This is a genomic window from Acidipropionibacterium thoenii DSM 20276 (assembly GCF_000423445.1).
Taxonomy (GTDB): Bacteria; Actinomycetota; Actinomycetes; order Propionibacteriales; family Propionibacteriaceae; genus Acidipropionibacterium; species Acidipropionibacterium thoenii.
The window spans coordinates 1-98,733 of sequence record NZ_AUHZ01000013.1; the positions used below are offsets into that span (position 1 = coordinate 1).

98 protein-coding genes and 1 pseudogene are annotated in these 98,733 nt (G+C 68.2%); 26 read left to right on the top strand and 73 right to left on the bottom strand.

Translation table 11 applies throughout. The features are described 5' to 3' along the window. The first annotated feature begins 1,119 nt into the window (after positions 1–1,119). A complete protein-coding gene (locus G554_RS0105590; protein WP_027587131.1) occupies positions 1,120–2,220 on the top strand; it encodes a sensor histidine kinase in 1,101 nt (366 codons plus the stop codon). Positions 2,221–2,355: 135 nt separating this feature from the next. Further along, positions 2,356–2,511, top strand: coding sequence for a hypothetical protein (locus tag G554_RS17570; RefSeq protein ID WP_154654191.1), 156 nt, complete (start codon positions 2,356–2,358; stop codon positions 2,509–2,511). A 19-nt stretch (positions 2,512–2,530) separates the two neighbouring features. Here the strand turns inward: G554_RS17570 and dprA are convergent, their stop codons facing one another. From dprA to G554_RS0105750, 31 genes are all read right to left on the bottom strand, one after another. After that, a complete protein-coding gene (dprA, locus tag G554_RS14940; protein WP_051232535.1) occupies positions 2,531–3,718 on the bottom strand; it encodes a DNA-processing protein DprA in 1,188 nt (395 codons plus the stop codon). Continuing rightward, positions 3,715–5,250: a YifB family Mg chelatase-like AAA ATPase gene (locus G554_RS0105605; RefSeq protein WP_036924803.1), complete on the bottom strand. Its 1,536-nt coding sequence runs from the start codon at positions 5,248–5,250 to the stop codon at positions 3,715–3,717. The genes dprA and G554_RS0105605 overlap by 4 nt, the downstream gene beginning before the upstream one ends. After that, the gene (locus tag G554_RS0105610; RefSeq protein WP_027587133.1) at positions 5,247–5,693 is read right to left on the bottom strand and encodes a YraN family protein; all 447 of its coding nucleotides are present in this window, start codon (positions 5,691–5,693) and stop codon (positions 5,247–5,249) included. Before G554_RS0105610 ends, G554_RS0105605 begins: the two co-directional genes overlap by 4 nt. A 125-nt stretch (positions 5,694–5,818) precedes the next feature. Further along, positions 5,819–6,127: a DUF2469 domain-containing protein gene (locus G554_RS0105615; RefSeq protein ID WP_027587134.1), complete on the bottom strand. Its 309-nt coding sequence runs from the start codon at positions 6,125–6,127 to the stop codon at positions 5,819–5,821. Continuing rightward, positions 6,124–6,738, bottom strand: coding sequence for a ribonuclease HII (locus G554_RS0105620; protein WP_027587135.1), 615 nt, complete (start codon positions 6,736–6,738; stop codon positions 6,124–6,126). The genes G554_RS0105615 and G554_RS0105620 overlap by 4 nt, the downstream gene beginning before the upstream one ends. A gap of 20 nt (positions 6,739–6,758) precedes the next feature. Further along, positions 6,759–7,556 carry a signal peptidase I gene (gene lepB, locus G554_RS14945; RefSeq protein WP_051232537.1) on the bottom strand — a complete coding sequence of 266 codons (798 nt, stop codon included), beginning with the start codon at positions 7,554–7,556 and terminating at the stop codon, positions 6,759–6,761. Between the two features lie 138 nt (positions 7,557–7,694). Then, positions 7,695–8,048, bottom strand: a complete 354-nt coding sequence (gene rplS / locus G554_RS0105630) for a 50S ribosomal protein L19 (RefSeq protein WP_027587136.1) — start codon at positions 8,046–8,048, stop codon at positions 7,695–7,697. Between the two features lie 116 nt (positions 8,049–8,164). Continuing rightward, positions 8,165–9,577 (bottom strand): hypothetical protein, encoded by a 1,413-nt coding sequence (locus tag G554_RS0105635; protein WP_154654192.1) that lies wholly within the window; start codon positions 9,575–9,577, stop codon positions 8,165–8,167. A gap of 198 nt (positions 9,578–9,775) precedes the next feature. Further along, the gene (locus G554_RS0105640) at positions 9,776–10,549 is read right to left on the bottom strand and encodes a succinate dehydrogenase/fumarate reductase iron-sulfur subunit (protein WP_027587138.1); all 774 of its coding nucleotides are present in this window, start codon (positions 10,547–10,549) and stop codon (positions 9,776–9,778) included. After that, entirely contained in the window at positions 10,546–12,570 is a 2,025-nt protein-coding gene (locus tag G554_RS0105645) for a fumarate reductase/succinate dehydrogenase flavoprotein subunit (RefSeq protein ID WP_154654193.1), read from the bottom strand. Before G554_RS0105645 ends, G554_RS0105640 begins: the two co-directional genes overlap by 4 nt. Then, positions 12,570–13,229 carry a succinate dehydrogenase cytochrome b subunit gene (locus G554_RS0105650; RefSeq protein WP_027587140.1) on the bottom strand — a complete coding sequence of 220 codons (660 nt, stop codon included), beginning with the start codon at positions 13,227–13,229 and terminating at the stop codon, positions 12,570–12,572. The genes G554_RS0105645 and G554_RS0105650 overlap by 1 nt, the downstream gene beginning before the upstream one ends. A 143-nt stretch (positions 13,230–13,372) precedes the next feature. Beyond that, on the bottom strand, positions 13,373–14,071 hold the full coding sequence (gene trmD, locus G554_RS0105655) for a tRNA (guanosine(37)-N1)-methyltransferase TrmD (protein WP_036924828.1): 699 nt from the start codon (positions 14,069–14,071) through the stop codon (positions 13,373–13,375). An 11-nt stretch (positions 14,072–14,082) separates the two neighbouring features. Next, positions 14,083–14,616 (bottom strand): ribosome maturation factor RimM, encoded by a 534-nt coding sequence (gene rimM, locus G554_RS0105660; protein WP_027587142.1) that lies wholly within the window; start codon positions 14,614–14,616, stop codon positions 14,083–14,085. Between the two features lie 100 nt (positions 14,617–14,716). Then, on the bottom strand, positions 14,717–14,971 hold the full coding sequence (locus tag G554_RS0105665; protein ID WP_027587143.1) for an RNA-binding protein: 255 nt from the start codon (positions 14,969–14,971) through the stop codon (positions 14,717–14,719). Position 14,972: 1 nt separating this feature from the next. Beyond that, positions 14,973–15,383, bottom strand: a complete 411-nt coding sequence (gene rpsP / locus G554_RS0105670) for a 30S ribosomal protein S16 (RefSeq protein ID WP_027587144.1) — start codon at positions 15,381–15,383, stop codon at positions 14,973–14,975. 189 nt (positions 15,384–15,572) lie between these two features. After that, a complete protein-coding gene (locus G554_RS0105675; RefSeq protein ID WP_027587145.1) occupies positions 15,573–16,754 on the bottom strand; it encodes an amidohydrolase family protein in 1,182 nt (393 codons plus the stop codon). 1 nt (position 16,755) lies between these two features. Then, positions 16,756–18,342 carry a signal recognition particle protein gene (gene ffh, locus G554_RS0105680; protein WP_027587146.1) on the bottom strand — a complete coding sequence of 529 codons (1,587 nt, stop codon included), beginning with the start codon at positions 18,340–18,342 and terminating at the stop codon, positions 16,756–16,758. 68 nt (positions 18,343–18,410) lie between these two features. Continuing rightward, positions 18,411–19,571: an alpha/beta hydrolase-fold protein gene (locus G554_RS0105685; RefSeq protein WP_245569963.1), complete on the bottom strand. Its 1,161-nt coding sequence runs from the start codon at positions 19,569–19,571 to the stop codon at positions 18,411–18,413. Then, entirely contained in the window at positions 19,568–21,406 is a 1,839-nt protein-coding gene (locus G554_RS0105690; protein WP_027587148.1) for a DUF6020 family protein, read from the bottom strand. The genes G554_RS0105685 and G554_RS0105690 overlap by 4 nt, the downstream gene beginning before the upstream one ends. A 27-nt stretch (positions 21,407–21,433) precedes the next feature. After that, positions 21,434–21,769, bottom strand: coding sequence for an EamA family transporter (locus G554_RS0105695; protein ID WP_051232538.1), 336 nt, complete (start codon positions 21,767–21,769; stop codon positions 21,434–21,436). Then, entirely contained in the window at positions 21,766–22,131 is a 366-nt protein-coding gene (locus G554_RS14950; protein WP_245569964.1) for an EamA family transporter, read from the bottom strand. The genes G554_RS0105695 and G554_RS14950 overlap by 4 nt, the downstream gene beginning before the upstream one ends. Beyond that, positions 22,124–23,257 carry a glycosyltransferase family 2 protein gene (locus tag G554_RS14955; RefSeq protein WP_211220409.1) on the bottom strand — a complete coding sequence of 378 codons (1,134 nt, stop codon included), beginning with the start codon at positions 23,255–23,257 and terminating at the stop codon, positions 22,124–22,126. Before G554_RS14955 ends, G554_RS14950 begins: the two co-directional genes overlap by 8 nt. 4 nt (positions 23,258–23,261) lie before the next feature. After that, positions 23,262–24,419, bottom strand: coding sequence for a signal recognition particle-docking protein FtsY (gene ftsY, locus G554_RS0105710; RefSeq protein ID WP_036924808.1), 1,158 nt, complete (start codon positions 24,417–24,419; stop codon positions 23,262–23,264). A 58-nt stretch (positions 24,420–24,477) separates the two neighbouring features. Continuing rightward, positions 24,478–24,696, bottom strand: a complete 219-nt coding sequence (locus tag G554_RS0105715) for a hypothetical protein (RefSeq protein WP_027587152.1) — start codon at positions 24,694–24,696, stop codon at positions 24,478–24,480. Between the two features lie 124 nt (positions 24,697–24,820). After that, positions 24,821–25,405 carry a GtrA family protein gene (locus G554_RS0105720; protein WP_036924810.1) on the bottom strand — a complete coding sequence of 195 codons (585 nt, stop codon included), beginning with the start codon at positions 25,403–25,405 and terminating at the stop codon, positions 24,821–24,823. Beyond that, positions 25,405–26,301 (bottom strand): bifunctional DNA-formamidopyrimidine glycosylase/DNA-(apurinic or apyrimidinic site) lyase, encoded by an 897-nt coding sequence (gene mutM, locus G554_RS0105725; RefSeq protein WP_027587154.1) that lies wholly within the window; start codon positions 26,299–26,301, stop codon positions 25,405–25,407. The genes G554_RS0105720 and mutM overlap by 1 nt, the downstream gene beginning before the upstream one ends. Next, complete coding sequence (gene rnc, locus G554_RS0105730) at positions 26,294–27,064, bottom strand: ribonuclease III (RefSeq protein ID WP_036924812.1); 771 nt, start codon at positions 27,062–27,064, stop codon at positions 26,294–26,296. Before rnc ends, mutM begins: the two co-directional genes overlap by 8 nt. Beyond that, positions 27,064–27,255 (bottom strand): 50S ribosomal protein L32, encoded by a 192-nt coding sequence (rpmF, locus tag G554_RS0105735; protein ID WP_027587156.1) that lies wholly within the window; start codon positions 27,253–27,255, stop codon positions 27,064–27,066. The genes rnc and rpmF overlap by 1 nt, the downstream gene beginning before the upstream one ends. A gap of 80 nt (positions 27,256–27,335) precedes the next feature. After that, on the bottom strand, positions 27,336–27,905 hold the full coding sequence (locus G554_RS0105740) for a YceD family protein (protein ID WP_027587157.1): 570 nt from the start codon (positions 27,903–27,905) through the stop codon (positions 27,336–27,338). A gap of 99 nt (positions 27,906–28,004) precedes the next feature. Continuing rightward, positions 28,005–28,490 carry a pantetheine-phosphate adenylyltransferase gene (gene coaD / locus G554_RS0105745; RefSeq protein WP_027587158.1) on the bottom strand — a complete coding sequence of 162 codons (486 nt, stop codon included), beginning with the start codon at positions 28,488–28,490 and terminating at the stop codon, positions 28,005–28,007. After that, positions 28,487–29,083, bottom strand: a complete 597-nt coding sequence (locus G554_RS0105750) for an RsmD family RNA methyltransferase (protein ID WP_027587159.1) — start codon at positions 29,081–29,083, stop codon at positions 28,487–28,489. Before G554_RS0105750 ends, coaD begins: the two co-directional genes overlap by 4 nt. 54 nt (positions 29,084–29,137) lie before the next feature. Between G554_RS0105750 and G554_RS0105755 the strand changes: the two genes are divergently transcribed. After that, positions 29,138–29,557: a pyridoxamine 5'-phosphate oxidase family protein gene (locus G554_RS0105755; RefSeq protein ID WP_027587160.1), complete on the top strand. Its 420-nt coding sequence runs from the start codon at positions 29,138–29,140 to the stop codon at positions 29,555–29,557. A 19-nt stretch (positions 29,558–29,576) separates the two neighbouring features. Here the strand turns inward: G554_RS0105755 and G554_RS0105760 are convergent, their stop codons facing one another. From G554_RS0105760 to G554_RS0105770, 3 genes are all read right to left on the bottom strand, one after another. Beyond that, complete coding sequence (locus G554_RS0105760; protein ID WP_027587161.1) at positions 29,577–31,790, bottom strand: ATP-dependent DNA helicase RecG; 2,214 nt, start codon at positions 31,788–31,790, stop codon at positions 29,577–29,579. A 116-nt stretch (positions 31,791–31,906) separates the two neighbouring features. Next, positions 31,907–32,092: a 50S ribosomal protein L28 gene (gene rpmB / locus G554_RS0105765; protein ID WP_027587162.1), complete on the bottom strand. Its 186-nt coding sequence runs from the start codon at positions 32,090–32,092 to the stop codon at positions 31,907–31,909. Between the two features lie 138 nt (positions 32,093–32,230). Beyond that, on the bottom strand, positions 32,231–33,919 hold the full coding sequence (locus G554_RS0105770) for a ribonuclease J (protein ID WP_027587163.1): 1,689 nt from the start codon (positions 33,917–33,919) through the stop codon (positions 32,231–32,233). An 81-nt stretch (positions 33,920–34,000) separates the two neighbouring features. On the opposite strand from G554_RS0105770, the gene G554_RS0105775 reads away from it, so the two are divergent. Further along, positions 34,001–34,567 carry a GNAT family N-acetyltransferase gene (locus tag G554_RS0105775; protein ID WP_027587164.1) on the top strand — a complete coding sequence of 189 codons (567 nt, stop codon included), beginning with the start codon at positions 34,001–34,003 and terminating at the stop codon, positions 34,565–34,567. Positions 34,568–34,633: 66 nt separating this feature from the next. On the opposite strand, the gene G554_RS0105780 is transcribed toward G554_RS0105775, so the two are convergent. The 6 genes from G554_RS0105780 to G554_RS16695 all read right to left on the bottom strand — a co-directional run bounded on the left by G554_RS0105780 (position 34,634) and on the right by G554_RS16695 (position 40,654). Continuing rightward, the gene (locus G554_RS0105780) at positions 34,634–36,373 is read right to left on the bottom strand and encodes a pyruvate dehydrogenase (protein ID WP_036924814.1); all 1,740 of its coding nucleotides are present in this window, start codon (positions 36,371–36,373) and stop codon (positions 34,634–34,636) included. 124 nt (positions 36,374–36,497) lie between these two features. Continuing rightward, positions 36,498–37,286: an LmeA family phospholipid-binding protein gene (locus G554_RS0105785; RefSeq protein WP_161626465.1), complete on the bottom strand. Its 789-nt coding sequence runs from the start codon at positions 37,284–37,286 to the stop codon at positions 36,498–36,500. A gap of 58 nt (positions 37,287–37,344) precedes the next feature. Continuing rightward, positions 37,345–38,085 carry a 4-hydroxy-tetrahydrodipicolinate reductase gene (dapB, locus tag G554_RS0105790; RefSeq protein WP_027587167.1) on the bottom strand — a complete coding sequence of 247 codons (741 nt, stop codon included), beginning with the start codon at positions 38,083–38,085 and terminating at the stop codon, positions 37,345–37,347. 68 nt (positions 38,086–38,153) lie between these two features. After that, positions 38,154–38,555 (bottom strand): response regulator transcription factor, encoded by a 402-nt coding sequence (locus G554_RS18310; protein ID WP_245569965.1) that lies wholly within the window; start codon positions 38,553–38,555, stop codon positions 38,154–38,156. An 18-nt stretch (positions 38,556–38,573) separates the two neighbouring features. Continuing rightward, positions 38,574–38,792 carry a response regulator gene (locus G554_RS18315; RefSeq protein ID WP_245569966.1) on the bottom strand — a complete coding sequence of 73 codons (219 nt, stop codon included), beginning with the start codon at positions 38,790–38,792 and terminating at the stop codon, positions 38,574–38,576. Further along, on the bottom strand, positions 38,789–40,654 hold the full coding sequence (locus G554_RS16695; RefSeq protein ID WP_051232541.1) for a sensor histidine kinase: 1,866 nt from the start codon (positions 40,652–40,654) through the stop codon (positions 38,789–38,791). Before G554_RS16695 ends, G554_RS18315 begins: the two co-directional genes overlap by 4 nt. Positions 40,655–40,786: 132 nt before the next feature. On the opposite strand from G554_RS16695, the gene G554_RS0105805 reads away from it, so the two are divergent. Further along, on the top strand, positions 40,787–41,263 hold the full coding sequence (locus G554_RS0105805; RefSeq protein WP_027587168.1) for a hypothetical protein: 477 nt from the start codon (positions 40,787–40,789) through the stop codon (positions 41,261–41,263). A gap of 86 nt (positions 41,264–41,349) precedes the next feature. On the opposite strand, the gene G554_RS0105810 is transcribed toward G554_RS0105805, so the two are convergent. The 6 genes from G554_RS0105810 to G554_RS14970 all read right to left on the bottom strand — a co-directional run bounded on the left by G554_RS0105810 (position 41,350) and on the right by G554_RS14970 (position 47,932). After that, on the bottom strand, positions 41,350–43,545 hold the full coding sequence (locus G554_RS0105810) for a polyribonucleotide nucleotidyltransferase (RefSeq protein WP_027587169.1): 2,196 nt from the start codon (positions 43,543–43,545) through the stop codon (positions 41,350–41,352). Between the two features lie 287 nt (positions 43,546–43,832). Further along, positions 43,833–44,096 carry a 30S ribosomal protein S15 gene (gene rpsO / locus G554_RS0105815; protein WP_027587170.1) on the bottom strand — a complete coding sequence of 88 codons (264 nt, stop codon included), beginning with the start codon at positions 44,094–44,096 and terminating at the stop codon, positions 43,833–43,835. A gap of 101 nt (positions 44,097–44,197) precedes the next feature. Beyond that, positions 44,198–45,127 carry a bifunctional riboflavin kinase/FAD synthetase gene (locus tag G554_RS0105820; protein WP_027587171.1) on the bottom strand — a complete coding sequence of 310 codons (930 nt, stop codon included), beginning with the start codon at positions 45,125–45,127 and terminating at the stop codon, positions 44,198–44,200. Between the two features lie 42 nt (positions 45,128–45,169). Beyond that, complete coding sequence (truB, locus tag G554_RS0105825; RefSeq protein WP_027587172.1) at positions 45,170–46,051, bottom strand: tRNA pseudouridine(55) synthase TruB; 882 nt, start codon at positions 46,049–46,051, stop codon at positions 45,170–45,172. An 11-nt stretch (positions 46,052–46,062) separates the two neighbouring features. Next, positions 46,063–46,773 (bottom strand): transaldolase family protein, encoded by a 711-nt coding sequence (locus G554_RS0105830; protein WP_154654194.1) that lies wholly within the window; start codon positions 46,771–46,773, stop codon positions 46,063–46,065. Positions 46,774–46,786: 13 nt separating this feature from the next. Next, positions 46,787–47,932: an SDR family NAD(P)-dependent oxidoreductase gene (locus G554_RS14970; RefSeq protein ID WP_161626466.1), complete on the bottom strand. Its 1,146-nt coding sequence runs from the start codon at positions 47,930–47,932 to the stop codon at positions 46,787–46,789. Positions 47,933–48,143: 211 nt separating this feature from the next. Between G554_RS14970 and G554_RS0105840 the strand changes: the two genes are divergently transcribed. From G554_RS0105840 to G554_RS0105870, 7 genes are all read left to right on the top strand, one after another. Continuing rightward, complete coding sequence (locus tag G554_RS0105840) at positions 48,144–50,075, top strand: BglG family transcription antiterminator (RefSeq protein WP_027587174.1); 1,932 nt, start codon at positions 48,144–48,146, stop codon at positions 50,073–50,075. Positions 50,076–50,086: 11 nt separating this feature from the next. Beyond that, the gene (locus tag G554_RS0105845) at positions 50,087–50,620 is read left to right on the top strand and encodes a transcriptional regulator GutM (RefSeq protein WP_027587175.1); all 534 of its coding nucleotides are present in this window, start codon (positions 50,087–50,089) and stop codon (positions 50,618–50,620) included. Positions 50,621–50,747: 127 nt separating this feature from the next. After that, entirely contained in the window at positions 50,748–51,326 is a 579-nt protein-coding gene (gene srlA, locus G554_RS0105850) for a PTS glucitol/sorbitol transporter subunit IIC (RefSeq protein ID WP_027587176.1), read from the top strand. A 5-nt stretch (positions 51,327–51,331) separates the two neighbouring features. Beyond that, a complete protein-coding gene (gene srlE / locus G554_RS0105855; RefSeq protein WP_027587177.1) occupies positions 51,332–52,393 on the top strand; it encodes a PTS glucitol/sorbitol transporter subunit IIB in 1,062 nt (353 codons plus the stop codon). A gap of 35 nt (positions 52,394–52,428) precedes the next feature. After that, positions 52,429–52,794: a PTS glucitol/sorbitol transporter subunit IIA gene (locus G554_RS0105860; protein WP_027587178.1), complete on the top strand. Its 366-nt coding sequence runs from the start codon at positions 52,429–52,431 to the stop codon at positions 52,792–52,794. Then, on the top strand, positions 52,791–53,087 hold the full coding sequence (locus G554_RS0105865; protein ID WP_027587179.1) for an HPr family phosphocarrier protein: 297 nt from the start codon (positions 52,791–52,793) through the stop codon (positions 53,085–53,087). The genes G554_RS0105860 and G554_RS0105865 overlap by 4 nt, the downstream gene beginning before the upstream one ends. After that, complete coding sequence (locus G554_RS0105870; protein ID WP_027587180.1) at positions 53,080–54,456, top strand: sn-glycerol-1-phosphate dehydrogenase; 1,377 nt, start codon at positions 53,080–53,082, stop codon at positions 54,454–54,456. Before G554_RS0105865 ends, G554_RS0105870 begins: the two co-directional genes overlap by 8 nt. A gap of 27 nt (positions 54,457–54,483) precedes the next feature. Here G554_RS0105870 and rbfA read toward each other — a convergent pair whose 3' ends face one another. The 5 genes from rbfA to rimP all read right to left on the bottom strand — a co-directional run bounded on the left by rbfA (position 54,484) and on the right by rimP (position 60,048). Then, the gene (rbfA, locus tag G554_RS0105875) at positions 54,484–54,906 is read right to left on the bottom strand and encodes a 30S ribosome-binding factor RbfA (RefSeq protein ID WP_027587181.1); all 423 of its coding nucleotides are present in this window, start codon (positions 54,904–54,906) and stop codon (positions 54,484–54,486) included. A 94-nt stretch (positions 54,907–55,000) separates the two neighbouring features. Beyond that, on the bottom strand, positions 55,001–58,045 hold the full coding sequence (gene infB, locus G554_RS14975) for a translation initiation factor IF-2 (protein WP_036924817.1): 3,045 nt from the start codon (positions 58,043–58,045) through the stop codon (positions 55,001–55,003). 218 nt (positions 58,046–58,263) lie between these two features. Further along, entirely contained in the window at positions 58,264–58,530 is a 267-nt protein-coding gene (locus G554_RS0105885; protein WP_027587182.1) for a YlxR family protein, read from the bottom strand. Beyond that, complete coding sequence (nusA, locus tag G554_RS0105890) at positions 58,527–59,519, bottom strand: transcription termination factor NusA (protein ID WP_027587183.1); 993 nt, start codon at positions 59,517–59,519, stop codon at positions 58,527–58,529. The genes G554_RS0105885 and nusA overlap by 4 nt, the downstream gene beginning before the upstream one ends. A 1-nt stretch (position 59,520) precedes the next feature. Next, positions 59,521–60,048, bottom strand: coding sequence for a ribosome maturation factor RimP (rimP, locus tag G554_RS0105895; protein ID WP_027587184.1), 528 nt, complete (start codon positions 60,046–60,048; stop codon positions 59,521–59,523). Positions 60,049–60,118: 70 nt separating this feature from the next. On the opposite strand from rimP, the gene G554_RS0105900 reads away from it, so the two are divergent. After that, positions 60,119–61,036 carry a DUF4439 domain-containing protein gene (locus G554_RS0105900; RefSeq protein ID WP_027587185.1) on the top strand — a complete coding sequence of 306 codons (918 nt, stop codon included), beginning with the start codon at positions 60,119–60,121 and terminating at the stop codon, positions 61,034–61,036. Here G554_RS0105900 and G554_RS0105905 read toward each other — a convergent pair whose 3' ends face one another. From G554_RS0105905 to G554_RS0105940, 8 genes are all read right to left on the bottom strand, one after another. Then, a complete protein-coding gene (locus G554_RS0105905) occupies positions 61,037–61,813 on the bottom strand; it encodes a sulfite exporter TauE/SafE family protein (RefSeq protein ID WP_211220410.1) in 777 nt (258 codons plus the stop codon). It abuts the gene before it with no gap. Positions 61,814–61,823: 10 nt separating this feature from the next. After that, on the bottom strand, positions 61,824–63,569 hold the full coding sequence (locus G554_RS0105910; protein WP_027587187.1) for a proline--tRNA ligase: 1,746 nt from the start codon (positions 63,567–63,569) through the stop codon (positions 61,824–61,826). A gap of 95 nt (positions 63,570–63,664) precedes the next feature. Continuing rightward, a complete protein-coding gene (locus G554_RS0105915) occupies positions 63,665–64,507 on the bottom strand; it encodes a transglutaminase family protein (RefSeq protein WP_027587188.1) in 843 nt (280 codons plus the stop codon). A gap of 3 nt (positions 64,508–64,510) precedes the next feature. Further along, positions 64,511–65,422, bottom strand: a complete 912-nt coding sequence (locus G554_RS0105920; protein WP_027587189.1) for an alpha-E domain-containing protein — start codon at positions 65,420–65,422, stop codon at positions 64,511–64,513. Continuing rightward, on the bottom strand, positions 65,416–67,026 hold the full coding sequence (locus G554_RS0105925; protein ID WP_027587190.1) for a circularly permuted type 2 ATP-grasp protein: 1,611 nt from the start codon (positions 67,024–67,026) through the stop codon (positions 65,416–65,418). Before G554_RS0105925 ends, G554_RS0105920 begins: the two co-directional genes overlap by 7 nt. Before the next feature lie 100 nt (positions 67,027–67,126). Next, positions 67,127–67,975, bottom strand: a complete 849-nt coding sequence (locus tag G554_RS0105930; protein WP_027587191.1) for a GNAT family N-acetyltransferase — start codon at positions 67,973–67,975, stop codon at positions 67,127–67,129. A 1-nt stretch (position 67,976) separates the two neighbouring features. Next, positions 67,977–69,119: a flavodoxin-dependent (E)-4-hydroxy-3-methylbut-2-enyl-diphosphate synthase gene (ispG, locus tag G554_RS0105935; RefSeq protein WP_036924820.1), complete on the bottom strand. Its 1,143-nt coding sequence runs from the start codon at positions 69,117–69,119 to the stop codon at positions 67,977–67,979. 74 nt (positions 69,120–69,193) lie between these two features. Beyond that, on the bottom strand, positions 69,194–70,477 hold the full coding sequence (locus G554_RS0105940) for a M50 family metallopeptidase (protein ID WP_027587193.1): 1,284 nt from the start codon (positions 70,475–70,477) through the stop codon (positions 69,194–69,196). Between the two features lie 50 nt (positions 70,478–70,527). On the opposite strand from G554_RS0105940, the gene G554_RS0105945 reads away from it, so the two are divergent. After that, on the top strand, positions 70,528–71,898 hold the full coding sequence (locus G554_RS0105945) for a serine hydrolase domain-containing protein (RefSeq protein ID WP_027587194.1): 1,371 nt from the start codon (positions 70,528–70,530) through the stop codon (positions 71,896–71,898). 52 nt (positions 71,899–71,950) lie between these two features. Then, a complete protein-coding gene (locus G554_RS0105950; RefSeq protein ID WP_036924822.1) occupies positions 71,951–73,075 on the top strand; it encodes a calcium:cation antiporter in 1,125 nt (374 codons plus the stop codon). Positions 73,076–73,086: 11 nt separating this feature from the next. Here the strand turns inward: G554_RS0105950 and rlmN are convergent, their stop codons facing one another. From rlmN to rpsB, 6 genes are all read right to left on the bottom strand, one after another. Continuing rightward, entirely contained in the window at positions 73,087–74,304 is a 1,218-nt protein-coding gene (gene rlmN, locus G554_RS0105955) for a dual-specificity RNA methyltransferase RlmN (protein WP_027587196.1), read from the bottom strand. 48 nt (positions 74,305–74,352) lie between these two features. Further along, complete coding sequence (locus tag G554_RS0105960) at positions 74,353–75,213, bottom strand: phosphatidate cytidylyltransferase (protein ID WP_245569967.1); 861 nt, start codon at positions 75,211–75,213, stop codon at positions 74,353–74,355. Positions 75,214–75,232: 19 nt separating this feature from the next. Beyond that, positions 75,233–75,754, bottom strand: coding sequence for a ribosome recycling factor (gene frr, locus G554_RS0105965; RefSeq protein WP_036924839.1), 522 nt, complete (start codon positions 75,752–75,754; stop codon positions 75,233–75,235). Between the two features lie 65 nt (positions 75,755–75,819). Beyond that, entirely contained in the window at positions 75,820–76,533 is a 714-nt protein-coding gene (gene pyrH, locus G554_RS0105970; RefSeq protein ID WP_027587199.1) for a UMP kinase, read from the bottom strand. 110 nt (positions 76,534–76,643) lie between these two features. Next, positions 76,644–77,456 carry a translation elongation factor Ts gene (tsf, locus tag G554_RS0105975; RefSeq protein WP_027587200.1) on the bottom strand — a complete coding sequence of 271 codons (813 nt, stop codon included), beginning with the start codon at positions 77,454–77,456 and terminating at the stop codon, positions 76,644–76,646. A gap of 40 nt (positions 77,457–77,496) precedes the next feature. Beyond that, positions 77,497–78,417, bottom strand: coding sequence for a 30S ribosomal protein S2 (gene rpsB / locus G554_RS0105980; protein WP_027587201.1), 921 nt, complete (start codon positions 78,415–78,417; stop codon positions 77,497–77,499). A 302-nt stretch (positions 78,418–78,719) separates the two neighbouring features. Between rpsB and G554_RS17795 the strand changes: the two genes are divergently transcribed. After that, positions 78,720–79,730 (top strand): peptidoglycan DD-metalloendopeptidase family protein, encoded by a 1,011-nt coding sequence (locus G554_RS17795; protein WP_051232548.1) that lies wholly within the window; start codon positions 78,720–78,722, stop codon positions 79,728–79,730. A 14-nt stretch (positions 79,731–79,744) separates the two neighbouring features. On the opposite strand, the gene G554_RS0105995 is transcribed toward G554_RS17795, so the two are convergent. Then, positions 79,745–80,662 carry a tyrosine recombinase XerC gene (locus G554_RS0105995; protein WP_027587202.1) on the bottom strand — a complete coding sequence of 306 codons (918 nt, stop codon included), beginning with the start codon at positions 80,660–80,662 and terminating at the stop codon, positions 79,745–79,747. A gap of 76 nt (positions 80,663–80,738) precedes the next feature. On the opposite strand from G554_RS0105995, the gene G554_RS0106000 reads away from it, so the two are divergent. Together G554_RS0106000 and def are read left to right on the top strand one after the other, a co-directional pair. Then, positions 80,739–81,791, top strand: coding sequence for a lactonase family protein (locus G554_RS0106000; protein ID WP_051232550.1), 1,053 nt, complete (start codon positions 80,739–80,741; stop codon positions 81,789–81,791). Positions 81,792–81,850: 59 nt separating this feature from the next. After that, positions 81,851–82,453: a peptide deformylase gene (gene def, locus G554_RS0106005; RefSeq protein WP_027587204.1), complete on the top strand. Its 603-nt coding sequence runs from the start codon at positions 81,851–81,853 to the stop codon at positions 82,451–82,453. Here def and G554_RS14990 read toward each other — a convergent pair. Continuing rightward, positions 82,417–83,265: a TrmH family RNA methyltransferase gene (locus G554_RS14990; protein WP_051232551.1), complete on the bottom strand. Its 849-nt coding sequence runs from the start codon at positions 83,263–83,265 to the stop codon at positions 82,417–82,419. The genes def and G554_RS14990 overlap by 37 nt on opposite strands. A gap of 36 nt (positions 83,266–83,301) precedes the next feature. Between G554_RS14990 and G554_RS0106015 the strand changes: the two genes are divergently transcribed. Next, complete coding sequence (locus G554_RS0106015) at positions 83,302–84,285, top strand: bile acid:sodium symporter family protein (protein WP_027587205.1); 984 nt, start codon at positions 83,302–83,304, stop codon at positions 84,283–84,285. Positions 84,286–84,460: 175 nt separating this feature from the next. Here the strand turns inward: G554_RS0106015 and G554_RS0106020 are convergent. The 4 genes and pseudogenes from G554_RS0106020 to dxr form a co-directional block, all read right to left on the bottom strand. Further along, a pseudogene (locus tag G554_RS0106020) lies at positions 84,461–85,534 on the bottom strand (SPFH domain-containing protein); the annotation flags it as partial. 77 nt (positions 85,535–85,611) lie between these two features. Further along, complete coding sequence (locus G554_RS0106025; RefSeq protein ID WP_027587207.1) at positions 85,612–86,106, bottom strand: NfeD family protein; 495 nt, start codon at positions 86,104–86,106, stop codon at positions 85,612–85,614. Between the two features lie 7 nt (positions 86,107–86,113). Continuing rightward, positions 86,114–86,902, bottom strand: coding sequence for an ABC transporter ATP-binding protein (locus G554_RS0106030; RefSeq protein ID WP_027587208.1), 789 nt, complete (start codon positions 86,900–86,902; stop codon positions 86,114–86,116). Continuing rightward, entirely contained in the window at positions 86,899–87,984 is a 1,086-nt protein-coding gene (gene dxr / locus G554_RS0106035) for a 1-deoxy-D-xylulose-5-phosphate reductoisomerase (protein ID WP_027587209.1), read from the bottom strand. Before dxr ends, G554_RS0106030 begins: the two co-directional genes overlap by 4 nt. 24 nt (positions 87,985–88,008) lie before the next feature. Here dxr and G554_RS0106040 point away from each other — a divergent pair, with 24 nt between their 5' ends. Together G554_RS0106040 and G554_RS14995 are read left to right on the top strand one after the other, a co-directional pair. Beyond that, a complete protein-coding gene (locus G554_RS0106040) occupies positions 88,009–88,740 on the top strand; it encodes a hypothetical protein (protein WP_027587210.1) in 732 nt (243 codons plus the stop codon). 44 nt (positions 88,741–88,784) lie between these two features. Beyond that, positions 88,785–90,257 (top strand): aspartate ammonia-lyase, encoded by a 1,473-nt coding sequence (locus tag G554_RS14995; RefSeq protein WP_051232552.1) that lies wholly within the window; start codon positions 88,785–88,787, stop codon positions 90,255–90,257. 21 nt (positions 90,258–90,278) lie between these two features. On the opposite strand, the gene acs (G554_RS0106050) is transcribed toward G554_RS14995, so the two are convergent. Continuing rightward, positions 90,279–92,168: an acetate--CoA ligase gene (gene acs, locus G554_RS0106050; protein ID WP_027587211.1), complete on the bottom strand. Its 1,890-nt coding sequence runs from the start codon at positions 92,166–92,168 to the stop codon at positions 90,279–90,281. Between the two features lie 17 nt (positions 92,169–92,185). Next, positions 92,186–94,078 carry an acetate--CoA ligase gene (acs, locus tag G554_RS0106055; protein ID WP_027587212.1) on the bottom strand — a complete coding sequence of 631 codons (1,893 nt, stop codon included), beginning with the start codon at positions 94,076–94,078 and terminating at the stop codon, positions 92,186–92,188. Positions 94,079–94,281: 203 nt separating this feature from the next. Between acs (G554_RS0106055) and G554_RS15000 the strand changes: the two genes are divergently transcribed. The 5 genes from G554_RS15000 to G554_RS17160 all read left to right on the top strand — a co-directional run. Next, a complete protein-coding gene (locus tag G554_RS15000; RefSeq protein ID WP_051232556.1) occupies positions 94,282–94,845 on the top strand; it encodes a rhomboid family intramembrane serine protease in 564 nt (187 codons plus the stop codon). Continuing rightward, a complete protein-coding gene (locus G554_RS0106065) occupies positions 94,842–95,810 on the top strand; it encodes a 1,4-dihydroxy-2-naphthoyl-CoA synthase (protein ID WP_036924825.1) in 969 nt (322 codons plus the stop codon). Before G554_RS15000 ends, G554_RS0106065 begins: the two co-directional genes overlap by 4 nt. 191 nt (positions 95,811–96,001) lie before the next feature. Beyond that, positions 96,002–97,135 (top strand): AMP-binding protein, encoded by a 1,134-nt coding sequence (locus G554_RS0106070; protein ID WP_084648352.1) that lies wholly within the window; start codon positions 96,002–96,004, stop codon positions 97,133–97,135. A 40-nt stretch (positions 97,136–97,175) separates the two neighbouring features. Then, positions 97,176–98,384 (top strand): isochorismate synthase, encoded by a 1,209-nt coding sequence (locus G554_RS0106075; protein ID WP_154654195.1) that lies wholly within the window; start codon positions 97,176–97,178, stop codon positions 98,382–98,384. Between the two features lie 97 nt (positions 98,385–98,481). Further along, a partial coding sequence (locus tag G554_RS17160) for a helix-turn-helix domain-containing protein (protein WP_154654196.1) occupies positions 98,482–98,733 on the top strand: 252 nt, incomplete at its 3' end.

Consider the following 98,733-nt stretch of genomic DNA (forward strand, 5'->3'; position numbering starts at 1 on the left):
GACATCGTCAGAGTGTGTCCGAAGGACGGGGTGCCCGAGCGCCAGGACATCTCCACACGGTCCTCGACCCGCGTCACCTGCCCGGACCCCAACCGCATGGTGCCCGAGATCGAGAAACTCCGCGACACCAGACCCTCATCACCCGACTGCCCGGGGGTGGTCACCACCGGAGCACTCGGGCATCCCACCAATGCGCACCGGACTCCGCTCAAAGTCGACGCATGACCAGCTCCGATGAGGGCAACAATGACCACCGCCAGGAGACCCGCCAGTGCCACCAGCCAGCGCCCGCGGACAAACCGTCCACGCATCAGTGCCTCAGCACGATCAGTTGATACACATCCATTCCAATGCTGTTCTTTGCTGCTCATTGTGCATTTTGTGTCCACGTACTACTCGATGAAAACACACGACTTCTTTTCTTCGATACCTGCCCATACTCGACGCGGTCTTGGCCCACCTGACCAGGACCGGCCTGTCACCACTGGCCAAATGCGCGGGCCCAACCGTGGTATTCGACACAATCGGAGTCCAACCAGACTGACCATGAACTTCTGGCCCAGAACACTGGTTCACTGTAAACTACGCGTGCTGTCGCCCGTGTTCTCATTTCTTCGTTTCCGACGCCCCCATAGAACTCCTAGTCCTACAGAAACAGCTAGTACACGCACAAACAGTTCTTGCTGGTTGTGCAAGGGGAGGTCTATCCCCCACAGCCACAAAAGTGACCCCGAATCCCGCGAGGTATGGATCTGTGGTCACGCTATCTGGCGATCCTACAAAGAGGTCTATTAGCGCGTCACTCTTTTTGAGAATTGCAACCCTTTGTTTCAAGATGTCTGTTGAATCCTGCTCCGCCTTCGCCATAGGAGAAATCGGATTCACTCGATCGCCCTGTGGCAGCTCGGCCACCAGGGGAGCTTGTCGCACAATGCGGCCAGTTGACTCACCGCAGGACTACTGACAACCAGCAACGCCACAGTGAGAGTCGTCGCGACCAGGCGCCCGAGCTGACAGGTCATCATCGCAACTCCATCCTCGTAGCACGATGTCACCTGCATCATCCCATCTCGTCATCCCAACGAGGCTCTGCGTGACGGACCATCTACCATCGTGGCCATGGGAACCCGGACCACCACGCTGCGTCGATTCCTGGGCAGCGGGGCTGTGGAGGTCGGTCTGGCCGGCCTGCTGCTCCTGCCGGACGTCCTGCCCTTCCATCCCGGCACCGAGGCCGCACTGGCCCTGGTGGCGGGGGTGGTCGCCTGCGCCGGCGCCGGCCTCACGGCCTGGCGCCCCAGGATCGGCGCGGTGATCAGCTGCATCGGGTTCGGCGGCCTGGCCCTGCTTCCCGCCGAGCTGGTCGGCACCACCCTCTACGCCCCGATGATCGTCATTCTCTCGTGCGCATGGCACGGGGAGTTGTGGACCGCCGGATTCACATCGCTGTGGGGATATCTCGTCTCCCTGGGGCTGACCCTCCGCAGAACGACGACAGCGGCCCAGGATGCCCAGGCGATGCTGTTGTGGTGCGGCTTCTATGCGCTTCCATGGGTGATCGGCCTGGCTCTGCGACGGGTGGAGCTCACCGAGAGCCACCGATTCGCGGTCAGGGCCGAGGCCCAGCGCCGGGAGATCGCCGCCGAACTGCACGACAACCTCACCCATGAGCTAGCACTCATCACCATGGCCGCCGAGGCGGCCCGCATCGATCCGGGGGCCGACCGCGACGCGGCCCTGGTCGAGATCGCAGCACGAAGCAGGCGCAGCTCGGCCTATGTGACCAAGCTCGTGAGACTGTTGCGGGTGGGGCGCACCTCACCCCCGGTCACCTTCTCCGCAGAACTCCAGCGCGGTCACGCCAGCCTGTCACAGGCCGGATTCAGCCTGGAGATCTACACCGACTGCGATATCGAGACCCTCAGCCCGGTGATCTCGAATGCGCTGGGCCGCATCACCCATGAGGCGTTCAACAACATCCTCCAGCACGCCGATCCGAGCCAACCTTGCGAGGTGAGCGTGCGAGCCTCTGAATCCCGGCTCGCAGTCTCCGCCACGAATGCGACGAATACCGCCTACCTCGGTGACGACCTGGGCATTATCGGCATGCGGGAACGGGCCGAGGGGATCAACGGCACCCTCAAGACCCGGCTGTCGGACGGGTACTGGTCGGTGACGGTGTCAGTTCCCGTCTCCATGACCGACGGACAGTTCTCCTGAGTACGAGGCCACACCGCAGGGTGTGCCATCATGACGCGGGGAGCACCCCGGCACAGCAGCACCATGCTCCGAGCATTCTCAGCTCACATCGATCAGTCGAGCATTGTTGAGATTTGGGCTCAGGAGAGGTTCGCCATGGCACTCGCAGGCGACTCGCTCACCTACTCCACCCAGGCCTGGTGCGCCGGCACCGACCTGGCGGACCTGCAGAAACTCTTCGGGGTCGAGCAGTACGCCCAGACACCGACCATGGACAAGACCCTGGCAGCGCTGCAGAAGTGCCGCGGCTGAGCCTCCCCCGCCTTCTGGCTCAGCCCGTTGCCAGTGTCCCGGCGCCGGGTCCCGGTAGGTGCGTCAGTCTGGCCGACCAGGTCCCGTCATCGTGGCGCAACGCCATCCCCTGGTCCTCCAGTACTCCCAGGCACACCAGTGCCACCCCGATTCCCAGACCGGCCCCCTGGGCCACCTCGTCGGCCCCCACCGATCCCCTCGAGGGAAGGGCCTCATAGGCGTCGCGAACATCGGGTGGCAACGCGTCCATCGCTCGCGCTGGTCCCGGTTCCAGTGGCAGGTCCGGCTGGATGGGGCCCACATCGCATCGGATGTCGTCGGCGTCGCGCACCAGAATCGCCCTGGTGTCACGAATCCACTGGTTGGGACCAGCAGATCTGCTCGAGGTCACCGGGCCGGGCACCGCCATCAGCGGCCGGTACAGCTTGTACGCCCAGTTGGCGGTGCTGAGCGCCCCCGAGCGGGCCGAGGCCTCCACCACCACGACGCCGGTGGACAGGGCCGCGATGAGCCGGTTGCGTGCCAGGAACCCCGGTCTGGTGGGGTAGCTCCCAGGCGACCGTTCCGAGACCATCACCCCCTCGGCGAGGATCCGGCTGAGAACTCCGGAGTTGCCCTTCGGATACAGCTGATCGAGCCCGCAGGCCTGCACGCACACCGTCGCACCGCCTGCCGCCAGCGCCCCGCGATGTGCCGCGATGTCGATTCCATAGGCGCCACCGGAAACAATGGTCCACGGCGGTGGGGCCCCGATCATCGGACTGGTCCGGGCCAGCTCGTGGGCCAGGTCCATCGCGACATCCTGGCCGTAGCCAGTGGCCGCCCGGGAACCGACGATTCCGATCGATGCGGCCGTAGCCTCCGCGAGGTCCAGCGGTCCGCGGGCCCACAGGCCCACCGGAGCACCCCCCATCTCCTGGTGCGCCTGGCCGGTGACCAGGTCGTCCAGGCCCTGGGGCCATTCCGGGTCGCCGGGGATGATGAACCTCATCCCCAACCTCTCGGCCGCCTCGACGAGCCGCTGGGGATCCAGCGACTCGGCCCGTGCGAGCCAGGGCGGATGCTCCTTGCCGGCCTGCACCCGTTCCCACAACTGGGCGCCGGTCCACCTCACCAGGTTCGCCTTGAGGATGAGACTGCCGGGTTCCACCACGGCCGACAGGCAGGCTCTGGCGAGCCTCTCCCCGGTCCACTCCTGCGTTGTCATGCCAGTTCTCCTCGTCTCAGCGCCATGGCTGCTCTCAACTGGGTGTCTCCCACCCGATCCGTGCCGGCGAGATCGGCCAGGGTCCAGGCGATCCGCAGCACCTTGTCGACTCCCCTGGCGCTGAGCCGGCCGCTGGCCAGTGCGTCCTCCAGCAGTCCGGCCTGCTCAGGTGGTGGCAGACGACGCCGCAGGTAGGACCCGGAGACATCGGAGTTGACCAGCCACGGCGTCCCCGCCAACCTGTGGCGGGCTCTGGCCCTGGCCTCGGCCACCCGGGCGGCCACCACGGCGCTGGACTCCGCTCTGGGCATCAGCTGCGCCCCCATCAGGGCCGCACTGCTCAGCGGCCGCATCCGCTGGTGGACATCCACCCGGTCCAGCACCGGCCCCGAGAGTCTGGCGCCGTACCTCATCACGGTCTGCGGGGTGCACCTGCAGCGCCCTGAGGGGTCGTCTGCCATCCCGCAGGGGCAGGGGTTGAGGGCCATCACCAACTGAAAACGAGCCGGGTAGCGGATCTGCGCCAGGGCCCGCCCGATGGTCACCCAGCCGCTCTCCAGAGGCCCGCGCAGCGAGTCGAGCACGCGTGGCGGGAACTCCGGGGCCTCATCGAGGAAGAGCACTCCCCGATGAGCCAGCGATACCGCTCCGGGTCGTGGAATGCGGGCTCCGCCACCGATCATCGCGGCCATCGAGATGCTGTGATGGGGCTCGGCCAGAGGCGGCCAACAGATGAGATCGCCAGCGGGGTTGGTGCCGGCCAGCGAGTACAGCGCGGTGACCTCCAGGGCCTCCTGCTCGACCAGCTGGGGCAGAATGCTCGGCAGCCGGGCCGCGATCATCGACTTGCCGCATCCTGGTGCCCCTCTCAGCAGCAGGTGGTGGCGCCCGGCAGCTGCCACCTCCAGAGCGAAACGGGCCTCCTGTTGTCCGATCACCTCGTCGAGATCCGCCACGAATCGGCCCGGTCCCGTCTCGGGCGGATCCTCCTCATCGGCGCACGGGGCCGGACCCGTCGGCCTGCCGGCCAGCACACTCACCAGATCGACGAGTTCAGCAACCGCCCAGATCGTCAGCCCGCTCACCAGGGATGCTTCCCTGTACTGGCTGGCGGGCACCACTGCCCGGGTGAAGCCTGCTGCCCGTGCTGCCAGCAGCGCCGGCAGCACTCCCCTCACCGCCCTGACCCTGCCGTCCAGGCCGAGCTCTCCGAGCAGCACGGCCGAGCTCATCACAGCGGTGTCGACCACCTCCTCGCTGCCCAGTGCCGCGGCCGCTATCGCCAGATCGAAATGGCTGCCCGCCTTCGGCAACGAGGCCGGGGTGAGATTGATGGTGAGCAGGTGTTCGGGCCATCTCAGTCCCGATGCCCCCACCGCAGCCCTGCACCGGTCACGCGCCTCGTAGAGAGCGGCGTCGGGAAGACCCACCAGGACGGTGCGCGGCAGTCCGCCACCGGTGGCCGCCTCGACCTCCACCATGGCGCCCTCCATGCCGACCAGTGCCACCGACCAGGCACTCGCCCCACTCATGAGATGCCCCGGACGTGATCGACCACCGGATCTGCGCCGGCCACCCGCCGGATGCCTATCGCGTCCAGCCGGATCCTCGGTATCCACTCGGGGGTGGAGGTGACGAAGGCCACTGCCAGGGCCCGCAGTTTCCGGATCTTGGCGGCGGTGATGGCCTCCAACGGATCGCCGAAGGCCGTGCCGGACCGGCACTTCACCTCGATCAGGACGAGGGTCTGCGATGTCGGTGAGGGGCCGGGTTCAATGGCCACGATGTCGATCTCGCCCAGCTCGCAGGCCCAGTTGCGAGCCAGCACCTGCCAGCCGAGCTCGCGCAGATGGGCGGCAGCGACATCCTCTCCCCAGGCGCCGAGGCGCGCACGACGGTCATGGCGACCTCGCAGCGCAGCTCCCCGCGCAGTGGTGACCGGGGCCGGGTCCGACGGGGGTGTGGCGGGTGACATGGGAACCACCTCCTCACCAGCAGTTATCGTGGTGAGAAGCCCGACCGGTCAGTTATCCACAGACCATTCCCTGTGAATTCCTCCCTGGGAAGTTGTCCACAGGCAGCCTGCCCGGTGGCCCGGCACTACTTGTCGGGAACCTCCAGCTCGGAGTGCACGATCTCCTCGATGGAGACGTCGCGGAATGTCAGAACCTTGGCGGTCTTGACGAACCGTGAGGGCCGGTACATGTCCCACACCCAGGCATCCGCCATGGACACCTCGTAGTAGACGTCGCCGCCCTCGGTACGCACCTTGAGGTCGACGGCATTGCACAGGTAGAAGCGGCGCTCGGTCTCCACGGCGTAGGTGAAGATCCCGACCACGTCCTTGTACTCGCGGTAGAGCTCAAGCTCCACACGGCTCTCGTACTCGTCAAGATCATCGGCACTCATGATGCATGCACTTTAGCCGCTCGGGCCACGTTGGCATATGTCAGCCGGTGCTGGGGACTGGGCCCCAGCTCCTCGAGTCGCTGCTGGTGCAAGCGGGTGGCGTATCCCTTGTGGATCGCGAACCCGTAGCCGGGCAGCTCCGCGTCCAACTGCACCATCATCCGGTCCCGCACCACCTTGGCGACCACCGACGCCGCCGAGACGCAGGCACACACAGCGTCGCCCTTCCACATTCCCAGTCCGGGCACTCCCAGACCATCGACGGGAAACCCGTCGCTGATGACGTACTCCGGTCGCACCGACAGCTGGGCGACAGCACGGCGAAGGGCCTGGATATCGGCCTCCTGCACTCCCAGCCGGTCGCACTCGGCGGCCGGTATGGCGACCCAGGCGCTGGCCCTGGCGTGCGCCACGATCTGGCCGAAGCACCGCTCCCGAGCCCTGGCGGTCAGCTTCTTGGAGTCGGCAAGCCCGCTGATCCGCCCTGCACGACCCTCTTCCAGGATCACTGCGGCTGCCACCAAGGGTCCCGCGCAGGCTCCCCGTCCGGCCTCGTCGCAGCCGGCGACCGGTCCCAGGCCGAGCCTGCGCAGCAACCTCTCTGGCCCCATCGGGCCCGGTCCGACCCGGTTCATGATCCGCTGCAGGTCTCCCCCAGGCAGATGCTGGCGCGCGCCGGGGCAGAGGCCGAGCGGTCGGGTATTCCATCGAAGGTCGCCGGGATGTGCAGGATCCTCATCCGCGACAGCGGGACGACGACGGCCTTCGCCGGGCCGACGACGTCGCCAACCGGCACGAAGGCCGCGGACCCCTGGTACTGCCCGCCGATGTCATCCAGATGGAACCTGGAGTCCCCGGAGGCGTCCCGGTGGTCGCCCATCACGAAGATCCGGCCCTTGGGCACGACCACCTTGAAGGAGATGGTGGAGGGGGCGACGGTCTGGCCGCCCTCGCGGTAGAGGTAGGAGGTCTCGTTGAGGACCTTGGAGTTGACGGTCATCTGACCCTGCGGGGTGCAGCAGACCACGGTGTCCCCGGGCATCCCGACCACCCTCTTGATGAGATAGTTGGAACTGGTGTTGGGCACCAGTCCGATGAACTCGAGGATCTGACCGCCGACCGACCGCTTGGCAGGGTCACCGCCGAGCCAGTGCTGGGAGTCCTTGAAGACGACGATGTCGCCGCGGTGGAAGTCCATCACCCGCATCGCCTCGACCCGGTCGCCGATCTCCAGGGTCTGCTCCATCGACCCCGAGGGAATCACGAAGAGCTGGGCGACGAAGGCCCGCAGACAGGCCGAGATCACCAGGGCACCGACCACGATGACCACCAGCTCGGTCACACCGCTGCGGAACCGGCGCCATCGAGGGGGTTGATCGGTAGGGCTGGGATCCTCCAGGTGGGGATCCGCTGGACTGCTGGCGGCCACGGTCGTCCTTGCCGGCGATGTCTTGGACGCGGGAGTCTCCCGGACAGCAACGCCATCGGCATTCTAGTCAGCACCCTGGACGCACGAGGGGATCCCCGCCGCAGCGGGGATCCCCTCAGAAGGTGCAGTGAGACGGACTCACCGGTTGGCGTGCTTGTCCTTGATCTTGGCGGCCTTGCCGCGCAGACCGCGCAGGTAGTACAGCTTGGCCCGGCGGACCCGGCCCTGACGCTCGACCTCGATGTGATCGATGATCGGTGAGTGCAGCGGGAAGGTGCGCTCGACACCGGTGCCGAAGCTCAGCTTGCGGACGGTGAAGGACTCCTGGATGCCACCGCCCGCGCGAGAGATGCAGACGCCGGTGAACAGCTGGACACGGGAGCGGTTGCCCTCGACGACCTTGACGTACACCCGGATGGTGTCGCCCGACCGGAAGTCGGGCAGATCGTCGCGCATCGCGGCCTTGTCGATCTCCTGGATGACATTGCTCATGGAAGTTCCTCGCCGGTGCCACAGGTCACCTGGTGTCTCTGATGTCTGTTGTCTGACCCGCCTGGCCGGGCGATCCCCCCGTGGCAGGAGCCGGCGCCGACAGGCACAGTCCACAATTATGACATGCTCGGCCTCGCGGCGCCATTCGTGTCGTCGGAGCCTTCTGTGGTTCGGATACCGGCTGGGTCATCACGGACTCGCAGAACCACCGGCACGGCGTGAGGCCGCACCTTCTCCTCCAGGAAGTGCAGGCTCACTGCCGCGATCACGGCGACGCCCATCGCGACGTCGCGGAAGACGAACCAGCTGTGGATCTGGGAGTGGTTCTTCATGATCTCCAGGTAGCCGGGGACATACAGCACGGGAATGAGTAGGACGAGCATCCCCACCAGACTGTGACGGTCACGCAGGAGCAGCCACGCGATGATGACCAGGGCGAGCACGATCACCATTGTCAGCACGTACTGCGAGAGCGGGTAGGACAGCCACATGCGGAAATTCGTCATGGTGGTCGCTCCGGGTTCCAGATTCACCGCGTAGTGGCGGCCAGTAGATGACACGTCGCCATCGAGACGGAACTTCGCAGTGTTCCTCACGTTGCTGACCGTCGTGCGCCAGCCGTTGTAGGGCATCGCCTCGAACCATCGGGCAACCCAGGTGCCGACGAAGCCGACAAGCCAGCCGAGCGTCGAGGAGGCCAGGAAGGCGAGCGTGGTGCGAATCCTGCGGCTGCTCGTCCAGCCGGCCAGCCCGGCCATCGCGACGGCCAGGACGCAGGAGGCCGGCGGGTTCGTCAACAGGTCCATGAATGCGAACAGCCCGCCAGCAATCACCGCCAGGTAGCCGGCCGCCTGCCACCTGCGACTCAGCTGGAGCACCATGGCCCCGGTGGCCAGAATGGTCGCCTGGGCCAGCGCGTGGGTGAACTGCGAGGTCAGCGCCAACAGATCGGTGGTGCCCAGATAGACGCCGATCAGCCCGATCGCCGCCCACAGGCCGGCGCGTTTCGCCAGCATGACGGCGAGGTAGAACACCGCGGCCACCAGGCACAACAACGACACCACCCGAGCCATGTAGACCCCGCCCAGTGCCAGCGCAGGCCTGGAGACCACTGAGAAGCCGGACCAGTAGCGGATATAGGGGCTCGCGCCACCGGTGAGCTCGTTCGGGTGCCTCTTGAAGTGCCCCATCATCACCGCGACCTGAGGTCCCCCGGTGCACCGCGGAACCATCGAGACCCGCTTCCACAGCGGCATCTGCGAGTGCGCCGGAAGAACGCCGATGCAGTATCCGATGGTCTCGGTGTAGGTGTCGGTCCGGTTGCCCAGCCCGTTCGGCTGATAGCTGGCCGAGTTGAGCCCGCTCCGGGACTGGGCGACGACCTGGTTGATGATCCGCCCGTTGGGAATCGCGAACCCGATAGCCAGCAGCACTGTGCACCCGACGATGGTCGCGAGAAGCGTCGCCAACACTTTGAGGATGTATCGCCAGACCACTCGCCACCAAACGGCGGTCTTGTTGTGTGTCACGAAGCGCCCTCCCTCGAGGTCCTGAATCCACCCACGGGATTCACAAGCGATCAATGTACGATCCGCATCCTGCCCGACACGGCAGATGTGCCGGTCCCGAGGAACCGGCCCATCCTGGCGACACAACTTGGGACTCACCCCTGCGCAGAGCCCCCGCCACGGGGGTTGCGAGGGGGTCGTCCCCCTGCCTCGATCAGCTCAATCTTCCTTGCCGTCGTGCTTGAACAGCGAGGCGATGAGGTCACGGTTGAGCTGGCTGATCGACTCCAACGGAATGCCCTTGGGGCACACCGCCGCGCACTCTCCGATATTGGTGCAGCCACCGAACCCTTCGGCGTCCTCCTGCGCCACCATCGACTTGACGCGCAGCACCCGTTCCGGCTGGCCCTGCGGGAGCATCGCCAGGTGGGTGATCTTTGCCGAGGTGAAGAGCATCGCCGAACCGTTGGGGCAGGCCGCCACGCAGGCGCCACAACCGATGCAGGTGGCGGCGTCGAATGCGCGATCGGAGCGCTTCTTGTTGATCTGAACGGCATGGGCATCGGGAGCTGCACCGGTGTTGACCGAGATGTAGCCACCTGCCTCGATGATCCGGTCCAGCGCCGAGCGGTCGACGACCAGGTCCCGCAGCACCGGGAAGGCAGCTGCCTTCCAGGGCTCGATGGTGATCGTGGAGCCGTCGGCGAAGGAACGCATGTGCAGCTGACAGGTGGTGGTGCGCACGGGCTGTGCGACTCCCTGGCCACCGTGCGGCACACCGTTGATCACGACACCGCACTGACCGCAGATACCCTCACGGCAGTCGGAGTCGAAGGCCACGGGATCCTCCCCCGTGGCAGTGAGCTGCTCGTTGAGCAGGTCGAGCATCTCCAGGAAGGACATGTCCCCGGAGACCCCGTCGAGGGTGTACTGGACCAGATGGCCCTTCTCGGCCTGATTGCGCTGGCGCCAGATACGCAGATTGATTTTCACTTGTAGCTCCTCTGCTTGACCTGGATCGACTTGTAGATCAGCGGTTCCTTGTGCAGCACCGGCTTGTGACCCTCACCGGTCCACTCCCAGGCGGCGACGTACTGATAGGTGTCGTCGTGACGCAGCGCCTCGCCCTCCTCGGTCTGGGACTCGGCACGGAAGTGCCCGCCACAGGACTCACGACGGTGCAGCGCGTCGATGCACATCAGCTCACCGAGCTCCAGGAAGTCGGCGAGTCGTCCGGCACGCTCGAGGGTCTGGTTGAGCTCCTCGTTGACGCCGGTGACCTTGACATTGGTCCAGAACTCCTTGCGGAGGTTGCGGATCAGGCCGATCGCCTTGACCAGGCCGGCCTCGTTGCGCTCCATCCCGCAGTACTCCCACATGATGTGGCCGAGTTCCTTGTGGATCGAGTCGACAGTGCGGGTGCCGTCGATGGACAGCAGCTTGTTGACCCGGCTCTCGGCATCCTGGCGGGCGGCGACCGCCGCCGGATGCTTGGTGTCGACCGCCGGGAACTTCGGGGAGTCCGCGAGGTAGTCGGTGATGGTGTTCGGCAGCACGAAGTAGCCATCAGCCAGGCCCTGCATCAGGGCGGAGGCACCCAGCCGGTTCGCACCGTGGTCGGAGAAGTTGGCCTCCCCGCAGACGAACAGCCCTGGGATGGTCGACTGCAGGTCGTAGTCGACCCACAAGCCGCCCATCGTGTAGTGCACCGCGGGGTAGATCCGCATCGGAACCTCGTAGGGGTTCTCGTCGGTGATCCTCTGGTACATGTCGAAGAGGTTGCCGTACTTCTTCTCGACGGCCTCCTTGCCCAGCCGACCGATCGCCTCGGAGAAGTCCAGGTAGACGCCGCGCGAGCGCATGTGCTCGGTGCCGTCGGGGTCGATCTCCTTGACCTTCGGCCCGACACCCAGCCCCTCGTCGCAGCGGTACTTGGCCTGCCGGGAGGCGATGTCACGGGGAACCAGGTTGCCGAAGGAGGGGTAGATCCGCTCCAGGTAGTAGTCCCGGTCGGCCTCAGGAATCTGGCGGGGATCCTTCTCGCAGTCCTCGGCCTTCTTGGGCACCCAGATGCGGCCGTCGTTACGCAGCGACTCCGACATCAGGGTCAGCTTGGACTGATTCTCGCCGGCCACCGGGATGCAGGTCGGGTGGATCTGCGTGAAGCACGGGTTGCCGAAGAAGGCACCCTTGCGGTGTGCCCGCCAGGTGGCGGTGACATTGCAACCCATCGCATTGGTCGACAGGAAGAACACGTTGCCGTAACCGCCGGTGGCCAGCACGACGACGTCGGCGAACCACTCCTCGATCTTGCCGGTGACCATATCGCGGGTGACGATGCCGCGGGCGCGACCGTCGGCGACGATCAGCTCGATCATCTCGTGGCGGGTGTGCATGTGCACGGTGCCCGCGTTGACCTGACGCTCCAGGGCCTGGTAGGCGCCGATCAGCAGCTGCTGTCCGGTCTGGCCACGAGCGTAGAAGGTGCGCTGCACCTGGACGCCGCCGAAGGAGCGGTTGTCGAGGAGGCCGCCGTACTCGCGGGCGAAGGGGACGCCCTGGGCGACGCACTGGTCGATGATGTTGGCGCTCACCGCGGCCAACCGGTAGACGTTGGTCTCACGGGCGCGGTAGTCGCCGCCCTTGACCGTGTCGTAGAACAGCCGGTAGACGGAGTCGCCGTCGTACTTGTAGTTCTTGGCGGCGTTGATGCCACCCTGGGCTGCGATGGAGTGGGCCCGGCGCGGCGAGTCCTGGTAGCAGAAGTTCTCGACGCGGTAGCCGGCCTCACCGAGGGTGGCAGCCGCGGCTCCGCCGGCCAGTCCGGTACCGACGATGATGACGGTCATCTTGCGACGGTTGGCCGGGTTCACCAGACGTGAGGTGAACTGGCGATCGGGCCAGATCTTGTCAATGGTGAGGGCCACGTTCGCCTTGGTGTCGTGGATCTCCTCACCGGCCTGCCAGTACTGGCCGGCCAGTTCGGCGTTGGTCTCTTTGGCTGAAGTGGACATCAGTTGGCCCCCCCGACGATGTTGAAGAAGATGAGGAAGGGAGGCACCAGGAAGCCGACGAAGATGACGGCTCCGACCGCCCAGGAGCACAGCCGCAGGACCTTGCGCGTGATCCCGGAGACGTTGGCGCCCAAGGTCGCGAAGGCGCTCCAGAACCCGTGGCTGACGTGGGCGCAGATGGCTGCCATCGCGATCACGTAGATCACGATGAAGATCCAGTTGCCGAAGGCCGTGAAGACCATTCCGGCGCGCCCGTCAGGACCGTCGTGCGGGTTGCCGAAGGCAGCCGGGGCGATGGTGAACTGCAGCAGGTGCATGACCACGAACAGCACGATGATGATGCCGCTCCAGATCATGGTGCGGGCAGCGTAGGTGTTGTTCGGGGACAGCGACTTCTTGATCGAGTAGCGTCCGGCACCGCCCCTGCCCGCGACGTTCTGCTTGGTGACCCGGGAGGCCGACCAGATGTGCAGTATGACGCACAGCAGCAGGACGCACCTGAACATCCACAGGAAGGTGTCACCTGGGAGGATCGGGTTGAGGATGGTGCGCAGGAACCCTGCGTAATGGTTGAAGTCTTCGACACTGATGAGAATCTTCAGATTGCCGAACATGTGAAAGAGCAGGAAGAGGACCAGGACCAGTCCGGTGACGGCCATGAGGGCCTTCGCCGCGACGCTTGATCGCACCGCTCTCTGATGAGTACTAAGTGTTGTAGTCGCCACGGCGACACCATAGCCAACCGACTACGTCACCGTGTAGTGGACCCCCCGATTGGGGCCTCACTGCCCCGGCTCTCAGCTCACAACAGGTCGGGTCTGCGGCTGCCGGTGATCTCCACCGACTGGTCGTGACGCCATTGGGCGATCCTGCCGTGGTGGCCGCTCATCAGCACCTCCGGAACCTCCAGACCGCGCCAACTCACCGGTCGGGTGTAGTTCGGGTACTCCAGCAGGCCCTCCTGGCCGGGCGAGTAGGACTCCTCGGTGAGCGACTCGGGGTTGCCGATCACCCCGGGGATCAGCCGGACCACCGCCTCGGTGATGGCCAGCGCGGCCACCTCCCCGCCATTGAGGACATAGTCCCCCAGGCTCAACTCGTGGAGGGTCCACCGGGTTCGCAGGTACTCCAGTACCCGATGGTCGATGCCCTCGTAGCGCCCGCAGCAGAACAGGATCCGGCGGGCCGTCGACAGCTGCTCGGCGTCGCGTTGACGGAACGGGTACCCCGAGGGGGTGGGCACCACGACGTGGATCTCGGGGTCGGGCTCGGTGCCGAGCAGCTCATCGAAGGCCTCCCCCCAGGGTTCGGGTTTCATCACCATTCCCGCTCCGCCACCGCAGGGGGTGTCGTCCACGGTGCGGTGCCGGTCGTGGGTCCAGCGACGCAGGTCCCAGAAGTGGGTCTCCACCAGACCGTGCTCGGCGGCCTTGCCGAGCAGCGACAGGTGCAGCACCTGGAAGTAGTCGGGGAAGATCGACAGATAGTCCAATCGCGTCACCGCAGTCACCCTCAGAGCGCCTCCTCGGCCTGGTCGTCGACCAGGCCACCGACCTCTGCCAGGGTGAGGGTCCCGGCAGCCAGGTCGACACCGGTCACCAGGGCCGACACGAATGGCACCAGTCTCTCGACCCCGTCGACGTCGATGGCCAGCAGGTCCTGAGCCGGCAGATGGATGACGTCGGTGACCTCCCCCAGCTGCTCCCCCTGGCTGTTCAGGACCGTCAGGGCGCGGAGCTGGCGGTCGTAGTACTCGTCATCGCCGTCGGGCAGCTCATCGGCAGCCACCTCGGCGACCAGCACGGCGCCCTTGAGAGCCTCGGCGGCGGTCCGATCGGCCACCTCTGCGAAGTGCACCTGGAACCCGCCCGACAGGTCTCGACCGGCGGTGACATGGAGCTTGCGGCCGGTGCCCTCGATGCCGACCAGCGAGCCCGGCGCGAAGCGACGGGAGGGTTCGTCGGTGCGCAGCGAGACCAGGACATCTCCTCGCAGCCCATGGGCCCTACCGACCCGGCCGACCACGACCTCCAGGTGTTCACTCATTGATGCTCTCCTTCGAATCTGGACCCCCGGCACGACAAGCGGCCGCGACCCTGTCAGGGCCACGGCCGCCATCGGCTCCGGTGAGATCTCCGGGACGCGCTCAGCGACGTCGTCCGCCGCGACGGTCCACGTCGACGAAATCGACCCGGACCTGCTCACCTGCGGCGAGGGCGTCCACCACGGTGCGCAGTGAGGAGGCGGTACGGCCCTGGCGGCCGATCACCTTCCCGATGTCGGAGGGGTTGACGCGCACCTCGAGCATCTGACCGCGGCGCAGTTCCTTCTCACGCACCCGGACATCGTCCGGATTGGAGACGATGCCTGAGACCAGGTGCTCGAGAGCCTCGGTGAGCATCTCAGGCCTCGGCCTTCTCGGCGGGAGCCTCCTCGGCCGCAGCCTTGGGGGTGATGGCCTCACGGGCAGGCTCGTCGGCCTCGGCGAGGGCGGCGTTGAACAGCTCGTCCTTGTCGGGGCGGGCCGGCTGCTCGGTGACCCCGGAGGCGGTCCTGCCCCCGGTGAAGGCCTGCCAGTCGCCAGTGCGCTTGAGCAGCGCCACGACGGCCTCGGTGGGCTGGGCGCCGACGCCCAGCCAGTACTGTGCGCGCTCGGAGTCGATCTTGATGATCGACGGATCGCTCTTGGGATGGTACTGGCCGATCTCCTCGATGGCACGGCCGTCGCGCTTGGTGCGCGAGTCCATGACGACAACGCGGTAGTGCGGGGTACGGATCTTGCCGAGACGCTTCAGACGAATCTTGGTAGCCACGTGTGTGGATTCTCCTATGGGACGCACCCGGGCTGATGACCCGGGAAGAACGGGTGAGGACGCCGCCGTTGTGGGGCACGCGGTGACGACTTCGAGGAACCACCTGGACGGCGAGAGAGGGTACCGACCGGGCAGAAGCTCTCGCCATTCTGCCACATCACACCGATCGGTGGGAAACCTCGCGCGAAGTCACGCCGGGTCCAGCACGACTCTGCCGCGCAGCACGATGAACATCGGCCGGTCGAGGGTGCTGAGGTCGGTGCGCGGGTCGGCGTCGAGTACCAGCAGGTCAGCGGACCCGCCGACCTCCAGCTGGCCCTGCCCCAGCCACTCCCGGGCACGCCAGCAGGCGGCCCCCAGGGCGAACTCAGGGCCCGCGATCTCGGCGAGCCTCGTCACCTCCCGGCTCACCAGGCCGTGCGGCACGGTGCCTCCCGCGTCGGTGCCGGCGTAGACCGGGACCCCGGCGTCGACCGCTCTGCCAATGGTCTCCTTGACGTGGGCGTGGAGGTGACGCATGTGGGCGGCATAGACCGGGAACCGCTGGTCGGCGGAGGCCGCGATCGCCGGGAAGTTGTCGATGTTGATGAGAGTCGGCACCAGTGCGACCCCGCGGACCGCCATCTGCGAGATCGTCTCGTCGGTGAGTCCGGTGCCGTGCTCGATGCCGTCGATGCCGGCCGCCACCAGCTGGGCGGGAGCCTCCTCGGAGAAGCAATGGGCGGTGACCCGGGCGCCGAGTTGATGGGCCCGGTCGATGGCGGCGCGTGCGACATCGGCGGGCCACAGCGGGGCCAGGTCCCCCTCCTGGCGGTCGATCCAGTCGCCGACCAGTTTGACCCAGCCGTCGCCGGCCCGGGCCTGCCGTTCCACCTCGGCGACCAGGTCGTCGGGGTCCACCTCGGCGGCGTAGTCGCGGATGTACCGCTTGGGCCGGGCGATGTGGCGACCGGCTCGGATGATGCGGGGCAGGTCGGGGCGTTCATCGATCCAGTGGGTGTCGGCCGGGGACCCGGCGTCTCGGAGCAGCAGCGTGCCGGCGGCGGTCTCGGTGAGGGCCTGCTGCTCGGCGACCCGGGGGCTGACCGCCCCCTTGGCGTCCAACCCGATGTGATTGTGGGCGTCGACCAGGCCGGGCATCACCCAGCAGTCCCGGGCCAGGGTCCGGGCCCCCGGCAGCGGGCCCTCGACGAGCACTCCGTCGTGGATCCACAGGTCACGCTGGTCCCCGGCGGGCAGCACCACTGCGCAGATCCGCAGATCCTCGGCCGGGGCCAGGCGGGCCAGCGCGGCGGGATCGATGTGGGTGTGGGTGGACCCGTCGTGGGTGTGGGTGTGGAACAGTGGCGAACCGTCCTGTGGCCCGGTCATCTCAGCGCGGGCCCTTGTTCTTCTGGTTGAACATCTGCTCCATGCCGGGAGGCATCCGGAAGTCGGCCATCGCCTTGCTGAGATCCTCCTGGGAGGTGGGCAGCCCGGCCGCCGGGGTGCCGAACGGATTGCCGGTCTCGGCGGGCTTCCGGGAGGTGCCGGCCTTCTCCTGGGCGGCCCTCTTGGCAGGATTGCCGGAGGCCCCCTTGCGGCGCTTCTGCTGCTTCTTGCGCTGCTGCTTGGCGCCGTGCTTGGCCATCGACCCGACCATCCCGCCACCCATCCCCTGGCTCATCTGGGTCATCATCTTGCGGGCGTCGACGAACCGGTTGACGAGGTTGTTGACGTCTCTCACCTCGACTCCCGACCCCTTGGCGATCCGGGAGCGTCGGGAGCCGTTGAGGATCCCGACGTCGGCCCTCTCGGCGGGGGTCATGGACAGGATGATGGCCTCGATCCGGTCGACCTCGCGCTCGTCGATGTCGGAGATCTGGTTCTTCATCTGGCCGACCCCGGGGAGCATTCCCATGATCTTGGACATCGGCCCCATCTGGCGCATCTGCCGCATCAGGCCGAGGAAGTCGTCGAGGCCGAACTGGCCCTTGCCGGCCAGCAGCTTCTCCGCCGCCGCCTGGGACTGCTCCTTGTCGAAGGCCTTCTCGGCCTGCTCGATGAGGGTGAGCATGTCGCCCATGTCGAGGATCCGGGAGGCCATCCGGTCGGGGTGGAAGACGTCGAAGTCCTTGAGGCCCTCGCCGGAGGAGGCGAACATGATCGGCCGCCCGACCACCCGGGCGATCGACAGTGCGGCGCCGCCCCGGGCGTCGCCGTCGAGCTTGGTGAGCACCACCCCGTCGAAGCCGACCCCCTCCTGGAAGGCCACCGCGGTGTTGACGGCGTCCTGGCCGATCATCGCGTCGACCACGAAGAGGGTCTCGGAGGGGTTGGTGGCGGCCTTGATGTCGGCGGCCTGGCGCATCAGCTCCTCATCGACGCCCAGGCGTCCGGCGGTGTCGATGATGACGACGTCGTAGAGCTTGCGACGCGCTTCCTCGACCGACTCCCGGGCGACCTCGACCGGGTCGCCGACGCCGTTGCCGGGCTGCGGGGCGAACACCTTGACCCCCGCTCGTTCACCGACCACCTGCAGCTGGGTGACGGCATTGGGGCGCTGCAGGTCGCAGGCCGCCAGCATCGGGGAGTGGCCCTCCTCCTTGAACCAGCGGGCGAGCTTGCCGGCCAGGGTGGTCTTCCCGGCACCCTGAAGCCCTGCCAGCATGATGACGGTGGGCGGGTTCTTGGCGAACCGGACGGTGCGGGTCTCCCCGCCGAGGATGCCGACCAGCTCCTCGTTGACGATCTTGATGATCTGCTGGGTCGGGTTGAGCGCCTTGGACAGTTCCTCGCCGTGACAGCGCTGCTTGACCGAGGCGACGAACTCCTTGACGACGCCGAGGTTGACATCGGCCTCCAGCAGCGCGATCCGGATCTGACGCGCTGTGGCGTCGATGTCGGCGTCGGTCAGTCGGCCCTTGCCGCGCAGGCCCTTGAAGGTCGCTGCGAGTCGATCCTGGAGTGTGTCGAACACGGGTGAGTTCCTTCGGTGGACTTGTGCTGGCAGTCAGCGACCACAGTACCGCCGATGGACCCCGCGACTCACAGTCCGTACTGTCCCAACCACCGCATCGACTCCGAGATGAAGGGGGTGTAGGTGCTGGTGTGGTGACCTCCCTGGGCGGTGAGGATGAAGGCGAACTGGTCCATCGTATGGGCGTGGTTCCAGAAGTCCTGGCCGTCGGCCCAGACCTGTCCGTAGGACATCGCCGGGTTGGCGGCGTCCCCCCAGGTGGACTTGTCCGCCCGGCTCATCACCGACAGGAAGCGGACCTCACTGGGCACATTCCTCGCCTTGACCCGCATGATCGGCGAGTTCTCGTCACGGGTCTGCTGGGTGACCTGGGAGAGCTGGGGCTGCCCGTAGACCGGGTGGTAGTACGGCGCCAGGCCGAATCCGGCGCGGAACTCGGTGTGGTATTTGATGGTGAAGTTGGCGGCGCAGTAGCCGCCGGTGCTGTAGCCGGCCACGAACTTCGAGGCGGCCGTGCGGCCCACCCGGTAGTGCTTCTGGATCCTGGTGATGGCGGTGCGCATGATCCAGCTCTGCTGCTTGATCACGCCGACATCGGTGCACTCGGTGTCCTGCCCGGTGCGGATCTCCCCGGGCAGGAAGACGATCACGTACGGGTTGGCCTTGTACTGCTTGATCATCTCCAGGCCCGGGCCGATCAGCGGGACGGAGACGTTGTCCCGGTCGCCGTTGTCGCCCTCCCCGCCGATCCAGTAGAGCACCGGGAAACGGGTGTGGACCTGGGAGCGCTCGAAGTACTGCGGTGGCAGCCAGACCGGGACATGAGCATTGCGGGCGTCGGTCCCCGGCATCATGATTCCGGCCATCAGGCCGTCGGGATGCGGATTGTCCTTGCTGATCGGGATCCTCTTGACGGCCGTGCGATGGATGTCGATGAGACCGTGGCGCGGCGCGACCGGGGCCTCTCCGAGCAGTTCTCCCCAGCTGGTGTAGAAGCCGTAGGTGTTGTTGATCGGCAGGAAGACCGCGACCAGGGCGATGAGCTGGCAGCAGAACACCAGCAGTGCGCGGCCGATCCCCCGCCCGATTCTGCGCAGCCGACCGCCGGTGGCCCGCCACCCCCACCACAGACCGATCAGGATGGGGACCAGCACCGCCAGGCCCATCATCGCCCAGGCCAGCTGCGGACTCATGATGCCGACCAGCAGCAGCGGTGTCCGAGTGGTCACGATGCCTCCTCCTCACGGTGCGCCCCGGCCCACAGCGCCAGCAGCAGGAAGGGAAGTCCGACATGGCCTGCCGCCGCGTAGCGGAAATCGGTCAGGGGTACCGCGATCAGCAGCGTCAGGACCATCCCGATCAACGGCAGGAAGGCCAGCGAGCCGCGTGGACGTCTGGCCAGCAGTGCCGAGCACATCGCCAGGATCGCCGCCCAGATGACCAGCGGCATCCGATAGGTCAGGCCGGTCACCGGGTTCGTGGACACCGTTCGGGCGACGTCCAGCAGCTGTCCAGCGCCCAGCCTTCCCCCGCTGACCGTCGCGAGCCGGTCGCGGTCATCGATGACGATGCTGCCCGAACCCCGCTTGGTGCCCGGGTCGACCCTCAGGAAGACCGATCCGGGATCGAGATACCGGCCCGCCAGGGCATACCACGACAGCGCATAACCGGTGCGGTTGGCCGGCATCGCCTGCGCCCAGGTCCTGATGAACTCGCGACGGTGGTGGTTGAGCCAGCGGTTGTTGAACCCGCGCGGATCGAACTTGATGTTGTCAGACAGGGTCGGGTTGTAGTCCTGGCGCATCCGCTCCAGAGGCATCAGATGGGCCAGCGTCCGCTGCTGGGCGGCCTTCAGGTGTCCGTACCGGTTCGCCCAGGCCAGTTGCTGAAGCGGCAGCCCGGCCGCCTCCACGAAATCGCTGGGCACCATGCCAGCCTTCTTGTAGCCGGGCCCCTGTAGGGCGAACACCAGCGCCATCATGATCGCCGAGCTGATCGGCACCGCCCACCACCGCCACCCGTGGCGCCGTGGCGCAACCAGGCGTGGGATGAGGAACAGGCAGACCCCCGCCACCATGAAGGCGACGATGTAAGTCCCGTTGTTGCGGGTGAAGGACAGGCCCACCAGGCCTGTCAGGAATCCCGCCAGCGGCCATGGCCGCGTCAGCCAGGTCCAGCCGCGCAGCCCTGCCTCGGCGAGCAGCACCGTCATCAGGGTCATCACCAGTGCGAACAGGGTGTCCTTCTGCATGGTGATCGACCACATCGCCACCGACGGGTCGAGGGCCAACCAGGCCAGCGCCAGGATGGCGGGCACAGGCCCTGCGCGATAGCGCAGCCAGACCACGCAGATCGCCAGCCCGAAGGCCAGCAGGAGGGCCTGCAGCACGGAGAACACCGCGGTGCCGGCGGTGAAGCTGCCGCCGATCCTGATGCACATCCCGACCAGCAGTGAGAAGGCGATCGGGTGGTGATTGTTGAGCGGTTGCATGCCGGTGCCGATCCGGATCGACGACCAGGAGTCGCGCACCACGATGCCGGGCCAGAAGGCCAGCAGGTAGGGGGCCCAGGCTGCCAGCATCAGCACTGCAGAGATCGCCCACCAGGCGGCCTTTCGGCCTGCGGTGAGCTTCTGGGAACGCACCCGGCGGGGATGGGCGAGGACCTCCAGAAGGACGCATATCACCGGCACCGCGATCAGCCAGTCGACCGCGAACTCGACCCAGGGCGAGATCCGGGTGTGCCGGTAGGGCGGATGCAGAGCAGGATCGAAGCGACCCCCGAGCACCCTCATGATGGCCAGCACCGCTCCGAGCAGGATCGCCACCAGCCACAGCCCGGGCCGGCGGATCGTGGCGCTCAGCCGCACCGCGGAGGCCAGCACCAGCCATCCGATCGCCATCGCGATCCACTGGCCCGCCGACGGGAGGCCGGTGTGGCCGGTGAACCACCACCCGGCTGTCAGCACCGCCGAGCACACCAGACTGATCAGCACACCCGCCGGGCCGCCGGCCATCCCCCTGACTCCCTCGGCCGACTGCCACCGATCCGTCCACTCAGACATCACTCCACCTCATCCATCCGACCCACCTCAGGTCGTCGCGATCAGGACGACGCCGACCAGGATCGCCGTGACCCCGCCGATCCTCCACCGATCGAGGCTCTCACCCAGGAACAAACGGGCCAGCAGCAGAGTCCACAGGTAGGTCAGTGCGGTCATCGGCAGCACCACCGAGAGATCCATGTGGCGCAGCACCCAGATGTTGATGACAGCGGCGCACAGATAGCCCGCAGCACCGGCCCACAGATGCCAGTTGCGGATCAGCCGCGCCGGGCGCAGATCCCCCGATGCGAGCTTGAGCATCCAGCTCGACAGCGCACCGATCAGGGTCATGGTGAGCATCCCCGCCCACAGCAGCAGTGTCACCGCGCGCTCCTGGCGACCATCGCGACGCCTGCCACTACCGCGGCCACCCCGATGACTCGTCCGGCCGTGATCTGCTCCCCCAGCCATGTCCAGCCGGCCAGCAGGCTGAGCACATAGGACAACCCCAGGATCGGTTGCAGCACCGACAGCTCGCCGAATTGGTAGGCGATCAGCATCAGCAGCGCGCCGACCCCGTAGCAGCCGAAGCCGATGACGATCTCAGCCGCCCTCCCGGTGGCGGCCAGCTTCCACATCAGTTGGCCGGTACAGGTGAACAGTGAGGACACCACCATCAAGATGATGCCGATCGGCGCAGTGGCCGCCCCGGAGGTCTGCCTGCCGATCCGCTCGCTCTCAGCCACTGCGATGTTGCCCCGCGCCCTGGGACCGTTCCACGCGCTGCGCCGGATCCGGGCCGGTGCGCTCGCGCAACTGCGGGTCCAGCTGGGACCGATTGGCCGCCAGCAACCTCTCGATGTGGTCGTGGTAGTTCGTCATCACCTCGTACAGCTGGCGGCTCTTGGCCACCTCGACGTCGAGGATGAGCGCCACCGCCCAGCACAGCACGGCCGCCATGCCCAGCGCGACCGAGACGATCAGGGTGGGGAACCGGGGTACCTCGCCGGACCGCAGATACTCCAGGAACACCGGGAGGAAGGTCACCACACAGGCGATTGCGAAGAGGGCACCGAGCCATCCGAAGAAAGCCAGTGGATGGTAGTTCTTGAACAGTCTGAACACCGTGCGCAACACCTTCAGACCATCTGAGTAGGTGTTGAGCTTGGAGTCCGAGCCCTCGGGCCGGTCGCGGTAGTCGATCGGAACCTCGCGGACCTTGAGGTTCTTGTCGACGGCGTGGATGGACATCTCGGTCTCGATCTCGAAACCCCGGGAGAGCACCGGGAAGCCCTTGACGAAAGTGCGCGAGAAGGCCCGGTAGCCGGTCATGATGTCGGTGATGTCGCACCGGAACAGCCGGTTGATGAGGCCTCGCACAACGGCATTGCCCATCTCGTGGAAGGGCCTCTTGTTCTGAGCCGCGTAGGTCGTGGACAATCGGTCGCCGATGGCCATGTCCGCCTGGCCCGAGAGCACCAGCTCCACCAGCTGTGGGGCGTACTCGGCCGGGTAGGTGTCGTCCCCGTCGATCATCACGTAGCAGTCCGCATCGATGTCACGGAACATCGAGTGGATCACATTGCCCTTGCCCTGGCGCCACTCGTTACGCAGGTGGACGTGATCGTCGGTGGTCGCCAGCGCTGCCACGATCTGGCTGGTGCGATCGGTGGAGTTATTGTCGTAGACGTAGATCTGAGCGGCCGGCAGTGCTGCCCGGTAATCAGCGACAACCTTCGCCACGGTGGCCTGCTCGTTGTAGCAGGGGATCAGCACGGCGATCCGCGCGGAGTCCAGTCGCATCTCGGCCATCTCCGCCAGCCCGTTGTCGTCACCTGGGACCTGGGAATGCCCGGGCACAGTGAGGTCCATTGCCCTACTCCCCCATCAGTCCCGACACGAACTGCTCGGTGTCGAAGGGGGCCAGGTCGTCGGGGCCCTCGCCGAGCCCGATCAGCTTGACCGGGACGCCGAGCTCGCGCTGCACCTGGACGACGATGCCGCCCTTGGCCGAGCCGTCGAGTTTGCTCAGCACGATGCCGGTGACGTCGACCACCTCGGCGAAGATCCTGGCCTGGGTCAGACCGTTCTGGCCGGTGGTGGCGTCCAGCACCAGCAGCACCTCCGACACCGGCGCAAGCTTCTCAATGACCCGCTTGACCTTGCCCAGCTCGTCCATCAGCCCGGTCTTGGTGTGCAGCCGGCCGGCGGTGTCGATCAGCACCACATCGATCCCCCGGTCGATGCCGGTCTGGACGGTCTGGTAAGCCACCGAGGCCGGATCGGCCCCCTCCTCCTTCGAGACGGTCTCCACCCCGACCCGCTCCCCCCAGGTCGCCAGCTGCTCGCTGGCCGCAGCGCGGAAGGTGTCGGCGGCACCCAGCAGCACCGAGTGTCCCTCGGCCACCAGAACCCGGGCCAGCTTGCCGCAGGTGGTGGTCTTTCCGGTGCCGTTGACCCCGACCATCAGTACCACGGCCGGGACTCCCTCGGGGTGCTCGAGGTTCAGCCCGCGATTCATCGCGGGATCGACCAGGGACACCAGTTCACGATGCAGGATGGCGCTGGCCCGGCCCGGATCGGCGACTCCGTCGATGGCGAACTCGGTGCGCAGCTTGTCGACCAACTGGGTGGTCGGGCCGACTCCCAGGTCGGAGGTGATCAGCGAGGTCTCGAAGTCGTCCCAGGTCTCGTCGTCGATCCGGTCGGCGCTGAGCAGCTGGGCCAGGCCGCGGGCCAGCGCGTTGTTGCTGCCGGCCAGCCTGCGACGCAGCCGCGCCATCCTTGAGGCGGGCGCCTCCGGGACCTCCAGAGAGGGCGTCTCCGGTTCGACGCTGGTGGCCTGCTCCTCGCCGCGGGCGGGCTGGACCTCGGTCTCATCAGGCGCCTCGGCAGGAGGGGCCTCGACCTCGGCAGGAGCGGAGCGCCCCTTGAGGACCTTGCGACGATTGACCAGGGCGACAGTGACGCCGACGACGATGGCGAGCACCAGGACGCCGAACAGCGTCCACAAGAAGATTATGGAAGTTGGCACGCCGCGATCCTACGGCAGCCTTTCAATGCAGTGGAGCGGGGCTTGCCCGCCGATGACCTCAGCGGCGAGCGTTGCGCACCGGTTCGCGAGCCGGGCTGAGCAGGGTGGAGGCCTCCTCGTCACCGTTGAGCACCCGTCCGATCCGGGCCGCAGAGGCTGTGATGCCCGATCCCTCGACTGGCCTGCGTGGCTCCCTCAGCCCCGCCCAGACCACCCCGGCGATCCCTGCGGCGACCAGCAGAATGATCACCATCGACACCACGAATGTGAACTCCATCCTGGTCTACCTACTCTCCTCGCACACCATGGACCGGCTTCCCGCCATCCCTTCCAAGAGTGCGTCCGGACCTGCTGGGATCCCAAATGAGACACTCCCACCCAGGCATCATCTCAGCCGATCCTCAGGAGCTGTTCACCTTCCTGTGAGGCACTGCCGGTTCAGTCTCCTCCAGGTCGTCGGCCTGACGGACCCTGCGGAAGGTCCACAGCTTGTTGGCGACGAAGTTGATGGGCGTGGTGATGGCGATCGTGATGATCTGCGCCCAGTACTCCCGCGAGTGCAAGCCGGACTGTTCGTGGAAGAACCCGGAGGACAGGTAGCACACCGAGGTCGGATTGGTGAGCGCGATCTTGATGAACATTCCGAAGAACGCCGCCACCGCGCCGACTGAGAAGAAGGGCCAGAACTCGGCCCACCAGCTGCGCCGGCGCTCCCGCTTGAAGGTCCAGCTGCGGTTCAGCTGGAAGTTGACGATGTTGGAGACGACGAAGGCCACGATCCACACCAGGCTGGTGAACCTGAAGTTCCAGGGCGATCCGAACAGATTGAACAGGATCCGCTGGGAGTTGACGGTGCCGCCATTGGCACGGTTCATCACGAAGGCGACCAGCATGTTGACCAGCACGCCCGAACCCCCGACCAGGCCGAACTTGATGAACTCCATCAGGTGGCGGCGGTGTCGTCGGGGGTCTTCGGTGATGGTCATCACCTCGGCGATCCTACTGGGGCGACGGCCCGGGGCACACCCCGAGGCCAGCGCTGACACCGCGGACAGATGTGCGAGGAGCGATTCATGAAGGCCATCCGGATGATCGGGGTGCCGCAGCGGGGACAGGGCCTGCCGGCGCGACCGTAGACGGCCAGCCGCCGGTCGAAGTAGCCCGACTGCCCGTTGACCCTCACATAGAGGGAGTCGAAGGAGGTGCCGCCACTGTCCATCGCCTCGGCCATCACCTCCGTCGCGGTGACGAAGAGCCTGACGGCCTCCCCCTGTCGGAGCCGCCAGGTCGGCGTCTCGGGGTGACGCCGCACCCGCCACAGCGTCTCGTCGGCATAGATATTGCCGATCCCCGAGACCAGGGTCTGGTCCAGCAGGGCCCTCTTCAGGGTGCTGCGCCTGGCCCTCAGCCGCCTGCCGGCGCCGGCGGCGTCGAACCCGGGGGTGAAGGGGTCGGCGGCGATATGGGCTATCTCGACAGGCAGCCCGGCTCGGGCGGTGCTGATCTGGAGTCCGCCGAACAGCCTCTGGTCGAGGAATCTGAGCTGTCGGCCGTCATCCAGGTCCATCAGGACACGGACATGGCGTTGCACCGGATCGGCGGCATCGTCAACCCGGAACTGTCCGCTCATCCCCAGGTGACACAGCAGCACGGCAGTTCCCTCGGCCTGGCCGGCTGAGTCCAGCGGGAACCACAGGTACTTGCCGCGACGTCGCGGGGTGTCCAGGCTGCGGCCGGTCAACCGGTCGCAGAAGTCTCGGGCGCCCCCGGGCTGGCGGCGTACTGCGCGCTCGTCGAGGACCCTCACACCGGTCACCCTTAAGCCGGAGACCAGGCCGGCCAGGCCGCGCCTGATGGTCTCCACCTCGGGCAGCTCAGGCATCCGGGACCGAGATATCGCGTTCGGCCACCAGCTGGTCGATGGCGAGCTTGGCGGCGCCCAGCTCGGCCTCCTTCTTGTTGTGGCCGACGTAGCCCTCGCGTTCCTGGCCGTCGACGATGGCGCGGGCCAGGTAGCGCCGGTCGTGGTCGGGCCCCGAGCCGATGATCCGGTACTCCGGGGCAGGCATCCGCAGCTGGGAGCAGACCTCCTGGAGGGCCGTCTTCCAGTCGGTGCCGGCTCCCGAGCGCACCGCCTCGTCGATCCTGGGGTCGAACAACCGATGGACCAGCCGGACCCCCTCGGCCAACCCTGCCGACAGTGTGACCGCGCCCAGCAGGGCCTCGGTGGTGTCGGCCAGCAGGTGGGTCTTGTCGTGCCCGCCGGTCAGCTCCTCACCGCGGCCCAGCATCACCCGTGGCCCGATCTCCAGGCTGCGGGCCACCTCGCCGAGTGAGACGGTGCTCACCACGGAGGCGCGCAGCTTGGCCATCCGCCCCTCGGCGAATGTCGGGAAGGCCTTGTAGAGGTACTCGGTGACGCCGACCTCCAGTACCGCGTCGCCGAGGAACTCCAGCCTCTCATTGGTGGGGATGCCGCCGTTCTCGAAAGCATAGGAGCGATGTGTGAGGGCAAGGCGAAGGAGCTGGGGATCGATCTCGATTCCCAGCTCCTCGAGCAGTTTCAGGAAGGGCCAGCCCGCATCACTGGCGGGGCTCTCCTGGCGTGCCGTCCGGCCCTGCTCCGTCTCGGAGCAGTCGGTCATCAGGCCTCGGTGACCTGGCGCTTGTCGCCGCGCGGGCCGTACTCGCCGCAGGTCGGGCAGGCGGTGTGCGGCAGGTGCTTGCCGCTGCAGGCCGGGTTGGTGCAGTCGACCAGGGTGACGGCGGCCGCCTTCCACTGCGAACGACGGCTCCGGGTGTTGCTGCGGGACATCTTCCGCTTCGGGACAGCCACGATCTTCTCCTCGTTGTGCGACGCCACCGCAGGTGACGCCGTCTCTCATGTGTGTGCCGTGCGTTCCCGGCCGCTACAGCTCAGGACCGGTTCGGATCGGCATCCGCGGTGGCGGGGCCGAGATCCTTCAGCGCCGCCCAGCGGGGGTCGATCCTCTCCCCGTGGTCGTGATCGGGATGCCTGTTGAGGTTCACTCCGCAGTCGGGACACAACCCCGCACAGTCCCGGCGGCACAGCGGTGTGAACGGCAGGTTCAGCACCACCGCCTCGCGCAGGACGGGCTCGAGGTCGATCTCCTCCTCGTTGCTCACCCGGTGGGCGTCCTCCTCGGCCTCATGTCCGGGGTAGAAGTACAGCTCCTGAATGTCGAAGGAGGACTCCTCCTCGATCGGCTCCAGGCACCGTGAACACTCCCCGGCCAGTCTGGCCTCGGCGGTTCCGGTCACGAGGATCCCCTCGATCACCGACTCCAGACGAAGGTCCAGATCGATGGGAGAGTCCTCGGGAACGCCGATCATGTCCACGCCGAGATCCTCCGGTGCCCGGATCTCGCGGCGCACCTGCACCATCTGGCCCGCTCGACGACGCAGATCATGGGTCTCGATGATGAGATCCCGATCAGAGTCGCGGCGGCGATGACTGGTGTTCATCGCAATTCCCTTCAAACCGGTGGACCATGACGAGGTCATGACCGGCTGCCCACTCTACAACTCATGCCCCAGTGCGCCAAATGGTCGGCCCCGGGGTGGTCACCGGTCCGGGCCGGCGAACCTGTCTCGCAGCGCCCGGGCGACCATCGGGGGCACGAAGGCCGAGACATCGCCGCCATTGCTGGCGGCCGACCGGATGATGGTGGAGCTGATGGTGCCGAACTGGCGCCCGGCCGGCAGCAGCACCGTCTCGATGCCGCTCATCTCCTTGTTGACGTGGGCCATCTGGAGTTCGTAGTCGAAGTCCCCGCCGAACCGCAGGCCGCGAACGATCGCTCCGGCCCCCTGGGCGGTGCAGAAGTCGACCAGCAACCCATCGACCGGCAGCACCTCCACGGGTCTGGAAAGGGTCGAGACGGCGTCGCGCACGAAGGCGACCCGCTCGTCCATCGAGAAGATGCCGTTCTTGGCCGAGTTCACGGCCACCCCGACCACGACCTCCTGGAACAGCTCGACGGCCCTGGTGATGATGTCGACATGCCCACGGGTGATGGGGTCGAAGGAGCCCGAGATGACGGCCTTCACATGTCCTCCCTGCTGGGTTGGGCGAAGTACACCACGGTCTCACCGTAGCGGTTGGCCCAGCTGTCCATCCCGGCCCCGAACACCGGGGCCGGGCCCCGGGAGGATCGTTCCACCGCGATCAGCCCGTCGTGGGCCAGGAAGTCGCGCACCGCGGTCGCGATCAGCGAGTCCAGATCGGCGGCGTCCAAGGCGTAGGGCGGGTCGCAGAAGATGAGGTCGAAGGGTTCGCCCGGCCGGCCGCCGGACAGGAACTTCTCGACGCCCGCACACATCGCGGTGGTCTGGGCGTCCAGCCGACAGGACCCGGCATTGGCGCGGATCAGGGCGGCGGTTCTCGGGTTCCTCTCCACCGCGACCACCCTGGCGGCACCCCGGCTGGCTGCCTCCAGCCCGACAGCTCCGGAGCCGGCGAACAGATCGAGCATCGACTGGCCGGCCAGCTGGTCGGCCACCGGCTGGTCGGAACTGCCGTTCCAAGCGGCGACAGCCGAGAAGAAGGCCTCTCGGACCCGATCGGAGGTGGGTCGGGTGGCGTCCCCCGGCGGGGTGCTCAGCCGGCGCCCCCCAGCCCGACCGGCGATGATTCTGCTCACCGGATCAGGGTATATCGGTCTCGAGCCGGGCACCGGGCTGGTAGACATGGCTCCATGAGCTCAATGGACAGCCCGATGACCGTTGTCGAGGAAGACACCTGCTGGGGTTACCTGGACACCGCCGAGGTGGGGCGGTTGGCCACCAGCGCCGACAACCAGCCGCAGATCTTTCCGGTGAACTATGTGGTGGACGGCCTGTCGGTGGTCTTCCGCACCGCCGCCGGCACCAAGCTCGACGAGATGGTGCGCAACAGCGCGGTCGCCTTCGAGGCCGATGGCTGGTCCGAGCAGGGCGGCTGGAGCGTGGTGATCCGCGGCACCGCTGAGGTCATCACCAGCCCCGAGGAGCTGGCACTGTGCGAGAAGATGCCGCTTCGCCCCTGGGTGCCCACCGTCAAGAAGACCTGGGTGCGGGTGCAGGCCTCGTCGATCTCGGGGCGCACCTTCGCCTTCGGGCCCGAACCCACCGAGTGAGCCCGACCCGCTGAGGAGCTCAGCCCTGCTCCATCAGGTCGCCCTCGGCGAGCTGCTCGGTGGCGGCCACCATGTCGAGCAGCCGGGGGTCCTCGGGGTCCCTCGCGATCCAGGCGTCGGCCAGCTCCCGGGCGGCGGTGATGATCTCGGCGTGCTCGAGCACCTTGACCAGCCGTAGCGGGCTGGAGCGCCCGGCCTGGGAGGCGCCCAGAATATTGCCCTCATGACGCTGAGCCAGGTCCAACTCGGCCAGCTGGAAACCGTCTCGGGTGGCAGCGACTGCGTCGATCCGCTCCCGGGTGGTGGTGCCGGGCTGAGCATCGGTGACCAGCAGGCACAGCCCGGGCAGCTGCCCGCGGCCGATCCGACCGCGCAGCTGGTGGAGCTGGGAGACGCCGAAACGGTCGGCATCCATGATGACCATCATGGTGGCGTTGGGGATGTCGACACCCACCTCGATGACGGTGGTCGAGACCAGCACCTGGGTCTGACCGGCGACGAATCGGTCCATCACCGCCTGCTTCCGGTCGGGATCCAACCGCGAGTGCAGGGCCTCCAGGGGAAGCCCGCGCAACGGCCCGCCGGCCAGCATCTCGCAGACCTCCTCCACGGTGGCCGAGGGCCGCTGGTCCGAGCTTGCGGGATCGGGTTCGTGGGCATCGATCCGGGGACAGACGATGAACACCTGATGGCCGGCGGCCACCTCTTCGCGGGCCCGCTGCCAGGCCCTGCTCAGCCAGGCCGGGTGCGACCCGACGTCGACCACGGTGGTCTGGACATCAGCCCGCCCGGCAGGCAGCTCGCGAAGGCTGGAGACCTGAAGGTCACCGAAGACGGTCATCGCCACCGACCGTGGGATCGGGGTGGCGGTGAGCACCAGCTCATGGGGGTGCTGATCGGGGGTCGAGGTGAGCACTCCTCGCTGCTCGACCCCGAACCGGTGCTGCTCGTCGACGACCACCAGACCCAGGTCGGCGAAGTCGACCTTTCCGGTGAGCAGGGCGTGGGTGCCGATGATGATGCCGGCCGAGCCGTCGGCGATGCGGGTGGTGGCGTCCCGGCGGGAGGCAGCGTTCATCGATCCGGTGAGCAGCGCGATCCCGGTGGCGTGCTCGGGTGCACCGAGAACCCGACCCGCGCCCAGTTCGCCGAGCAGCCCGCGGATGGTGGCATGGTGCTGCTGGGCGAGCACCTCGGTGGGGGCGAGCAGGACGGCCTGGTGACCGGAGTCGACCACCTGGAGCATCGCCCGCAGCGCCACCAGGGTCTTGCCCGAACCGACCTCCCCCTGCAGCAGACGCTGCATCGGCGTGCTGCCGGACAGCTCGGCGCTGATCGTGCGGCCGACCTGCTGCTGACCGCCGGTGAGGGTGAAGGGCATGGTGGCGTCGAAATCGGCCAGGATGCCGTCCGGGCGGGGCGGACAGGCCGGTGCGCTGCGCCCGGCGGCTCGCCGACGGCGGGCCGCCATCGTCACCTGGGTGGCGATCGCCTCCTCCCAGATGAGCCGCTCCCTCGCCCTGGCCGCCGAGGCCGGGTCGTGGGGGTGGTGGACCTCCTCGAAGGCATCCCACAGCGGGGGCAGATCAGCCTGCTCGCGCAGCCAGTCGGGAAGGGTGTCGTCCTGGGCGCCGGCCTGGGCCAGCACCAGGGTGGCGCACTCGGCGATCGTCCAGGTGGGCAGTTTCGAGGTAGCCGGATAGAGACCCACCAGGCCGTGGCGCATCACCTGGGTGGCCATCGTCTTCTTGTCGGCCTTGCCTGTGATCCTGCCGTCGGCGTCGAACATCACGAAGTCGGGATGGGTGAGCTGGGGGCGGTCGTGGAAGCTGCCGACCTTGCCGACGAAGATGCCGTGACTGCTGGTGGTGAACTGCTTTCGCCAGTAGCCCACCAGCCAGTCCTTGCCGAAGAAGGTGACCGGCAGCTGGGACCGTCCGTCGGTGAGCGTCAGCTCCAGCCGTTCACGACGGCCCGGGCCATTGATCGGGTACGAGGAGACCGAGGCGACGTCGGCCACCAGGGCCACCTCGTCACCGGGGACCAGCCGGGACAGGTCGGTCGTCTCGGTGCCGGTGAGGTAGCGCCTGGGGACATGGTTCAGCAGTTCTCCCGCAGTGGAGATGTGCAATGTGCTGAAGGCCTTCGCGGTCCTGGCCCCCAGCACCTCGGCCAGCGGGCGGTGCAGCTCCCGCTGGGCCCTGGTCAACCACGCTGAGACGACGTCATCCACGCCTGCGAGGCTACCGGACACCGCCGACACCTCGGCGGGCACAGCAATGGCCGACCCTCCACCAGGGAGAATCGGCCATCAGGCGAGCTCAACGCTCTGAACCGGATAGGGCGAGCTCAGCGCTCGACGCGACCAGCCTTGAGGCACGAGGTGCACACGTTGATCCGCTTGTGAGTGCCGTTGATGACGGCGCGCACGCGCTGAATGTTCGGGTTCCACCGCCGGTTGGTCCGCTTCTTCGACCAGGGGACGTTGTGTCCGAAACCGGGGCGCTTGTCGCAAATGTCACACACAGCAGCCACTGGAAGTTCTCCTGTTCACCAGCCGACGCGCTCACGTCGGCTCACTCAAGTTCTGCAAGGGGGTTCCACGCGGGAACTTTCACAGCCTACATGGCAGGCCCGGGTCGCGACAAATCCGCAGCCCCGGCCGCACCGGGATCAGACCACCACCACGACCGGCACGATCATCGGACGGCGCCGGTAGGTCTTGGCGACCCACCGCCCGATCGTGCGGCGCGCCACCTGCTGGAGGCGGTGGGGATCATCGACCCCGTCGTTCATCGCCTTCTCCAGTTCGGCGACGATCTGCTTGCGGATCCTGTCGTAGGACTCCTCGCCCTCCGCGAAGCCGCGGGCCTGGATCGCCGGTCCCGAGACGATCGATCCCTCCCGGGTGTTGACCGCGGTGACGATCGAGATGAACCCCTCCTCGCCCAGCAGCTTACGGTCGGTCAGCGACTCCTCGGTGACCTCCCCGACCCCGGTGCCGTCGACGAAGATGTAGGAGGCGTCGACCTTTCCGACCAGGCTCGGCACGCCGTCGTCGAGGTCGATGACTCCGCCGTCCTCGGTGACGATCACGTTCTTGTCGGGGACGCCGGTCGCCCGGGCCAGCGCGGCATTGGCGATCAGGTGACGGATCTCGCCATGGATCGGCATCACCCCGCGGGGCTTGACGATGTTGTAGGCGTACAACAGCTCACCGGCCGCCGCGTGGCCCGAGACGTGGACCAGGGCATTCCCCTTGTGCACCACGATCGCGCCGAGCCGGGTCAGCCCGTTGATGACCCGGTAAACAGCATTCTCATTGCCGGGGATCAGCGAGGAGGCCAGCAGGATGGTGTCACCCTCGCCGACCTCGATGTCGCGGTGCTCCTTGTTGGCGATCCGGGCCAGCGCCGACAGCGGCTCGCCCTGGGATCCGGTGGACACGATGACGACCTGGTTGTCGGCGTACTTGTCGAGATCGCGCAGCTCGATCAGGGTGTCGCCGGGCACGTGGAGGTAGCCGAGGTCGCGGGCCACCGCCATGTTGCGGACCATCGACCGGCCCACGTAGCAGACCTTCCGATGATGCTTGACGGCCATGTTGAGCACCTGCTGGACGCGGTGCACGTGGGAGGAGAAGCAGGCCACGATGAGCTTCTTGTCGGCCTTCTCGAAGACCCTCTCGATGGCCGGCTCGATCTCCGTCTCGGACTTGATGAAGCCCGGCACCTCGGCATTGGTGGAGTCCACCATGAACAGGTCGACCCCCTCCTCGCCGAGTCGCGCGAAGCCGCGCAGGTCGGTGATCCGGTGGTCCAGGGGCAGTTGGTCCATCTTGAAGTCGCCGGTGTTGAGCACGGTGCCCGCATCGGTGCGCACACAGACCGCGAGGGCGTCGGGGATGGAGTGGTTGACGGCCAGGAACTCCAGGTCGAACTGCTCGCCGACCTCGACGGTGTCCCCCTCGCGCACCACATGGAGCTGGTAGCCCTTGATGCGGTGCTCCTTGAGCTTGCCCTCCAGCAGCGCCAGAGTGAGCTTGGAGCCGTAGATCGGGATATCGGGGCGCCGCTTGAGCAGGTAGGGCACCGCACCGATGTGGTCCTCGTGGCCATGGGTCAGGGCCAGCGCCTTGATCATGTCGAGCTTGTCGTCGAGGTAGTCCAGACCGGGCAGCAGCAGGTCGACGCCGGGTTGATCATCCTCGGGGAAGAGCACCCCGCAGTCGATCAGGAGCATCTCGCCGTTGATCTGGTAGCAGGACATGTTGCGTCCCACATCTCCCAGGCCACCGAGCGGAATGATCCGCAGGACGTCGGGTTTGAGAGCCGGGGGTGTCTTCAGTCCATTCTTTGCCACGTTCTCCAGCCTATCGGTTGGTGGCCTCAGATGCAGGACGCCATCGCGGCCGGGCCGATCAGGTCGCCTAGGCTGGGGGTCATGTCCGCCAGCACAGACCCCGCCAGCGTCGGCGGAACCTCATCGGTACGGCTCGCCCTGCCGGCCGAGGCCGGGCCGATCGCAGAGCTGCAACGCCGGGCCTGGGCGGCCGATCCAGACCTCGCCGAGCTGGCCGGCTCGCTGGACGCAGCGCAGATGACCCAGTCCTGGTGGCAGGCCATCGTCGCTCCCCCGCTGGCCGAGCTGCGGGTGCTGGTGGCCCTGGAACCCGGCGCCGAGGCACCCCTGGTCCGCGGCTTCGCGGCGATCGGGCCCAGCGAGGACCCCGACGCCGGTCCCGGCGATGCGCTGGTCGCCGAGTTCCTCGTCGACCCCTCCCACCGCGGCGAGGGGCACGGCTCCCGGCTGCTCAATGCGATCGTCGACACCCTGCGTGCCGACCGCTTCAACCGGGTCACCTGCTGGCTGCGGACCGGCGATGACCGGTTCCGCGCCTTCCTGACCGGGGCCGGCTGGGGCCCTGACGGCGCCCACCGCCAGACCGGTACCGAGGACGGTGCGGTGCGGGTCAAGGAGGTCCGGCTGCACACCTGGATCGCCGACTAGCGAGCTACAGCGGGCCCACCCCGTTGGGTGGGCCCGCTGTTGCCGACGACTGGTCGCGCCAGGCGGTCAGGGCCTGGGAATGTTCCGCATGTTGGAGGTGGCCATCGACATGATCTCGCCGGCGCCGCGGTTGAGCACGACCTTGCTCATCGCGGTGGCGAAGCCGATCAGCATCTCGCCCTTGATCTCGGGGGGCAGGGACAGCGCGTTGGGATCGGTGAGGACCTCGACCAGGGCCGGCCCGTCGGCCGCCAGAGCCTCGGTGAGAGCCCGGCGCACCTCCGTGGGATCGTCGACCCGCTCAGCGTGGAATCCCATCGCCGTGGCGACCCCGGCGTAGTTGACATCGTGGACGTCGGTGCCGAAGTCGGGCAGGCCGTTGACCAGCTGCTCCAGCTTGACCATGCCGAGGGTCGAGTTGTTGAACACGATCACCTTGATCGGCAGGTTGTGCATCCGGGCGGTGACCAGCTCACCGAGCAGCATCGACAGGCCCCCGTCGCCGGACACCGAGATGACCTGGCGGCCGGGGTGAGAGGCCTGGGCGCCCAGCGCCAGCGGCAGGGCATCGGCCATCGAGCCATGCAGGAAGGAGCCGATCAGGCGGCGGGTGCCCAGCGGATCGATGTAGCGAGCGGTCCAGACATTGCACATCCCGGTGTCGGCGGTGAAGATCGCATCCTTGGCGGCCACCTCGTTGAGGGTGTGGGCCACGAACTCGGGGTGGATCGGTCGCATCTTCTCGACATTGCGGGTGTAGGAGCCGACCGGCGCGTTCATGATCTTGGCGTGCCGCTTGACGGTGGCCTTGAGGAACTTGTCGTCGTGCTGCTTGACCAGCGGGGTCAGGGCGGTGACCAGGGCCTTGATGTCGGCCTGCACCGGGAAGGAGACGTCGGTCCTGCGGCCCAGCTTCTCGGCGTGGTGGTCGACCTGGACAGTCAGCGTGTCGGGCAGGAACTGGTTGTACGGGAAGTCGGTACCCAGCAGCAGCAGGACGTCGGCGTCGTTCATCCCCTCGGCGGCGGCGCCGTAACCCAGCAGACCGGTCATCCCGACGTCGAACGGGTTGTCGTACTGGATGAAGTCCTTGCCGCGCAGGCTGTGGCCGACCGGGGCCTTCAGCTTGTCGGCCAGCGCGAGCACCTCGTCGTGGGCACCCTCGACGCCGGCTCCGGCGAAGATGGCGACCTTGCGGGAGTCGTTGAGCAGGGTGACCAGCTGCTTGAGATCCTCGGGGTTGGGCTCCATGATCGGGCGGCGGCTCGGCACGTAGACCGGGGTCGGGGCGGTGGCCTTCTGGTCGGTGATGTCACCGGGCAGGGTGATCACCGAGACCGACGACAGCGCCACTGCGTGGCGGATCGCGGAGTTCATGACGCGGGGCGCCTGGGCCGGGCTGGAGACCATCTCGCAGTAGTCGGAGCACTCCACGAAGAGCCGGTCGGGGTGGGTCTCCTGGAAGTAGGAGGAGCCGATCTGGACGCTCGGGATGTGGGAGGCCAGGGCCAGCACCGGGGCCTGCGAGCGGTAGGCGTCGAAGAGGCCGTTGATGAGGTGCAGGTTGCCCGGCCCACAGGAGCCGGCGCACACCGCCAGCTCACCGGTCAGCTGGGCATCGGCGGCGGCCGCGAATGCCGCGGCCTCCTCGTGCCGCACGTGCACCCAGTCGATGCCGCCCTTGGCAGATCCGCCGGTCTTGCGAACGGCGTCGACGATCGGGTTCAGGGAGTCACCCACGATCCCGTAGATGCGCCGCACACCAGCTTCCACAAGTTGCTGGACCAGTTGTTCGGCGACGTTCATGGAGGACCTCCGGATTGAGACAGTGAGGAACAGTCAGTGGGCATGCCCATGGGTACCGTAGTCGTTCGTGCAGCAGGGATCCTGCCGCCTTCGCGATCGGCTGACAGCGGGAGGGGGGACCCGCTCAGCTGTTGAGAAGATCCTTGACCTCGACCTGGGTTCCGGCCAGCGCGATCTCCACCCCGGCGCTGTCGACGGTCAGCGACTCATACCTCAGCGAACCGAGGTCCGGCAGCACCATCCGCCGCGACATCGCCGACAGCGCCGGGGTCAGCAGGGTCGAGGGGATGGTGATGCCATCGACGCTGGCCCTGGGATCTGTCAGGGTCACCGTGCGGGTGGCCGGATCGATCCCCGGGGAGGCGGAGACCATCACCGTGACATCGGCTCCCAGCACGCTGACGGTGCGTGCCACCTGAACCCGGGAGTCCCCGCCCGAGCTGACGGTGACCCCGCCCAGCCGCGACAACTCCTGCCAGCTCAGATGGCCACTGGCAGCGGCCTGCCCGACGACGGCGGTCTGCATGTCACGGACATTGCGCAGGTCGGTGGCGTGCACCGAGACCTTGGTGAAGGTCACCTTCTGGTCGTCCTTGGCGACGGTGGCGGTGGGTATCGACAGGTCCACCGAGGACAGCCTGTGGGTGGCCATCACCGCCAGGAAGGGCCATCCGCCGATGCTGACCCCGACCGTGTCGGAGTCGGTGCTGACGGTGCTGGCCACCTGATCGGCGATCTGGGACTGGACGTGCTGACGGGAGACGGCGTCTGCCAGCACGGCTGCGGCCACCACCAGCACGACGATCACCAGGATGCCGATCCGGCGCAGCACGGTGCCTCGGCGCCTCGGCGCGGCCGGCGGACCAGCCGGATCGATGAGGGTCGGCTCCGCCCAGTCGTCGGGAAGGACCACGGTGGGCTCCTGGTCCGGACTACCTGCGGAGCCCTGGCGGGGCCGGTCCATCAACTTCTCACTCCAGTCCGAGCAGACCCTCGATGCCGACTGTGAGGCCGGGTCGAGAACCGATGGCGCGCACCGCGATGAGCACCCCTGCCATGAAGGAGACCCGGTCGAAGGAGTCGTGCCGGATGGTCAGCGTCTCACCCAGGGATCCCAGCAGTACCTCCTGGTGGGCGACCAGCCCGGGCAGCCGCACACTGTGCACATGGATACCGTCGACGACGGCCCCCCGGGCCCCCTCCAGCGCCTGGCTGGTGGCGTCGGGGACCTCACCGAGCCCGGCGGCCTCACGAGCCGCCGCGATCTTCTGCGCGGTGGCGCTGGAGGTCCCCGAGGGGGCGTCGGCCTTGTCGGCGTGGTGCAGCTCGATGATCTCCACCGACTCGAAGAATTTCGCGGCCTGCTCGGCGAAATGCATCATCAGCACCGCCCCGATGCCGAAGTTGGGAGCGACCAGGCAACCGGTGTCGGGGTGATCGGCCAGCTGGGAGCGCAGCGTCTGGTACCTCTCCTCGGTGAATCCGGTGGTGCCCACCACCGTGTCGATGTCGTGGTCGATGGCCCAGGCCAGATTGTCCATCACGGCGTCGGGACGGGTGAAGTCGACGATGACATCGGCACCCTCCAGAGCCGAACGGTCGTGGCCGGAATCCACTCCGCCCACAAGCTCGAGGTCCTCGGCCCCCTCAACGGCCCGGCACACCTCGCTGCCCATCCGGCCCCTGGCACCGAATACCCCGACCTTGATCATGCTCCACCTCTCCATGCCGACTGCTCGGCTCAACCTTACAGAGGCCGGCCCGGCCGTGACCTCTCCAGTCACCCGCTGAGCCAGTCCAGAGCGGCCAGCACCCGCTGATTGTCCTGACCATCCGCGGCGATCCCGAGCTTGCCGAAGATCGCCCGCAGATGGGCGTCGACGGTGCGCCGCGATATCACCAGGGTCGCGGCGATCCCGGCATTGCTGCGACCCATGGCCACCAGCCGCAGCACCTGGGTCTCACGCTCGGTGAGCTGACCCAACCGCCCGTCGTCACGGCGCAGATAGCCGTCGACGGCGGACTGGTCGATGACGGTGCCACCGGCGGCCACAGTCCCGAGCTGCTCGAGGAAGACCGCGGTGTCGAGCACCCGGTCCTTGAGCAGGTACCCGAAGCGGGTCAGTCGACGGCTCCTCATCTGCTCCACCAGATCCGGATCGACCAGCTGTGAGAGCATCATCACCGCCAGGTCCGGCCATCATCGTCTCAGCAGCTGCACCGCCCTGACACCTTCATCGGTGTAGGAGGGCGGCATCCGGATGTCGGCCAGCACCATCTCGGGACGGTGCAGGTTCACCTGCGCCACCAGGGAGGGACCGTCGCCCACCTGGGCCACCACCAGGTGACCGGCGCTGGTCAGCAGCCGGGCGAGTCCGTCGCGCAGCAGGACCTGGTCCTCGGCGATCACGATTCTCATGGCATCCCCGATGGCAGGCTCGCCTCCACCACTGTCCCTCGTGGAGTTCCGTCCCGCACCGTGAGAAGGCCCCCGCAGGCGGCGACCCGCTCGGTGATTCCCCGCAGCCCCGCCCCGAGTCTGAGGTCGGCCCCACCGCTGCCGTCATCGCTGACGGTCAGGACCAGCGAGTCCGGGGACTCCTCTACGGTCAGCGCGATGCGCTGTGCGCCCGAGTGCTTGACCGCATTGGCGACCGCCTCGCAGGCGACGAAGTAGGCGGTGGTCTCCACCTCGACGGGATGGCGGCGGTGCAACTCCCCCTGCTGGCAGACGCCGTCCAGGGGTCCGACCAGCTGGGCCAGGGCCGCCCCCAGACCCTCGCTGGCCAGCGCCGCCGGGACCCGCCCGGCCCCCAGCGCCCGGATCTGGTCGACCACCTGCCGCATCGCGCCCACCGTCTCGCCGACCAGGATCCGCGCGCCGGGATCCGCCAGCAGCTGTCCGGACAGCTGCAGGTTGAGGGCGATTCCGAGCAGATGGGCCTGGACGCCGTCGTGCAGGTCCCGGCTGAGCCGCTGACGTTCTGCGATGGCCGCCCTGTCGGCCCGGGCCGCCTCCCGTTCGATGCTGGTCTCCAGGACCGCAGCCGCACTCAGCCGGCTGCAGTCCCCCAGACCGGCCAGCCGGTGTCTCGCCCGTGCCGTCGTGCAGCCGGCCAGCGCCCTGCCCTCGCTGCCGTCCAGCACCACGGCGCCGGCGACGGGGGTCACCTGCCGGCCGTCGGCGTCGAGCCAGGCGCCATCACCGGCCCGCACCACCAGCTGCAGCCCCGGATCGCCGGTCACCTTGCGCAGTACCTGCTGGAGGGCCAGCTGCCGATGCCCCGAGGCGTCCCCCAGTGCCGCCAGCTCGGACTCCAGCTCATCGCGGGGATCGATCTGCCGGGCCGCCCAGCGGTGCAGCAGGGCGGATCCGAGAGCCACCACCGCGGTGGTCAGTACCGCCGCCGACAGCGCCGCCGCCGACCCCGAGGAGGCCAGCACTGCCAGTCCGACGCCGATCCCCGCGATGAGGGTGACCAGTGCCAGCAGCCCCGCCAACGAGGCCAGGATGATCCGACGGCTCAGCAGCCAGCTCGCGGCCCGCCGGGTGGCCGCCCGGACGAGCAGCGCGGTGCCGGCCGCGCACAGTGAGAACCCGACCATCAGTGCCGAGACCCCCAGACCGGCAATGTTCAGAGCCATCTCGGCCGCCCCCAGCATCATGCAGAACCCGATGATGACCACCGGTACCACCGAGGCCAGCCCGCAGATGATGGCCCGCCGTCTCGTCTCGGCCCCGGTACCGCGTACCAGCGGCCAACTGGCCAGCACGGGGATCGCGAACCCTCCCAGCCAGGCGACCGACCCCAGCAGCGCCAAGGACTCCTCCCCCAGCGCCGGGACCAGTACCGCCACCGTCGCCAGCAGCAGGAGCAGCGCGATCCCGGTTCGCCGACTGCGTCCGGTGACTGTCGAGATGGCCAGGATCGGGAGCAGATTGACCATCGTCAGGGGGATCCAGTGGCCGATCCCGGCTGCGAAGAACACTCTCCCACCGCCGATCCCCGCCGCTGCCAGAGCCATCAGGCAGGGGTAGGCCAGGGTGCTCAGGCCCAACGTCAGCATCGCCGCGCGCAGTGCCCAGCCCCCCTGATCCAGCCCGCCGGCCAGCAGCAGGATGGAGATCCCCGACAGCGCCATCACCGCCAGGATCGCGGGCGCGATCACGAACCCCATCGGATTGTCGGCCGGCCATCCCACCGCCATGCAGGCCACCGAGACGGGCACCCCGAGGGCCGCCGGAACGGTGACGACCGCGCGCCAGATGATGTGGGCCATGACTCATCGTCCCCCGGTCAGGGGTCAGCAGGAATAGGCGACTTCACCGATGTCCGGGGGCCCCGCCCAGCCCTAGCGTCGTGTCATCACCGAGATCTGGACATCACGTCATCCACTGTCCGAGGAGGAGCCATGACATCGGTCCCCGCACCCACCACGAGTTCACTGCCCAGTACCCCGAGCGCGGGAGCCCTGCGCACCGTCTGGCTGGCCGCGCTGCTCCTGACCAGCCTCGCGCTGCCGTTCATCTTCCTGCCCATGGAGGCCCACTGGGCTCACATGGTCTTCCACCTGATCGGCATTCCACTGTGTCTGGCGGGAGTCGTGCTGCTGGCCCGGATCCGACACTCCTCGGCCAGCAGGACGATCCGCGTGATGACCGGGATCAACACCGCATTCTTCATCGGATGGCTGATCGGTCACCTCGGAGAGCTGATGGTGGTGCTGGGCCACGGCGGGGCGCACGCCGACGAGGAGGTCTTCGACAACCCCGTCCACAGCTCCTTCGCCGCCCTCGCGGTGCCCTCCTGGATGCTCGCCGTGGTCGGCTCGATCATGTTGCTGGTGACCATCGGGATCGTCTCCCTGCGGCATCGCCGCCACCGCTGAGACCTGCCCACGCGGACCAGGGCCCCCGGGCCGGGATCAACTCCCGGCCCGGGGGCCCTGTCATGGTGAGCTCTGCTGAGCCGGGCTCAGTCCTCGTCGTCCTTGGAGGCCAGCACCAGGGAGAGCTTGCCGCGGTCATCGACCTCGGCGATCTCCACCTGGATGGACTGGCCCACGCTGAGCACGTCCTCGACGGACTCGACACGCTTGCCGTCGTTGAGCTCGCGCATCTTGGAGATGTGCAGCAGGCCGTCCTTGCCGGGCAGCAGGGAGATGAAGGCGCCGAAGCTCGTGGTCTTGACGACCGTACCGAGGTAGCGCTCGCCGACCTCGGGCATCTGCGGGTTGGCGATGGCGTTGACCAGGTCGCGGGCGGCCTCGGCCGAGGCACCGTCGGCAGCACCGATGAAGATCGTGCCGTCGTCCTGCACCGAGATATTGGCCCCGGTATCCTCCTGCATCTGGTTGATCATCTTGCCCTTGGGCCCGATCACCTCGCCGATCTTGTCGACCGGGATGTGCACCGTGAGGATCCGCGGCGCGGTCGGGGCCATCTCGTCGGGCTCGTCGATGGCGTCGTTCATCACCTCGAGGATCGCGGTGCGAGCCTCCTTGGCCTGGGTCAGCGCGGCGGCCAGCACATCGGCCGGAATGCCGTTGAGCTTGGTGTCGAGCTGCAGGGCGGTGACGAACTCGCTGGTACCGGCGACCTTGAAGTCCATGTCGCCGAGGGCGTCCTCGGCTCCCAGGATGTCGGTCAGCGCCAGGTACTTGGTGCTGCCGTCATCGTTGGGCTCGCTCATCAGGCCCATCGCGATGCCGGCCACCGAGGCCCGCAGCGGGACGCCGGCATTGAGCAGCGAGAGCGTGGAGGCGCACACCGAGCCCATCGAGGTCGACCCGTTGGAGCCGATCGCCTCGGAGACCTGGCGGATGGCGTAGGGGAACTCGTCGCGGTCGGGCAGCACCGGGATGAGGGCGCGCTCGGCGAGATTGCCGTGGCCGACCTCACGGCGCTTGGGGGAGCCCACCCGACCGGTCTCACCGGTGGAGTAGGGGGGCATGTTGTAGTTGTGCATGTAGCGCCGGGTCTTGTCGGGGGACAAGGTGTCCAGCTTCTGCTCCATGTCGAGCATGTTCAAGGTGGTGACGCCCAGGATCTGGGTCTCGCCACGCTGGAACAGGGCCGAGCCGTGCACCCGGGGGACGATGCCGACCTCGGCCGACAGGGTACGGATGTCGCGGGGACCACGCCCGTCGATGCGGACGCCCTCGTCGAGCACGCGCTTGCGCACGATCTTCTTCATCATGGCCTTGAAGGCTCCGGAGACCTCGGCCTCACGGCCCGGGAACTGCCCGGCGAGCTCGGCCTTGATCCGGCTCTTCAGCTCGGACTCGGCGTCCTGACGATCCAGCTTCGCCGCGATCTGCTCGATCCGTGCCAGCTCGTCGTGACCCTTGGCCTCGACGGCGTCATACAGATCCTGCTCGTAGTCCTTGAAGACCGGGAAGTCGTAGGTCTCCTTGGGCAGCTTGGCGGCCAGTGCCACCTGGGCATCGCACAGCACCTTGATGAAGGGCTTGGCGGCCTCCAGTCCGGTGGCCACCACCTCCTCGGTGGGAGCGGTGCGGCCCGAACGGACCAGGTTCCAGGTGGCCGGCGTCGACTCGGCCTCGACCATCATGATGGCGACGTCACCGTCAGCCAGCACGCGGCCGGCGACCACCATGTCGAAGGTCGACTCCTTGCGCTGCTCGACATCGGGGAAGCACACCCACTGGTCATCGATGAGGGCCATCCGGACCCCGCCGATCGGCCCGGAGAAGGGCAGTCCGGCGAGCTGGGTGGACATCGAGGCGGCATTGATGGCCACCACGTCGTAGTAGACCGACGGGTTGAGGGCCAGCACCGTGACGACGACCTGGACCTCGTTGCGCAGACCCTTGACGAATGTCGGGCGCAGCGGGCGGTCGATGAGACGGCAGGCCAGGATGGCGTTCTCCGAGGGCCGCCCCTCGCGCCGGAAGAAGGAGCCGGGGATCCGCCCGGCGGCGTACATGCGCTCCTCGACATCGACCGTCAACGGGAAGAAGTCGATGGAGTCGCGGGGGGTCTTGGCAGCGGTGGTGGTCGACAGCAGCATGGTGTCGCCATCGAGGTAGACGGCCGAGGAGCCGTCGGCCTGCTGTGCCAGCAGGCCCGCCTCGAAGCGCACGACATGCTTGCCGAACGATCCGTTGTCGATGACTGCCTCGGTGAATTCGAGACCGGGTCCCTCCATATGGGGATTCCTTTCATGTGGGGCCGCCGCCCCCACGGGCGCGGTTGCGCCCATCCGACACTCGCGCCGGTCTTCGATCGAAGCCATCGGGGGAGCATTCACCCGCTGGCCACTACCGAGGACCGAGACGTGTTCTTTCGGACTGGACGGCGGTGTTACTTGTAGCTGTTCGCACTAATTGCCCTGCCATCTTATCGCAGATGCAGTCGTGTCCCGAAAAAAACGCATCGGGGCCGCTCCCTGCAGGGAGCGGCCCCGATGGTGATGAGGTCGTGGAGGTTACGACGTCACCGGCGCAGGCCGAGGCGGGCGATCAGGTCGCGGTAGTGCTCGATGTCGCTCTTGGCGACATAGTTGAGCAGACGACGACGCTGGCCGACCATGAGCATCAAGCCACGACGAGAGTGATGGTCACCCTTGTGGACCTTGAGATGCTCGGTGAGGTCGGAGATCCGGCGGCTCAGCAGCGCGACCTGGACATCGGGAGATCCGGTGTCACCAGGATGGGTCGCATACTCTTCGACGATCTTCTTCTTCTCTGCAGCATCCATCCGGTGCTCCTCCCATGTCCATTGCGCGGCGCCTCCGATGCCCTGATGGCTGGAAGCTCTTACACGGCCGCGGCCGATCTGACGGCAACTTGGACACGATATCACGAGTCCTGCCTGAGCACCTCACGAGTGGCAGCGACGTCCTTGGTCATCTGGCTGATGAGGGGGTCGACGCCGGTGTACCTCACCTGCCCGCGCAGTCGGTCGACGAACTCCACGGTGATGTCGACGCCGTAGAGGTCCAGGTCGGTGCGATCCAGCACATAGGTCTCCACCCGGCGCTCGACACCGTCGAAGGTGGGATTGCTGCCCACCGAGATGGCCGATGGCAGCCGATGGCCCGCCTCGGGACCGCCGGCCGGGATGAGCCAGCCGGCGTAGACCCCGTCGGCCGGCACCGCGTAGAGGGATGACAGCACCAGGTTGGCGGTCGGGAAACCGAGGGTCCGGCCGCGCTGGTCCCCCATCACCACCACCCCCTGGACCTCGAAATCCCGGCCCAGGTGCTTGGCCGCCTGCCGCACCTTGCCCTCGGCGACCGCGGCGCGGATCAGGGTGGAGGAGGTGGAGCTGCCGGCGACGTGGACCAGGTCCAGGGAGCTGACGTCGAACCGGCCCCGGCCGATCTCAGCCAGGGTCTGGGGGGTGCCGCAGGCCCGGTGGCCGAAACGGAAGTTGCGCCCCACCACGACATGTCGGGGGTTGAGGGGGTTGAGGACCTTGGTGACGAACTCCTGCGGGCTCCAGCCGGCCAGCTCCCGGGTGAACCGCACCACCCTGACCTGGCTGGCTCCAGCGGCCTCCAGCAACTCGATGCGGCGTTGCAGTGAGCACAGCAGCAGGGGTTCGCGGCCCGGGGTCAGCACCGAGACCGGGTGCGGCCAGAAGGTCACCACCACCAGCGGCAGGCTGGGATCCAGCCCGGCGGCCCTGGCCAGCACCGCCCGGTGACCGCGATGGACGCCGTCGAAGTTGCCGATGACGACCGTCGACTGGTCGGGTTGGGTGGCGGAGGAGGGCGTCGGTGACACGTGGGGATTGTATCCGCGCCGGGCGCTGGCGCCCGAATTCCCTCAGACGAGCACGGCGACCGCCCGTGACCAGCCGGGCCGCTCGGCATCGGGTCGGTAGAGCGCCAGCAGATCCCCCGAGGCCGCCGAGATCATCGCGGTGGGATCGGCCGGAACCACCAGCTCCAGGCGGCGTCCGACCCTCAGGTCCGCCTCCTGGGCGGCGTCGAGCCGGACCACCGGGAAGCTCGCGCGGGCGGCGTCGGCCATACTCATCAGCTCGGGTCTGGCCGCCCCCTCGGCCAGGTCCACGGGATCCTCCGGCAGGAGGTAGGGCCCGATCCGGGTGCGCCGCAGAGCGGTGAGGTGGCCACCCACCGACAGTGCGGCTCCCAGATCGCGGGCCAGTGCCCTGACATAGGTTCCGGAACTGCAGGTCACCGTGACATCCAGATCGACGACCCCGTCGCCCAGGTTGCGCACCGAGCCCAGATCGAATCGGGAGACGGTGACCGGCCGGGCGGCCAGCTCCACCTTCTCCCCGGCACGCACCCGGGCGTAGGACCTCCTGCCGTCGACCTTGATGGCGCTCACCGCGGTGGGCACCTGCATGATGTCTCCGCGCAGCCCGGAGATCGCCGCCTCGATCTGGCCGCTGGTCAGTGCGGAGGCATCGGCGGTACCGATGACCTCCCCCTCGGCATCGTCGGTGAGGGTGGACACCCCGAGCCGGATGTTGGCTGTGTAGTCCTTGTCATGGAGGGCCAGCCGGCCCAGCAGTCGGGTGGCCCTGCCGACCCCGACCACCAGCACACCGGTGGCCATCGGGTCCAGGGTGCCGGCATGGCCCACCTTGCGGGTGCCCATCAGCCGGCGGACCCTGCCCACCACCTGGTGGGAGGTCCAGCCGGCGGGCTTGTCGACGATCAGTAGGCCGGAGTCCATGGCGACCCAACCTACAGGGCCGCCTGGATATCCGCCTCGAAGTCGGAGACCGCCTGGTCGGTGAGCTGATCGGTGAACAGGTCGGCTATCACCGCCGGCGGCAGGGTGAAGACCCGCACCCCGACCTCGAGCAGTTCGACGACCTGCCGCCCGCTCTTGACCGAGGCGGCCAGGATCAGCGGGCCGCGGCCGTCCTGGGGGATCATCGAGGCCATCCTGCCGATCTCGGCCGCACCGTCACGCCCGGCGGCCAGCATCCGGTTGTAATAGGGGGCGAGGTAGCGCACCCCCAGGGCCGAGGCGATGGCGGCCTGCTTGGCGGCGTAGACGGCGGTCAGCAGCACCTGGATCCCCTGGGCATGCAGCCTGGAGACCACGGTCACCCCGGCCGGGGTGACCGGGACCTTGATGAGGGCCTCCGGGGCCAGTTCGTGGATCCTCATGGCATTGGAGTACTGCTGCTCGGCGGTGTCCCCCCACAGCTGGAAGCAGACCTCCCGTTCACCATCACCGGCCGCCCACCTCGCGACCTCGGCAATGTCGGACACGTGCAGTCCGGCACGCCTGAGGAGGGTGGGATTGGTGGTGACCCCGCACACCAGGCCGGTCCGCAGCCACGGCTCCACCTCCTCGCGCACCGCGCTGTCGGCGAGGATCCGCACCGGAATCGGGCAACCGGGAGTCGGCTGGAAGTTCTGCATCATCTCTCCTTGATCACTCACTCAAGCCAGGTCCTCAGTGGACCATCGTCTGGCCGCCCGTGACGGGAATCGCCTGACCCGTCTCGTACTGCTGCTCCACGGCATAGCACACCGCCCGCAGGACATCCTCGGGGCGGCATCCCCGTCCCATCGGCACCTTCGACCGGTACGCGGCCAGCACATCCGCGACGGTCCGCGCCCCCGGCACCTTCCCGGCCCGCAGGTACTGGACGAGCAGTCCGTGGTCGGGGTCCTGCCACAGCGGCCCGTCCAGAAAGTTCCCCGGACACACCGCATTGACCTTGATCCCGCTGTCCACCAGCTCCAGGGCGAATGACTGGGTGAGTCCGATTCCGCCGAACTTGCTGCCCGAGTAGGCGAAATTGCGCCCGGAGCCGGTCAGACCGGATTTGGAATTGATCTCGACGATGTCGCACCAGATTCCCGGGTTCGCCGCGTGCTGGGCGGCCATCACCGGCGTCACCGCCTTCACCCCGATGAAGTAACCCCGGTAGTTCACCTGGGTCACCGCGTCGAAATCGCTCAGCTGCTGTTCCACGACTCCTCCCGCGCGCACCACACCGGCGTTGCTCACGTAGACGTCCACCCCGCCGAGAGCGCGCACCACAGACTCGATCGCCACCGTGGTGGACTCCAGATCGGCGACATCCATCGTCACTGGCAGCACCCTGCTGGCCGGGAACTCCTCGCCGATCCGGGAGGCCGCATCCCGGGCGGCCGGCCCGTTGAGATCGGCCACCACCACATGTGCTCCCAGACGGGCCATTCCCTCGGCGATCCCGAAACCGAAGCCCTGCGCGGCCCCGGTGACCACGACGATCCTGCCGGCCATCGCTCCCGAGGCCCGCGGGTACGCCACCCTGAACTCGGCCACCCCGGGCAGCACGATCCGGTCGGGAGGAGCGCCCTGGCTGGTCCGGTACTCCCGTACCGCTGTGACGGCCAGTTCCGCAATGTCCTTTGCAGCGGACCCGTCCATCGGCAGAACAAGGGTGCGGCGGCCGGGGCCCAGTGTCCCCTCGCTGCCGGACCGATCCGAGCTCGTCGAGATCACCGGCAGCACACCCTGCTGGGCCAGCGCGCCACGCAGCGAGGGTGCCAGAACAGTCAGCCCGGAATTCTGGCAACCATCACTGCGAGATGTCTGACTAGTTCTCATCGAACGGGTACCCCTTCGGCACTGGAGGACGACACCCGGACAGTCTGCTCCGGCCCCGCTCAACCGGGCAACGCGCATTCATTCAGAACTTTTCCAACACCTGGAACACCACCGATTCAATGGAGTGGCCGATTCCGTGGTGCGAGCTGTTACCTTCATGGGGTCGGCGATTGCCGAGGCGACAAGGACGACGTCAAGGAGGTGGGTGCGCATGAACCGCGAGGCCGCAATTCTTCGCCAGTTGGAAATCACACTCACCGTCACGCCGGAGGATCTCGCCGAACGGTTCTCCCTGGGGCGGCGCAGTATCGCCAATGCGGTGGCCCGGCTCGACGATCTGCTCGGCAGCTCGGCGGCGATCCGGCTCGAGGAGGGCCGCTACCGGCTCTGCATCGTCGACGCCCATCGCTACGGGGCGATCCGGGACCGCCTGATGGCCGCCGACGACTCGCTCAATGATCCCGAGCACCGCTGCGCGATCATCTACCGCGAACTGCTGCGCTCCGCCGGACCGGTGCGGGTCGAGGACCTGGCCCGCACGATGTCGGTCTCCCGGACCACCGCCGCCACCGATCTGGCTCACTTGCGGTCGAGGCTGACAGCTCATCTGGTCACCATCGAGGGCTCCCCGAACAGTGGGGTGCATCTGGCGGGCGAGGAGCTGAACCTGCGGATGGCGGGACTCACGCACTTCCCCAAGGTGCTGTGCGACGACGATCCGCTGGATGACGGCACCGCCGAGGCCGCCCATCGGATCTGCACCGAGGACCATCTCAGCCGCGAGGCCACCCGGACGGTGCTGCGCTGGCTGACCATGAGCATCAATCGGTGCCGCTCCGGTCACGTCATCGAGAGCCTCCCGGCGGAGTTCTCACAGCTGGAGGGCACTCCGGCCGACGACTTCGCGGCCTCCCTGCTCAGCGCCGTCTGCCCGACGGCGGGGCTGAGCCTCCCGCTGGCAGAGCGACGGTTCCTCGCGATGTCGGTGGCCGGTATGCGCACTCCCGACGACCCGGTCGGCCGTCAGCTCTTCCCCGCCGACGACGAGATGCCCGATCTGGTGGACGCGATCTTCACGCGGATCTCGCTCCAGATGGGACTTCACGTGTCGGCCAGCGAACTCACCGACGAGTTCGCTCACCATCTGTCCTTCATGCTCAGCCGAATGCGCTTCCGGATCAGCGTCGACGCCGCCGCGGTGGCCGATATCCGCGGCCAGTACCCGGTCGCCTATCGGATGGCCGAGATCAGCCGGGATGTCCTCCAGGAACGAACCGGACTGGCCATCAGCGATTCCGAGGTCGGTCTGATGGCCGGCTACCACCAGGTCTTCCTGGACGCCTACGAGAGGCAGCAGCGCACCCACCTGCGGGTCGCAGTGGTCACCTCCACCGGACGGGTCTCCGGACACCTGCTGCGGATCCAGGTCAGCAAGGTACTGCCCGAGGGTACGAAGTTCCTGATGCTCTCGGCCGACCGGGTCGACGACGCGGCGCTGGCCGGGGTGGATCTCGTCATCTCCACCCCAGCAGCGATGTCCTCTGCTCCGCCGGCCGTCAACTGCGCCACCTCCCGTCCCCCGGTCATCGAGCTGGGGCAGGTCTTCGACGAGGCGGAGCTCGTCAGGCAGCTCTCGCGCATCAGGTTCCGCCGGCAGGCCGACCTGCAGCTGGCGGGCGCCGGCCCCTCCCTGCTGGTCTCCATGCTCGACCCGGACAGGTTCCTCGCTCTGCCGGCCGGGACCGACTACTGGCAGGCGACCACTGTGCTGGTCGACCGGCTGGACTCGCTGGGGCTGGTGGACAGCACCTTCGGCGCCGCGCTCGAGGAGCGCGAGAAGAACGCGACCATGGTTCTCAACGACCAGGTCGGCTTCCCCCATGCCACTATCCCGGGCGCCGACCAGGTGGCCTTCGCGATGGCCGTGATCCCGCACTCCCCGCACGAGCAGGGCGTCCGGGCCGTCTTCGTGATGGGCGTCCCGGACAAGCGCGACTACGACGACACCATCCTGATCGCCGTCTACGACGAGATCATCCGACTCGCATCGGCACCGAGCCTGCTCACCGCCATGAGCCGACTCACCAGCCATGAGCAGCTGTTCTGGTTCATGGCCAACCATCCCACCGGATCCCACCAATGACGGGAGCACCCATGTTCTGGCCCATCCTCATCGCAGTGGCCGTGATCTACCTCGCGAACTCGCTGCTGGCCATCCGCCAGATGAAGAACTTCGCCGATGCTTACACCTCCATGCGTCGTCGCGGAAGGGTCGCCATCGGCAAGCAGAAGAACGCCCTCAGCTCGGGGGCGATCGTGATGTTCCTGCTCGACGATGAGGACCGCATCCTCGCCGGCACCCGGCTCACCGGCCTCACCGTGCTCTCCCGGTTCAAGGACTTCCCAGCCTTCGACGGGCAACCGGTCGCCGGGATCGACGCCCGGAGCGTCAAGATGTCGGCCAGCATGCGCCGGGCGGTGATCAATGCGAGGGACAACTTCCTGGTCTGTCAGCAGGGAGGCGAGCCGGTGGAGCCGCCCTCGCCGCTGATGAAGGTGATCAATCGGATCGATGCCAGGATCGGCGGCCGACGTCGCCACCGGCCCTCAGTCGGCGTCGCGACCGGCTCACCGGTCCCGGCCTCCCAGCGGGTCGTGCACCGTCGAGGGCTGGCCTCCACCGACTAGTCCCCACCCCGCGAGCACCTGCAGCGGTGCGGCCCCGGGCCGCACCGCAGGGGCAGTGCGCTCCCACCATGACTCCTCACTGCCGTGAGGGAAGAAGAATCCGCAACTCCACAAGAAGGAGACGACCATGAATTACGTGGTCTCGGCCGCTGAATGGTTCATCGGCCTGTTCCAGGAAGGCGCGAAGACGTTCATCTCCTGGATGGGCAGCATCGTGCCACTGGTGCTCATGCTGCTCATCGCGATGAACTCGCTGATCCAGCTCATCGGAGAGGAGCGCATCAACCATTTCGCCCAGAAGGCCGGCAACAATGTCGTCAGCCGTTACCTGCTGCTGCCATTCATCGGCGCATTCATGCTGTGCAACCCCGCGGTGTTCACCCTCGGCAGGTTCCTCCCCGAACGCTACAAGCCGAGCTACTACGCCGCCACCGCACAGTTCTGCCACACCAGCAACGGCATCTTTCCGCACATCAATCCGGCCGAGCTGTTCATCTGGCTCGGAATCGCCCAGGGAATCACGAAACTCGGACTGCCGACCGGACCGCTGGCGATCCGGTATCTGCTGGTCGGCGCGCTGATGAACTTCATCGGCGGGTGGGTCACCGAACTTACAACCCACTACGTCAGTAAGCAGCAGGGCATCATCCTGCCGAAGACCATTGACGGGGAGATCATCCACGTCAACCAGATGGCGGAGGCCTGAGCACCATGACCGAGTTCCATTCCATCATCGTCTCGCGTGGCCACGGCGGCTTCGGCGGACCACTCACCATCACCCCCACGGCCGAGAAGCACACGCTGGTCTACATCGTCGGCGGTGGGATGAGACCTCCCGTCGTCGACCGCATCGTCGAACTCACCGGGGCTGACGCGGTCAACGGCTTCACCAGCTCGGTGCCCGATGACCAGGCGATGGCCGTGGTCATCGACTGCGGCGGCACCCTGCGGTGCGGCATCTATCCCAAGAAGGGCATCCCCACCATCAATGTGCTGCCCACCGGCAAGACCGGCCCGATGGCCCAGTACATCAACGAGGAGATCTACGTCTCCGCGGTCGGCGTGGACCAGGTGGAGCTCGCCGACGACGCCGTGGGAGTCTCACCGGCCGCTGTGAACTCACCTGCCGGCCAGAACTCCTCCTCGGCCCCCAGCGGTCCCCGGGCCGGCACCGCCGGTACCGTGCAGGGACAGTGGTCGAGCGACAAGAAGATCTCCGAGACGGTGGCCGCAAAGCCGAGGAAGTCGTTGATGGAGAAGATCGGTCTGGGCGCCGGCCGGGTCATCTCGACCTTCTTCCAGGCGGCTCGCGACGCCGTCCAGACGATGCTCACCACGATCATCCCGTTCATGGGTTTCGTCGCCATGCTGATCGGCGTCATCAACGCCTCAGGGTTCGGCACCTGGTTCTCCAAACTGCTGACTCCGCTGGCCGGCACCGGCTTCGGCCTGATGGCCCTCGGGTTCATCTGCTCGCTGCCCTTCCTGTCCCCGCTGCTGGGTCCCGGAGCGGTGATCGGCCAGATCATCGGCACCCTCATCGGCGTCGAGATCGGCAAGGGCACCATCCATCCCAGCCTCGCTCTCCCGGCGCTGTTCGCCATCAACACCCAGAACGCATGCGACTTCATCCCGGTCGGCATGGGGCTGTCCGAGGCCAGGCCTGAGACCATCGAGGTCGGCGTGCCGAGCGTGCTCTACTCGCGGTTCCTCAACGGCGTCCCGCGGGTCGCCGTCGCCTGGCTCGCCAGCATCGGCCTCTACGCGTCCTGAGACACATCCACATCACGATCTGGAGAGAGATCATCATGCCGGTCATCTACCGCAACACCATTCGCTCAGTCGGGTCGGAGGCCTCCTCCTTCCTGACCCAGAAGATGCTGGTCACCTTCGGCGACCAGGCGCCCGAGGGGCTGCGCGACTTCTGCTACGCGCTCCCCGCAGCGACCTGCACCGGGACCATCAAGGTCGGCGACACCGTCCTCATCGACGGGCGGGCCTTCCCGATCACCGCCGTGGGGGAGGTGGCCCAGCGCAACCTCGACAGCCTGGGCCATGTCACCCTGGTCTTCGACGGCGCTCCCGACCCCCGTCTGGACGGAGCTCTGCACGTCGCTGCCGGCGACCTGCCGAGCCCTCAGCAGGGCAGCACGATCGTGATCGAGTCGGCGTGATCCACGTCACTCTGCGGGTCGGACACCCTGCCGGGGTACACGCCCGGATCGCCGCCCAGGCGGTCCTGCTGGCATCGCGGTACTCCGCCAGCGTGTTCGTCCGCACCTCCGGCGGGACCGCCAGTCTCAGGCGGTTGGCGGACCTGCTGGCGCTGGACATCAACCAGAACGAGACCGTCGAGCTGGTGGCCGACGGTCCCGACGAGTCGGCGGCCCTCCACAGCCTCAGCGCATTCCTGAGGGCCGCCGACGACAGCACCGAACACCTCAATGATGGAGAACACAATGAGTGACGAGATCATCGCACGAGCCCTGGCAGACGCAGGGGACACCGATGTGGTCGAGGTGGGCCGAGGGGTCACGAGCAGGGCGGGCGGGATCATCGCCGAGGCCCTGGCCCGGCAACCCGACGGACGCCTGGCACCGGTCCTCATCGTCGCCGACCAGCGCACCTGGGAGGCTGCCGGCAGGACGGTCGCCGAGTCCCTCACCGCGGCAGGCGTACCACTGACCGACCCCCTCCTGTTCCCTGCCCTGCCGATTCCCTACGCCTCCCTGGACAATGCCCACACCATCGCTGAGACACTGCGCTCCCTCGATCGCAGTGGGCACGCGGAGGTGGTCCCGGTGGCGGTCGGCTCCGGCACCATGAACGACCTCACCAAACTCGCCTCCCATGAGCTGGGACGCCGCTACGCGGTGGTCGGCACCGCCGCCTCGATGGACGGCTACACCGGCGCCGGGGCCCCGATCTCCGACAAGGGGGTCAAGGTGACGATGAACTGCACCGCACCCAAGGCGGTGGTCTTCGACCTCGATGTCGCCGCTGCGGCGCCGGCCGCGATGACCGCCTCGGGTTACGGCGACCTGGCCGCCAAGATCCCCGGCGGTGCCGACTGGATCCTGGCCGACGCGGCGGGAGCGGAGGCCATGAACGACCACGTCTGGCATCTCGTCCAGTCCGGGGTCCACCAGGCGCTGGCCCATCCCGCCGACCTGGCGGCCGGCATTCCCGAGGCCTACCAGGGGTTGGTCGAGGGGCTCATCCTGTCGGGTCTGGCCATGCAGGTCTATGGCGGCACCCGCCCCGCATCGGGGGCCGAGCACTACTTCTCGCACATCTGGGAACTGGGTCACCTGGGGGCCGACCAGCAGGTCCCGCCCTCCCACGGCTTCAAGGTCGCCATCGGCACGGTGGCGATGCTCGCCTTCTACGAGAAATTCCTGGATCGCGACATCACCACCCTCGACATCGACGGTGCCCTGGCGAAGTGGCCCGAGTGGGAGGCTGTGGATGCCAATATCCGGGCCACCTTCGACGGCCCCCTCGCCGACCACGCGGTCGCCGAGACGCACGTGAAGTATGTGGACCGCGACGGTCTGGCCGCACGCCTCCAACGGATCATCGACTGCTGGCCCCAGACCCTGCCGCGGCTCCGGGCCCAGCTGGTCCCGGCGCGCGAGCTGGCCGACAAGCTGGCGACCGCAGGCGCTCCCAGCCGGCCCGAGGACATCGGTCTGACGGCGGCGAAGGTCAAGGACACCTTCCCGAAGGCGATGTACTACCGATCCCGCTACACGGTGCTCGACGTGGCTCGCGAGGCCGGTTGGTTCGACGAGCTCGTCGAGGAGGTCTTCGCTCCCGGCGGCCTGTGGAGCTGACTGCGGCTCAGATCCCGGCCCGAGGGTTCAGTCCTCATCCTTGCGACGGTAGGGATCGGACTCCCCGGCCGGGGCCGCATCGGTGGCCAGCCTGGCCACCTCCGCATCAGAGGCCGCCGCCCGGGCCAGCAGGTCATCCATCGACCTGGCGGTCTCGTAGCTGGCATCCCGGACGAAGGTCAGCGTGGGTGCGTAGCGAATCCCCAGCTGCTTACCCATCGTCGAGCGCAGCAACCCCTTGGCGGACTCCAGTGCTGCTGCGGTGCTGGCCTGTTCCTGGTCCGAACCCATCGCCGAGTAGAACAGGGTGGCCTCGCGGCAGTCCCCGGTCAGTCTCACCTCGGTGATGGTGGCGAATCCCAGTCGAGGGTCCTTGACCTTGGTCTGCAAGGTCTCGGCGACAATCACCTTGATCTGATCAGCAAGTTTGGCCACACGTGGATTTGGCATGACGCCGATCCTAGCCGCCGCACGGAACGACCGCCCCGCTCTCCCGAGGGAGAGCGGGGCGGTCGTGTTCAGCCTGCGTGGATCACGCCGGGGATCACTCCCGCGGCTTCTCGACCATCTCGTAGCACTGCAGCTCGTCACCCTCGTGGATGTCGGAGTAGTTCGTCAGTGTGAGGCCACACTCGAACCCTTCGCGCACCTCGGTGACGGAGTCCTTCTCCCGCTGCAGGGTGTTGATCTCGGTCTCGGTGACCACCACGCCGTCGCGCACCAGACGGGTCTTGGCGTGCCGGCGGATGATCCCGTCGGTGACCATGCAACCCGCGATGGTGCCCACCTTGGAGGAGCGGAAGATCTGACGGATCTCCGCGGACCCGAGCGACTTCTCCTCGTAGATCGGCTTGAGCATGCCCTTGAGGGCCGCCTCGATGTCGTCGATCGCGTCGTAGATCACCGAGTAGTAGCGGATGTCGACGTTCTCCTCGTCGGCCATCTTGGCGGCGTGCGCGGTCGGGCGCACGTTGAAGCCGAGGATGACCGCATTGGAGGCCGATGCCAGGTCGACGTTGGTCTCGGTGATGGCACCGACACCGCGGTCGATGACCCGCAGATCCACCTCGTCGCCGACGTCGATCTTGGCCAGGGCGTCCTCCATGGCCTCCACCGAACCGGCGCCGTCACCCTTGAGGATGAGCAGCAGCTCCTGGGTCTCGCCCTTCTCCAGCTGATCGAACAACTCGTCGAGGGTCTTGCGCCGCGAGGACTTGGCCTGCCGTGCAGCCCTCATCCGGGCCTCACGCTTCTCAGCGATCTGACGGGCCATCCGGTCGTCCTCGACGACCAGGAAGTTGTCCCCGGCGCCTGGCACCGAGGTCAGCCCGAGCACCTGCACCGGATCCGAGGGCAGCGCCTTCTCGACGTTGTCGCCCTTGTCGTTGATGAGGGCACGGACACGACCGTAGGCCGAACCGGCCACGATCGAGTCGCCGATGTTGAGCGTGCCGCGCTGGATCAGAGCGGTGGCCACCGGGCCACGGCCCTTGTCCAGGTGCGCCTCGATGGCGACACCCTGGGCGGGCATGTCCGGGTTGGCGCGCAGGTCCAGGGCTGCGTCAGCGGTCAGGATGATCGCCTCGAGCAGCTGGTCCAGTCCCTCGCCGGTCTTGGCCGAGCAGTTGACGAACATCGTGTCGCCGCCGTACTCCTCGGTGACCAGGCCGTACTCGGTGAGCTGGCCGCGGACCTTCTCGGGATCGGCACCGGGCTTGTCGATCTTGTTGACCGCCACCACGATCGGCACATCGGCCGCCTTGGCATGGTTGAGAGCCTCGACCGTCTGGGGCATCACACCGTCATCGGCTGCGACCACCAGCACCGCGATATCGGTGGACTTGGCGCCGCGAGCACGCATGGCGGTGAAGGCCTCGTGGCCGGGGGTGTCGATGAAGGTGATCTTGCGATCGTGCCCGTCGACCTCGGTCTCGACCTGGTAGGCGCCGATCGCCTGGGTGATGCCACCGGCCTCGCCCTCCACCACATGGGCGTGGCGCAGGGTGTCCAGCAGCTTGGTCTTGCCGTGGTCGACGTGGCCCATCACGGTCACGACCGGCGGACGCGGTGCCAGATCGTCCTCGTCCCCCTCGTTCTCACCGAACTCGAGGTCGAAGGACTCCAACAGCTCGCGGTCCTCGTCCTCGGGCGAGACGACCTGGATCTTGTAGTCCAGCTCGGTGCCCAGGATCTCCAGGGTCTCGTCGGAGACCGACTGGGTGGCCGTCACCATCTCGCCGAGGTTGAACAGCACCTGCACCAGCTGCGCCGGCTCGGCGTTGATCTTCTCCGCCAGGTCGGTCAGCGAGGCGCCACGGCGCAACCGCACCGTCTGGCCATTGCCCTTGTGGACGCGCACACCGCCGACCAGCGGTGCCTGCATCTCGTCGAATTCCTGCCTGCGCTGCTTCCGCGACTTGCGGCCACGACGACCGCCCGAGCCGCCGCGTCCGAAGGCACCCTGGGTGCCACGGCCGCCACGGCCACCGCGGCCACCGCCGACCGGTCCACGTGAACCGCCGCCACCGCCGAAACCGCCGGGTCCGCCGAAACCGCCGCGACCCGGACCACCGGAACGACCGCCGCGACCGCCTCCGCGGCCACCGCGCCCCGGACCGGACTGCTGACCGATCTCCTTGGACTGATGCTTGGGCATCATCGCCGGATTCGGATGCGGAATTCCGGAGCTGCCGCCGGGACGGGGCATCCGGTCGCCGCCGGGGCGCACCGTCCCGTCGTGACGTGAGGTACCCGAACGACCGCCAGTGCCCTCGGGACGACGCCGGTTCTGGCCCATCCCCTGGCTGGAGGCGAATGGGTTGTTTCCCGGGCGTGGACCGGAGCTGCGGCGAGCCCCGGGCTTGGGTCCGGGCCTGGCACCGGAGTGCGGGCCTGGCGTGGAGGTGGATCGCGAACCGCCGGGACGCGGGCCCTGGTGCGGTGCACCAGACCCGGACCCGGGACGCGGGCCCGAGCCTGTCCGTGGGCCGGCGGGATGCGGGCCGGGACGCGAGGCCGAGGTCGTCGGCCTGGTGCCCTCGGGTGCGGAAGCACCACCGCCGGCATGGCTACCACCCTGACCACGGTGATCTGTGGCCTCCTTGGAGGCCTCGGGGGTGCTGCCCCCCTGGGGGTGCGGGCCGGGCTTGATGAGCCCGGGCCGAGGGGTCACGCTGGTACGCGCCGCCGAGGAACCGCCCGGAGCGGTGTTGAAACCACTCGAATGGCCGGGACGCGGCCCCGGCGTCGGGTGCGGCCCGCCGGTGTGCGACGCGGGCCTGTGCTGCTGCCCGCCGCCGGCCGCCGGGTCGGAACCCTCGGTAGCTGTCCGGGCGGACTTGCCGGAACCGGGCTTGGTGGCGCCGGGCCTGGCGCTGCCGGATCCGGGACGACCGGCCGACCTGGCCTGACCGCCGTCGGCGCCCTGAGAGGCGTTTTTGAATTGGTCACGAACGCGCCGGACCACCGGCGCCTCGATCGTGGAGGAGGCTGATCGGACGAACTCTCCCATGTCGCCCAGCTTCCCCAAAAGCTGCTTACTTGTCAGTCCGAGCTCTTTTGCAAGCTCATAGACACGGACCTTGGCCACTACTCTCCTTCGGACCCGGCCGTGTTGGCTCGGGCCAACTAGATGTTGCGAATGCTCATTGCTGCGTACTCATCGAGTATTCATGAGCGTCTGCTCACTTTCTTGACCGCCCGCTTCCGTGAGGAGGAGGGCATAGTTCGGTGAGGTCACCGGAGGTTTCCGGCGGACGTGCGTGGACCACTCTACCGAAAAGCCCCCGTCACACCAACCTCACCCGCTCAGCGCTCCACCGGGCAGGACCACTGCGCCTCGGGTGGCACCACCCGCACCCGCCGCCGGAAGGACCGGGCGAAGCCGCCGCGCACGGCCTGCTCCCAGCACCGGGGGCCGGGGTGCAGATGGGCCCCGCGCCCGGGGTGGTGACCCAGCGGATCCCACCGGACCGTCGCGACCTCCCCGTCCCCGGCATCCAGCACGAAGCGGACCATCGACGCCGGATCGCCCTTCGCCCGGCATCCCACGCAGCTGCGCTGCGGGCGGCTCACCGCTGGCTGGGGGCCGGCCCCACGGGGTTGTCGGGCTGGATGTCGATCCGCCAACCGGTCAGTCGGTTGGCCAGCCGGGCGTTCTGGCCCTCCCGCCCGATCGCCAGCGACAGCTGGTAGTCGGGCACGATCACCCGGGTGGATCTGGTGGCCGGATCCACCACCGTGACGCTCTTGACCTTGGCTGGCGACAAGGCCGCCCCCACGAAGGTGGCCGGATCCTCCGACCAGTCGATGATGTCGATCTTCTCGTCATCCAGCTCGTGCATCACCGCGCGGACCCGCTGGCCCATCGGCCCGATGCAGGCGCCCTTGGCCGAGACGTCGGGGTTGTGGGAGGTCACCGCGATCTTGGTACGGTGGCCGGCCTCACGGGCCAACGCCTTGATCTCGACCACCCCCTGCTCGATCTCGGGCACCTCGAGGGCGAAGAGCTTCTTGACGAGATTGGGATGGGTCCGCGAGACCACCACCTGGGGGCCGCGCTGCTCCTTGCGGACCGCCACGACATAGACCCGCAGCCGACGTCCGTGGCTGTACGTCTCGCCGGGGACCTGCTCAGCCGGCGGCAGGATCGCCTCGATGGCTCCCAGATCGACCCGCACCGTTCCCTTGTCGCGGTAGGACTGCTGGACGACGCCGGTCACGACATCCCCCTCGACAGCCTGGAACTGGCCGTACTTCTGCTCGTCCTCGGCCTCACGCAGCCGCTGGAAGATCACCTGACGAGCAGTGGAGGCAGCCACCCGGCCGAAATCGGAGGGGGTGCCATCGGCCCAGCCGATGATCTCGCCGGCCTCATCGCGTTCGGGAATCAGCACTGCCACGTTGCCGGTCCTGCGGTCCAGCTCGACGCGGGCTCCGGGCTCGGGGTGCTCGGTCTTGGCGTAGGCATTGAGCAGGGCGTCCTCAAGGGTCTCGGCGAGGTAGTCGAGGGGGATGTCCTTCTCTCGCTCGATCATCCGCAGCGCGGCCAGATCGATATCCATCTCAGTTCTCCTCAGTGTTGTCAGGCTTGCGGTTGAGCTCGACCTGCACGACGGCGCGCCGGATCCGGTCGAAGGGGATCTCACGGCTGACCACCATCGGCCTGTGGGGTTTGGAGCCGGGCGCCGGGACCTCGAGGGTGACACCGGTCTGGTCGGCCGCCAGGATTCTCCCGGTGATCTTCTCCGACCTGGCACCGTCCTGGGGTTCCAGTGTCACGACCAGCAGCCGCCCGACATTGCGCCGGTAGTGCCGGGGCCGGGTCAGCGGGGTGGAGACACCGCGCGAGGAGACCTCGAGAGTGTAGGGCGCCTCACCGGTGACGGTGGACTCATCGAGGGCCCGCGAGATCGCCGAGGAGGCCTCCCCGATCTCGTCGAGTCCGGGCCCGTGGCCATCGGCGCCGTCACCGTCGACAGTGATGCGTACCAGCCGGCGCCGGCCGGCGGCCACCACGTCCAGCTTGTCGAGCTCCATGCCGAACTGGTCGAGCAGCGGCTCGATGATGCCGGCGAGCTGGTTCTCGTTCATCGGTGGCCTCATCCTGTTGTAGTTGCTGTTGTGCAGGCCATTCTAGAAGACCACCGATAGCCTTGCAGCCATGAGCTCTGCCACCCCCAGCCGACGTGCCGTTCTCGGAGTGGGTCTGGCCCTGGGCCTGGGGTTGACCGGCTGCTACCGCGTCTCCCCCCTGGTCGGAACCGGATCGCAGGCCGGCTCATCGGCGACACCGCTGCCGATCACCGCAGAACGTCGTGCCGGGGTCGCCACCGAGACCTCTCTGGCCGAGCTGGCGAGGGCCTCCGGCCTGGCCGGGATCGCAGCCGCCCACACGATCCATGCCACGGTGCTGGCCCAGGCCGATCCACTGGCCGGGCGCAATGCCGACACCACCGCGGTGATCTCCCCCACCGCTGCGCCGACGAGCGGGAACCTGATCGCCGCCGAGCGCGCCGCCGGAAACCACTACAGGACGGTCGCCACCGCTGCCAGCGACCCCGCCATGGGGCTGCTGTGGGCCAGCCTGTCGGTCTTCTGCAGCAATGTCTCCACGACCGGCCCGGCTCCCCGGACCGGCGACGTCTACCCGACGGCGCTGCCCACCGAACCGCTCCCCAGCGCCCAGCAGGTGCTGTTGAGCCGGCTCAATGCCCTGGTCACCGGCCTGGAGTGGGGTATCGGACAGCTGGCCTCCTCCGATCCGCTGCGCAGCCAGGGCCAGCAGCGGCTGCAGGAGGTCAACACCGAGCGCTCCGCGCTGCGCGAGGAGCTGCGCGCTGCCTCGGCCTCCCCCACCCCTCTGCTGCCGGGCTACCCGATGCCGGCCACCCCCTCGACCTCGGCCTCCACCAAGGACCTGTGGGTCGGGCTGGAACTGGGTGTGCTGGCCGGTTGGGGTCGGGTGGTGGCCGCCTCCTCCGGAGATCGGCGCAGCACCGCGATCACGGCGATGAGCACTCCGCTGGCCCACGCCATGGCGCTCGGCTCGGCCGTGCCCGGCTGGCCGGGCTGGGTGTGATCAGATCCACTGGGAGACGAGGTCCCAGCCGAGCTTGATCGTCAGACCGGCGACCACCACCAGGAAGACCCGGCGCACGAAGCGATTGCCGCCGCGCACCGCCATCCTGGCCCCGACGACACCTCCGACCACGTTGGCGGCGGCCATCATCAGGCCCAACCGCCACCAGATGACGCCGTCGACCCAGAACACCACCAGAGCCGCCGCATTGGTGGTGAGGTTGGCCAGTTTCGCCATCGCGCTGGCTTCCAGGAAGCCGTAGCCGATCAGCCCCACCAGGGCGATCACGAAGAAGGTCCCGGTGCCGGGGCCGATCGCCCCGTCGTAGCAGCCGATCGCCAGCCCGATCCCGACCAGCCGCAGGTACAGCCCCCGGCCCCGGTGGCGGACCCTCGACTCCAGCCCGATCGAGGGGCGGCGCCAGGTGAGGATCCCGACCCCGATCAGCACCACCAGCACGATCGGGATGAACCATCGCCGGGGCAGGTACTGCACCAGGTGCGCTCCCGCGGAGGATCCCAGGCATGACCCGGCCATCACCGCCAGGGCGCTGGCCCAGTGCACTCTCACCGAGCGCAGGTAGGCCCCCGCTGCGCTCAGCGTCCCGGCGAAGGAGGACACCTTGTTGGTGCCGGCCACGCTGGCCACCGGGGTGTCGGAGGGCATCCCCAGCAGCAGGCCGGGCAGCTGGATGAGCCCTCCCCCGCCGACCACGGCGTCCACCCAGCCGGCCAGCAGGGCCGCCAGGATCAGCAGCGCGATGACGTGCTCGGGCAGGGACACCGCCTCAGCCGCGCACCTCGGCGAGGATCTCGGCGACCGCATCGGCCACCGGGACCTCGCGGGCCTCACCCGAGCGGCGGTCGCGGATCTCCACGACGCCGTTCCTCAGGCCACGCCCGACCACCACCGAGGTCGGCATCCCGAGCACCTCGGAGTCGGCGAACTTGACTCCCGGGGAGGCCTTGCGGTCATCCAGCAGCACGTCCAGTCCGGCGTCCTGGAGGTCACCGGCGATCCTGGCGGCCTCATCGACGACGTCTGCGCTCTTGCCGGTGGCCAGCACGTGGACGTCATAGGGGGCCACCTCCCGCGGCCATGCCAGGCCGCGGTCATCGCAGGTGTACTCGGCCACCGCCGCCACTGCCCGCGAGACGCCGATCCCGTAGGAGCCCATCGTCACGGTGACCAGCTTGCCCTGGTGGTCCAGCACCTTCAGGCCCAGCGCGTCGGCGTACTTGCGGCCGAGCTGGAAGATGTGGCCCATCTCGATGCCACGGGTCAGGGTCAGCGGCCCCGAGCCGTCGGGGGCCGGGTCCCCCTCGCGGACATCGGCGACGTCGATGGTGCCGTCGGCGGTGAAGTCGCGGCCGGCGACCAGGTTGAACACATGGTGGCCCTGCTGGTCGGCACCGGTGATCCAGCTGGTGCCGGTCACCACCCGCGGGTCGACCAGGTAGCGCACCTTCGAGGCATTCCCCTCCCCCAGCGCCCCCGGCCCGATGTATCCCTTCACCAGAGCCGGGTTGGCCGCGAAGTCCTCCTCGCCGAAGGGTTCGGCGACGGCAGGCTCAAGAGCCGCCGCCAGCCGGGCCTCGTCGACCTCGCGGTCACCGGGCAGGCCGATGGCCAGCGGCTCCCTGGTGCCGTCGGGCCAGGTCACCATGAACACCACGTTCTTGAGGGTGTCGGCGCCGGTCCAGGGACGGTCGGTCCGCGGCCTCACCTGGTTGGCCATCGCCACCAGGGTGTCGATGGTGGGCACATTCGGCGTCTCGACGACGTCGGGGGCAGGCACACCGGAGTAGTCCACCGTCTGGGGGGCGGCGACGCTGACGGCCTCGACATTGGCGGCGTACCCGCCCGGGGACCGCACGAAGGTGTCCTCGCCATTGGCCGAGACGGCCAGGAACTCCTCGGAGCGGGACCCACCCATCGGACCCGACATCGCCTTGACGATGGCGTAGTCGAAGCCCAGCCGGTCGAAGATCCTGATGTAGGCCTCGCGGTGCAGCCGGTAGGAGGCGTCCAGGCCCTCGTCATCGACGTCGAAGGAGTAGGAGTCCTTCATCACGAACTCGCGGCCGCGCAGGATGCCGGCCCGGGGCCGGGCCTCGTCGCGGTACTTGGTCTGGATCTGGTAGAGCACCAGCGGCAGATCCTTGTAGGAGGAGTAGAGATCCTTGACCAGGAGGGTGAACATCTCCTCATGGGTGGGTCCCAGCAGCATGTCGACATGCTTGCGGTCGCGCAGCCTGAACAGGTTGTCGCCGTACTCCACCCAGCGGTTGGTGAGCTGGTAGGGCTCGGCGGGCAGCAGCCCGGGGAAGAGCACCTCCTGTCCGCCGATGGCGTCCATCTCCTGGCGGACGATGCCCTCCACCTTGCGCAGCACCTTCAGACCCAGCGGCAGCCAGGTGTAGATTCCCGGGGCCGCCCGGCGGATGTACCCGGCACGGACCAGCCAGCGATGGCTGGGGACCTCGGCGTCGGCCGGATCCTCCCGAAGCGTCCGGACGAACAGCTCTGACATGCGCGTCAACACGTGCTGACCTCTCTGGACGTGCTGAGCCCTCCGCCGCCCTTCGGCGTGACCAGGCACGATCCGGGCAGATCCTACCTGAACCCTCAGGCCAGTTTGCGGATGATGACGGCGGCCTCGTAGGTGGTGGTCACCCCGGGGCCTGAGAACACTCCCTTGAAGGGGGCGACGTCGTTGTACTCGCGACCGGTGCCGACCCTGGCGTGGCTCTCCCCGGTCTCGACCATGTTGGTGGGGTCGAAGCCGTTCCACCGGCCGTCCCACCACTGCACCCAGGCGTGGGTCTGGCCCTCGACCGGCTCGCCGAGGGCGGCCTCGGTCCTGGGCATCATGTATCCCGAGACGTAACGGGCCGGGATGCCCAAAGTGCGCAGCGCGCCGATCACCAGGTGGGCGATGTCCTGACAGACCCCCGACCGGGCCTGCCAGGCCTGCTGGGCGGTGGTGTCGACCCGGGTGGAGCCGGGCACGTAGTTGACCTCCTCGTGGATCATCTCGGAGATCGAGTGACCGATCTGACAGATGGTCATCGAGTCGTCGATCACCTCATGGACCCGTTCGGACAGGTCCTCGCCAGGGGCGGTGACCGGGGAGTTGACGACGTACTCGTACCAGCGTTCGTGGCCGACACGGACCTCCGGCAACCTCATCCCGGAGTCGACATGGGGCAGCTTGACGATGTCGAGGGTGGTGTCGGCGTTGACCGTCAGGCGGTCATGGGGGTGGTGCAGCTCGAAGGAGGTCACCTGGGTGCCCCAGTAGTCGACATAGGAGAAGTGCCAGGGCTGAGGGGTGATGGTGATCGCGGTGCTCCGGATCAGCTGGGAGTCGGAGTACAACGGGGTCATTCTCACCTCGTCGAAGCTCTGGTTCACCGGTCCGTCGTAGTGCACATCGGTGCGGTGCTGGATTCGCAGTGTGGAGGTCATCGATCATCCCTCATGCCACCGGGACGCGTCGGCCCCTTGGAAGTAGTGGGCCGACAGGGCATCGGTGGCGCTGTGGCAGGTGCGGCTCAGCCCTGCCATCTGGTCGGACAGCCCGACCAGCAGGGCCGCATCGGAACGGTACTCGAACTCGGCACGGGCCCGGCCCAGCAGACGCTGGGCGTCGGACTGGAAGCCGGTGCGACGTCCCACGTCGAGGCGCTCCAGGCAGTCCTCGGCCTCAGCCAGGCAGTGCACCACCGAACGAGGACTCAACCTGTCGCGCAGCAGGAAGTCGATCACCGCACCGCGGCTGCGGTCCCCGCCGCGGCTGATGAGGAAGGCATGATCGGCACCGCAGGCGCGCAGGGTGGCGATCTGGCTGGCGGCCTCCCCGACCGGGGCCACCGAGACCAGCCGGGCGGTGATGTCGATCCTCTCGATGCACCGGCCGAGGTGGTGGAACTCCCAGCCCTCGTCGTGGGGCATCGTGGCGTAGATGATCCCGGTGATGGCGTAGCAGTGGTCCAGCACGGTGCGCAACGCCAGTTGCTGGTAGGTGCTGTTGAGCTGGCCCTGGGCCACTGCCCGCCAGGCCCGGTTGATCTCCTCCCAGGTGCCCAGTGAGAGCACCTCCCGTGCTCGCCTGGCCGCATTGCGGCAGCTGGACAGGGCCGAGACGATCGAGACCGGGGAGTCGGGGTCATGGCCGAGTATCTGCCAGACCTCGGTGGGTCCGGCGTGTTCGGAGGGGTCGGCTCCCAGGCCCTCCAGCAGCGCCGTGGAGTTGGTGCTGCGGTTGCGGCTGGTCTCCTCGGCGGTGACCTCCAGGTGGACCTGGAGCAGCCGGGCGATGTCCTCCGCCCGCTCCAGATATCGGCCGATCCAGAACATCGACTCCGCCAGCCGGCTCAGCATGACTCCACCTCCTCGTCGATCCGGGTCTGCTGTTGCTGACCCTGCTGGGCCTCCCAGGCCGATCGGTCCGGCTTGTCCATCGGCTCGGAGCTGGTCAGCGGTCCCACCGCCACATCTCCGGTGGCGGCGGCCTGGAGCTGGATACCCGGCACCGTCGGCTGCTCGACCGGGTGCCGGTCGGCCAGCACCCAGGTGTCCTTGGATCCGCCCCCCTGTGAGGAGTTGACGATGAACTGGCCCTCTCTCAGAGCCACCCGGGTCAGGCCACCGGGAAGCACCCAGATGGCGTCACCGTCGTTGATCGCGAAGGGCCGCAGATCGACCCTCCTGGGCTGCAGCCGGTCGCCGACGAAGGTCGGCACCGTCGACAACTGGATCAGCGGCTGGGCGATCCAGCCTCGTGGATCGGCGCGCAGCTTGACCCGCGCGGCGTCCAACTCCTCCTTGGTGCACTCGGGACCCATGATGATTCCCTTGCCGCCCGACCCGTCGACGGGCTTGATGACCAGCTCGTCGAGCCGGTCCAGGACCTCCTCCAGCGCCCCGGGCTCCTCCAGACGCCAGGAGTCGACATTGGGCAGTACCGGTTCCTCACCGCAGTAGTAGCGGATCAGGTCGGGAAGGTAGGTGTAGATGAGCTTGTCGTCGGCGACCCCGTTGCCGATCCCATTGGCCACCGTGACGGTGCCATTGGCCATCGCCGAGACCAGCCCGGCGGCTCCCAGCACCGAGTCCCCGCGGAAGTGCACCGGATCCAGGAACTCGTCGTCGACCCGGCGGTAGATGACGTCGACGCGGTTGAGGCCCATCGTGGTGCGCACGTAGACCCGGCCCTGCTGGCACACCAGGTCGGGGCCCTCGACCAGCGGCACGCCCATCGTGCGGGCCAGCAGGGAGTGCTCGTAGTAGGCGGAGTTGAACATTCCCGGCGTCAGCACCACGACATTGGGCTCGCTGACCCCCGCCGGTGCGGCGGCCTCCAGGGCGGCGCGCAGCCTGGAGGGGTAGGTGTCGACCGGTTGGACGTCGTACTGGCGCATCACCTTGGGCATCGCCCCGGCCATCGCGGCCCGGTTGGTGAGCACATAGGAGACCCCGGAGGGGATCCGGACGTTGTCCTCCAGGACCCGCATGGTGCCCTGGCCGTCGCGGATCAGGTCGATCCCGGCGACGTGGATGCGCACCCCGTTGGCCGGGGTGATGCCGGCCACCTCGCGCACGAAGTTCGGTGAGGTGACAATGAGACGCCGGGGCACCACGCCGTCGTCGAAGACCTTGCCGTTGCCGTAGACGTCGCCGAGGAAGCGCTCCAGGGAGTAGACCCGCTGGGCCACTCCCGTGCTGATGGTGTTCCATTCCGAGGCCGTGATGATCCGCGGCATGATGTCCAGCGGGAAGGGCTTCTCGGTGCCGCCCAGATCGAAGGTGACACCGGAGTCGACATATCGGGAGGCCAGGTAGGCCGCCCGGGCACCGACCTCCACGGCACCGAGCCTGTCGAATCCCGCGGCCAGCGGCTCGCACTCGGGACGGACGCCGTCGACGCCGAGCAGCTCGTCATGGATCTGGGGCGAGAGCGGGTAGCCGTCCAACAACGAGTCCATGCCGGGCATGCTGCCCCGGCCGTGTTACGGGCCCGCACGAACTCGTTACGGGCAGGTTTCAGGTGTCGGCCCGGCGCCGTCACGACGGCCCCGAACAGCCTCAGTAGAGGACCGTCGCCATCTCGCCGACCTGCCGGAAGCCGACCTGCTGGTACAACCTCACCGCCGGGGTGTTGAAGTCGTTGACATACAGCGAGACCGTCGGGTATCGGGCCCGGCACAGCTCGACGGCCCCCGACATCGCCGCGGCGGCGGCGCCGCTGTGGCGCCAGGCCGGATCCATCCAGACTCCCTGGATCTGACAGATGCTCCCCCACGCCACCCCGATATCGGATTTGAACCGCACCACTCGCTGCCCCGGCGTCTCATCGACGATGGCGAAGCAGTTGCGCAGGTCGACCAGCTGTCCCATGTGACGCCGGTAGCCATTGCCGGGGTCCAACGGGGAGACGCCGACCTCCTCGGTGTACATCGCCACCGCGGCCCGGAAGTAGGACTCGAAGTCACGGCGCGTCACGGTCTGGACCCGCGGATCGGGGGCCACCACGGCCTGCGGACCCATCACCATCAGCGGCTGGTGGGCTCGCAGCTCGCGGACCTGGGACCAGGGCCTGCCCCAGCGCCGCACCAGTTCGGCGTGCAGGCCGACCACCAGGTCGGCGCGTCCCATGATGGAGGTGGCGTTGCGCCAGGGGCCCAGATGGGCCGCCAGCCGCGGCAGCACCTGCGGGTCGCTGCAGGCCGGCACCAGATTCGCCCCGGCGTGCAGCAGGCCGACCAGCTCATCGCCGTGCCAGGCCCCGAAGACGTAGCAGCCGAGCCGATGGTGCGCCAGACCGTACTGGGCGATCCGCGACAGCAGGAAGACATTGCCGACCGGGTCGGCGGACAGCAACTCGATGGCGGCACCCCGGTCGGTGTCGTCGAGTGTCCGGACCCGGGTGGCCACCTCAGGAGACCGAGACGACGGGTTCGCCGGCCTCACCCATCTCGGCCGCCATCCGGTGGGCCTCCTCGACGATGGTCGCCACGATCTCATCCTCGGCAACAGTGCGGATCACCTCGCCATGCATGAAGATCTTGCCCTTGCCATTGCCGGCGGCGACCCCCAGGTCGGCCTCACGGCCCTCTCCCAGCCCGTTGACCACACAGCCCATCACGGCCACCCGCAGCGGCGCGGTGACTCCCTCGAGGGCGTCGGTGACCTGGTTCGCCAGGCTGAGAACGTCGACCTGGCAGCGTCCGCAGGAGGGGCAGGAGACGATCTCCAGACCGCGCGGGCGCAGATTCAGCGACTCCAGGATCTTGATCCCGACCTTGACCTCCTCGACCGGGTCGGCCGACAGCGAGACCCGGATGGTGTCGCCGATGCCCTGGGACAGCAGGGCGCCGAAGGCCACCGAGGACTTGATGGTGCCCTGGAAGGCCGGTCCGGCCTCGGTGACCCCCAGGTGCAGCGGGTAGTCGCACTGCGCCGACAGCTGCTGGTAGGCCCTGATCATCACGACCGGGTCGTGGTGTTTGACCGAGATCTTGAAGTCGTGGAAACCGACCGCCTCGAACAGGCTCGCCTCCCACAGCGCCGACTCCACCATCGCCTCGGCGGTCGGGGCGCCGTACCTGGCCAGCAGCCGGGGATCCAGCGATCCGGCGTTGACGCCGATCCGAAGGCTCACCTGGTGCTCGGCGGCGCAGGCGCAGATGGCGGCGATCTGGTCGTCGAACTTGCGGATATTACCCGGGTTGACGCGCACCGCCCCGCAACCGGCCTCGATCGCGGCGAAGACGTACTTGGGCTGGAAGTGGATATCGGCGATCACCGGGATCTGCGACTGCTTGGCGATGATCGGCAGCGCCTCGGCGTCCTTGTCGGTGGGGCAGGCGACCCGCACGATGTCGCAGCCGGCCGCGGTCAGAGCGGCGATCTGCTGGAGGGTGGCGCCGATGTCATGGGTCTTCGTGGTCGTCATGGACTGCACGGAGATCGGGGCACCACCGCCGACCAGGACATCGCCCACCCGGATCTGGCGGGTGCTGCGTCGGGGCGCGAGGGTGGCGGGCGGGGCTGCAGGCATGCCAAGGTTCACGGTCATCGAGGTGCTGCTCCTGATTCGAAGTTATCCACCTGCCAGTGTGTCACAGCGCGCTGAACTCCCGGCAGCTCATCTCACAGCACCTTGACCGGCGAGACGATATCGGCAGCGATCAGCACGACCCCCATCAGCAGCATCGCCGCCCCGATCAGCCAGGCCACCGGGATCATCATGGCGGTGTCGGCCGGACCCGGATCGGCCCTGCCGCGTAGCCTCCAGACGGTCCGTTTGCAGGCCTCGTAGATAGCCCCGGCGATGTGGCCGCCGTCCATCGGCGGCAGCGGGACGACATTGAGCCAGAACAGGAAGAGGTTCAGCGAGCCCAGCAGGGAGCCGCCGATGGCGATCTTGTCGACCACCCTCAGCTGGGAGTCCCCGGCGACATCACCGGCCACCCGGGAGGCCCCCACGATGCTCATCGGGCTGGTCGGACTGCGCGACTGGCCGGTGACCATGTCCACCCCGACATTCCAGGTGAGCACCGGCAGCCGCACCAGGGCGTAGAGGGACTGCTCGGACATCGTCCACATCTGTGAGGCGGTGTCGAAGGGGCCGGAGTGGACGATCTCGGTGGCCGGCGAGAAGCCCAGGAATCCCGCCCTGACCGTCGACCCGGGATCCAGCCGGCTCACCACCTGGTTGATGACGGTGCGGGTGGCCGGAAGGCTCACCATCCTCCCGTCGCGTTCCACCACGATGGCGGCCGGCCCGTCCTCGTTGAGCCGGATCAGATCCGACAGCTGCGACCAGGAGTCGATCTGCACCCCGTTGAAGGAGGCGATCCGGTCCCCCGACCTGAGCCCGGCGGCGTACGCCGGGGTCTCGGCATCCCCGCTCTGGCAGGTCTGGGAGGCCCTGGAGGCCGGGATCATGCACTCGGAGACCCTGGCCACCGTGGTGGTCTCGGCAACCCGTCCGTAGAGCCCGAAGACCGCCCAGAAGATCAGGAAGGCCAGCAGCAGGTTGGTGAGGATCCCCCCGCTCATCACGATGAGCCGCTGCCAGACCGGCTTGTGGCAGAACAGCCGGTCCAGGTCCCCGGGCCCGATGTCCTCCGCCTCGGCCCGCCGGGCCTCATCGGCGAGCCTGGTGAGCCGATTGGGATGACGCCGCGCCACCTGCGGCGGGAACATCCCGAGCAGCTTGACGTAGCCGCCCATCGGGATCCACTTGAGCCCGTACTCGGTCTCCCCCCTCCGCACCGACCAGATCCGGGGCCCGAAACCGGCGAAGAACTCGGTGACCTTGATCCCGAAGATCTTGGCGGGGATGAAGTGGCCGCACTCGTGCAGCAGGACGGACACGATGATGAGGGCGAAGAACACCAGGGCGCCCAGGATCTCCAACAGCAAGGTCACGGGCCCCAGTCTGACACGGGCCCCGTTGACCCCGGTGACAGTCTGGTGCCATGAGCACCCTTCTGCGCCAGGCCGTCGACCGCACCGCCGAGGAACTGACCCGCCGCAGCACCCACCCCCATGCCCTGCTGGTGGTCCAGCACGGCCGCATCATCGCCGAGCGCAGGTGGGCCCCCTGGGACACCGATGAGCCGATGCTGGTGTACTCGGTGTCCAAGACCTTCACCTCGGCGGCGGTGGGGCTGGCGGTCGCCGATGGCGCCTTCGGCTACCAGGACACCCTGGCCGAGCTGTGGCCCGAGGCCGCCGAGGGGGCCGGCCCGCGGGCCCGCTCGATCAGGGTGCGCGACGCCCTGGCGATGGCCGGCGGCCACTCGGCCGAGCAGGCGACCGCACTGGCCGAGGAGCTGGCCTGGACCCGCCACCCCGATGGCCTGGCCACCGCTCGCGCCTTCCTGGCCGCCGAGCCCGAGCACCGGCCCGGCAGCTTCTTCGCCTACAACAATCTGAGCACCTGGATGCTGGCCGAGGTGGTGAGGCGCACCACCGGCACCGACGTCTGGACTCTCCTCACCTCCCGGGTGCTCGAGCCCCTGGGGATCGGCGGTCCGCCCTGGGACCGTGACGCCCAGGGCCATCCGCTGGGCTTCTCCGGGCTGCACCTGAGACCCTCCGAGCTGGCCCGGTTCGCCACCCTGCTGCTCGACGACGGGGTCTGGCAGGGCGAGCGGCTGCTGCCCTCCCAGTGGATCCGGGAGCACCGCCGCAGCCAGGTGAGCACCGCCGGAGAGGGCTTCCCGGACTGGGAACGGGGCTACGGCTGGCAGGTCTGGATGTCGCGGCACGGCTACCGGCTGGACGGCGCCTTCGGGCAGTTCGCGCTGATCCTGCCGCAGGCACGGGCCGTGGTGGTCTCCACCAATGAGACCGCCGACTGCGCCCAACCGGTGCTGGACACCATCTGGGCGCATCTGGTGCCGGTCCTGGAGGCCGGCGCCGCAGCCGTCCCCGAGGTCTCGGAACCCGACCTGAGGACCCTGCAGGTCCCCGTCGTGGCGGGCCGACTGGATCGGTCCCGGATCCGCACCGGAACCCTTCAGGAGGGCGACCGGCTGACCCTCACCCCGACCGGGGACCGGTGGCAGTTGGAATGGCGGCGTCCCAGCGGTGAGCAGCACACCATCGCGGTGGGCCACGGCCGCTGGCTGCACAGCCACCTCGTCACCGCCGAGGGAGAGATCGAGCTGGCCGCCAGCGCGGGCGAGCGGGACGGCGTCCTGGAGATCCGGATCGCCGTCACGACCACCCCGCACACCCTGGTCCTCAACTGGTCGGCAGACCGGCTGTCCCAGCACTGGTTCATCGAGCCGCTCACCCCCGGTGGGCTGTTCAGCCAGTTCCGGCTGTCCGCCGGCCGCTGAGCCCCTGGGCCGCCATTTGCCGCGATGAGAATGAGACGCGACAATGGCGGCAATGTCGAAGACTGCACCGCAATCACCCCGAGCTCTGTTGCCCAGGTGGACCACCTGGGCGCCTGCTGTCGGCCTCGTCACCCTGGCCCTGACCTGGAGCAACAAGCACCTTCCCGTCGCCCTCTCGGTGGTGGTCGCCATCATTCTGGCCGCCTCCGTGCTGTCGGCCGTCGAGCATGCCGAGGTGGTGGCCGCCAGGGTCGGTGAACCCTTCGGCTCCCTCATCCTGGCGGTGGCGGTGACCGTCATCGAGGTCGGCCTGATCGTGATGCTGATGACCTCGGGCTCGGGGGAGGAGACCCAGAGCCTGGCCCGCGACACCGTCTTCTCGGCGGTGATGATCACCTGTAACGGCATCCTCGGGCTGGCGATCCTGTCGGGCACCGGACGCCGCAAGGGCGAGACGGGCCGGATCAACGAGGAGGGTTCAGCCGCCGCCCTGGCCACCGTCGTGGTGCTGGCGGCCCTCACCCTGGTGGTCCCCCGGTTCACCACCTCGGCCCGCGGGTCCTTCCTCACCGGCCCCCAGCTGGCCTTCGAGGCGGCCGCCTCGATCGTGGTCTATGTCACCTTCGTGATGACCCAGTCCATCCAGCACCGGGACTTCTTCCTGCCGTTGAACCGCAGGGGCCAGGTCATCACCGCCTCGGCGCACGCCGATCCGCCGCCCACCAAGGTCGCCCTGTTCAGCGTCGGGCTGCTGATGTGTGCCCTGGTCGCGGTGGTCGGACTGGCCAAGGTGGAGTCCCCGGCGATCGAGGCCGGAGTGGCCGCGGCGAGCCTGCCGCAGGCCTTCGTCGGCGTCGTCATCGCCCTGCTGGTGCTGGCCCCGGAGACCATCGCCGCCTACAACGCCGGCAGGCGCGGCCATCTGCAGGTCGGTATCAATCTGGCCTTCGGCTCGGCGATCGCCTCCATCGGCCTGACGGTGCCCACGCTGGCCGCCCTGAGCCCGCTGCTGGACGTGGACCTGGAGCTCGGCCTGGGCAATCTCCAGATCGTGCTGCTCATCACCACGATGGCGGTCGGGATGCTGACCGTCTCGGGTCAGCGGGTCACCCGGCTGCACGGTGCGCTGCACCTGGTGGTGCTGGCGGCCTTCCTGTTCATGTCGATCATCCCCTGAGCAGGGGGGGCTCAGACGCCCATTCCCTCGACCCGGCCGCGAGCGGCCAGCTGGCCGCAGGCCCCGTCGATCTCCTGGCCACGGGTGTCGCGGACGGTGACCGGGATCTTCCAGCGCTCCAGGGTCGCCACGAAGGCGTCCTGGTCCTCCGGGCGGGACGCCGTCCAGCGTGATCCCGGCGTGGGGTTGAGTGGGATGAGGTTGACATGGGCCCAGGTCCAGTCGCCCCGGCGCCTGATCTGGCGGGCCAGCACCGCTGCCCGGTCGGCCTGATCGTTGATGTCACGCATCAGGGCGTACTCGATGGAGACCCGTCGTCCGGTGGTGTGGGCGTACTCCCAGGCGGCGTCCAGCAGGTCGTCGACCTTCCAGCGCCGGTTGGCCGGGATCAGTTCGTCCCGCAGCTCATCATCGGGGGCGTGCAGGGAGACCGCCAGGGTGGCGGGAATCCCCTCGGCGGTGAAGGCCTTGATCCGGGGGATCAGGCCCACAGTGGACACCGTGATGCCGCGGGCACTCATCCCGATCCCCTCGGGTGCCGGGGCGATGAAGGTCCTCACCGCCGCGACGACGGCCTTGTAATTGGCCATCGGCTCGCCCATCCCCATGAACACCACATTGGAGACCCGCTGAGCCCCGGGCACCGCCCCCGACTCCAGGAGCTGATCGGCGGCCAGCAGCTGGGCGACGATCTCGGCGGTCGACATATTGCGCTGGATACCGCCCTGGCCGGTGGCGCAGAACGGACAGGCCATCCCGCAGCCGGCCTGGGAGGAGATGCACAGGGTGGTCCGCGCCGAGGCGTGCCGGGTGGCCGGGTAGTGCATCAGCACCGACTCGACCAGGGATCCGCCGTGCAGCCGCCACAGCGTCTTGACGGTGCGGCCGTTGTCACAGGACTGCTGGGAGACCTCGGTGAGCAGCTGGGGGAAGAAGGCCTGGGCCAACGGTTCGCGGGCCGCCCTGGGAAGATCGGTCCACTCCTGGGGGTTCAGCTCGTGACGGGCGAAGACGTGCTCGCTGATCTGTCGGGCCCGGAACCTCGGCAGCCCCATCGCGGTGATCGCCTCGACCCTTTCGGCGGCACTCAGGTCGATCCAGTGGCGGGGCGGTTTGGCGCGGCTGGGACTGCGGACCACCACCGGCATCTCGGTGCCGGGCTCGGCCAGCGGGGTGATCGGCAGCACCAGCCCCGACGGGGACACGGCGGAGCGGGGCTCGGTGGACATCTTGACTCCTACAGGCACAACGTGGGATCGACAGGCACGGTTCGGGATCTACAGGCACAGGGACATGACGACCCAGGCGAATGGTGCCGAGAGCAGCATCGAGTCGAGACGATCCATCACACCGCCGTGGCCGGGCAGGAAATTGGACATGTCCTTGATCCCGACGTCGCGCTTGATCATCGACTCGACAAGATCTCCGCAGGTACCGGCTACCGACAGTACCGCGCCGAGCACGATCCCCTCCCAGAACGGGGCCCCCAGCAGCCAGACAGCGCATCCGGCACCGACCAGCATCGCGGTGCCCACGGAACCGGCGGTCCCCTCCCAGCTCTTCTTCGGGCTGATCCTGGGAGCCATCGGGTGACGACCGAAGATGACGCCGATGGCGTACCCACCGGTGTCGGAGGCGATCACGCAGAGCAACCAGCTGATGATCCGCCGACTGCCCAGGGAGTCGGCCATCATCAGCGGGATGAAACAGCCCATCAGTGGCAGGTAGGCGATCGTGAACAGGCTGGCGGCGGCGTCCCGGACGAATCCCTCGGACCCGCCGGGCAGCCGCCACAGCAGACAGCCGGCGGTGGTCAGACCCAGACAGGCGATCAGGAAGGTGGAGGCATCGAAGGCCAGGTCGAGGCGGGCCACCGCATAGACGCCCAACACGTTGATCGCGGTACCGGCGATCAACGGCACCAGGGCGGAGTGCATCCCGATCCTGGCCATCGCCCGGTGCAGCTCCACCGCCCCGGCGGCCAGCGCCAGGGCCACGAAGATGACGAACCCCCAGTGCCACCACCCCACCGTGCCCACCACGACGACGATCAGCACCACGCCGGTGATGATCGCGGCGGGCAGGTCCCGGCCGGCTCGCGGGGTCCGGCCGACAGGCTGACTGGGTGTGGTGGTCACGATGGTGCGGTGGGAGCGCTCAGACCTCGAGCAGCTCGGACTCCTTGGCCTTGAGCATCGCGTCGATCTCGTCGACATGCTTCTTGGTCACCTGGTCGAGTTCCTTCTCGGCGCGGGTCAGGTCGTCCTCGGTGATCTCCTTGTCCTTCTCCTGCTTCTTCAGGACGTCGTTGGAGGATCGCCGGATACCGCGCACCGAGATGCGGCCGTCCTCGGCCTTGGCCTTGGCCATCTTGATGTACTCCTTGCGGCGGTCCTCGGTCAGCGCCGGCAGGACGCAGCGCACCACGTTGCCGTCGCTGGAGGGGTTGACGCCCAGATCCGAGTCGCGGACGGCCTTCTCGACGCCGTTGATGGAGGACTTGTCGTAGGGGGCGATGAGTACCGTTCGGGCCTCGGGGACCTGGAAGGTCGCCAACTGCTGCAACGGCGTCATCGAACCGTAGTAGTCGACCATGATGTGATTGAACATGGCCGGGTTGGCGCGTCCGGTACGGATCGCTGCGAACTCCTCACGGGCGTGGTCGACGGCGGCGGCCATCTTGACCCCGGCGTCCTTGATGATGTCTGAACTCACTGCTGATCCTTCGTCCGTGTGTCTGATGTCTAGCGGTGCACCGTGGTGCCGATCGGCTCCCTGGCAACCACCCTGGCGATGTTCCCGTGCTTCTCGAGATCGAAGAAGATCATCGTGAGGTCGTTGTCACGGGCCATCGCCACAGCGGTGGCGTCGGCCACCTTGAGATCTCGTGCCAGGAACTCATCGTAGGTCAGCTCATCGAACTTCTTGGCCTCGGGATGGGTCTGCGGGTCGCAGTCGTAGACGCCGTCGGTGCCCTGCTTGCCCATCAGCAGGGCGTCGGCACCGATCTCCAGGGCGCGCTGGGCGGCGACCGTGTCGGTGGAGAAGTAGGGCATTCCCGAGCCGGCGCCGAAGATCACCACCCGGCCCTTCTCGAGGTGCCGCTCGGCCTTGCGGGGGATGTAGGGCTCGGCGACCTGGCCCATCGCGATGGCGGTCTGGACGCGGGTGGCCACCCCCTCCTTCTCGCAGAAGTCCTGGAGGGCCAGACAGTTCATCACCGTCCCGAGCATCCCCATGTAGTCGGCACGGTCGCGGTCCATCCCGCGCTGCTGCAGCTCTGCGCCGCGGAAGAAGTTGCCTCCGCCGACCACGATGGCCACCTGGACGCCACTGTTGACGACCTCAGCGATCTCGCGGGCCTTGGCGGCGACGACATCGGGGTCGACACCGATCCCACCTCCTCCGAACACCTCGCCGGAAAGTTTGAGCAGGACCCGGTGGTAGGCAGTGGGCATCGTCTCTCCTGGTTCAGGCTGATCGGTCGCCTCAGCTTACCGAGTCCGCCGAGGCGTTGCAGACATGCCGAAGGCCCCGTCCGCGGACGGGGCCTTCGGGCGGGGCGTTCTCAGTCCCCTGCGGAGAACCTCACGAAGCGGGTCACGGTGACCCCGGCCTCGGTGAGGATCTTCTCGACGGTCTTCTTGTCATCGGAGACGGCGGCCTGTTCGAGCAGGCAGTTCTCCTTGTAGAAGCCGTTGAGACGGCCGTCGACGATCCGATCGATGATCTTCTCCGGCTTGCCCTCCTCCAGCGCGATGTCGCGGGCCACCGTGCGCTCGTGCTCGATGACCTCGGCGGGCACCTCACCACGGGTGAGCCAACGGGGGCTCATCGCAGCGATCTGCAGGCAGATGCCGTGAATCGTGGCGACGTCGTCGCCGGTGTACTCGACCATCACGCCGACCTGCGGGGGCAGGTCCTGGGAGCGACGGTGCAGGTAGACCTCGGCGGTGCCGCCGAAGTAGGCCGCGTCGGCCAGCTCGATCTTCTCGCCGATCTTGACGGCCAGCGCCGCCAGGGTCTCCGAGACGGTCTGGCCGTCGGGGAGCTCGACCGCACCGGCGGCGTCCTTCCCGTCCGCCTCGGCGTTCTCGACGGCCTGGGCGATCTGGTCGGCGGTGGCCATGAACTCGGCGTTCTTGGCCACGAAGTCGGTCTCGGAGCCGATGTGGACCAAGGCGTGGCCGGAGGCGGCGACCAGACCATTGCTGGCCTCGCGGTCGGACCGCTTGGCAGCCTTGGCAGCTCCGGCGACGCGCAGCAGGTCAACAGCCTTGTCGAAGTCGCCCTCGGCCTCGGTCAGTGCCTTCTTCGCGTCCATCATCCCGGCGCCGGTGGCGTCGCGGAGCTTCTTGACATCAGCAGCTTTGATTGCCATCTGTGATTGATTCCTGTCCTGGTGTGGGTGGACGAACGGCTCAGTTGTTCTCGGCGACGGGAGTCTCGGCGGCGGGAGTCTCGGCGACGGGCGCCTCAGCAGCGGGAGCCTCGGCAGCCGCCTCGACCTCGGTGGTGAGCTGCTCGGCCTGAGCGTCGGTCTTCTCGGCGGAGTCGGAGTCGCCGGCCTTCTCGGAGCCCTCGAGGAGCTCGCGCTCCCAGTCGGGCATCGGCTCGGAGGAGGTGGCCGCGTCGGTGGACTCCTTGCCCTTGGAGCGCTCCATCAGGCCCTCGGCGACAGCGTCGGCGATGATCCTGGTGAGCAGAGCGACCGAGCGGATCGCATCGTCATTGCCCGGGATGGCGTAGTCGACCTCATCGGGATCGCAGTTGGTGTCGAGGATGGCGACCACCGGGATGTGCAGCTTGCGCGCCTCGTCGACGGCCAGGTGCTCCTTCTTGGTGTCGACGATCCAGACCGCCTGAGGGGTCTTGGGCATGTCGCGGATGCCGCCCAGATCCTTGGCCAGCTTCTCCTTCTCACGGGAGCGCATCAGCAGCTCCTTCTTCGTGTAGCCGGAGCCGGCCACGGTGTCGAGGTCTGCCGCCTCGAGCTCCTTGAGGCGGGCGATCCGCTTGGAGATGGTCTGGAAGTTGGTGAGCATGCCACCGAGCCAGCGCTGGTTGACGAAGGGCATGTCGACGCGGGCGGCCTGGTCGGCGATCGCCTCCTGGGCCTGCTTCTTGGTACCCACGAAGAGGACCTGGCCGCCATTGGCGACGGTCTTTTTGACGAAGGCGTAGGCCTTGTCGATGTAGCCCAGCGACTTGTGCAGGTCGATGATGTAGATGCCGTTGCGCTCGGTGAAGATGAAACGCTTCATCTTCGGGTTCCAACGGCGGGTCTGGTGTCCGAAGTGGACACCGCTCTCGAGGAGCTGACGGGTGGTGACGACGGCCATCTGGCTCGTCCTTTCATCAGGGCGCGCGACAGCGCGCCTACGGTTGTCCGGTGACGAGTCTCGTCACCGCCTGATGCGTCGCCGGGAGCTTCCCGCCTCAGCAGGACCGTACCTCCGGCCTCCCCCGGGGGGAGACGAACGCATGCGAAGTCAGCCCGGGACGGCCCGGACTGCCCGGCAAGTGTATGTCGGACGCCCGAGAGTTGTCCACAGCCCGCCCCGGGTCGCGGCCGGCCCTGAGGAGTTGTCCACAGATCTGGCCGCAAGCGGCAGATCCGGGCCTGCGCCACGAGAAGTTCAGTATGAAGGACTTCTTCGCCACCTCGGCGCGCCAGTGGGCGCTCACCATCATCTGTGCCCTGCTGGCCACCCCGCTGGCCATGCTGCTCACCGCCACCAGCTCTGCGCTGGCCCCCGCCAGCGCCGCCGGGCCACCGGTCGCCTCCCCACCTGTCGACGGCCGGGTGCTCAAGGGCTTCGACCCGCCTGCCCAGCCCTGGGGAGTGGGCCACCGCGGGGTGGATCTGGCCGCTGAGGTGGGCGATCCGGTGCGCACCGTCACTCCCGGGGTGGTGACAGTGGCAGGGCCGGTCGCCGGTACCGGCGTGGTGGTGGTCCAGATGGCCGACGGCCGGCGGACCACTCACCAACCGGTCACCGCCCGGGTCGAGGTGGGCCAGGCGGTGGCGGCCGGCCAGATCATCGCGACGGTGGCGGCCGGGAACCACTGTTCGCGCAGCTGTCTGCACTGGGGGCTGATCAATGGCAGGGACTACCAGGACCCGATGTCCCTGCTCTCCGGTGGCGGCGGGGCCCCGGTGCGCCTCTATCCGGCCGGTCACCGCCCCAGGCTGCTGCCGGCGATCCCCGCCGCCGACGACATCGGTCTGCCGATGGCCACCGGGGCGGGCCAGCCGGGCACCCTCAGCAGGCCGGTGGACGGCCCGGTCTCCTCGCTGTTCGGGATGCGGCGCCATCCGGTCACCGGGGTGTGGAAGCTGCATGACGGGGTGGACCTCGCCTCCCCCTGTGGTACCCCGATTCGGGCAGCTGCCACCGGCCGGGTGGTGTTCTCCGGGTACCAGCCGGCCTGGGGTTACCGGGTGGTCGTCGACCACGGGGTGCTCGCCGGGGTCCGGGTGAGGACCACCTACAACCATCTGTCGGGCCCCGGTGCGGCCACCGGCTCGGTGGTGCTGCGCGGCCAACCGGTCGGACGGGTCGGCAGCACCGGGTACTCCACCGGCTGTCATCTGCACCTGGGGATGGAGCGCGACGGCCGGATGGTCGACCCGTTGCGCCATCTCTCCTAGGCCGCCCCCGGCTGCTATGCGCGCGGGTGGGCCTGATTGAAGGCCGATCGGAGCCTCTCGGTGGAGACGTGGGTGTAGATCTGGGTGGTGGCCAGGGACTCGTGGCCGAGGATCTCCTGGACGGTGCGCAGATCCGCGCCGCCCTCCAGCAGATGGGTGGCCATCGCATGGCGCAGACCGTGGGGGCCCAGATCGGGAGCGTCGGGATCGGCCCGCAGGTGCTGGTGGACCACCCGCCGGACCACCCGTTGGTCGATCCTGGCCCCGCGGGTGCCCAGGAAGACCGCCTGTCCCGAGGAGGGCCTGAGCCACTCACCGCGTCGCGACAGCCACGTCTCCAGCGCCGCCCAGCCGGGATCGCCCAGCGGCACGGTGCGTTCCTTGGACCCCTTGCCGAGCACTCGCAGGGTGGCCCTGTCCCGATCCAGCGACCCCAGATCGAGCCCGCACAACTCCGCCACCCGGATCCCGGAGCCGTAGAGCACCTCGAGGATCGCGGCGTCGCGGGCCCCCTGCACCGAGCCGTCGGCTCTGGCGGAGGCGACGGCGTCGTCCAAGATCCGGCGGGCCTGTTCGACGCCTAGGGTCTGGGGAAGCCGCCTGGGCACCTTGGCGGCCTTCAGCCGGGCCGCCGGATCGGTGCTGATCAGCCCCTCGGCCCGGGCCCACCGGAAGAACACCCGGGCGCTGGCCCAGTGCCTCTGGAGGGTGGCCGATGCCTCGCCCGCGCTGCGTCCGGCCGCCAGCCAGGCCCGCAGATCGGCGACCTGGAGATCGGCCAACCGGGTGACGCCGTTGCCGCAGGCATCCTCCAACAGCTCGGCCAGGTCGGTGCGGTATCCGGCGATGGTGTGCTCCGAGCGGTGCAGGTCGACCCTCAGGTGGTCGCAGAAGTCCTCCAGGGGGACGGCGAGGGCGGCTGGAAGAGTCATCTGTTCCACTGTGACACCGCCGAGCGGCTTGGTGGAAGCAGACACCCGGCTGAGGGCCAGGACGTAGCCTGCCGCCATGACCATCCTGCGCACCCCTGTCCTGGCCAGCGGCTACCGCACCCCTGCCGGTCCCGGCGGTCTCACCAGCTGGCTGGTGTCGGCCGACGGTCCCGGGCCGCAGGCCGCCCTCAGTGCCGAGCAGACCGGCCGACTGAGGCTGGGAGACCCCTCCTGGATCGTGCCGGTGGGTGATCTGCTGGCGGTGATCGGGGAGCGGGACTCGCAGTTGTGGCTGGTACGGGCCCGCGACCTCACCGTGGCCGGCCGGCTCGACCTGGCCGGCGGGGTGCCCTGTCATGGCGCCATCGACCCGACCGGCCGGCTGCTGGCGGTGGCCCACTACGGATCCGGCGAGGTCTCGGTCATCGACCTCGACCGGTGGGGTCGCGGCCCCCAGCAGGTCGCCCGTGTCCAGTTCACCGGTCGCGGCCCGGTGGCCTCCCGTCAGGACGGCCCGCACGCCCACCAAGTGACCTGGCTGGACCGCGGCCACCTGGCCGTCACCGACCTGGGGACCGACCAGATCCAGATCCTCAAACTCAGCGCCGCCGGGCTGACCCGGATCGGCGCGATCCCCACCCCGGCCGGTTTCGGCCCCAGGCATCTGGTGCTGTCGGCCCACGGTCCCCGGCAGATCCTCACCGTCGCAGGTGAGCTGTCGGGCACCCTCCTCAGCTGGACCAGGTCCGCCGGCCAGGAGGTCTGGGCCAAGGACTGGCACCCCCATGAGCCGGTGCCGGCCTCCCGGCAGGGCCGCAGCCAGCCCTCCGGCCTGGTGCCGGGGCCAGATGGCACCCTGCTGGTGGCCAACCGGCAGGTCGGCACCGTCTCGGTGCTCACCGGACTGGACACCCTCACCAGCTGGTCGGGCACCCTGACGGTCGCTGAGGAGTTCGACTGCGGAGGGGCCAACCCGCGTGATCTCACCGTCGATGCCGACCGGGTCTGGGTCGCCCAGCAGGACTCCGGCGAGGTGCTGTGCTACACCCGGGGGGCCGACGGCTGGGCGCCCCGGCTGGCCCTGTCCCTCGCCGGGGCCAACCACGTCCTGGTCGGGGCCACGCTGTGATCCGCCACGAAGTGGCACAATCGGGCCGGCAGATCGCCCGAGACAGCTGAGGAGTTTTCATGCGCGAGCACACCCCGACCGACGATCCCCGCTGGGAGGAGCTGTTCACCGGCGGGAGCACGCGACGGGTGACCCGCTGGAGCGAGCCGGTGCTGCACGAGAGGACCCGGCCGGTCACCACCTTCGACGAGGATCTCCACCAGCTGATCCGTGACATGTATGTCACCAACCGGGCCGCCGACGGGGTCGGTCTGGCGGCCACCCAGGTGGGGCTGGACCTGGCGCTGTTCATCTACGAGTGCCCCGACGACGACGGCGTGGTCCACAAGGGTGCAGTCTGCAATCCAGTGGTCACGCTGCCCACCGGCAAGCAGCGCAATCTCGTCTCGGTCGACGAGGGCTGCCTGTCGTGGCCAGGTGGTTTCCAGCCGCTGGCCCGCCCGGACCTGGCCACCTGCACCGGCCAGGACCCCTGGGGCAATGACCTCGAGGTCACCGGCACCGGCTATTTCGCCCGCTGCCTCCAGCACGAGACCGATCACTGCAACGGCATCGTCTTCGGGGACCGGCTCTCCAAGCGCGCCCGGCGCAAGCTCGACGAGCAGCACGAGGAGCTGGATCACCTCTACCCCGCCGACTGGCCGCTGTCCCCCAAGCTGTGAGGGGCGGCGCCCAGGGCATAACACGCCACTGCGGCGGCGGCCGCCACGTTGAGCGAGTCCACCCCGTGGGCCATCGGGATCCGCACCACCACGTCGGCCTGGGATATCCAGTGCGATGACAGCCCGGCCCCCTCGGTGCCCATCAGCAGGGCCACCTTGCGGGGCCTGTCGGCCAGCTCGGCGGCGAACTCATCGATGCTCACCGAGTCCTCGGACAGGGCCATCGCCGCCACCGTGAAGCCGTGCTCCTTGAGGGACTCCAGGCCCTGCGCCCAGTCGCTCAGCCGGGCCCAGGGCAGCGCGAAGACGGTGCCCATCGAGGTCTTGATGGCCCGCCGGTAGAGCGGGTCGGCGGCTCTGGGGGCCAGCAGCACGCCGTCCCAGCCGAGCCCGGCGGCGCACCGGATGATGGCCCCCACATTGGTGTGGTCGACGATGTCCTCGCAGACCACCAGCCGGTCGGCGGCCATCAGATCGGCCTGGGTCCAGCGCGTCTGCCTCTCCATCGAGGCCAGCGCGCCGCGGTGCACGTGGAAACCTGTGACCTGCTCGGCGAGCGCCTCACTGACGACGTAGACCGGCACGTCGACAGCATCCAGCAGGTCTTTCAACCCCTCGATCCAGCGCGGCGCCAGCAGGTAGGAGCGTGGCCGGTAGCCGGCCTCGGCGGCCCGCCGGATGATCTTGGCCCCCTCGGCGATGAACAGTCCCTCGGCGGCCTCCAGGGACTTGCGCAGGTTGACGTCGCGCAGGCTCAGGTAGTCGGCGAGCCGGGGATCGCTGGGGTCATCGATTGTCAGGAACTGAGCCACCCCGACAGCCTAGGGCTCCGCATCTAGGGTGTCGGGGTGAGGATCAACTGGTTCCTGGTCGGAATCGTCGCCGCCGCCGTCATCGCCAGCATCGTTCCGGCCCGCGGTGCCGCGGTGCCGGTGGTCGACTGGACCGTCACGGTCCTGGTCTTCCTGCTCTTCCTGCTCTACGGAGCCAGGCTGGAGCCGCGTGAGACCCTCCAGGGGCTGCAGCACTGGCGGCTGCACCTGACCATCCTGGCCTGCACCTTCGTGGTCTTCCCGCTGGTCGGCATCGCCCTGCGGGTGCTGACTCCCTGGGCCATCTCCCCGGTGCTGTACCTGGGGCTGCTCTGGCTGACCCTGGTGCCCTCCACGGTGCAGTCCTCGATCAACTTCACCTCGATCGCCCACGGCAACGTCCCCGGGGCGATCGTCTCGGCGACCACCTCCAACCTGGTGGGCACCTTCATCACCCCGGTGCTGGCCTTCCTGTTGGTCTCCTCGGGCTCGGGGATCACCATCTCGGCCTCGTCGATCCTCGACGTGCTGCTGCAGATCCTGCTGCCCTTCATCCTGGGTCAGCTGTCACGGCCGTTGACCGCCCGACTGGTCACCGAGCACGGCAGGCCGTTGAAGTTCGTCGACAACGGCGTCATCCTCGCGGTGGTCTACTCGGCCTTCTCATCGGGCGTCCGCGAACACATCTGGTCGATGACCAGCACTGCCCAGCTGGGAGTGACGATCCTCATCTGCCTGCTCCTGCTGGCCCTCATGCTGTGGCTCAGCTGGGCGCTGGGCGGCTGGCTGAGGTTCAACCGTCCGGACCGGATCGCCATTCAGTTCTGCGGCACCAAGAAGTCCCTGGCCACCGGCCTGCCAATGGCCGCCGTGCTGTTCACCGGACAGCCGGTGGGGCTCATCGTCCTTCCGCTGATGATCTTCCACATGTGCCAGCTGATCGCCTGCGGATGGATCGCGGGACGATACCGCCGGGAGTGGGAGGCCGACCAGCTCAGCTCCGGCCATCCTGCGGGTTGAAGGGCTGATCGGATCCGGGCTGCTGCGGGCCGGTGGGGGGCGGGTTGTCGCTGGGCCGGTCGGGGCTGGCCGGGTTCCCCCAGCCTGTCTGGTAGACGCCGCCCATCGGCCCCTGAGCCTGCTGCTCGGCGGTGATCCGGCTGGCCACCGAGGGCGTCGGCCTGGTCTTGGCGGAGCCTCCCAGGGCCGGATTCTCCAGCTTGGCAGCCTCCTCGATCGCCTGCTGGACGGTGGCATCGGACTGGGCCTTCTCGTCCTCCTTCTGCTGGGCGATCTCGGCCATCACATCCACCTTCTTCGGCTGCTCGAAGGAGGACGGATCGGCGGAGTGGTAGGCCGGCTTGCGGTTGTCGCCGTCACCGACCATCTGCCCCAGACCGCGCAATGCGTCGTTGAGCTCCGAGGGGACGATCCATACCTTGTTGGCGTCACCGCGGGCCAGCGTGGGCAGCATCTGCATGTACTGGTAGGCCAGCAGCCCCTGGTCGGGCTGGCCGGCGTGAATCGCGTTGAAGACCGTGGTGATGGCCTGCGCCTCGCCCTCGGAGCGCAGCATCTGGGCCTGCCGATCGGCCTGGGCCCTCAGCACCGCGGCCTCCCGGTCGCCCTGGGCCCTCAGGATCGCCGACTCCCGGTCGCCCCCGGCGGCCAGGATCTGGGACTGACGCTGGCCCTCGGCCAGCAGGATGGAGGCCCGCTTGTCGCGTTCGGCACGGGCACCCTTCTCCATCGCATCGCGGATGGTGGGCGGCGGCTCGATGGCTCGCAGCTCGACACGATTGACCTTGATGCCCCACTTACCGGTGGCCTCGTCGAGCACCGAGCGCAGCTTCTGATTGATCTCCTCGCGGGAGGTCAGTGCCGCCTCCATGTCCATCCCACCGATGATGTTGCGCAAGGTGGTCATGGTGAGCTGCTCGATGGCGGTGCGGTAGGACTGGGCCTCGTAGGCGGCCCGCTCGGGATCGACGATCTGGAAGTAGATCACCGAGTCGATGTTGACCATCAGGTTGTCCTCGGTGATGACCCCCTGAGGTGGGAAGGGCTGGACCTGCTCGCGCATGTCCAGGTTGTACTGGACCCTGTCGATGATGGGCACGACCAGGTGCGGGCCGGGGTTCAGGCGCCGGTGGAACTTGCCGAGCCGCTCCACCAGTCCGATCTTCTGCTGGTGAATGATCTTGATCGCAGATGCCAGGGTGACCACCACCAGCACCACAATGATGAGAGCAACAATGATTTCGGGCATCAGTTCTCCTCAGAGAGTGTTGCGGGTACGGCTTCCATCCTGCCATCCGCCCCCAGCCCGGGGTCGCAGATCGACCTTCAGCGGCCGGCTCCGCCCGACCAGCCCAGGCCCTGGCTGGCCGGATAGACCACCAGGGTGGTCGAGTCGACCTGGTAGACCTCGATCGACTCGCCGGCCTCGATGGTGACGCCGGGGGTCATCGTCCGGGCCTCCCAGACCTCTCCGCGCACCTTCACCTCGCCGCCGTCACTGGTGACCTCCTGGGTGGCGGTGCCCTCGGACCCGACCAGTTGATCGAGCAGGGAGCGATAGCCGGGAGCGTCCCGCACCTTCTTGAGCAGGGTGGGTCGCAGCACCGTGAGCATCACCCCGGCCACCGCGACGGCCACCAGCACCTGGATCAACCAGGCGCCCGGCAGGATCGCTGCGGTGATGCCACCGGCCAGCGCCCCGGAGGCCAGCATCAGCAGGGTGAACTCCAGGGTCAGCATCTCGGCGCAGGCCAGCACTGCCGAGGCCGCCAGCCAGCCGACCCAGCTGTGCTCGGTGACCCACTTCCAGAACTCGCCCATCGCCGACTCACCTCCTTGCAGCCACGGCACTCCATCGGCCGTTACGGGTAGTGACTTCCAAGGGTAGTCCGAAGGCCCGCGAGAGGGTCTGCGATGTGAGCACCTGCTCGATCGGCCCGCTGGCCAGCGGATGGCCGTGGTCCAGCACCAAGGCATGGCTGATCCCCGGCGGGATCTCCTCCAACCGGTGGGTGACCAGCACCACGGCCGGCGCATCGGGGTCAGCGCAGATCTGCGACATGATGGCGATCAGCTGCTCCCGTCCGGCCAGATCGAGACCCGCGGTCGGCTCGTCCATCAGCAGCAGTTCAGGGTCGGTCATCAGGGCCCGGGCGATCTCGACCCGCTTGCGCTCTCCCTCGCTGAGGGTGCCATAGCTGCGATCGGTCAGCCCGGACAGCCCCATCTGCTCGATCAGGTCGTCGGCCCGTGCCAGGTCCATCGGGTCGTAGGACTCGTTCCAGCGCCCCACCACCGCCCAGGCGGCCGACACGATGATGTCGCGGACCTTCTCATGAGGGGGGATGCGGTGGGCCAGGGCCGAGGAGCAGACGCCGATCCGCGGCCTCAGCTCGAAGACGTCGACGGCTCCGATGATCTCGTCGAGGATCTCCACCAGACCCGTGGTGGGGTGCAGCTGGGCGGCCAGGATCTGCATCAGGGTGGTCTTGCCGGCACCATTGGGGCCGACCAGCACCCAGCGCTGCCCCTCCTCGATCCGCCAGTCGACGTTCTCGAGGATCTGGGTGGTGCCCCGTCGCACTCCGACCCCAGCCAACTCCACCACTGCGCTCATGACCCCGAACCTATCAACTGGTCGGCGGCACGGCGGGCCCACTGCTCAGCCTCCGCCAGGCTCTCCAGGGTGAGCTCACCGGGCGGCTGGTGGGCGTCGACCACCCGCCTGATGGTCTCCACGATCCCCAGGAATCCCAGCCTGCCGGCGTGAAAGGCCTCCACCGCCTGCTCATTGGCCGCATTGAAGACTGCCGGATAGGTCGACCCGGCGGTGCCGACCTGACGGGCCAGCGCCACCGCCGGGAAGACCGTCTCGTCGAGCGGTTCGAAGGTCCAGCTGGAGGCCTGCGACCAGTCGAAGGGGATGCCCACCCCCGGCACCCGGTCGGGCCAGCCCAGACCCAGCGAGATGGGCAGCCGCATGTCGGGCGGGCTGGCCTGGGCGATGGTGGAGCCGTCGATGAACTCGACCATCGAGTGGACCACCGACTGGGGGTGCACCACCACCTCGATGTGGTCGTAGTCGACGTCGAAGAGCAGATGGGCCTCGATGACCTCGAGGCCCTTGTTGACCAGGGTGGCCGAGTTCGTGGTGACCACCCGACCCATCCGCCAGGTGGGGTGGGCCAGCGCCTGGTCGGGCGTGACGCCGTCCAGCTCGGCCCGGCTCCATCCTCGGAAGGGGCCGCCCGATGCGGTGACGACCAGCCGTGCGACCTCGCCCGCGGTACCGCTTCGCAATACCTGGGCGATCGCCGAGTGCTCCGAGTCGACCGGCACCAACTGGCCGGGAGCGACGGCCCGTTTGACCAGTGCTCCGCCGACGATCAGCGACTCCTTGTTGGCCAGCGCCAGGGTCCGGCCGGCCTCCAGAGCCGCCAGGGTCGGCCCCAGCCCCACCGATCCGGTGATGCCGTTGAGCACCAGGTCGGCATCGACGTCGCGGACCAGCTGGCAGGACTCGGAGGCCCCCAGACCGGTGTGCTCGACGCCGAACTCGGCCGCCTGGGCGGCCATCATGGCGGCGTTGTGGCCAGCACTCAGGCCGACCACCCGGAACCTGTCGGGGTGGGCCCGGATGACATCCAGCGCTTGGGTGCCGATGGATCCGGTGGAACCCAGCAGGATGACTCGTCGCATGGCGACAACCGTATCCTTCAGAGTGTGCGAGAGACCTGCCTGAAGCTGAGCGGCCTGCTCAACGACCTGTCCGCCGGGCGGATCAGTGCGCCGAGCGCCGAGGACCGACTCGGTCCGATGCACCAGGTCCACGACCCTGACGGCGTCCTGCAGATGCCCGAGCAGGATCCGCTGGCCTCGGTGCCGGTGCGGATGGCGCTGACCCGGATCGCCCACTGGCCGCACGCCTCCGAGGCCCTCTGGTCGCCGGTGCTGGCCGCTCCGGGCAGACTCGCCGGGCTGCGCGGTCCCGGCGAGCTCAACGAGGCCGTGCTGGAGGCCGGGGCCGCGGTGATCTGCCACAGCTCGGTGCCCGGCGGGATCCCGGCCGGGCTGTGCTGGGTCCCCCAGCCGGTCGGCCCGGCCATCCAGTGGCGGATCGTCGCCGGGAACCCCCCGCTGCCCCCTCCCACCCCGGCCGAGGCGGGCCCCGCGCTGCACCAGATGATGGCCGAGGTGTCGGCGGCGCTGGGAGGCCTCAACGCGATCTCCAGTCGGCGTCCCGAGCCGGTCTCTCCGCGGCTCGGCAGGGGACATCGGCACCACGACCAGGTCCTGCTGGATCTGGCCTGGACGGTGTTGGAGGCCAGCGAGACCGGGCTGGCGGCGTCCCCCATGCTCACCTCCCACGGCTCGCAGATCCGCGAGGACGCGCTGCGCCGGCTGAGGGCCAGCGCGCAGGACGCGGTCACTGCGGCGGCCGCCTGGCCTCGCTAGAATTCCCGGTGTCACAGAAGTCCCCACCTGAGCCGAGGAACTTGATGACCACTCACGGACCCGCAGCCAGCTCCACCCGTATCGAGGCCGATCTGCTGGGTGAGGTGAGAATCGACAACCGGCAGTACTGGGGGATCAACACCGCACGGGCCCTGGAGAACTTCCCGATCACCAGCAAGAAGGTCGGGCACTACCACCAGTTCGTCGACGCGCTGTCCTACATCAAGCAGGCCGCCGCCACCGTCAATGCCGCCCAGGGGCTGATCCCTGCCGATGTGGCCGAGGCGATCAACGCCGCCTGCGCCCGGATCCGCACCCGCGAGTTCGACGACCAGTTCACCGTCGGGACCATCCAGGGCGGCGCCGGCACCTCGACGAATATGAACGCCAATGAGGTCATCGCCAATGTCGCCCTCGAGGAGCTCGGCCTGCCCAAGGGCAGCTACGAGGTCGTCGACCCCCACAATCATGTCAACTGCTGCCAGTCCACCAACGACGTCTACCCGTCGGCCATCAAGATCGCCCTGCTGTTCATGCTCGACGACCTCTCGGCGGCGCTGAGGCACACCGCCGATGCCTTCGCCGCCAAGGCCGAGCAGTTCGCCGACGTCCTGAAACTGGGGCGCACCCAGCTGCAGGACGCCGTGCCGATGACCCTGGGTCAGGAGTTCGGCACCTACGCGGTGATGATCCGCAATGACGACGCGGTACTGGCGGCTGCCCGCAAACTGCTCACCGAGCTCAACATCGGCGGGACCGCGATCGGCACGGGTATCAACACCCCGGCCGGCTACGCCCCGGCGATGATCACCGAACTCAACCGTCTCACCGGCCTGGAACTGAGCGACTCGGCCAATCTGGTGGAGGCCACCCAGGATGTCGGCGGGTTCGTGCAGCTGTCGGGGGTGATGAAGCGGATCGCCGTCAAGATCTCCAAGATCTGCAATGATCTGCGGCTGCTGTCGTCGGGCCCGCGGGCCGGGCTGGGAGAGATCAACCTGCCGGCGGTCCAGGCCGGCTCCAGCATCATGCCGGGCAAGGTCAACCCGGTCATCCCGGAGATGGTCAACCAGGTCGCATTCGAGATCGTCGGCCACGACGTCACCATCTCGATGGCCGCCGAGGCCGGACAGCTGCAGCTCAACGCCTTCGAGCCGATCATCGCCCATCTGCTGTTCGAGGAGATCCGTCACCTGCAGCGCGCCATGGTGGTCTTCACCGACCGCTGCATCACCGGGATCACCGCCAACGCGGAGACACTGCGCGAGGAGGTGTGGCGGTCGGTCTCGATCGTCACCGCGCTGTCCCCGGCGCTGGGCTATGCCACCGCCACCCGGGTGGCCCAGCAGGCGCTGGCCGAGAAGCGCACGGTCGGCGAGATCATCCTGGAGGAGCACCTGCTCGACAAGGATGCGCTCGCCTCCGCGCTGGCTCCAGAGCATCTCATCCACCCCTGGACGCCGCGCACCGCGCCCTTCCGCACCACCGCACGGACCCCCGATGAGGACCCGGCCTGAACCTCCTCGGTCGTTCTACCGTCAGTCGTTCTCCAGGGTCGACAGGTCTCCCTCGTCCTGGCCCAGGGCACGGGCTCTCAGCACCCGGCGCATGATCTTCCCCGACCGGGTCTTGGGCAGCTTGTCGACGAACTCGATGACATCGGGCTTGGCGATCGGCGAGAGGGTCTGGGAGACGTGCTGACGGATCTCGGCGGCCAGCTCGTTGGATCCCTGGTAACCGGTGTTGAGCACCACCAGGACGTGGATCGCGTTGCCCTTGACCTCGTGCGGCAGCCCGATCGCCGCGCACTCGGCGACGGCGGGGTGGGAGGTCACCGCGGCCTCCACCTCGGCGGTGCCGATCCGGTGACCCGAGACCTTGATGACGTCGTCGGTGCGGCCGATGATCCACACGTAGCCGTCCTCGTCGATCCTGGCCGAGTCCCCGGTGAGGTAGACCCCCGGGTACTTCGACCAGTAGGTCTCCACGTAGCGCTGCGGCTCCTTGAACAGGGTGCGCAGCATCGAGGGCCACGGGTTCTTCAGCACCAGGAAGCCGTCGCTGCCCGCCGGCACCTCATTGCCCTGCTCATCGAGCACGGCGACCGCCTGGCCGGGGATCGGCCGGCCCGCCGAGCCGGGCTTCTTGGGCATCGTCGGCAGGCTGGTCACCTGCATCGCACCGGTCTCGGTCTGCCACCAGTTGTCGATCACCGAGCAGCGGCCCTGCCCCACCACGTCGTGGAACCAGCGCCAGGCCTCCGGGTTGAGCGGTTCCCCGGCGCTCACCAGGATCCGGAGCGTGGAGATGTCGTGCTTGGTGACCCAGGCGTCCCCGAAGCGCATCAGGGTGCGGATCGCGGTGGGGGCGGTGAACATCCCGTTGATGCCGTAGTGCTCGACCAGCTGCCACCACACGTCGGGGTAGGGGTAGACCGGGCTGCCCTCCGCCATGAAGGCGGTGGCGCCACGGATCAGCGGTGCATAGATCACATAGGAGGTGCCGGTGATCCAGCCCGGGTCGGCGGTGCACCACCACCGGTCGGCCTCGTGGATGTCCAGACAGTTCTTCATCGTCGAGGACAGATGCACCTGGTATCCGCCATGGACGTGGACGGCGGCCTTCGGCTTGCCGGTGGATCCGGAGGTGTAGAGGATGAACAGCGGGTCCTCGGCATCGACCTGGACCGTCTCGCAGTGCCCCTGGGCGATCGGCAGCCGCGCCAGCTCGTGGTACCAGTGGTCCCGGGTCGGGTCCATCGATACCTCCGAACCGGTGTTGCGCACCACGATGACGTTCTCCACGGTCGGGGAGAACCGGACGGCGTCATCCACGATCTTCTTCATCGGGAACACCGAGCCGTTGATCCACGACCCGTCGACGGTGATGACGACCTTCGACTCGGAGTCGTCGATCCGGGCATTGAGGGCCTCCGAGGAGTACCCGGCGAAGACCACCGAGTGCACCGCGCCGATCTTGGCGGCGGCCAGCATCGCGAAGTAGATCTCGGGGATGCGCGGCAGGTAGATGGTGACGACGTCACCCTTCTGGACCCCCATCGAGAGCAGGATGTTGGCCATCTGCTCGACCTCGCGGTTGAGCGAGAAGTAGGAGAAGGTGCGCACCTTCGAGGTGTCCTCCCCCACCCAGATCAACGCCAACTTGTTGCGCCGGGCGGTCGTCAGATGCCGATCGATGGCATTGCTGACGATATTGGTCCTCGCCCCGGTGAACCACTTGTAGAACGGCGCCCCGGAGTCATCCAGGACCTTGTCCCAGGGCGCCGACCACTCGAGTTCGGCGGCCTCTCCCTCCCAGAAGGCCACCGGATCTGCGTCGGCGCGCTCCAGCAGGGCCTTCCAGTCCTGGACATTGGCCTGGTCCAGCACCTCCTGGGGAGGTTGGATCAGGGTGCTCTCGTCGGTCATTGGTCCTCCTTGATCAATCAACTGTTCTCGAGGGTGGACAGGTCGCCTTCGTCCTGTCCCAGGGCACGGGCCCGCAGCACCCGGCGCATGATCTTTCCGGACCGGGTCTTGGGCAGCTTCTCGGGGAAGTCGAAGCCATCGGGTTTGGCGATCGGCGAGAGGGTCTCGGCGACGTGGTTGCGCAGCTCCTCCTCCAGCTCCTTGGAGGGGGAGAAGCCGTTGGCCAGGATCACCGAGCAGTGGATGGAGTTCCCCTTGACGTCGTGGGGGAGCCCGATCACAGCGGCCTCCACCACCGCGGGATGGGAGACCAGCGCCGACTCCACCTCGGCGGTGCCCAGCCGGTGTCCCGAGACCTTGATGACGTCGTCGGTGCGCCCGATGATCCAGAAGTAGCCGTCCTCGTCCTGGCGGGCCGAGTCCCCGGTCAGGTACAGCCCCGGGTACTTCGCCCAGTAGGTCTGCCGGTAGCGTTCGGGATCCTTGAACAGGGTGCGCATCATCGCCGGCCAAGGATTCCTGAGCACCAGGAACCCCTCGGTACCCACCGGCACCTCGTCCCCCGCCTCGTCGACGACGGCGGCCTGCTGGCCGAACACCGGGCGGCCCGCCGAGCCGGGCTTCTGGTCCATGGTCGGCACCGTGGTGATCTGGAACATCCCGGTCTCGGTCTGCCACCAGGTGTCGATGATCGGGCAGCGGTCGCCGCCGACGACATGGTGGAACCAGCGCCAGGCCTCCGGGTTGATCGGCTCACCCACCGAACCCAGCAGCCTCAGGCTGGACAAATCGTGCTTGGTGACCCAGGCGTCCCCGAAGCGCATCAGGGTGCGGATCGCGGTGGGGGCGGTGTAGAAGCCGGTGACGCCGTAGTGCTCGATCAGCTGCCACCAGATGTCGGGATAGGGGTAGGTCGGGTTGCCCTCGGCCATCAGCACGGTGGCCCCGTTCAGCAGCGGCCCGTAGACCAGGTAGGAGTGCCCGGTGATCCAGCCCGGATCGGCGGTGCACCACCAGCGGTCCTCCTCCTTGATGTCGAAGGAGTATCTCAGCGTGGTGTAGGTGCCGACCTGGTAGCCGCCATGGGTGTGCAGGATGGCCTTCGGCTTGCCGGTGGATCCGGAGGTGTAGAGGATGAACAGCGGGTCCTCGGCATCGACCTGGACGGTCGGGCAGTGGCCCTTGGCGATCGGCAACCTGGCGAGCTCGTGGTACCAGTGGTCGCGCACCGAGTCCATCGTCACCGGCGTCTCGGTGTTGCGCACCACGATGACGTTCTCCACTGTCGGGGAGAACCTCACCGCTTCGTCGACGATCTTCTTGAGGGGGAAGACCTTCCCGTTGACCCAGGAGCCATCGGCGGTGATGACGACCTTCGACTCGGAGTCGTCGATCCGGGTGCTCAGCGCCTCGGAGGAGTATCCGGCGAAGATCACCGAGTGCACCGCCCCGATCTTGGCGGCGGCCAGCATCGCGAAGAAGATCTCCGGGATGCGCGGCAGGTAGATGGTGACGACGTCACCCTTCTCGACACCCATCGCCTTGAGGATGTTGGCCATCTGCTCGACCTCGCGGTTGAGCGAGAAGTAGGAGAAGGTCCGCACCTTCGAGGTGTCCTCCCCCACCCAGATCAACGCCAACTTGTTGCGCCGGGCGGTCGTCAGATGCCGATCGATGGCATTGCTGACGATATTGGTCCTCGCCCCGGTGAACCACTTGTAGAACGGCGCCTCCGAGTCATCCAGGACCTTGTCCCAGGGGTGGGACCACTGGAGTTCGGATGCCCGCTCGGCCCAGTAGCCCTGGGGGTCGGCGGCGGCCGCGGCCTCCACGGCCCGCCAGTCCTGGATCCAGGCATCATCGATGATGTTCTGAGGGGGTTCGTACACGTCCTGCTGGTCTGGCGTCATGGGTCCTCCTCGACCTCGACTGTCAGCATCGAGGAAACCACAACTGTGGCGGTCTGCTGCAGGGTTTGGCATAAGACGTTCGCCGACGGCGTGAACGACGTCCCGCTTGTCCGGACCCGGACACTGGAGACATGAGCCAGATCCAACGCCGTTCTCCGAAACTGCCCACCACCGCGAACCCGGCGGGGCGCTCCGCCGTCGTGATGGTGGGGGTGGTCGCGGCGATGTGGCTGATCGAACTGGTCGACGCCGCCAGCGGTGGGTCCCTCGACGCGCTGGGCATTCACGCCAGGACGGTCGAGGGGCTGTGGCAGATCTTCACCGCCCCCTGGCTGCACGTCGGGTTCGCCCATCTGATCAGCAACACGATCCCGCTGCTGGTGCTGGGCTGGCTGGTGCTGATGGATTCCACCCGCAGCTGGCTGGTCTCCGGTCTCATCATCACGGTGTGCTCGGGGCTGCTGGCCTGGCTCGCCTCACCGGCCGGTTCGGTGACCCTGGGGGCTTCCGGCATCGTCTTCGGCTGGCTGGCACTCCTGCTGGTCAAGGGCATCTTCACCCGCGACGCCGGGGACATCGTGCTGGCCGTCATCGTGCTGTTCATCTACGGCGGTGTGCTGTGGGGGGTGCTGCCGCGAGGCGGCGGGATCTCCTGGCAGGCCCACCTGGGTGGGGCGATCGGCGGGGTGCTGGCCGCCTGGTGGCTGACCCGGGCCGAACGGGCCCGCCGTGCCGAGCGCAGACGGGTGATACCTTCGCGGCTGTGAGCAGCCTGCCCTTCGTCTCCGACACCTTCGATCCGCACCGGTGGCGCCAGGTCGAGATCCCCGGTCCGGGGCTGACCGACATGACCTATCACCGGTTGGTCTCACCGCAGACCGGGGAGGATCTGCCGGTGGTGCGGATCGCCTTCGACCGGCCGGCGATCCGCAATGCCTTCCGCCCGCACACCGTCGACGAGTTGTACCGCAGCCTCGATGACGCCCGTTGCTCGGCCGATGTCGCGGCCATCATCCTCACCGGCAACGGCCCGGCGGCCGATAGCGGCTATGCCTTCTGCTCGGGAGGCGACCAGCGGATCCGTGGCGCGGCCGGCTACCAGTACGAGGACGGCGAGGCCGCCGGGGACGAGGACCTGTCCACCGATGCCCGCCATCAGCGGCTGGCCAAGGGGCGGCTGGGACGGTTGCACATCCTCGAGGTGCAGCGGCTGATGAGAGCCACCCCCAAGCCGATCATCGCCGCCATTCCGGGCTGGACGACCGGCGGCGGACACTCCCTGATGGTGGTCGCCGACCTCGCGGTGGCCAGCCTCGAGCACGCCCGCTTCAAGCAGGTCGACGCCAACGTCGGGTCCTTCGACGCCGGCTACGGCTCGGCCCTGCTGGCCCGCCAGATCGGCGACAAGCGGGCCCGCGAGATCTTCTTCCTGGCGCAGACCTACGACGCCGCCCAGGCCGAGCGCTGGGGGGTGGTCAACCGTGCGGTCCCGCACGACGAACTGGAGACCACCGCCATCGAGATGGGGTTGAGCGTCTCCCGCCGATCCCCGCAGGCGATCCGGATGCTCAAGTACGCCTTCAACATGGTCGACGACGGGATCGCCGGCCAGCAGGCCTTCGCCGGTGAGGCGACCCGGCTGGCCTACATGACCGAGGAGGCCCAGGAGGGTCGCGATGCCTTCCTGGAGCACCGAGCTCCCGACTGGTCCTCGTATCCCTACTACTACTGAGCCGCCTGGTGGCTTCTGCCACCAGATGCTGCGCAGATCACTCCGCAGACGGCGGTTCAGGCGGCTGCCGGTGCACGAACCCCCGTCTGCGGAGTGATGTGCGCAGTCTGTGCGAGGATCGCAACGTGAATCTGCTGTCGAATGCCCGGGTGGTCCGAGTCGAGCGGACCGACGACGACGTCTCCTGGCTGATGGAACGCCTGGCGGCCGCCCTGTCAGGTACCACCCGCTCGGTACTGGTACCGGTCGGCGGCCAGGAGATGCCCCCGGCGGTCGTCACGGACCTGGAGAAGCGGGCGGCCCGTGACCTGGAGGATGTCCGGATCATCGTGCGCACCTCCGGTTCGACCACCGGTCATGGCCGCCTGGTCGGGCTCTCGGCGGCACAGCTCACCGCCTCCATCAACGCCACCGACGACCGGATCGGGGGTCCTGGCACCTGGGTGCTGGCACTGCCTCCCCATCACATCGCGGGCCTGCAGGTGGTGGCCCGTTCGGTGCTGGCCGGCACCACACCGGTGGTGCTCACCGGTTCCTTCGACGCCGAGCAGCTGGCAGCCGGCATCGACCGGGCACTGGCCCGCGACCAGAACTCCCGGGTGCACCTCTCCCTGGTCCCCACCCAACTGGTCGACGCCCTCGCCAACGACCGGTGCCGCGAGGCCCTGGCCCGGTGCACCTCGGTGCTGGTCGGCGGCGCCGCCGCGGGCCCCGGTCTCATCTCACGGGCCCGGCAGGCCGGGATCGGGGTCCGGGTGACCTACGGCATGAGCGAGACCTGCGGTGGCTGCGTCTACGACGGGGTGCCGCTGGCGGGCATGCAGGTCCGGATCGACGAGGGTGTCGTGCATCTGGGCGGTCCGATGGTGATGAGCGGCTACCTCGACGCCGACCTGGGAATCGACGAGCGGGACGGCCTCCGCTGGCTGACGACCAGCGACCTGGGCCATCTGGACGCCGGCGAGCTCGTCATCGATGGCCGCGCCGATGATGTCATCATCTCCGGGGGCCTCAAGATCAACGCCGCGGAGGTCGCCCAGGCAGTCCGCGCCACCGGGATGGTGAGTCGGGCGGCGGTGCTCGGCCTGAGCGACGAGCGCTGGGGGGAGCTGGTGACCGCGGTCGTGGTCCCCTCGGCCAGCTGGACATCGGCCCGGGAGCTGCGCGAGGCGGTCGCCTCCCGACTGCCCAGGAGTCATGCACCGCGGATGGTGGTGACAGCCGAGGAGGTGCCCATGTTGGCGTCCGGGAAGGTCGACCGGATCAGGCTGCGGCAGTGGGCCGAGGCGGCCCGCGACGAGGGCCGGGCGTGGCGCCGGGACTGAGAACCTAGACTCTGCACTCGTGCCCGCTACCCAGACATCAGTGCTTCTCAGCACGGAGCTGCCCGACTCCCGGTTTCTCGCCGAGGCACCCGGCGCGGACTGGCTCTCGGCCGTCGCGCCGCTGCTGCCCGAGTCCGTCGAGCGGCCCTGGGTGTGGGTCTCCCCCCAGGCCGACGCGGCTCCGGCGGTACTCGGCTGGGGTGAGGCGGCACGGTTCAGTGCGAGCGGGCACCAAGGGGTCCAGCGAGCCTGGCAGGAGTTCAGCCGGTGGGCCCGACAGGCCGGTGCCGACCCGGTGGCCCTGGGGTCCTTCCCCTTCTCCCGCCGCCGGCCTGGCGACCTGGTGGTGCCCGCCGTCACCGTCCTGAGAAGGGCCCCCGGTCAACCGACCGAGGTGATCGCTGCACCCGGGACCGCCATGCCTGTTCCCTCACCGACCGCCCCGCCAGCCCCCCTCACCCTCACTGAGATCCCCCGGCCGGGAGCCGAGCCAGCCTGGCGTCAGGCCGTGCAGGCCGCCATCCGGAGCCTGACTCTGGACTCGCGGATCCAGAAGGTCGTGCTGGCCCGCGCGGTCGAGCTGGCGGCCTCCCGACCGGTGCGCCAGAGTGCGGTGGCCGCTGCTCTGGCCGCGCGATTCCCCGGCTGCTGGACCTATGCCCACGACGGGCTGGTGGGCGCGACCCCAGAGCTGCTGGTCGACCTGCGCAACGGCCGGTTCCGGTGCCGGGTGCTGGCAGGGACCCGCAAGCCGGCCTGGTCGGAGGAGTTGCTGAGCGATCCCAAGGAGCAGCGCGAGCACGAACTGGCGGTGGCATCGGTCACCTCGGCCCTGGCGGGCGACGGGATCGAGCCGAAGATCGACGGACCCTTCCTGCTGAAACTGCCGAATGTCACCCACCTGGCCACCGACATCACCGCCGCGGTGGGTCCCCGGACCAGCGCCGCCCGGATCGTCGACGATCTGCACCCCACAGCGGCGGTGTGCGGTACCCCGCGGGATGAGGCCTACCGGATCATCGGCCGGGTCGAGGACCTGGACCGCGGGCGGTTCTCCGGGCCGGTCGGCTGGATGTCGGCCGATGGCTCGGGCCAGTGGGGTATCGGTCTGCGCTGCGGCCAGTTCTCCCCGGGATCCCGGCGCGTCCGGGTGTTCGCCGGGGCAGGGATCATGCCCTCCTCGGATCCGGCCAAGGAGTGGCTGGAGACCGGCGCCAAGATGGAGGCCTTCCGCTCGGCTCTGGGTTAGATGTACTTCCCCGGGAGGTTGTGAACGGGTGAGGTAGCGAAGGCCTCCGGGCAGGATGTGGGTTACCACACTCACTCTCCTGACCACGGAGGTCTTCGTGACTCACGCTAACGCACCCTTGACACCGGAAGGGCGTCGTCGTCTTGCTGTTCTCGTCGTGGAACAGGGCTGGTCGTTGCGGCGGGCGGCGGAACGGTTCCAGTGCTCGCCCGCGACGGTGAAGCGGTGGGCCGACAGGTACCGGGCAGGGCTGCCGTTGATCGACCGTAGTTCGAGGCCCACCTCGTCACCGAACCGGCTTTCGCGTAAGACGGAGCATCGGATCGTCGCGTTGCGGTTCACTCGCCGG

Coding starts and splice junctions, on each gene's coding strand:
- G554_RS0105590 (WP_027587131.1), top strand. CDS start 1,120: ATGGGAACCCGGACCACCACGCTGCGTCGATTCCTGGGCAGCGGGGCT.
- G554_RS17570 (WP_154654191.1), top strand. CDS start 2,356: ATGGCACTCGCAGGCGACTCGCTCACCTACTCCACCCAGGCCTGGTGC.
- dprA (WP_051232535.1), bottom strand. CDS start 3,718: ATGACAACGCAGGAGTGGACCGGGGAGAGGCTCGCCAGAGCCTGCCTG.
- G554_RS0105605 (WP_036924803.1), bottom strand. CDS start 5,250: ATGAGTGGGGCGAGTGCCTGGTCGGTGGCACTGGTCGGCATGGAGGGC.
- G554_RS0105610 (WP_027587133.1), bottom strand. CDS start 5,693: ATGTCACCCGCCACACCCCCGTCGGACCCGGCCCCGGTCACCACTGCG.
- G554_RS0105615 (WP_027587134.1), bottom strand. CDS start 6,127: ATGAGTGCCGATGATCTTGACGAGTACGAGAGCCGTGTGGAGCTTGAG.
- G554_RS0105620 (WP_027587135.1), bottom strand. CDS start 6,738: ATGGGGCCAGAGAGGTTGCTGCGCAGGCTCGGCCTGGGACCGGTCGCC.
- rplS (WP_027587136.1), bottom strand. CDS start 8,048: ATGAGCAATGTCATCCAGGAGATCGACAAGGCCGCGATGCGCGACGAT.
- G554_RS0105645 (WP_154654193.1), bottom strand. CDS start 12,570: ATGTCCACTTCAGCCAAAGAGACCAACGCCGAACTGGCCGGCCAGTAC.
- G554_RS0105650 (WP_027587140.1), bottom strand. CDS start 13,229: ATGGCCGTCACCGGACTGGTCCTGGTCCTCTTCCTGCTCTTTCACATG.
- rimM (WP_027587142.1), bottom strand. CDS start 14,616: ATGAGTGAACACCTGGAGGTCGTGGTCGGCCGGGTCGGTAGGGCCCAT.
- G554_RS0105665 (WP_027587143.1), bottom strand. CDS start 14,971: ATGCTCACCGAGGCTCTCGAGCACCTGGTCTCAGGCATCGTCTCCAAT.
- G554_RS0105675 (WP_027587145.1), bottom strand. CDS start 16,754: ATGACCGGGCCACAGGACGGTTCGCCACTGTTCCACACCCACACCCAC.
- G554_RS0105690 (WP_027587148.1), bottom strand. CDS start 21,406: ATGTCTGAGTGGACGGATCGGTGGCAGTCGGCCGAGGGAGTCAGGGGG.
- G554_RS14955 (WP_211220409.1), bottom strand. CDS start 23,257: ATGGACCTCACTGTGCCCGGGCATTCCCAGGTCCCAGGTGACGACAAC.
- G554_RS0105715 (WP_027587152.1), bottom strand. CDS start 24,696: ATGGAGTTCACATTCGTGGTGTCGATGGTGATCATTCTGCTGGTCGCC.
- G554_RS0105720 (WP_036924810.1), bottom strand. CDS start 25,405: ATGACCATCACCGAAGACCCCCGACGACACCGCCGCCACCTGATGGAG.
- mutM (WP_027587154.1), bottom strand. CDS start 26,301: ATGCCTGAGCTGCCCGAGGTGGAGACCATCAGGCGCGGCCTGGCCGGC.
- rnc (WP_036924812.1), bottom strand. CDS start 27,064: ATGACCGACTGCTCCGAGACGGAGCAGGGCCGGACGGCACGCCAGGAG.
- G554_RS0105740 (WP_027587157.1), bottom strand. CDS start 27,905: ATGAACACCAGTCATCGCCGCCGCGACTCTGATCGGGATCTCATCATC.
- G554_RS0105755 (WP_027587160.1), top strand. CDS start 29,138: ATGAGCTCAATGGACAGCCCGATGACCGTTGTCGAGGAAGACACCTGC.
- G554_RS0105775 (WP_027587164.1), top strand. CDS start 34,001: ATGTCCGCCAGCACAGACCCCGCCAGCGTCGGCGGAACCTCATCGGTA.
- G554_RS0105780 (WP_036924814.1), bottom strand. CDS start 36,373: ATGAACGTCGCCGAACAACTGGTCCAGCAACTTGTGGAAGCTGGTGTG.
- dapB (WP_027587167.1), bottom strand. CDS start 38,085: ATGATCAAGGTCGGGGTATTCGGTGCCAGGGGCCGGATGGGCAGCGAG.
- G554_RS18310 (WP_245569965.1), bottom strand. CDS start 38,555: ATGATGCTCTCACAGCTGGTCGATCCGGATCTGGTGGAGCAGATGAGG.
- G554_RS18315 (WP_245569966.1), bottom strand. CDS start 38,792: ATGAGAATCGTGATCGCCGAGGACCAGGTCCTGCTGCGCGACGGACTC.
- G554_RS16695 (WP_051232541.1), bottom strand. CDS start 40,654: ATGGCCCACATCATCTGGCGCGCGGTCGTCACCGTTCCGGCGGCCCTC.
- G554_RS0105805 (WP_027587168.1), top strand. CDS start 40,787: ATGACATCGGTCCCCGCACCCACCACGAGTTCACTGCCCAGTACCCCG.
- G554_RS0105810 (WP_027587169.1), bottom strand. CDS start 43,545: ATGGAGGGACCCGGTCTCGAATTCACCGAGGCAGTCATCGACAACGGA.
- rpsO (WP_027587170.1), bottom strand. CDS start 44,096: ATGGATGCTGCAGAGAAGAAGAAGATCGTCGAAGAGTATGCGACCCAT.
- truB (WP_027587172.1), bottom strand. CDS start 46,051: ATGGACTCCGGCCTACTGATCGTCGACAAGCCCGCCGGCTGGACCTCC.
- G554_RS14970 (WP_161626466.1), bottom strand. CDS start 47,932: ATGAGAACTAGTCAGACATCTCGCAGTGATGGTTGCCAGAATTCCGGG.
- G554_RS0105840 (WP_027587174.1), top strand. CDS start 48,144: ATGAACCGCGAGGCCGCAATTCTTCGCCAGTTGGAAATCACACTCACC.
- G554_RS0105845 (WP_027587175.1), top strand. CDS start 50,087: ATGTTCTGGCCCATCCTCATCGCAGTGGCCGTGATCTACCTCGCGAAC.
- srlA (WP_027587176.1), top strand. CDS start 50,748: ATGAATTACGTGGTCTCGGCCGCTGAATGGTTCATCGGCCTGTTCCAG.
- srlE (WP_027587177.1), top strand. CDS start 51,332: ATGACCGAGTTCCATTCCATCATCGTCTCGCGTGGCCACGGCGGCTTC.
- G554_RS0105860 (WP_027587178.1), top strand. CDS start 52,429: ATGCCGGTCATCTACCGCAACACCATTCGCTCAGTCGGGTCGGAGGCC.
- G554_RS0105870 (WP_027587180.1), top strand. CDS start 53,080: ATGAGTGACGAGATCATCGCACGAGCCCTGGCAGACGCAGGGGACACC.
- rbfA (WP_027587181.1), bottom strand. CDS start 54,906: ATGCCAAATCCACGTGTGGCCAAACTTGCTGATCAGATCAAGGTGATT.
- nusA (WP_027587183.1), bottom strand. CDS start 59,519: ATGGATATCGATCTGGCCGCGCTGCGGATGATCGAGCGAGAGAAGGAC.
- rimP (WP_027587184.1), bottom strand. CDS start 60,048: ATGAACGAGAACCAGCTCGCCGGCATCATCGAGCCGCTGCTCGACCAG.
- G554_RS0105900 (WP_027587185.1), top strand. CDS start 60,119: ATGAGCTCTGCCACCCCCAGCCGACGTGCCGTTCTCGGAGTGGGTCTG.
- G554_RS0105910 (WP_027587187.1), bottom strand. CDS start 63,569: ATGTCAGAGCTGTTCGTCCGGACGCTTCGGGAGGATCCGGCCGACGCC.
- G554_RS0105915 (WP_027587188.1), bottom strand. CDS start 64,507: ATGACCTCCACACTGCGAATCCAGCACCGCACCGATGTGCACTACGAC.
- G554_RS0105920 (WP_027587189.1), bottom strand. CDS start 65,422: ATGCTGAGCCGGCTGGCGGAGTCGATGTTCTGGATCGGCCGATATCTG.
- G554_RS0105925 (WP_027587190.1), bottom strand. CDS start 67,026: ATGGACTCGTTGTTGGACGGCTACCCGCTCTCGCCCCAGATCCATGAC.
- ispG (WP_036924820.1), bottom strand. CDS start 69,119: ATGACCGTGAACCTTGGCATGCCTGCAGCCCCGCCCGCCACCCTCGCG.
- G554_RS0105945 (WP_027587194.1), top strand. CDS start 70,528: ATGAGCACCCTTCTGCGCCAGGCCGTCGACCGCACCGCCGAGGAACTG.
- G554_RS0105950 (WP_036924822.1), top strand. CDS start 71,951: ATGTCGAAGACTGCACCGCAATCACCCCGAGCTCTGTTGCCCAGGTGG.
- rlmN (WP_027587196.1), bottom strand. CDS start 74,304: ATGTCCACCGAGCCCCGCTCCGCCGTGTCCCCGTCGGGGCTGGTGCTG.
- frr (WP_036924839.1), bottom strand. CDS start 75,754: ATGGCCGCCGCCGTCGACCACGCCCGTGAGGAGTTCGCAGCGATCCGT.
- pyrH (WP_027587199.1), bottom strand. CDS start 76,533: ATGCCCACTGCCTACCACCGGGTCCTGCTCAAACTTTCCGGCGAGGTG.
- tsf (WP_027587200.1), bottom strand. CDS start 77,456: ATGGCAATCAAAGCTGCTGATGTCAAGAAGCTCCGCGACGCCACCGGC.
- rpsB (WP_027587201.1), bottom strand. CDS start 78,417: ATGGCCGTCGTCACCACCCGTCAGCTCCTCGAGAGCGGTGTCCACTTC.
- G554_RS17795 (WP_051232548.1), top strand. CDS start 78,720: ATGAAGGACTTCTTCGCCACCTCGGCGCGCCAGTGGGCGCTCACCATC.
- G554_RS0105995 (WP_027587202.1), bottom strand. CDS start 80,662: ATGACTCTTCCAGCCGCCCTCGCCGTCCCCCTGGAGGACTTCTGCGAC.
- G554_RS0106000 (WP_051232550.1), top strand. CDS start 80,739: ATGACCATCCTGCGCACCCCTGTCCTGGCCAGCGGCTACCGCACCCCT.
- def (WP_027587204.1), top strand. CDS start 81,851: ATGCGCGAGCACACCCCGACCGACGATCCCCGCTGGGAGGAGCTGTTC.
- G554_RS0106025 (WP_027587207.1), bottom strand. CDS start 86,106: ATGGGCGAGTTCTGGAAGTGGGTCACCGAGCACAGCTGGGTCGGCTGG.
- G554_RS0106030 (WP_027587208.1), bottom strand. CDS start 86,902: ATGAGCGCAGTGGTGGAGTTGGCTGGGGTCGGAGTGCGACGGGGCACC.
- dxr (WP_027587209.1), bottom strand. CDS start 87,984: ATGCGACGAGTCATCCTGCTGGGTTCCACCGGATCCATCGGCACCCAA.
- G554_RS14995 (WP_051232552.1), top strand. CDS start 88,785: ATGACCACTCACGGACCCGCAGCCAGCTCCACCCGTATCGAGGCCGAT.
- acs (WP_027587211.1), bottom strand. CDS start 92,168: ATGACCGACGAGAGCACCCTGATCCAACCTCCCCAGGAGGTGCTGGAC.
- acs (WP_027587212.1), bottom strand. CDS start 94,078: ATGACGCCAGACCAGCAGGACGTGTACGAACCCCCTCAGAACATCATC.
- G554_RS15000 (WP_051232556.1), top strand. CDS start 94,282: ATGGTGGGGGTGGTCGCGGCGATGTGGCTGATCGAACTGGTCGACGCC.
- G554_RS0106070 (WP_084648352.1), top strand. CDS start 96,002: ATGGAACGCCTGGCGGCCGCCCTGTCAGGTACCACCCGCTCGGTACTG.